The organism is Kocuria turfanensis (assembly GCF_001580365.1).
GTDB classification, from domain to species: Bacteria; Actinomycetota; Actinomycetes; order Actinomycetales; family Micrococcaceae; genus Kocuria; species Kocuria turfanensis.
The window spans coordinates 2,373,132-2,484,422 of the sequence record NZ_CP014480.1 but is presented as its reverse complement, the minus strand read 5'-3'; the positions used below and the strand labels follow the sequence as shown (position 1 = coordinate 2,484,422).

At 73.1% G+C, this 111,291-nt stretch carries 109 protein-coding genes, 3 rRNA genes and 2 pseudogenes (2 of these 114 running past the window's edge); 50 read left to right on the top strand and 64 right to left on the bottom strand.

The features are described from left to right. Positions 1-257, top strand: partial view of a pyridoxal phosphate-dependent aminotransferase gene (locus AYX06_RS11515; protein WP_062737027.1) — the 3' end only. 943 nt of this gene lie to the left of the window's left edge; the window shows 257 of its 1,200 coding nt (coding positions 944-1,200); the start codon falls outside the window, past its left edge; it ends in the stop codon at positions 255-257. Then, entirely contained in the window at positions 254-1,213 is a 960-nt protein-coding gene (locus tag AYX06_RS11510) for a 2-hydroxyacid dehydrogenase (protein WP_062735881.1), read from the top strand. Before AYX06_RS11515 ends, AYX06_RS11510 begins: the two co-directional genes overlap by 4 nt. 96 nt (positions 1,214-1,309) lie before the next feature. Here AYX06_RS11510 and AYX06_RS11505 read toward each other — a convergent pair whose 3' ends face one another. Next, positions 1,310-2,092, bottom strand: coding sequence for an SDR family oxidoreductase (locus AYX06_RS11505; protein ID WP_186815698.1), 783 nt, complete (start codon positions 2,090-2,092; stop codon positions 1,310-1,312). A 135-nt stretch (positions 2,093-2,227) separates the two neighbouring features. Between AYX06_RS11505 and AYX06_RS11500 the strand changes: the two genes are divergently transcribed. Both AYX06_RS11500 and AYX06_RS11495 read left to right on the top strand, forming a co-directional pair. Beyond that, a complete protein-coding gene (locus AYX06_RS11500; protein WP_062735880.1) occupies positions 2,228-3,178 on the top strand; it encodes a helix-turn-helix domain-containing protein in 951 nt (316 codons plus the stop codon). A 266-nt stretch (positions 3,179-3,444) separates the two neighbouring features. Beyond that, positions 3,445-3,645: a hypothetical protein gene (locus AYX06_RS11495; RefSeq protein ID WP_062735879.1), complete on the top strand. Its 201-nt coding sequence runs from the start codon at positions 3,445-3,447 to the stop codon at positions 3,643-3,645. A gap of 78 nt (positions 3,646-3,723) precedes the next feature. Here the strand turns inward: AYX06_RS11495 and AYX06_RS11490 are convergent, their stop codons facing one another. Further along, complete coding sequence (locus tag AYX06_RS11490) at positions 3,724-4,020, bottom strand: hypothetical protein (protein WP_062735878.1); 297 nt, start codon at positions 4,018-4,020, stop codon at positions 3,724-3,726. Between the two features lie 168 nt (positions 4,021-4,188). On the opposite strand from AYX06_RS11490, the gene AYX06_RS11485 reads away from it, so the two are divergent. Together AYX06_RS11485 and AYX06_RS20750 are read left to right on the top strand one after the other, a co-directional pair. Continuing rightward, a complete protein-coding gene (locus AYX06_RS11485; protein WP_062735877.1) occupies positions 4,189-5,145 on the top strand; it encodes an NAD(P)-dependent oxidoreductase in 957 nt (318 codons plus the stop codon). Between the two features lie 279 nt (positions 5,146-5,424). After that, positions 5,425-6,903 carry a S8 family serine peptidase gene (locus AYX06_RS20750; RefSeq protein WP_062735876.1) on the top strand — a complete coding sequence of 493 codons (1,479 nt, stop codon included), beginning with the start codon at positions 5,425-5,427 and terminating at the stop codon, positions 6,901-6,903. Between the two features lie 411 nt (positions 6,904-7,314). Here AYX06_RS20750 and AYX06_RS11475 read toward each other — a convergent pair whose 3' ends face one another. After that, positions 7,315-7,587, bottom strand: a complete 273-nt coding sequence (locus AYX06_RS11475; protein WP_062735875.1) for a hypothetical protein — start codon at positions 7,585-7,587, stop codon at positions 7,315-7,317. Positions 7,588-7,940: 353 nt separating this feature from the next. On the opposite strand from AYX06_RS11475, the gene istA (AYX06_RS11470) reads away from it, so the two are divergent. The 4 genes from istA (AYX06_RS11470) (at position 7,941) to AYX06_RS11450 (ending at position 13,064) form a co-directional block, all read left to right on the top strand. Then, positions 7,941-9,149, top strand: a complete 1,209-nt coding sequence (gene istA, locus AYX06_RS11470) for an IS21 family transposase (protein ID WP_084271588.1) — start codon at positions 7,941-7,943, stop codon at positions 9,147-9,149. Continuing rightward, entirely contained in the window at positions 9,149-9,934 is a 786-nt protein-coding gene (gene istB / locus AYX06_RS11465; protein ID WP_047802659.1) for an IS21-like element helper ATPase IstB, read from the top strand. Before istA (AYX06_RS11470) ends, istB (AYX06_RS11465) begins: the two co-directional genes overlap by 1 nt. A 689-nt stretch (positions 9,935-10,623) precedes the next feature. After that, positions 10,624-12,036, top strand: a complete 1,413-nt coding sequence (locus AYX06_RS11455; RefSeq protein WP_062735873.1) for a hemolysin family protein — start codon at positions 10,624-10,626, stop codon at positions 12,034-12,036. Then, positions 12,033-13,064 (top strand): CNNM domain-containing protein, encoded by a 1,032-nt coding sequence (locus tag AYX06_RS11450; RefSeq protein ID WP_062735872.1) that lies wholly within the window; start codon positions 12,033-12,035, stop codon positions 13,062-13,064. Before AYX06_RS11455 ends, AYX06_RS11450 begins: the two co-directional genes overlap by 4 nt. 84 nt (positions 13,065-13,148) lie before the next feature. On the opposite strand, the gene AYX06_RS11445 is transcribed toward AYX06_RS11450, so the two are convergent. After that, the gene (locus tag AYX06_RS11445; RefSeq protein ID WP_232319292.1) at positions 13,149-14,222 is read right to left on the bottom strand and encodes a nuclease-related domain-containing protein; all 1,074 of its coding nucleotides are present in this window, start codon (positions 14,220-14,222) and stop codon (positions 13,149-13,151) included. Positions 14,223-14,456: 234 nt separating this feature from the next. On the opposite strand from AYX06_RS11445, the gene AYX06_RS11440 reads away from it, so the two are divergent. Continuing rightward, entirely contained in the window at positions 14,457-15,623 is a 1,167-nt protein-coding gene (locus tag AYX06_RS11440; RefSeq protein ID WP_062735871.1) for a thermonuclease family protein, read from the top strand. Positions 15,624-15,660: 37 nt separating this feature from the next. Here the strand turns inward: AYX06_RS11440 and AYX06_RS19805 are convergent, their stop codons facing one another. Beyond that, entirely contained in the window at positions 15,661-15,828 is a 168-nt protein-coding gene (locus AYX06_RS19805) for a hypothetical protein (RefSeq protein WP_157093462.1), read from the bottom strand. Positions 15,829-15,925: 97 nt separating this feature from the next. Beyond that, entirely contained in the window at positions 15,926-16,159 is a 234-nt protein-coding gene (locus tag AYX06_RS11435; protein ID WP_062735870.1) for a hypothetical protein, read from the bottom strand. 359 nt (positions 16,160-16,518) lie between these two features. On the opposite strand from AYX06_RS11435, the gene AYX06_RS11430 reads away from it, so the two are divergent. Continuing rightward, on the top strand, positions 16,519-16,845 hold the full coding sequence (locus AYX06_RS11430) for a GYD domain-containing protein (RefSeq protein WP_062735869.1): 327 nt from the start codon (positions 16,519-16,521) through the stop codon (positions 16,843-16,845). Between the two features lie 54 nt (positions 16,846-16,899). On the opposite strand, the gene AYX06_RS11425 is transcribed toward AYX06_RS11430, so the two are convergent. From AYX06_RS11425 to AYX06_RS11410, 4 genes are all read right to left on the bottom strand, one after another. Then, complete coding sequence (locus AYX06_RS11425) at positions 16,900-17,937, bottom strand: FAD-dependent oxidoreductase (protein ID WP_062735868.1); 1,038 nt, start codon at positions 17,935-17,937, stop codon at positions 16,900-16,902. 36 nt (positions 17,938-17,973) lie between these two features. Then, positions 17,974-18,525 (bottom strand): hypothetical protein, encoded by a 552-nt coding sequence (locus AYX06_RS11420; RefSeq protein ID WP_147017777.1) that lies wholly within the window; start codon positions 18,523-18,525, stop codon positions 17,974-17,976. A 195-nt stretch (positions 18,526-18,720) separates the two neighbouring features. Further along, positions 18,721-19,446 (bottom strand): VC0807 family protein, encoded by a 726-nt coding sequence (locus AYX06_RS11415; RefSeq protein WP_062735867.1) that lies wholly within the window; start codon positions 19,444-19,446, stop codon positions 18,721-18,723. A 25-nt stretch (positions 19,447-19,471) separates the two neighbouring features. Further along, positions 19,472-20,089 carry a TetR/AcrR family transcriptional regulator gene (locus tag AYX06_RS11410; RefSeq protein WP_062735866.1) on the bottom strand — a complete coding sequence of 206 codons (618 nt, stop codon included), beginning with the start codon at positions 20,087-20,089 and terminating at the stop codon, positions 19,472-19,474. A gap of 140 nt (positions 20,090-20,229) precedes the next feature. On the opposite strand from AYX06_RS11410, the gene AYX06_RS11405 reads away from it, so the two are divergent. Further along, positions 20,230-20,811 carry a GNAT family N-acetyltransferase gene (locus tag AYX06_RS11405; RefSeq protein WP_198161456.1) on the top strand — a complete coding sequence of 194 codons (582 nt, stop codon included), beginning with the start codon at positions 20,230-20,232 and terminating at the stop codon, positions 20,809-20,811. Between the two features lie 16 nt (positions 20,812-20,827). Here the strand turns inward: AYX06_RS11405 and AYX06_RS11400 are convergent, their stop codons facing one another. Continuing rightward, on the bottom strand, positions 20,828-21,814 hold the full coding sequence (locus AYX06_RS11400) for a GlxA family transcriptional regulator (protein WP_062735864.1): 987 nt from the start codon (positions 21,812-21,814) through the stop codon (positions 20,828-20,830). 156 nt (positions 21,815-21,970) lie between these two features. On the opposite strand from AYX06_RS11400, the gene AYX06_RS11395 reads away from it, so the two are divergent. From AYX06_RS11395 to AYX06_RS11380, 4 genes are all read left to right on the top strand, one after another. Then, positions 21,971-22,528 carry a hypothetical protein gene (locus AYX06_RS11395; RefSeq protein WP_232319291.1) on the top strand — a complete coding sequence of 186 codons (558 nt, stop codon included), beginning with the start codon at positions 21,971-21,973 and terminating at the stop codon, positions 22,526-22,528. Positions 22,529-22,603: 75 nt separating this feature from the next. After that, positions 22,604-23,323 carry an alpha/beta fold hydrolase gene (locus tag AYX06_RS11390; RefSeq protein WP_062735862.1) on the top strand — a complete coding sequence of 240 codons (720 nt, stop codon included), beginning with the start codon at positions 22,604-22,606 and terminating at the stop codon, positions 23,321-23,323. Between the two features lie 145 nt (positions 23,324-23,468). Continuing rightward, positions 23,469-23,795, top strand: coding sequence for a GYD domain-containing protein (locus AYX06_RS11385; protein WP_062735861.1), 327 nt, complete (start codon positions 23,469-23,471; stop codon positions 23,793-23,795). A gap of 62 nt (positions 23,796-23,857) precedes the next feature. After that, positions 23,858-24,325, top strand: coding sequence for an SRPBCC family protein (locus AYX06_RS11380; RefSeq protein WP_232319290.1), 468 nt, complete (start codon positions 23,858-23,860; stop codon positions 24,323-24,325). A gap of 42 nt (positions 24,326-24,367) precedes the next feature. Here AYX06_RS11380 and AYX06_RS11375 read toward each other — a convergent pair whose 3' ends face one another. Further along, entirely contained in the window at positions 24,368-25,720 is a 1,353-nt protein-coding gene (locus AYX06_RS11375) for a serine hydrolase domain-containing protein (RefSeq protein WP_062735860.1), read from the bottom strand. 549 nt (positions 25,721-26,269) lie between these two features. Between AYX06_RS11375 and AYX06_RS11370 the strand changes: the two genes are divergently transcribed. From AYX06_RS11370 to AYX06_RS19800, 3 genes are all read left to right on the top strand, one after another. After that, positions 26,270-27,112 carry a hypothetical protein gene (locus AYX06_RS11370; RefSeq protein WP_062735859.1) on the top strand — a complete coding sequence of 281 codons (843 nt, stop codon included), beginning with the start codon at positions 26,270-26,272 and terminating at the stop codon, positions 27,110-27,112. A gap of 176 nt (positions 27,113-27,288) precedes the next feature. Then, positions 27,289-27,720 carry a DUF1801 domain-containing protein gene (locus AYX06_RS11365; protein ID WP_062735858.1) on the top strand — a complete coding sequence of 144 codons (432 nt, stop codon included), beginning with the start codon at positions 27,289-27,291 and terminating at the stop codon, positions 27,718-27,720. A 230-nt stretch (positions 27,721-27,950) separates the two neighbouring features. Then, on the top strand, positions 27,951-28,115 hold the full coding sequence (locus AYX06_RS19800) for a hypothetical protein (protein ID WP_157093461.1): 165 nt from the start codon (positions 27,951-27,953) through the stop codon (positions 28,113-28,115). Positions 28,116-28,181: 66 nt separating this feature from the next. Here the strand turns inward: AYX06_RS19800 and AYX06_RS11360 are convergent, their stop codons facing one another. From AYX06_RS11360 to AYX06_RS11350, 3 genes are all read right to left on the bottom strand, one after another. Continuing rightward, positions 28,182-28,799, bottom strand: coding sequence for a maleylpyruvate isomerase family mycothiol-dependent enzyme (locus AYX06_RS11360; protein ID WP_062735857.1), 618 nt, complete (start codon positions 28,797-28,799; stop codon positions 28,182-28,184). Between the two features lie 62 nt (positions 28,800-28,861). Then, positions 28,862-29,092, bottom strand: a complete 231-nt coding sequence (locus tag AYX06_RS11355) for a hypothetical protein (protein ID WP_147017775.1) — start codon at positions 29,090-29,092, stop codon at positions 28,862-28,864. 115 nt (positions 29,093-29,207) lie between these two features. Further along, positions 29,208-29,981 (bottom strand): IclR family transcriptional regulator, encoded by a 774-nt coding sequence (locus AYX06_RS11350; protein ID WP_062735855.1) that lies wholly within the window; start codon positions 29,979-29,981, stop codon positions 29,208-29,210. A 113-nt stretch (positions 29,982-30,094) separates the two neighbouring features. On the opposite strand from AYX06_RS11350, the gene AYX06_RS11345 reads away from it, so the two are divergent. From AYX06_RS11345 to dgoD, 3 genes are read left to right on the top strand one after another with little or no spacing between them, the layout of a single operon-like run. Beyond that, a complete protein-coding gene (locus AYX06_RS11345; RefSeq protein WP_062735854.1) occupies positions 30,095-31,156 on the top strand; it encodes a 2-dehydro-3-deoxygalactonokinase in 1,062 nt (353 codons plus the stop codon). Continuing rightward, the gene (locus tag AYX06_RS11340; protein ID WP_062735853.1) at positions 31,153-31,779 is read left to right on the top strand and encodes a 2-dehydro-3-deoxy-6-phosphogalactonate aldolase; all 627 of its coding nucleotides are present in this window, start codon (positions 31,153-31,155) and stop codon (positions 31,777-31,779) included. Before AYX06_RS11345 ends, AYX06_RS11340 begins: the two co-directional genes overlap by 4 nt. A 13-nt stretch (positions 31,780-31,792) precedes the next feature. Next, positions 31,793-32,941 (top strand): galactonate dehydratase, encoded by a 1,149-nt coding sequence (gene dgoD, locus AYX06_RS11335; protein WP_062735852.1) that lies wholly within the window; start codon positions 31,793-31,795, stop codon positions 32,939-32,941. Between the two features lie 70 nt (positions 32,942-33,011). On the opposite strand, the gene AYX06_RS11330 is transcribed toward dgoD, so the two are convergent. Beyond that, positions 33,012-33,707, bottom strand: coding sequence for a dienelactone hydrolase family protein (locus tag AYX06_RS11330; protein WP_062735851.1), 696 nt, complete (start codon positions 33,705-33,707; stop codon positions 33,012-33,014). Between the two features lie 203 nt (positions 33,708-33,910). Between AYX06_RS11330 and AYX06_RS11325 the strand changes: the two genes are divergently transcribed. The 3 genes from AYX06_RS11325 (at position 33,911) to AYX06_RS11315 (ending at position 38,110) form a co-directional block, all read left to right on the top strand. Next, positions 33,911-34,690, top strand: a complete 780-nt coding sequence (locus AYX06_RS11325) for a hypothetical protein (RefSeq protein ID WP_062735850.1) — start codon at positions 33,911-33,913, stop codon at positions 34,688-34,690. A 146-nt stretch (positions 34,691-34,836) separates the two neighbouring features. Beyond that, positions 34,837-37,092 (top strand): esterase-like activity of phytase family protein, encoded by a 2,256-nt coding sequence (locus AYX06_RS11320; RefSeq protein WP_062735849.1) that lies wholly within the window; start codon positions 34,837-34,839, stop codon positions 37,090-37,092. A 145-nt stretch (positions 37,093-37,237) separates the two neighbouring features. After that, positions 37,238-38,110 carry a GmrSD restriction endonuclease domain-containing protein gene (locus AYX06_RS11315; protein ID WP_062735848.1) on the top strand — a complete coding sequence of 291 codons (873 nt, stop codon included), beginning with the start codon at positions 37,238-37,240 and terminating at the stop codon, positions 38,108-38,110. 2 nt (positions 38,111-38,112) lie between these two features. Here AYX06_RS11315 and AYX06_RS11310 read toward each other — a convergent pair whose 3' ends face one another. The 3 genes from AYX06_RS11310 to AYX06_RS11300 form a co-directional block, all read right to left on the bottom strand. Further along, entirely contained in the window at positions 38,113-39,072 is a 960-nt protein-coding gene (locus tag AYX06_RS11310) for a tectonin domain-containing protein (RefSeq protein WP_147017773.1), read from the bottom strand. A 68-nt stretch (positions 39,073-39,140) separates the two neighbouring features. After that, complete coding sequence (locus AYX06_RS11305) at positions 39,141-39,923, bottom strand: lysyl oxidase family protein (RefSeq protein WP_062735846.1); 783 nt, start codon at positions 39,921-39,923, stop codon at positions 39,141-39,143. A 246-nt stretch (positions 39,924-40,169) separates the two neighbouring features. Continuing rightward, positions 40,170-40,532, bottom strand: a complete 363-nt coding sequence (locus tag AYX06_RS11300) for a hypothetical protein (RefSeq protein ID WP_062735845.1) — start codon at positions 40,530-40,532, stop codon at positions 40,170-40,172. Positions 40,533-40,664: 132 nt separating this feature from the next. Here AYX06_RS11300 and AYX06_RS11295 point away from each other — a divergent pair, with 132 nt between their 5' ends. Both AYX06_RS11295 and AYX06_RS11290 read left to right on the top strand, forming a co-directional pair. Further along, positions 40,665-41,141 (top strand): DedA family protein, encoded by a 477-nt coding sequence (locus tag AYX06_RS11295; RefSeq protein ID WP_062735844.1) that lies wholly within the window; start codon positions 40,665-40,667, stop codon positions 41,139-41,141. A gap of 91 nt (positions 41,142-41,232) precedes the next feature. Continuing rightward, complete coding sequence (locus AYX06_RS11290) at positions 41,233-42,240, top strand: SDR family oxidoreductase (RefSeq protein ID WP_062735843.1); 1,008 nt, start codon at positions 41,233-41,235, stop codon at positions 42,238-42,240. A gap of 94 nt (positions 42,241-42,334) precedes the next feature. Here AYX06_RS11290 and AYX06_RS11285 read toward each other — a convergent pair whose 3' ends face one another. Continuing rightward, the gene (locus tag AYX06_RS11285) at positions 42,335-43,438 is read right to left on the bottom strand and encodes an oxidoreductase (RefSeq protein ID WP_062735842.1); all 1,104 of its coding nucleotides are present in this window, start codon (positions 43,436-43,438) and stop codon (positions 42,335-42,337) included. A 281-nt stretch (positions 43,439-43,719) separates the two neighbouring features. On the opposite strand from AYX06_RS11285, the gene AYX06_RS11280 reads away from it, so the two are divergent. Then, complete coding sequence (locus AYX06_RS11280) at positions 43,720-44,004, top strand: hypothetical protein (protein WP_147017770.1); 285 nt, start codon at positions 43,720-43,722, stop codon at positions 44,002-44,004. Between the two features lie 95 nt (positions 44,005-44,099). Here the strand turns inward: AYX06_RS11280 and AYX06_RS11275 are convergent, their stop codons facing one another. The 11 genes and pseudogenes from AYX06_RS11275 to AYX06_RS11230 all read right to left on the bottom strand — a co-directional run bounded on the left by AYX06_RS11275 (position 44,100) and on the right by AYX06_RS11230 (position 55,522). Beyond that, complete coding sequence (locus AYX06_RS11275) at positions 44,100-45,170, bottom strand: LacI family DNA-binding transcriptional regulator (RefSeq protein ID WP_062737022.1); 1,071 nt, start codon at positions 45,168-45,170, stop codon at positions 44,100-44,102. Beyond that, positions 45,170-46,639, bottom strand: a complete 1,470-nt coding sequence (locus tag AYX06_RS11270; protein ID WP_062735840.1) for a GH1 family beta-glucosidase — start codon at positions 46,637-46,639, stop codon at positions 45,170-45,172. Before AYX06_RS11270 ends, AYX06_RS11275 begins: the two co-directional genes overlap by 1 nt. After that, positions 46,636-47,577, bottom strand: a complete 942-nt coding sequence (locus tag AYX06_RS11265) for a carbohydrate ABC transporter permease (RefSeq protein ID WP_062735839.1) — start codon at positions 47,575-47,577, stop codon at positions 46,636-46,638. Before AYX06_RS11265 ends, AYX06_RS11270 begins: the two co-directional genes overlap by 4 nt. Further along, complete coding sequence (locus tag AYX06_RS11260) at positions 47,574-48,566, bottom strand: carbohydrate ABC transporter permease (protein ID WP_062735838.1); 993 nt, start codon at positions 48,564-48,566, stop codon at positions 47,574-47,576. Before AYX06_RS11260 ends, AYX06_RS11265 begins: the two co-directional genes overlap by 4 nt. Positions 48,567-48,569: 3 nt before the next feature. Next, entirely contained in the window at positions 48,570-49,907 is a 1,338-nt protein-coding gene (locus AYX06_RS11255) for an ABC transporter substrate-binding protein (RefSeq protein WP_371860080.1), read from the bottom strand. A gap of 327 nt (positions 49,908-50,234) precedes the next feature. Continuing rightward, complete coding sequence (locus AYX06_RS19795) at positions 50,235-50,375, bottom strand: hypothetical protein (RefSeq protein ID WP_157093460.1); 141 nt, start codon at positions 50,373-50,375, stop codon at positions 50,235-50,237. A gap of 54 nt (positions 50,376-50,429) precedes the next feature. Continuing rightward, on the bottom strand, positions 50,430-51,005 hold the full coding sequence (locus AYX06_RS11250; protein ID WP_062735836.1) for an NADPH-dependent FMN reductase: 576 nt from the start codon (positions 51,003-51,005) through the stop codon (positions 50,430-50,432). Positions 51,006-51,084: 79 nt separating this feature from the next. Then, positions 51,085-52,176, bottom strand: coding sequence for an NAD(P)-binding domain-containing protein (locus AYX06_RS11245; protein ID WP_198161395.1), 1,092 nt, complete (start codon positions 52,174-52,176; stop codon positions 51,085-51,087). A gap of 154 nt (positions 52,177-52,330) precedes the next feature. Next, the gene (locus AYX06_RS11240; protein WP_062735834.1) at positions 52,331-52,831 is read right to left on the bottom strand and encodes a GNAT family N-acetyltransferase; all 501 of its coding nucleotides are present in this window, start codon (positions 52,829-52,831) and stop codon (positions 52,331-52,333) included. 60 nt (positions 52,832-52,891) lie between these two features. Then, the gene (locus tag AYX06_RS11235; protein ID WP_062735833.1) at positions 52,892-53,767 is read right to left on the bottom strand and encodes an alpha/beta hydrolase; all 876 of its coding nucleotides are present in this window, start codon (positions 53,765-53,767) and stop codon (positions 52,892-52,894) included. Positions 53,768-53,922: 155 nt separating this feature from the next. Continuing rightward, positions 53,923-55,522 (bottom strand): annotated as a pseudogene (locus AYX06_RS11230) (GMC family oxidoreductase). A 247-nt stretch (positions 55,523-55,769) separates the two neighbouring features. Here AYX06_RS11230 and AYX06_RS11225 point away from each other — a divergent pair. Beyond that, positions 55,770-57,158 (top strand): aldehyde dehydrogenase family protein, encoded by a 1,389-nt coding sequence (locus tag AYX06_RS11225; RefSeq protein ID WP_062737021.1) that lies wholly within the window; start codon positions 55,770-55,772, stop codon positions 57,156-57,158. A 43-nt stretch (positions 57,159-57,201) separates the two neighbouring features. On the opposite strand, the gene AYX06_RS11220 is transcribed toward AYX06_RS11225, so the two are convergent. Beyond that, complete coding sequence (locus AYX06_RS11220) at positions 57,202-58,263, bottom strand: IS110 family RNA-guided transposase (RefSeq protein ID WP_062735832.1); 1,062 nt, start codon at positions 58,261-58,263, stop codon at positions 57,202-57,204. A 260-nt stretch (positions 58,264-58,523) separates the two neighbouring features. Further along, entirely contained in the window at positions 58,524-59,072 is a 549-nt protein-coding gene (locus AYX06_RS11215; protein ID WP_062735831.1) for a CueP family metal-binding protein, read from the bottom strand. Between the two features lie 128 nt (positions 59,073-59,200). Here AYX06_RS11215 and AYX06_RS11210 point away from each other — a divergent pair, with 128 nt between their 5' ends. Next, a complete protein-coding gene (locus tag AYX06_RS11210) occupies positions 59,201-59,986 on the top strand; it encodes a hypothetical protein (RefSeq protein WP_062735830.1) in 786 nt (261 codons plus the stop codon). A gap of 11 nt (positions 59,987-59,997) precedes the next feature. Here the strand turns inward: AYX06_RS11210 and AYX06_RS11205 are convergent, their stop codons facing one another. The 4 genes from AYX06_RS11205 to AYX06_RS11190 form a co-directional block, all read right to left on the bottom strand. Further along, positions 59,998-60,363, bottom strand: a complete 366-nt coding sequence (locus AYX06_RS11205; protein ID WP_047803793.1) for a YciI family protein — start codon at positions 60,361-60,363, stop codon at positions 59,998-60,000. Positions 60,364-60,404: 41 nt separating this feature from the next. After that, complete coding sequence (locus AYX06_RS11200) at positions 60,405-60,749, bottom strand: nuclear transport factor 2-like protein (RefSeq protein ID WP_062735829.1); 345 nt, start codon at positions 60,747-60,749, stop codon at positions 60,405-60,407. Further along, positions 60,746-61,393, bottom strand: coding sequence for a hypothetical protein (locus AYX06_RS11195; protein ID WP_062735828.1), 648 nt, complete (start codon positions 61,391-61,393; stop codon positions 60,746-60,748). Before AYX06_RS11195 ends, AYX06_RS11200 begins: the two co-directional genes overlap by 4 nt. A 173-nt stretch (positions 61,394-61,566) precedes the next feature. Next, positions 61,567-62,703 (bottom strand): Gfo/Idh/MocA family protein, encoded by a 1,137-nt coding sequence (locus tag AYX06_RS11190; RefSeq protein ID WP_062735827.1) that lies wholly within the window; start codon positions 62,701-62,703, stop codon positions 61,567-61,569. Between the two features lie 160 nt (positions 62,704-62,863). On the opposite strand from AYX06_RS11190, the gene AYX06_RS11185 reads away from it, so the two are divergent. Continuing rightward, a complete protein-coding gene (locus tag AYX06_RS11185) occupies positions 62,864-63,502 on the top strand; it encodes a hypothetical protein (protein WP_062735826.1) in 639 nt (212 codons plus the stop codon). A gap of 82 nt (positions 63,503-63,584) precedes the next feature. Further along, the gene (locus AYX06_RS19790) at positions 63,585-63,740 is read left to right on the top strand and encodes a hypothetical protein (protein WP_157093459.1); all 156 of its coding nucleotides are present in this window, start codon (positions 63,585-63,587) and stop codon (positions 63,738-63,740) included. Between the two features lie 155 nt (positions 63,741-63,895). On the opposite strand, the gene AYX06_RS11180 is transcribed toward AYX06_RS19790, so the two are convergent. The 5 genes from AYX06_RS11180 to sigK all read right to left on the bottom strand — a co-directional run bounded on the left by AYX06_RS11180 (position 63,896) and on the right by sigK (position 68,204). Further along, the gene (locus AYX06_RS11180; protein WP_062735825.1) at positions 63,896-64,846 is read right to left on the bottom strand and encodes a PI-PLC domain-containing protein; all 951 of its coding nucleotides are present in this window, start codon (positions 64,844-64,846) and stop codon (positions 63,896-63,898) included. A gap of 88 nt (positions 64,847-64,934) precedes the next feature. Next, complete coding sequence (locus tag AYX06_RS11175; RefSeq protein WP_062735824.1) at positions 64,935-65,849, bottom strand: hypothetical protein; 915 nt, start codon at positions 65,847-65,849, stop codon at positions 64,935-64,937. After that, positions 65,846-66,592, bottom strand: coding sequence for an HpcH/HpaI aldolase family protein (locus tag AYX06_RS11170; protein WP_062735823.1), 747 nt, complete (start codon positions 66,590-66,592; stop codon positions 65,846-65,848). Before AYX06_RS11170 ends, AYX06_RS11175 begins: the two co-directional genes overlap by 4 nt. Before the next feature lie 170 nt (positions 66,593-66,762). Further along, the gene (locus tag AYX06_RS11165; protein ID WP_232319456.1) at positions 66,763-67,590 is read right to left on the bottom strand and encodes an anti-sigma factor; all 828 of its coding nucleotides are present in this window, start codon (positions 67,588-67,590) and stop codon (positions 66,763-66,765) included. A 5-nt stretch (positions 67,591-67,595) separates the two neighbouring features. Then, on the bottom strand, positions 67,596-68,204 hold the full coding sequence (gene sigK / locus AYX06_RS11160) for an ECF RNA polymerase sigma factor SigK (protein ID WP_062735821.1): 609 nt from the start codon (positions 68,202-68,204) through the stop codon (positions 67,596-67,598). A gap of 347 nt (positions 68,205-68,551) precedes the next feature. On the opposite strand from sigK, the gene AYX06_RS11155 reads away from it, so the two are divergent. The 3 genes from AYX06_RS11155 to AYX06_RS11145 all read left to right on the top strand — a co-directional run bounded on the left by AYX06_RS11155 (position 68,552) and on the right by AYX06_RS11145 (position 71,124). Further along, positions 68,552-69,322, top strand: coding sequence for a hypothetical protein (locus tag AYX06_RS11155; RefSeq protein WP_062735820.1), 771 nt, complete (start codon positions 68,552-68,554; stop codon positions 69,320-69,322). 21 nt (positions 69,323-69,343) lie between these two features. Next, the gene (locus AYX06_RS11150; protein WP_062735819.1) at positions 69,344-70,093 is read left to right on the top strand and encodes a class F sortase; all 750 of its coding nucleotides are present in this window, start codon (positions 69,344-69,346) and stop codon (positions 70,091-70,093) included. Positions 70,094-70,287: 194 nt separating this feature from the next. Further along, complete coding sequence (locus AYX06_RS11145; RefSeq protein ID WP_062735818.1) at positions 70,288-71,124, top strand: alpha/beta fold hydrolase; 837 nt, start codon at positions 70,288-70,290, stop codon at positions 71,122-71,124. 229 nt (positions 71,125-71,353) lie between these two features. Here AYX06_RS11145 and AYX06_RS11140 read toward each other — a convergent pair whose 3' ends face one another. From AYX06_RS11140 to AYX06_RS11120, 5 genes and pseudogenes are all read right to left on the bottom strand, one after another. Beyond that, positions 71,354-71,665: an antitoxin gene (locus AYX06_RS11140; protein ID WP_062735817.1), complete on the bottom strand. Its 312-nt coding sequence runs from the start codon at positions 71,663-71,665 to the stop codon at positions 71,354-71,356. Between the two features lie 162 nt (positions 71,666-71,827). Continuing rightward, positions 71,828-73,375 (bottom strand): gluconokinase, encoded by a 1,548-nt coding sequence (locus tag AYX06_RS11135; RefSeq protein ID WP_062735816.1) that lies wholly within the window; start codon positions 73,373-73,375, stop codon positions 71,828-71,830. Next, on the bottom strand, positions 73,375-74,394 hold the full coding sequence (locus AYX06_RS11130) for an L-idonate 5-dehydrogenase (RefSeq protein ID WP_062735815.1): 1,020 nt from the start codon (positions 74,392-74,394) through the stop codon (positions 73,375-73,377). The genes AYX06_RS11135 and AYX06_RS11130 overlap by 1 nt, the downstream gene beginning before the upstream one ends. 64 nt (positions 74,395-74,458) lie before the next feature. After that, positions 74,459-75,221, bottom strand: a pseudogene (locus tag AYX06_RS11125) (SDR family oxidoreductase). 7 nt (positions 75,222-75,228) lie between these two features. Further along, positions 75,229-76,608: a GntP family permease gene (locus AYX06_RS11120; RefSeq protein WP_062735814.1), complete on the bottom strand. Its 1,380-nt coding sequence runs from the start codon at positions 76,606-76,608 to the stop codon at positions 75,229-75,231. 142 nt (positions 76,609-76,750) lie between these two features. Between AYX06_RS11120 and AYX06_RS11115 the strand changes: the two genes are divergently transcribed. From AYX06_RS11115 to AYX06_RS11105, 3 genes are all read left to right on the top strand, one after another. Further along, on the top strand, positions 76,751-77,452 hold the full coding sequence (locus AYX06_RS11115) for a FadR/GntR family transcriptional regulator (protein ID WP_062735813.1): 702 nt from the start codon (positions 76,751-76,753) through the stop codon (positions 77,450-77,452). A gap of 56 nt (positions 77,453-77,508) precedes the next feature. Further along, positions 77,509-77,988 (top strand): nucleoside deaminase, encoded by a 480-nt coding sequence (locus AYX06_RS11110; protein ID WP_062735812.1) that lies wholly within the window; start codon positions 77,509-77,511, stop codon positions 77,986-77,988. A 175-nt stretch (positions 77,989-78,163) separates the two neighbouring features. Next, positions 78,164-78,355, top strand: coding sequence for an antitoxin (locus tag AYX06_RS11105; RefSeq protein ID WP_062737020.1), 192 nt, complete (start codon positions 78,164-78,166; stop codon positions 78,353-78,355). 146 nt (positions 78,356-78,501) lie between these two features. Here AYX06_RS11105 and uvrA read toward each other — a convergent pair whose 3' ends face one another. The 9 genes from uvrA to AYX06_RS11060 all read right to left on the bottom strand — a co-directional run bounded on the left by uvrA (position 78,502) and on the right by AYX06_RS11060 (position 88,463). Beyond that, positions 78,502-80,961 carry an excinuclease ABC subunit UvrA gene (gene uvrA / locus AYX06_RS11100; protein ID WP_084271759.1) on the bottom strand — a complete coding sequence of 820 codons (2,460 nt, stop codon included), beginning with the start codon at positions 80,959-80,961 and terminating at the stop codon, positions 78,502-78,504. 95 nt (positions 80,962-81,056) lie between these two features. Beyond that, positions 81,057-81,887 (bottom strand): FAD:protein FMN transferase, encoded by an 831-nt coding sequence (locus tag AYX06_RS11095; protein WP_062735811.1) that lies wholly within the window; start codon positions 81,885-81,887, stop codon positions 81,057-81,059. A gap of 372 nt (positions 81,888-82,259) precedes the next feature. Next, entirely contained in the window at positions 82,260-82,673 is a 414-nt protein-coding gene (locus AYX06_RS11090) for a hypothetical protein (RefSeq protein WP_147017861.1), read from the bottom strand. A gap of 222 nt (positions 82,674-82,895) precedes the next feature. Beyond that, on the bottom strand, positions 82,896-83,375 hold the full coding sequence (locus AYX06_RS11085; protein ID WP_062735809.1) for a hypothetical protein: 480 nt from the start codon (positions 83,373-83,375) through the stop codon (positions 82,896-82,898). 406 nt (positions 83,376-83,781) lie between these two features. Then, entirely contained in the window at positions 83,782-84,087 is a 306-nt protein-coding gene (locus AYX06_RS11080; protein ID WP_062735808.1) for a hypothetical protein, read from the bottom strand. A gap of 36 nt (positions 84,088-84,123) precedes the next feature. After that, positions 84,124-85,833, bottom strand: a complete 1,710-nt coding sequence (locus AYX06_RS11075) for an ABC-F family ATP-binding cassette domain-containing protein (RefSeq protein ID WP_084271582.1) — start codon at positions 85,831-85,833, stop codon at positions 84,124-84,126. Between the two features lie 137 nt (positions 85,834-85,970). Next, positions 85,971-86,732 carry a Mut7-C RNAse domain-containing protein gene (locus AYX06_RS11070; RefSeq protein ID WP_198161394.1) on the bottom strand — a complete coding sequence of 254 codons (762 nt, stop codon included), beginning with the start codon at positions 86,730-86,732 and terminating at the stop codon, positions 85,971-85,973. 80 nt (positions 86,733-86,812) lie between these two features. Then, positions 86,813-87,487, bottom strand: a complete 675-nt coding sequence (locus tag AYX06_RS11065) for a haloacid dehalogenase type II (protein WP_062737017.1) — start codon at positions 87,485-87,487, stop codon at positions 86,813-86,815. A 133-nt stretch (positions 87,488-87,620) separates the two neighbouring features. Continuing rightward, on the bottom strand, positions 87,621-88,463 hold the full coding sequence (locus AYX06_RS11060) for an alpha/beta fold hydrolase (RefSeq protein ID WP_062735807.1): 843 nt from the start codon (positions 88,461-88,463) through the stop codon (positions 87,621-87,623). Positions 88,464-88,580: 117 nt separating this feature from the next. Here AYX06_RS11060 and AYX06_RS11055 point away from each other — a divergent pair, with 117 nt between their 5' ends. Next, the gene (locus AYX06_RS11055) at positions 88,581-89,375 is read left to right on the top strand and encodes a ferritin-like domain-containing protein (protein WP_062735806.1); all 795 of its coding nucleotides are present in this window, start codon (positions 88,581-88,583) and stop codon (positions 89,373-89,375) included. Beyond that, the gene (locus AYX06_RS19785; protein ID WP_062735805.1) at positions 89,372-90,163 is read left to right on the top strand and encodes a hypothetical protein; all 792 of its coding nucleotides are present in this window, start codon (positions 89,372-89,374) and stop codon (positions 90,161-90,163) included. Before AYX06_RS11055 ends, AYX06_RS19785 begins: the two co-directional genes overlap by 4 nt. A gap of 22 nt (positions 90,164-90,185) precedes the next feature. On the opposite strand, the gene AYX06_RS11045 is transcribed toward AYX06_RS19785, so the two are convergent. After that, complete coding sequence (locus tag AYX06_RS11045; protein WP_062735804.1) at positions 90,186-90,665, bottom strand: GNAT family N-acetyltransferase; 480 nt, start codon at positions 90,663-90,665, stop codon at positions 90,186-90,188. A gap of 340 nt (positions 90,666-91,005) precedes the next feature. Here AYX06_RS11045 and AYX06_RS11040 point away from each other — a divergent pair, with 340 nt between their 5' ends. From AYX06_RS11040 to AYX06_RS11030, 3 genes are all read left to right on the top strand, one after another. Further along, a complete protein-coding gene (locus AYX06_RS11040) occupies positions 91,006-92,058 on the top strand; it encodes a helix-turn-helix transcriptional regulator (RefSeq protein ID WP_062735803.1) in 1,053 nt (350 codons plus the stop codon). A gap of 67 nt (positions 92,059-92,125) precedes the next feature. Further along, on the top strand, positions 92,126-93,085 hold the full coding sequence (locus AYX06_RS11035; RefSeq protein ID WP_147017862.1) for an AraC family transcriptional regulator: 960 nt from the start codon (positions 92,126-92,128) through the stop codon (positions 93,083-93,085). A 19-nt stretch (positions 93,086-93,104) separates the two neighbouring features. Beyond that, positions 93,105-94,061 (top strand): helix-turn-helix domain-containing protein, encoded by a 957-nt coding sequence (locus AYX06_RS11030; RefSeq protein ID WP_062735801.1) that lies wholly within the window; start codon positions 93,105-93,107, stop codon positions 94,059-94,061. Positions 94,062-94,177: 116 nt separating this feature from the next. On the opposite strand, the gene AYX06_RS11025 is transcribed toward AYX06_RS11030, so the two are convergent. Together AYX06_RS11025 and AYX06_RS11020 are read right to left on the bottom strand one after the other, a co-directional pair. Next, positions 94,178-94,873, bottom strand: a complete 696-nt coding sequence (locus tag AYX06_RS11025; protein ID WP_232319289.1) for an SCO1664 family protein — start codon at positions 94,871-94,873, stop codon at positions 94,178-94,180. 10 nt (positions 94,874-94,883) lie between these two features. After that, positions 94,884-95,528 carry an MSMEG_4193 family putative phosphomutase gene (locus AYX06_RS11020; protein WP_062735799.1) on the bottom strand — a complete coding sequence of 215 codons (645 nt, stop codon included), beginning with the start codon at positions 95,526-95,528 and terminating at the stop codon, positions 94,884-94,886. 92 nt (positions 95,529-95,620) lie between these two features. On the opposite strand from AYX06_RS11020, the gene AYX06_RS11015 reads away from it, so the two are divergent. Both AYX06_RS11015 and AYX06_RS11010 read left to right on the top strand, forming a co-directional pair. Further along, positions 95,621-97,030 carry a sigma 54-interacting transcriptional regulator gene (locus tag AYX06_RS11015; RefSeq protein WP_062735798.1) on the top strand — a complete coding sequence of 470 codons (1,410 nt, stop codon included), beginning with the start codon at positions 95,621-95,623 and terminating at the stop codon, positions 97,028-97,030. A gap of 40 nt (positions 97,031-97,070) precedes the next feature. After that, positions 97,071-99,071 carry a VWA domain-containing protein gene (locus AYX06_RS11010; protein ID WP_062735797.1) on the top strand — a complete coding sequence of 667 codons (2,001 nt, stop codon included), beginning with the start codon at positions 97,071-97,073 and terminating at the stop codon, positions 99,069-99,071. A gap of 22 nt (positions 99,072-99,093) precedes the next feature. Here AYX06_RS11010 and AYX06_RS11005 read toward each other — a convergent pair whose 3' ends face one another. Beyond that, positions 99,094-100,200, bottom strand: coding sequence for a DUF808 domain-containing protein (locus tag AYX06_RS11005; RefSeq protein WP_062735796.1), 1,107 nt, complete (start codon positions 100,198-100,200; stop codon positions 99,094-99,096). A 198-nt stretch (positions 100,201-100,398) separates the two neighbouring features. On the opposite strand from AYX06_RS11005, the gene AYX06_RS11000 reads away from it, so the two are divergent. Together AYX06_RS11000 and AYX06_RS10995 are read left to right on the top strand one after the other, a co-directional pair. Continuing rightward, the gene (locus tag AYX06_RS11000; RefSeq protein WP_062735795.1) at positions 100,399-100,992 is read left to right on the top strand and encodes a TetR/AcrR family transcriptional regulator; all 594 of its coding nucleotides are present in this window, start codon (positions 100,399-100,401) and stop codon (positions 100,990-100,992) included. Beyond that, entirely contained in the window at positions 100,989-102,101 is a 1,113-nt protein-coding gene (locus AYX06_RS10995; protein WP_084271581.1) for a DMT family transporter, read from the top strand. The genes AYX06_RS11000 and AYX06_RS10995 overlap by 4 nt, the downstream gene beginning before the upstream one ends. Positions 102,102-102,113: 12 nt before the next feature. Here AYX06_RS10995 and AYX06_RS10990 read toward each other — a convergent pair whose 3' ends face one another. From AYX06_RS10990 to AYX06_RS10975, 4 genes are all read right to left on the bottom strand, one after another. Then, complete coding sequence (locus tag AYX06_RS10990) at positions 102,114-102,602, bottom strand: GNAT family N-acetyltransferase (RefSeq protein WP_062735794.1); 489 nt, start codon at positions 102,600-102,602, stop codon at positions 102,114-102,116. A gap of 168 nt (positions 102,603-102,770) precedes the next feature. Beyond that, positions 102,771-102,887 (bottom strand): 5S ribosomal RNA (rrf, locus tag AYX06_RS10985). 204 nt (positions 102,888-103,091) lie between these two features. Continuing rightward, a 23S ribosomal RNA gene (locus AYX06_RS10980) occupies positions 103,092-106,225 on the bottom strand. 672 nt (positions 106,226-106,897) lie between these two features. After that, a 16S ribosomal RNA gene (locus AYX06_RS10975) occupies positions 106,898-108,425 on the bottom strand. Together the 16S, 23S and 5S rRNA genes form the textbook arrangement of a ribosomal RNA operon. 759 nt (positions 108,426-109,184) lie before the next feature. On the opposite strand from AYX06_RS10975, the gene istA (AYX06_RS10970) reads away from it, so the two are divergent. After that, positions 109,185-110,783 carry an IS21 family transposase gene (gene istA / locus AYX06_RS10970; RefSeq protein ID WP_198161393.1) on the top strand — a complete coding sequence of 533 codons (1,599 nt, stop codon included), beginning with the start codon at positions 109,185-109,187 and terminating at the stop codon, positions 110,781-110,783. Beyond that, positions 110,780-111,291, top strand: partial view of an IS21-like element helper ATPase IstB gene (gene istB / locus AYX06_RS10965; protein WP_062733518.1) — the 5' portion only. Its footprint extends 271 nt past the window's final position; only the first 512 of its 783 coding nucleotides appear in the window; its start codon is at positions 110,780-110,782; the stop codon falls past the right edge of the window. Before istA (AYX06_RS10970) ends, istB (AYX06_RS10965) begins: the two co-directional genes overlap by 4 nt.

Below are 111,291 nucleotides of genomic sequence, written 5' to 3'. Positions count from 1 at the left end.
TGGCCGTCCCGCACTCGACGTTCTACCTCTTCCCCGACGTCACCGCCGCCATGGAGCGCATGGGCTGCACCGAGGTCGGCGACTTCGCCACGGCGGCCCTGCAGCAGACCGGCGTCTCCTTCTGCACGCGCGAGCACTTCGGCCGACGCCAGCCCGGCGAGGAGCGGCAGTACATCCGGCTCGCCTACTCGGGCATCGACGTCGCCGACATCCGCGATGGTCTGGGCCGCCTGCGCGAGTGGATCGAGACGGCATGAGCCGGGTCGTCGTCACGGGACGGGTGCCCGACGCCGCCATCGAGAAGCTCCGCCCCGAGCACGAGGTCGACGCCTGGCCGGGCCCGGAGTCGATCGGCCGTGAGGAGCTGCTGCGGCGAGTGGCCGGCGCCGATGCCGTCGTGAGCCTGCTCACCGAGCGCATCGACGCCGAGCTGCTCGACGCCGCCGGCCCGCAGCTGCAAGTGGTCGCGAACGTCGCCGTCGGCTACGACAACATCGACGTGCCGGCCTGCAGCGAACGCGGCGTCGTGGCCACCAACACCCCCGGGGTGCTCACGGAGGCCACCGCCGACATCGCGCTCGGCCTCATCCTCATGGCGACCCGCCGGCTCGGCGAGGGGGAACGGCTCATCCGCTCCGGCCAGGCCTGGAAGTGGGGCATGTTCTTCCTGCTCGGCAGCAGCCTGCAGGGCAAGACCCTCGGCGTCGTCGGCATGGGCGGCATCGGCCAGGCGACCGCGCGCCGGGCCAGGGCCTTCGGCATGGAGATCGTCTACCAGTCGCGCCGCGAGATCGATCCCGGGATCGCCGCCGAGCTGGGCGCCCGGCGGGTCGGCCTCGACGAGCTGCTGGCCGTCTCCGACGTCGTGTCGCTGCACTGTCCCTACGGTCCCGCCACGCACCACCTGATCGGCGCCGAGCAGCTGGCGGCGATGAAGGACTCGGCGTACCTCGTCAACACCGCGCGCGGGCCGATCGTGGACGAGGCAGCGCTCGCGGCCGCGCTGCGCGAGGGCCGGATCGCGGGGGCCGGACTGGACGTCTTCGAGCACGAGCCCCAGGTGCACCCCGAGCTGCTGGAGCTCGACAACGTGGTGCTGGTGCCGCACCTGGGCTCCGCCACCGTGGAGACGCGCACCGCGATGGCGGTGCTCGCTGCCGAGAACGTGCTCGCCGTGCTCGGCGGGCAACGCCCGCCCACACCGATCTGCTAGCGGCGGGAGCACCGGCTCCGCCTCGAGAGGCATGTGACTCCGGTGCCACGCCCCCGGCGGCAGGTCGGCCTCGGCGGTGACGCGGGCGGCCATGCCTCACGAGGTGGTGCGGAGCCAGTCCTCGAACCGGGTCGGGGCGGTCGTGAAGTCCCCTCGGGGCAGGAGGCCTCCGTTGCCGAGGGCGGTGACGGACACCGGCACCCGGACGACCTTCCGGCGCCCTCCTCGGCGCCGGGCGACGGCACGGGCCAGCTCCGCCATGTCGCGCACCTCGGGCCCGGCGATGACGGCGTCGCGCAATGCCGCGGTGCCGCCGGGCTCGAGGGCGCGATCGGCGACGAACGCGGCGGCCTCCTCGGCGGCCAGCGGCCGGGAGCGCATCCCGGGCACCACGGAGAACGGGCCGATGCGCAGCTGCGACAGCAGGGTCTCGGCCAGTTCGTACCACTGCGCCGAGGCCACCACGGTGACCGGGACCGGCCCGGCACGGTAGGTCCGCTCCTGGGCGGCCTTGCCCGCGTAGTAGCCCATCCACCGGTGCACCTCCGGTTCCCGGGCGTTGAGGATCGTGACGCACACGATGCGCGGCACCCCGGCCCGCTGGGCCGCGGCCAGCACGTTGCGGGCCGTGGTGGTGAAGTAGTCGACGGCGCGCCGGCGGGACAGCGTGGCCAGGTGGAGGCAGTCCACCACGGTGGAGACCCCGGCGAACGCGGTGTCCAGCCCTGCACCGGAGTAGGCGTCGACGCCCTGTCCGCGTGAGACCTCGACGACGTCGACACCTCGCTCCCGCAGGCGCGCCACGACGCGCGAGCCCAGCTGCCCGGTCGCCCCCAGGACGGCCACCTTCAGGCGCTCGCCCTCACCCGTGCTCTCCATCGCCCACCGCTCTCTTCCGGTCCGCCCGCGTTCTGGTGCTGACGGCATCGATTCTCCTCACCAACAGGTCCTGCCGCGAGTGGCACTTTCTCGATTGCCATCGATTCTCTGCCACATCCGTGGGACCATGGACCCATGATCAGCAACGTAGCCGTCATCGTGTTCGACGAGGTCTCCCCCTTCGAGCTCGGGGTGGCCTGCGAGGCCTGGGCGATCGACCGCTCCGGCGACGGGCTGCCGGTGATGGACTTCGCCGTGTGCAGCCCCGACGGGCGGCCGGTCCGCACGATCGCCGGCTTCGACGTGGCCGTCCAGCACGGGCTCGACCGGGTGGCCGCGGCGGATCTCGTGGTCCTCCCGGCCATCTCCCGGGAACGGGACGTCCCGGCAGAGGTGATCCAGGCGCTGCGCGCGGCCCACGACCGCGGCGCCCGGATCCTGTCCATCTGCTCGGGCGCGTTCGTGCTGGGGGCGGCCGGGCTGCTCGACGGCCGCCGCTGCACCACCCACTGGATGCACACCGCGGAGCTGGCCGAGCGGTTCCCCGCCGCGCAGGTGGTGCCTGAGGTGCTCTACGTGGAGGACGGCACGATCCTCACCAGCGCCGGCACCGCGGCCGGTCTCGACGCCTGCCTCCACCTGTGGCGCCAGGAGTTCGGTTCGGCGGCCGCCAACACCGTGGCGCGGCGCATGGTCGTGCCGCCGCAGCGCCAGGGCGGGCAGGCCCAGTTCATCAAGGAGCCGGTCCCCGAGCAGCGGGCCGAGACGCTGGACCCGCTGCTCACCTGGATCGTGGGACACCTCGACGAGCCGCTCGACGTCGACGCCCTGGCCCGGCGCGCGGCCATGTCCCCGCGCACCTTCGCCCGCCGGTTCCGCGACGAGACGGGCACCACCCCGCACGCCTGGATCACCGCGCGGCGCCTGCACCGGGCCGAGCAGCTCCTCGAGGAGACGGATCTGCCGGTCGAGCGCATCGCCGCGGACGTGGGCTTCGGCAACGCGGCCACGCTGCGCCACCACTTCACCCGGATCCGCAGGCTCAGCCCGCAGCAGTACCGCCGCCGCTTCGCGGCCACCGTCTGAGCAGCACCGCCTGAGCACCACCGCCTGAGCGCCGCCCCGTGAGCGGCACCTCGGCCGCGGCCACGCGGCTGAGATCCTTGTCCGTGGTCGCGGTCGAGGTCCGAGACATGTCCTCTGCCGCGCCCGGACGAGGTACCGACGGAAATGGCAGAAATCGACCGGAGGGAGGCATTTCTGCCACTCGTGCGGGGAGGTTCGAGCGACCAGGCTTGTCAGTGTGAGAGTGAGCCGGATCGGGCCGGCGCACGACAGGCAAGGAGCCAACCATGATGACGGACCTGTTCCTGATGCTCGCCGCAGCCGCCGTGCTGTCGGTGTACACGCTGATCGGGCGCCTGGCCATTCCCGCGGAGGACCGGGTGCCGCTGCGTGACCTCGGCTGGGACGGCTGGGTGCACACGCTGCGGCGCAGCCTGGTGGTGCTGGGCGACTCCACCCCGGACGTCGGCGCCCCACGGGGACGATGAAGGACTGGGGCCGACCGTGGCGGCCCGGCAGGACGAGGGCCCCGGTGCGCGTTCGCACCGGGGCCCTTCACTTGCCGGTCAGAGCTCCCGGTCCTCCACGACGTCGAGGTCGTGGAACGCGGGCTCCCCGTCCATGAGTTCCATCATCTTCTGGGCGTACTCCTGGGTCTGCGGGAGGTTGGAGTTCTCCATGGCGGACTCGTAGGAGTCGAAGAAGACGATCTCGCGGTAGCGGTTGGGGTCCTTGCGGTCCCTTCCCAGCAGGACACGGCGGGCGGTCCGATTCCCCTGAGAGGCCTGCTCCCACTCGTTGACGACCCGCTCCACCTCCTCCGGTTTCGAGGTGGTGTATTCGATCAACTGGACGAAGGCCATGACGCACGCTCCTTTGGATCAGGCCTTTCCGGGCTCCCAGTTTAATCCTGTCGCGCCGGCGAGATCCGGACGGACGAACAATGACGGCCCGTACCGTGGACCCCACCGCCGGCCGCGCGTCCCGCCGCACGACGGACCGCCCGACCCCGACCAGGAGAGCCCGATCCGATGAAGATCCTGATTCCCGACACCACGGACATCGACCCGGCGGACCTCACCGGCCACGAGGTCGTCCGCTACGACTCCGCGGTCCCCGTCCCGCCGCAGCACGCCGACGCGGAGGTCGTCGTCGTCTGGGGCACCCCGCCCGACGCCCTGCAGGAGACGGCCCGCCGGCTCTCCCGCGTGCGGCTGGTCCAGGCGCTGGCGGCCGGGCCGGACAGCGTGCTGGAGGCCGGGTTCCGCGAGGACGCCGTCATCTGCGCCGGGGTCGGCCTGCACACCCTGCCCGTGGCCGAGCACGCGCTGGCGCTCATGCTCCACCTGGTCCGCCGGCTGCCGGCTGCGGCCCGGTCCCAGGCGGAGCGCTCCTGGGATCCGCGACTGGGCGGCCTGCAGCCGCTGCACCCCGAGGACCGGGTCACCACGCTCCTGGACGCGCGTGTCCTCATCTGGGGGTTCGGCGCCATCGGGCAGCACCTGGCCGATCTGTGCACCGCCCTGGGCGCCCGGGTCACCGGCGTGGCCCGCAGCGCCGGCGAGCGCGGCGGATATCCGGTCGTCACCCTGGAGCAGCTGCCCCAGCACCTGCCCGGGACGGACGTGCTCGTCCTGATCCTGCCCCACGACCCGGCGACGGAGCGGGCGCTGAACCGGGAGCGGCTCGACGCCCTGCCGTCGCGCGCCCTCGTCGTGAACGTGGGCCGGGGATCGACCGTCGACGAGGACGCTCTCGTGGACGCCTTGGCCGGCGGCTCCATCGCCGGCGCGGCGATCGACGTCGCCGCCCAGGAGCCCCTGCCCGCGGACTCCGCCCTGTGGTCGGCGCCCGGCCTGACCATCACCCCGCACATGGCCGGTGGCCGGCCCATCGGGTCCGCGCAGCTGCTGCTCGACAACCTCCGGGCCCTGACGCGGGGCGGCACGTTCACCAACCGGGTCGGCCGGGAGCGGACCGCCCGCTGACTAACGCCCGGGCGCCGGGCCGGGTCCGGCGCGGCCGACACACGGCGTCTTGATCCCCGACCCCAGCGCTGATCGACCTCCCGGGGCTAGGATTCGCATACGCAACAGCGGTTCGGTGGTCGGGCCCCACCCGGCACACCGGAAACCGTCTGGGCGCCTGCACTCCGTTCCCCGCCGCACCGGGTCCCCTCCTCGTCCGCCGGTCCGCCCCTCCCCGGGACGGACGGCGCCGAGGCCCGCCGGTGGGGAAGCCCCCGCTGCCCTCCGGAAGGTCCCCCCGTGCGCCTGTCTGCCCGCCTGTTCTCCGCCGCCCTGCTGTCCGCCCTGGCCCTGTCCACCGTGGCACCGGCCGCCTCGGCCGCACCCGACCCCGCGCCCGCCGCCCAGGAGCAGGACGGCCAGGAGACCACCCGCTACCTCGTCCGCTACTCCCCCGGCTCCGACGTCGCCGCCCAGGCCCGGGCGCTGCGCGCCGAGGGCAAGGCCGTGGGGCGGGTCTTCTCCACCGCGGTCCGCGCCCTGGTCGTGACCACCACCCCCGGCCAGGCGGCCGCCCTGGCCCGCTCCCCCCGGGTGGAGGCGGTGGAACCGGACCTGCCCGTGCGCATCTCCGAGACCCAGCAGGCCGCCCCGTGGGGCCTGGACCGGATCGACCAGCGCGCCCTGCCGCTGTCGAGCACCTACACCGCCCCCACCAGCGGCGCCGGCGTCAGCGCCTACGTCGTGGACACCGGGGTCCTGGCCTCCCACACCGACTTCGGCCCCCGGGTCACGGCGGGCTTCACCACGGTGGCCGACGGCCGCGGCACCGGCGACTGCAACGGCCACGGCACCCACGTGGCCGGCTCCGTCGCCGGCACCACCCACGGGGTCGCCAAGGCCGCCACCGTGGTCCCCGTGCGCGTGCTCGACTGCACCGGCGGGGGCTACATGTCCGACGTGGTGGCCGGGCTGGACTGGATCGCCGCCCACCACACCGCCGGGGTCCCGGCCGTGGCGAACCTCAGCCTCGGCGGATCCGCCAGCACCACCGTGGACGCCGCCCTCCAGGGCGTCATCGACGACGGGGTCACCGCCGTGGTGGCCGCCGGCAACTCCGCCGCCGACGCCTGCACCACCTCCCCGGCCCGGGTGCCGGGCGCCCTCACCGTCGCGGCCAGCGACCGGTACGACCAGCAGGCGAGCTTCTCCAACCACGGCAGCTGCGTGGACCTCTACGCGCCCGGGGTGAACATCACCTCCGCCGCCCACACCTCCACCACGGGCGTGACCACCATGTCCGGGACCTCCATGGCCGCCCCGCACGCGGCCGGAGCGGCCGCGCTCCAGCTGGCCCTGAACACGGGCTCCAGCCCGAGCCAGGTCACCTCGGCCATCACCGCCGGGGCCACCACCGGCGCCGTCACCAGCACCTCGGCCGGCACCCCCAACCGGCTCCTGCACGTGGCCGCGGCCGGGGACACCGCTGCCACCCGGCCTGCCGCCCCGACCGGCGTCCGGGCCACCGCCGGCAGCCAGTCGGCCACCGTGTCCTGGACCCAGGGCTCCGACGGCGGCTCCGCCCTGACGGCCCAGCACCTCCACGTCTACTCCGGCACCCAGAGGATCTTCTCCGGAGCGGTCTCGGCCACAGCGACGGAGGCGCGGATCACCGGTCTGCGCGCCGGGGCGAGCTACTCCTTCGCCGTCACCGCCACCAACGCCGTGGGCACCAGCCCCGAGTCCGCCCGGTCCAACACCGTCACCGCCCTGCGCTGAGCCGGCTGCCACGCAGGACCCGGAACGCCGCGCCCCTGGTGCGCCCCGTGCGGTGCGCACCAGGGGCGCGGCCCTGCGGACGGCCGGGAGTTCGCGGCCGCAACGAAATGTTGCCTGTGGGGTGCGTCATATTCGGGCCCTGTTTGCGGGGCCGGCGGCGAATCCCTCATGGTGGTTGTGGGGACAGACCAGGGCCTGACCAGAGGCACTTCTGGTCACCTGCGGCCGTGTTGCACTGCCCGTCGGACAAGGGGGTCCACGAGGTGGCACCACGGCCGGCCTCACCCTGAGGGGGGAAGCGCTGGAGGCGGATCGTGCTGGGGGGCACGTCCGCCTCCAGCCATGTCCGCCCCCGGTTCCGCACTGAAGCCGGACCCTCTCGTCACGAATCGATCGGGTCGGTCCGCGCCGTCAGGGGGTCCAGCCCAGGACCTGCCCGCCGAACCACATCAGAGCGAACCAGGTCACCGCCGCCACGACGGGCACGAGCAGCACCAGGTAGGACCGGCGCTGCACCAGCCGCACGCCGACGGCGGTGAGGACCACCCACCAGACGAGCAGCAGCACCACCGCCCACAGCGGAGCCATCAGGCCGCTGGCCAGATAGAAGTACCCGGCCACGAGGTGCGTGACCGCGGCGACCACGACCGCGAGGACGAACCCGAGCTGTCTCCCCGTCGTCATGCAAACACTGTGCGCGGGCAAAGCCCACGCGCGCAAGAGCCCGCGAGCACGCGCCGCGTGGGTGCGCAGAGGCCGACGAGTACGCTGACCCCTGTGCTGTGCACCGGCGAAGACGCCTCGGAGAAGGAACCCCCGAGCACGCGCGATCCGGGCGCGGCCCGGTCATTCGTCGGCCGCCGCGGCGTGCCGGGGCCATCTGGTCCGGGCGAGGGCTGCGGCCCGACCATCAACAGGAGCGGATGGGCATGAGGTCGGCGGCGATCGCACGGGGACGTAGGGCGACACTCCTGTCGACGCCGGACGAATACTGAGCAGATGCGACGGTCGAAAAGTGAGCACTCGACGATTGGAGTGTGATCACTGTGGAAGATTGGGCGTTGATCCGTCGGCTGCATGCCGAGGGGGTGCCGAAGTCCCAGATCGCGTCGCGGCTGGGGATTTCGCGGAACACGGTCGCCAAGGCCGTGGCCGCCTCCCGGCCACCGCGCTACGAGAGGTCCGCCGGGCCCAACGCGTTCACCGATGTCGAGCCGGTCGTGCGGGCGCTGCTGGCCGAGCACCCGTCCATGCCGGCCACGGTGCTGGCCGAGCGGGTGGGGTGGTCGGGGTCCATCACCTGGTTCCGGGACAATCTCCGAGCCATCCGCAGCGAGTACGCCCCGCCCGATCCGGCGGACCGGTTGTTCTACCGTCCCGGGGACCAGGTCCAGTGCGATCTGTGGTTCCCGCCGGCACGGATCCCGCTGGGTGACGCTCAGCAGGGATCACCGCCGGTGCTGGTGATGGTCTGCTCCTCCTCGCGGTTCATCACCGCGGTGATGATTCCCTCGCGCACCACCGGTGATCTGCTGGCCGGGATGTGGCACCTGGTGGTCGAGCAGATCCAGGGCGTGCCGCGGCGGTGGGTCTGGGACAACGAGTCCGGCATCGGTCGCGGGGGCCGCCCGGCCGAGGGGGTGGTCGCGTTCATGGGCACGATGGCGGCAACCCTGGTGCAGCTCAAGCCCTACGACCCGGAGTCCAAGGGCATCGTGGAGAGGGCCAACGGCTATCTCGAGACCTCGTTCCTGCCCGGGCGCAGTTTCGCTTCCCCGGCCGACTTCAACGCCCAACTGCGCCAGTGGCTGGTGGGTGCCAACACCCGGCGGGTGCGGGCCATCGCCGCCCGGCCGGCGGAGCTGATCGCCGCTGATCGGGCCGCGATGCTCCCTGTGCCGCCGGTCGCCCCGGCGATCGGGCACCGCTGGTGGGTGCGGCTGGGTCGGGACTACTACGTGCGGGTCGCCGGCAACGACTACTCCGTGGACCCGACCGTGATCGGGGCCATGGTCGAGGTCACCGCTGACCTGGATCGGGTGCTCGTGCGTCACCAGGGCCGGGTCGTGGCCGAGCACGCGCGCTGCTGGGCAAGGGCGACCACGGTCACCGACCCGGCGCACGTGGCTACCGCTGCGGTGCTGCGCCGGGCCTACCAGCAGCGCCCGCACCCGGGCGCCGAGGCGGATCCGCTGGTGCGGGATCTGGCCGACTACGACCGCGCGTTCGGGATCGAGGTCGCCTGATGGCCACCACACCGGCCGAGACGGCCAAGACCCTGGAGTACCTCACCGCCTCGTTGAAGGCCCCACGGATCCGTGAGGCCGCCGCCCGGATCGCCGACACTGCCCGTGCGGGGCACTGGTCCTACGAGGAGTACCTGGCCGCCGTCCTCGAGCGCGAGGTCGCCGCCCGCAATGCCTCCGGGGCCCGGCTGCGGATCACTGCCGCAGGCTTCCCCGCGATCAAGACCGCCGAGGACTTCGACTTCACTGCCCAGACGGCGATCACCCACACCGACTACGCCGCGATGGCCTCGGGCCGGTACCTGGCCGAGGCCGGCAACATCGTGCTCCTCGGGCCCCCAGGCACCGGCAAGACCCACCTGGCCACGGCCCTGGGCATCACCGCCTGCCAGCAGGGCCACCGGGTGCTCTACGCCACCGCCGTGGACTGGATCCACCGGCTCAAGGGCGCCCACGACACCGGGCGCCTGGACGCAGAGCTGCGCAAGCTGGGCCGGTACCGGCTGATCATCATCGACGAGGTCGGCTACCTGCCCTTCGAGCAAGAGGCCGCGAACCTGTTCTTCCAGCTCGTCTCGACCCGCTACGAGAAGGCCTCGCTGATCCTCACCAGCAACTTGCCCTTCGCCCGCTGGGGCGAGGTCTTCGGCGACGTCACCATCGCCGCGGCCATGATCGACCGCATCGTCCACCACGCCGAGGTCCACACCCTCAAAGGCGCCAGCTACCGACTCAAGACCTTGGGCACCGACTCCCTGCCCAGCACCACCCACCAGACCAACTAGCGACATCCACTGCTCACTTTTGGGCCGTCGCTACTGCTCACTTTTCGACCGTCGTTGACAACTCCTGTGGACCGCCCTCGTCATCGCCGCGCTGACCCTGATCACCCTCGGCCTCGAGCGCACCTTGCTCTGGGTCTCCACACCGCAGCTGAGGCAAGAGGCCCGCCTCGGACATCTGTTCATCGGCATCGGGAGCGTCCTGTTCGTGGCGGCAGCCATCTGGTCACACCGGCTCCGGATGCCGTGGTGGGTGTCCGCAGTGGTCGCTGCTCCCGCGGTCCTGGTCGGAGGATCGTCCTGGGCCGCGCCGGACAGCCTGTTCCCCCACCTCGCGGCGCTCTTGGCCCTACCGGTCGCTGTGGTCGGTCTGATCGCCGGGATGATGCCGAGCACGACGTCCGGTGGCTGCGGCAGCGGTCAGTCATGACGGCTGCGTGAACCCGGCACCGCCCAACCTGAGGATCCACTCCGAATGCATCGCTGAGGACCCGCGGGACGTGCAGATGGAAATAGACTGGGCGGCGCATCTGCATCCCCGATCACTGGAGTGTGTGTACCACCGCCATGGGCCCATCGCCTGCGAGTCCCGGGTCGTCCGACGACCCGGGCGACAGTTGTCCTTTTCCCGCAACAGCTGACCACCGCCGCAGGCTTTCGCCCGGCTCCTCCTCCCCGGGGGTGAGCCCCCGATGATCGGAGCGCTCCTCACCCTGCTCCTGGGCATCGTGGTGATCCTGGCGATCATCGCCGCCAACGGGTACTTCGTGGCCCAGGAGTTCGCCTACATGTCGGTGGACCGCGCCCGACTGGGGGCACGCGCCGACGCCGGCGACAAGGCCGCCCAGCGCGCTCTGAAGGTCACCCGCCGCACGTCGTTCATGCTCTCGGGCGCCCAGCTGGGCATCACCGTCACCGGCCTGCTCATCGGCTACGTCGCCGAGCCCCTGGTCGGCGAGTCCCTGGCCGTGCTGCTGGGCGAGGCGGGGATTCCCGCGGCGCTGAGCATCTCGGTGGGCACGGTGATCGCCCTGGTCGTGGCCGCCGTGGTGCAGATGATCTTCGGCGAGCTGTACCCGAAGAACCTCGCCATCGCGAACCCCGAGCCGCTGGCCCGCGCGCTGGCCCGCTCCACCACGATCTACCTGGCCCTGTTCGGCTGGCTGATCACCGTGTTCGACCACGCCGCCAACGCCCTGCTGCGCCTGGTGCGCGTGGAGCCGGTGCACGACGTCGACTCCACCGCGACCGTCGAGGACCTCGAGCGCATCGTGGCCGACTCCCGCGAGAGCGGGGACCTGCCCGCGGAGCTGTCGGTGCTCATCGACCGGATCATCGACTTCCCGGACCGGGACGTCGAGCACGCCATGATCCCCCGCTCGCAGGTCGGCGCCGTCACCCCGGACACCACCGTGGGCGAGTTGCGCGCCCTGATGGCCGCCGAGCACACCCGCTACCCGGTGATCTCCGAGACGGAGGAGCCCCTCGGCGTCGTCCAGCTCGCGGACCTGCTGCGCAGCAGCGCGCCCGACGACGCCACGGTGGCCGCCATCATGGCGCCCCCGCTGGTGCTGCCCACGCTCATGTCCCTGCCCGACGCGCTCGCCCGGCTGACGGAGTCGCGCCACGAGCTGGCCTGCATCATCGACGAGTACGGCGGCTTCGCCGGCGTCCTGACGGTCGAGGACCTGGCCGAGGAGCTGGTCGGGGAGATCACCGACGAGCACGACGACGAACCCCCGGCTGTCATCACCGCCGAGCAGGAGGACACCTGGCGGATGGACGGCGACATCCACGTCGACGAGGTCGAGCGCGCGGTCGGCCACGAGCTGCCCGACGGCGACTACGAGACCATCTCGGGCCTGCTCATCGCCCACCGCGGTGAGCTGCCGGCCACGGGGGATGTGGTGCGGGTGGAGCTGCCGGACGACCCCCGCGACCTCGTCCTGGACGACCCCGTGCACCGGGCGCTCGACGTCGAGGTGCTGGAGCTCTCCCGGCACGTGCCCAGCGAGCTGCTCGTGCGGCTCGTGGAGACCACCGCCGAGGGCGCCGCCCCGGGCACCACCACCGACACCCACGCCGTCCGGGAGGAGGACCGATGACCGACCCGCTGATCGTCACCGTCACCACCGTGCTGCTCATCGTGCTCAGCGCATTCTTCGTGGTCATCGAGTTCGCCCTGCTCGGCGCGCGCCGCCACCGGCTCGAAGCCGAGGCCGCGACCAACCGCTCCGCCCGCGCCGCGCTGCGCGGGATCAACGAGCTGACCATCATGCTCGCCGGCGCGCAGCTGGGCATCACCGCCTGCACCTTCGCCCTCGGTGCGGTCACCAAGCCGGCCGTGGACGCCTGGCTGAGCCCGGTGTTCGCGGCCTGGGGCGCCCCGGAGGGGCTGGCCGACGGCGCCGCCTTCGGTCTGTCCCTGCTGTTCGTGACCTTCTTGCACCTGGTGGTGGGCGAGATGGCGCCGAAGTCCTGGGCGATCGCCCACCCGGAGACCTCGGCCAAGCTCATCGGCGTGCCCTCCCGCGGCTTCATCTGGGTGGTGCGGCCGCTGCTGGTCTGGGTCAACGCCATCGCCAACCGGCTGGTCGCCGCCAGCGGGGTCACCCCGGTGAACCGCGCGGCCGTCGGCGGCCAGGACGCCGAGACGATCCAGCACCTCGTGGAGCACTCCGCCTCCGTCGGCGCCCTCGACTCCTCCTTCCGCACCCAGGTCTCCGGCGTCCTGGAGCTGGAGATGCTCACCGTCGAGGCGCTGATCGCCTCCGACGGGCCGCCGACCACGGTGCCGGCCACCGCCACGGCCACCGACGTGCAGGAGGCCGCCACCCGCACCGGGCACCTGCGCATCCTCGTGGGGGACCCCGACGTCAGCTCCCCCGCCGTCGTGCACGTCCGTGACACGCTGCTCGAGCCGCCGGAGCGGCCCGTGCGGGAGCTGGCGCGCCCGGCGTTCGTGCTCGAGGCCGACACCCCGGTCTACGAGGCCCTGGCCCGGATCCGGGAGGCCGGTGAGCAGCTCGCCGCCGTGCGGCACGACGGCCGCTTCGTCGGGGTGATCACCCTCTCCGACGTCCTGCGGCGCGTGCTGCCCATGGAACTCACCCCGGCGGACCAGCCGGGCTGATCCCGGGCCTCGGCCTGCGGTGACGCGGTCCCCGGCGCGGTCCCGACGACCGCACCGGGGACCGCGCCGTCGCACGGGCGCCGGTCAGAAGGTGTCCAGGACGGCTCTGCCCGGGCCCGCTCCGAGGAACGCAGCCAGCACCGCGGCAGTCCCGGCGAGCTTCCACAGCTCGCGCCGCACCCGCGCGCCGCGCACGGTGGACCGCAGCTGCTCGAAGCTCTCCTGCACCGCGGCAGGATCCTCGGGCGGCGCGGGACGATCGTGCCAGGTGCCCGGAAGGACCGCCGCAGCAGCGATCCGGCCGACCTGCGCGGGCGTCAGCACCGGACGACGCCGTTGCAGCCAGCGCAGCAGCTCACGGTCGTTGACGACGCCGACATCGGTGGGACGCTGCTTGACCGTCAACGACTTCGGGCCGATCAGCACCAGCACCGGGGTGACCGGCACCGGCTCCCCCACCGCTGCGCTCAGCCGCTTCGCCGCCCGGGCCGCCTCGTGCCGGGAGTGCGGCAGGTAGTGCTGCTTGTGCCCGCCGACAAGGATGGCGCGCGCGCCAACCCACACCTCCTTGCCCGCATGGTTCTTCGTGTTGAGCGTGAACACCCCGGCCGGGCCGATGACCACGTGGTCGATGTCCGAGGTGCCGGCTCCGACCGGGACGGCGTGCAGCACGATCCACTCGGGACCGAGCCGCCCCAGGATCTGCCCGACCGCGATCTCCCCCTTCGCGCCGTGGAACCACGAGCGGCTCCGGTCGCTGAGCGGATCGGTGCCGAGGACGCGCGCCCACCACGGCCGGGGCGGCTGCTCGTCCTGGATCCGCAGCGTCTCGGCGATCACCGCCTGGCCGGCACACCGGTCTGCCAGACCGGCTCCGTGGTCCGCAGCGCCGAGGTCCGCAGCGCCGAGGTCCGCAGCGCCGAGGTCCGCGGCGCCGAGGTCCGCGGCGCCGAGGTCCGCGGCGCCGAGGTCCGGGATGCCGGGATCCGCCGGTGGCGGCAGCAGCCGGAACGCGGCGAATCCCGTGCTGCGGATGGGAGCGCCCGGCGGGATCTCCCCCGATGCCGCGGTCGGCGGGAGTTCCGCGCGGGCCCCGGCGCGCGCCGGCTGCGGAGACGGCGGAAGGACAGGCGGACCGGGCGTGGCGGGCGTGATCATGGTCGTCAGCTTTCGGAGGGAACGGGAAGGTCTCCCCGCATTCCATTTGTTTGCATTAGTACACAACAAGTGGAAGTCTCCGTGTGCCGCATTGTGACGCACCTGCATGGAGCGGGCCCCTCGGTGCCACTGCGTGAAACGGCACGCCCCCGAACTGGGGACAGCTCCTTCCGCGGTGATTGCATTTGCATCCATAAGCTGAAGAGGTACTGACGGCTTCCTGACAGGACCCCCATGACGTTCCCCCCGGCCTCTTCCCGCCTGGGCGCCTCCGCGCTCGTCCTCCTGCTCCTGACCGGCTGCGGCGGGACGGCGGCCTCCAGCGACGCGGCGCCGTCGTCGTCGAACACCTCCTCGACCGCGACCTCCGCCGCCACGGAGCTGCGCGGCGAGCGCGCCGTGGTGGAGCGGGTGATCGACGGAGACACCGTCGACGTGCAGCTGGGCGGCGAGGTGGTGCGCGTGCGGCTGCTCAACATCGACACCCCGGAGACCAAGGACCCGAACGAGGTCGTCGAGTGCCTCGGCCCGGAGGCGACCGCGCTGCTGGAGGAGCTCCTGCCGCCGGGCACCGTGGTCGGTCTCGAGTACGACCAGGAGCGCACCGACTCCTACGGCCGCACCCTCGCCGGTGTGTTCCGGGAGGACGGGACGCTGGTGAACGCCGAGATCGCCCGTCAGGGCCTGGGCACTCCGCTCTACATCGCCCCGAACGACCGGTTCCTGCCGCCCGTGGAGGAGGCCTTCGCCGAGGCCGAGCAGCAGCAGGCCGGCCTGCTCGACCCCGCCCACGGCTGCACCCTCCCGGCGCAGCTGCAGCAGGCGACGGACGCGCTCGCCGACGCCGCACCGGCGGATCTCGCCGACGCCGCCGGGGAGGTCGCGACCGCCGCCGCGTTCCTGGCCGCTCTGGACGCGGTCGACGGGGACACGCACCCGCACGTGCGCCACCTGGTCGGGCTGCCGTCGCTGAAGGGCAAGCTCTCGGGCGTCCGGGCAGACGTCGGCGCGCTCCAGGAGCGCGCCGCCGAGCAGCGCCGCGCAGCGGAGGCCGAGGAGCAGCGCCGCCAGGCGGAGACCGAAGCGGCCCGGCAGGCGGAGGCCGATCGTCAGGCCGAGGCGGCGCGCCAGGCCGCGGCGGCCCAGCAGGACGAGCTGGCGCGCCAGGCGGAGGCGGCCCGGCAGGCGGCGGCCGACGCCGCGCGCCGAGCGGTGGTGCCCGCACCGGCGCCCGCACCCGCCCCGGCACCGGCACCGGCGCCCGCTCCCGCGCCGAAGCCCGACCCGAACCCGGGGGCCAACATCGTCAACCAGGCACCGCCCGGGTACTCCGCGGACATTCCCGGCTACACGGGACCGCGCTGCTACGCGCCGGGCGGGAAGTTCTTCAAGCCCTGCTGAGTCCACCGGCAGAGGAAGCCATGGCCGGCGCAGCGGCTCACCGGAGCGCGCCAAGGCGCCGGGCACCGAACCGGGCCCCCGCCCGGGGTCGGTCTCGCCGGCCCTGGGTCTGCTGCAGCAGCTCGCCGTCGGTGACATTGGCCGGACGCTGCTTGACCGCCATCTGCTTCGGGCCGATCAGCACCAGCCCCGGTGATGGCTCCATCCGGCCTCGGCCGCCTTTGGGCCGGGCAGCCCACACTCGCGGGAGAGCGAGCCTCCGGGCTCACCTTCGGCGTGGACCAGCATGGAGTCGGGAGGCGTCAGCAGCACCGGCACGAAACACCCTCACGGTCATACGCTGTGCGCGCCAGCCACCACTGGGCGTTGCGGTCCCGGTCCCGTGCAACCAGAGCCGCGTAGGCAGTGGCGGCGACCGCGGCCAGCGTCCACCCGGCGAGCGAGCGCCGAGACTCGGGCGGGGCCTTGACGCCCAGCAGCATGCCGAGCAGGACGGCCAGCACATGGAGGGGCCGGCCCTCAGGGATGATTTCCACGGGGATCTCCTGACGTGGGGAAACGGGAGTTGACCAGTATCGTCCCACGTCAGCGGCATGTTTCCCGGTGAAGAAGACCGGGAGGACGTCCCCTCTTGCGCGGACGGCAGTGGCCCCACTCCCCTCGTCGAGAGCAGCCCGGCCGGTCGTCTCCGAGGTCGTTTCACGAGAGGCCGACGACCGACGGAGCTCACGATGTGCGACTCCGACACGCAGACGTCATGAGTCACGGGCCGGCCACGATCCGGTCGATGCCCCTGGGCCGGCTCCCGCCGGGTGCCTACGGTCAGGGCAACCGCACTCGAGGTATCCGGCGGAACAGCCACCAGGACGTCCTCGGGCACCGGAAGGACGAGACGATGCCGCTCTATCTGTCGAAGTTCAGCTACACCCCGGAGACCTGGGCCCGGATGATCCAGCACCCGGAGGACCGCCGCGAGGCCGCCCGGGCCTACATCGAACCGGTCGGCGGAACGCTGCACGGATTCTGGTACGCCTTCGGCGAGCACGACGGGTACAACCTCTGGGAAGCACCGGACAACGTGTCCATGGCCGCGGTGGCCCTCGCCATCGGCGGAGGCGGGGCGCTCAGCTCGCTGGAGACCACGGTTTTGATGAGCGTCGAGGAGACGCTGGACGCCCTGCGCCGGGCCCAGCAGGTCCAGTACCGGCCGCCCGGCACCTGATTCGGCCCGGTGCAGGCCGTCCAGGCGGTCGCCCGCAGGGCCGGTCTGCCGCAGCTACCCCAGCCGGCTCAGGCCCGACGCCGCGGCCATGACCGTGTTGCGGACGGGCAGGAAGTGCTGCGCGGTGCTCACGGTGTTGGCCAGGCGTGCCAGGCGCACGGTGCGGGTGGCCGGCCGGCGGCGGGCGTCGTCGTACCGGCGCAGGGCGCCGGCCACGTCCGGTGCCGCGGTCAGCGCCTCGACGAGGGCCGTGGCGTCCAGGAGAGCCTCGCAGGCGCCCCGGCCGAGATTCGGTGCCATGCCGTGGGCGGCGTCGCCGAGGAGGGCGGTCCGTCCGCTGACGTAGGAGGGCGGTGGGGCGACGTCGAGCAGCGTGCGCCGGTCGATCGGGGTGTCCTCGAGGGCGTCGAGCACGCGCCGCACCTCCGCGTGCCAGTCCCCGTAGAGCTCACGGAGCAGCTGGACGGCGCTGCGCGGAGACGTTTCCGGGGGCAGGAGGTCGGCGCGGATGCTCGCGAACCAGTTGGTGTTCCCGGCATCGTGCGGGGTGATGCCGAAGAGCCGCCCGGGCCCCCAGGTCTCCGTGACCCCGTCCGCCGGACCGGGCACGGTGCCGCGGAAGGCAACGGTGCCCAGCGCCCGCGGGGCGGTGCCGAACAGGGCGGTGCGGGTGGGGCTGTGGACGCCCTCGGCGGCGACGACGACGTCGGCCGCGGGCAGCTCACCGTGATCCGTGACCGGGGTGCTCCACGCGATGACTCCCGGCGGAATCGCCGCGGCCAGTGCTTTCAGCAGGGCGGGCCGGGGCACCAGCCGGACCGGGCGGCCGAGGTCCAGGCGGGCGATCACGGTGCCGTCCGGCCGGAGGAGCCGCCCGCCGCGCTGCTCCACGGAGGTCGCCCGGACCTCGTCCCCCACCCCCAGCCGGTCCAGGGCGTGCATGGCCTCGGGCCACATGCCCAGGGCCGTGCCGGTGCCCGGCAGGCCCGGCGAGCGCTCGAGCACGTGGACGGTCCAGCCCGCGCGGAGCAGCCCGCGGGCGGTGGCGAGGCCGGCGATGCCGGCCCCGAGGACGACGGCTGACCCCTGCACGGCGTCTCCTCCGATCGGTGGTGTCCTGTCCAGTGTCTACGCCCGGGCCGACGATGTCTGCGGGCGGCGCTCCCCGGCCGCCGCCGACGCGAGGATCCGGTGGCGGTAGGCCGTGGCGCACGCGGTGAAGGCGGCCACGGCCGCGACCGTGTTGAAGACCATCCGGGAGCGGCCGTGCCAGGTCGCGAACTCGGCGGCGACCTGGCGCAGGTGCTCGGCGGAGTGCACGGCGGTGCCCTCGACGAACATGATGTCGTTGCGCGGCCAGAAGTAGAGCATCGAGACCACGCCTTCGGCCACGAACATGGCCAGGCTCAGCAGCACCCACCAGCGGACGGCGGGCAGCCGCCAGTTCAGGACGAGGGCGGCCGCGCCCAGGACCCAGGCGGCGAAGCCGAGGGGCGGGAAGAAGTCGGACGGACCGCTGACGGCGAGGAACTCCATCGTCAGTTCCAGGGACGCCGGCGGATCGGCGAAGACGTTGGGGTAGACCATGAACGTCTCCAGGACGATGGCCCCGAACAGGGTCATCGTCACCCACAGGTGGACGACGAGGACGGGCAGGGCCAGGCGGCGCAGGGCGTGCACGGAGTGCTCCTTTCACGAGCGGAGGTCAGGTCGAGCTGACCTCGACGCTACGGAGCGCCGCCTCCGCGAACATCGGGCGGGAAGCGGCACCGGCGTCGCCCAGCGGCGGACCTCCGGATCCCCCGGAGGCGACGCGGCCCGTCGCCTCGGGACGGCCGGCGGACGACGGGCAGAGGGCGACGGGCGGCTGCGATCTCAGACCCGGTCGCCGGGCACGCCCTGGCCCGTGCCGGGACCCAGGTGGCGCCGGCCGTAGGCCTTCCCGCCCTGGACCACGGCCACGAGCAGCAGCACGAGGAGCCCGACGCTGGCCGCGGGCACCACGTCGACGGGCAGCGTGTAGGCCATCACCACCCGGGCCGCGGCGTCGAGCAGGAAGGCCGCGCCGAAGGCGGCGGTCATCCGGCGCAGCAGCCGGCGGAAGCCGGGGCTGGTCTCCCAGTCCCGGCGCCATCCCTCGGCGGCCTCGGCGGGCATCAGGCGCAGCGTGGCCTCGTAGAGCACCGGCCTCTCCCCCAGCAGGGACGCCAGGATCCATCCGCCCACCAGAGCGGTCAGCCAGCTCTCCCGCGCCAGCAGCAGGCGCGGGTCGGGGCTGAGCAGTCCGACGACGGTGCCCACGGCGAGCACGGTGAGCGTGAACAGGCCCAGCCGCTCCAGCCGACGGGCCCGCACGGCCGTGACCACCACCCGCACCAGGGGCCCGACGGCGCCGAGCATGAGGGCCGTCCACGCGTCCGCCCCGGCCAGCCGGGACCCGTAGTAGAGGGCGAAGGGCAGCACCAGGTCCACCCCCAGCCACCCGGCGGCACCGCCGCACCGGCGCGGGGCCGCGGCGGGGCCGTCGGGGGCGCCGTCGGGGGCGTCGTCGGGGGCGTCCTCGGGCGCGTCGTCGGGGGCCGAAAAGCGTGGACTGCTCATGGCGTCCTCCTCGGGGACGGTGCGCTCAGCGCGCTCTGCGGGTGGCGAGCTCGGCCGTGGCCACGAGCTCCCGGGTGTAGGCCGCGAGGTCGAAGCCGGGGTCGGTGACCAGCCGTCCCGAGGCGGTGTCCACGGCCCCGCGCAGCAGCACGGCCATGCTGCGGGCGTCGAAGTCGCGGAACTCCCCGGCCTGCTGGCCGTCCCGCAGCATCTGCTCCAGGTGGCCCAGCACGGGGTCCTCCCCGGTCGGGGCGAACCGGGGCGCGCCGTCCGGCCCGCGCAGGTTCATCACGATCTCGGTCACCGCCCGGATGTCCGCCGGGTGGTCGGCCAGGAAGCCGAGGTTGGCCTCGAGATAGGCCCGCAGGAACGCGGCTCCGGTGCGCCCGGCGGTCGCCGCGGCGATGGCCGCCCCGGCCCGGGTGTAGACGTCGGCCACGGCCTGCTCGAGCAGCCGCTCCTTGCCCGGGAAGTAGTAGGAGACCACGCCCTTGCTGACCCCCGCCCGGCGGGCGATCTCCGCCAGCGAGGCCCGGGCGTAGCCCAGCTCCGCGATCGCTCCGACCGCGCACGCCAGGATCTGCTCACGCCGGGCCCGCTCCGTGAACGTCCCCGCCCCGTCCCGCTCCGTGTCTGACCGCATGGTCAAATTCTTGTACGCCCGGTCAAGACCGACCAGAGGCCGCAGATCACGATCCGGCCACACCGGCACGGCGGGATCGACTTCTTCCCGCTCCCGGAGCCTCGCGGCCCCCGCCCGCGCGAGAATGGCCCATGGACACCATCCCGTTCACCATCCGGCCGGCCACGAGCGAGCGGTTCGACGACGTCGCCACCGTCCTCGGCCCCCGGAACCCCGACTCGACGGTGTGCTGGTGCCTCACCTACCGGCTGCCGTCCCGGGAGAACCGCGCCCTCAGCGCCCGGGAGCGGGCCCGGAAGGTGCAGGAGCTGTGCGCCCGGCCGATCCCGCCCGGCATCCTCGCCTACGACGGGGACACCGTGGTCGGCTGGTGCGGCGTCGCCCCGCGGGCCGAGCTGCACGCCTTCAGCCGCAGCAGGACGATCCCCCACGTCGACGACCTCCCGGTCTGGACCGTGTGGTGCTTCCGGGTGCGCGGTGGCCGGCGCGGCCGGGGTGTGGCCCGCGCCCTGCTCGACGGCGCCGTGGAGCACGCCCGCGGCCACGGCGCGCCGGCGATCGAGGGCTATCCGGTCGACAACGGGGACCGGAAGGTCGACACCACGATGGCCTACGTCGGCACCCGCGCCATGTTCGAGCGCGCCGGCTTCGCCTGGGCCGCCGACACGACCTCGACGCTGAACGGCTTCCCCCGCGTCCTCATGCGCCGGTCGCTGCGCTGACCGGCGCCCGGAAGGATCAGATCGCGGGCACCGGACGGGACGGGCGGGTGAAGCGGGCGCGGTACTCGGTGGGCGAGAGCGCGTACTGGCTCACGAAGCTCTGCCGCAGCGCCTCGGCGGAGCCGAACCCGCACCGCTGGGCGATCGCCGCGACCGGCAGCGCACTGGACTCCAGCAGCCGGGCGGCGGCATCGTTTCTGGCCTGCCGCACGAAGCGGGCCGGTGGCCGGCCCAGGTGCGCGTCGAAGAGCCGGGTGAGGTGGCGGGGGCTGACCCCGACGTGAGCGGCCACGGCGGCGGTGGACAGGTCCTCGTCCAGATGGGTGGTGATGAACCCGATCGCTGCCTGCACCACGTCGTTGCCCTCCCCGGACACGCCGGTGAACAGGCTCATCTGCGCCTGGTTGCCCGGCCGCTGCAGGTAGGTCACGAGATTGCGGGCCACCTGGCGGGCCAGCGGCACCCCGTGGTCCTCCTCGATGAAGGACAGGGTCAGGTCCAGGGCACTGGTGACCCCGGCCGCCGTCGCGATCCGCCCGTCCCGGATGTAGATCGGGTCCGGGTCCACCGTGACCTGCGGATAGCGGCGGGCGAGGTCGGCGGCGAAGTACCAGTGCGTGGTGGCCCGCCGCCCGTCGAGCAGACCAGCGGCGGCCAGGACGCTGGCGCCGGTGCACACGGAGGCCACCCGCCGGCTCGTGGCCGCCAGGCGCCGCACGTGCCGCAGGAGGGGCTCGGTCTCGGCGGCCCGGCGGTGGCCGACACCACCGGCGACGATCACGGTGTCGACCGGTCCGAGGACGCGCTCCAGCGCCCCGTCGGCCTGCAGCGTCAGGCCCGTCTGGCAGCGGATCGGAGCCCCGTGCAGGCTCAGCACCTGCACCCGGTAGGGATCGGGCAACCGGCCGATGAGATTGGCCAGCGACAAGGGTGTGGTGATGCAGGCGATGTCGAGCAGCTCCGCCCCCTCGTAGGCGAGCACCGCCGTGGAACGATCGGCCATCGGGGTCTCCCGTCAGCATCGGTGGGACGAGTATCCCAGGATTCCGGACGCAGCGGAGGAAGAGCCCGGAGAGTGACGTCCGGCCGGACCTACCGTCGTGGCATGACTCAGCGTTCCCCGTCCGCAACCCTCTCGTTCCCGGCGTCGACATCGCCGGTGCCTCGATTCGTCCGGGCGCTCGCACGACGGTGGCCCGCGCTCCTCGGCCTGGCGTTCGCCGCGTTCAACCTCGTCACGGACGATCCGAACAGCATCACGGCCGTGCTCCTGGTGCTGGTGCTCGCGACGACGGCGTACGTGGTGATCGCCGCGCTCGTCCGTCCCCGCTGGTCCTGGCCGGTGCTCGGCGTCCTGGTCGTCGTCGTGGTCACCGCCCGGCTCCTCTCGTCGGGGCCGGTCGTCGAGCTGGCCGCGATGACCGCGGTCGCGGTGGGCGCCATCACCGTCGGCGCGGTCCGGGGAACGTTCTCGCGACCCGGGCCCTGGCGCTGGCAGCCGTTCGCCGCCGTCGGTTTCATGGCGCTCGGCCTCGGTGCGCTGTGGCTCTCCCCGGAGGGCGGGCGCGTGCTGATCGCCGTGGGCCTGATCGGTCACGCGGTGTGGGACGTCGCGCACTGGCGTCGCCACGCCGTGGTGTCGCGGTCGCTGGCCGAGTGGTGCGCGGCCCTGGACCTCACCCTCGGGGTCGGGGTGCTCGTGCTCGCCCTCGCCTGATCCGACCGCCCGCGGCCCAGACCCCGCCGGTGGCCCGGGCCTCCTCATCCACCCTCAATCGGAAGGACGTTCGACATGGTCACCTTCACCCTGGTCCACGCCGCGGCGGTCGACTCCTGGTACTGGCGTCCGGTGGCCGCCGAGCTCCGGGGGCGCGGCCACGACGTCGTCGCCGTGGACCTGCCGGTCGACGACGACGACGCGGGGCTGTCCGACTACGCCGCGACCGTGGTCGCGGCGGTGGGCGGCCGGCAGGACGTCGTGGTGGTCGGCCACTCCTTCGGCGGCTTCACCGCACCGCTCGTGGCGGAGCGGATCACGGCCGATCTGCTCGTGCTGCTCCAGGCGCAGATCCCGGCCCCCGGCGAGGTTCCCGGTGACTGGTGGGAGCACACCGGTCACGCCGCGGCGCGACAGCGGCAGGACGTCCTCGACGGCCGGGACCCCACAGCACCGGTCGATCCGCTCGAGCTCATGCTGCACGACACCCCGGCGGAGCTCGCCCGGGAGCTCCTGGATCACCAACGGGAGCAGTCGGCCACGCCGTTCGGCACGCCGTGGCCGCTGCCCGCCTGGCCGGCGGTGCCCACCCGGGTCCTGCTGAGCCGCGACGACCGGTTCCTGCCGCTGGAGTTCATGCGGCGCGTCAGCCGGGACCGGCTCCGCCTGGAGCCGGACGTGATGCCCGGCGACCACTGCCCGATGCTGGGCCATCCCGCAGAACTGGCCGACCGGCTGGTGTCCTACCGCCGGGCCCTCGGGCCCGCGGCGCCGGATGCTCGCCCGCCGCGCTGAGTCCCGCCGACACGAAGGCGCGCAGAGTCACGGGCCGGCGACGATCCGGCCGCCGCCCTTGGACGCGCCTTCGCCGGGCGCCTACGGTCGTCCCACTCCCCTGGGTGGAGCCGCGTCTCCACCGGGACACCGGAAGGACGGGACGATGCCGCTGTATCTGTCGAAGTTCACGTACACCCCGCAGACCTGGGCCCGGCTCATCGCCCATCCGGAGGACCGCCGGGAGGCCGCGCGGACCAACATCGCCTCGGTCGGGGGCACGCTGCACGGCTTCTGGTACGCCTTCGGCGCGCACGACGGCTACCTCCTGTGGGAGGCGCCCGACAACGTCTCGATGGCCGCACTGGCCCTGGCCATCAACGGGGGCGGGGCCATGAGCTCGTGGGAGACGACCGTCCTGATGAGCGTCGAGGACACCCTGGACGCCCTGCGCCGGGCCGCGCAGGTCGACTACCGGCCGCCCGGCACCTGATCCGCCACACCGTCGCACCACGGAGGACCACCATTCAGACCCTGGGCCGTGCCGAGGAGTCCGTGCACATCGAGGCGCCGCCGCAGGCGGTCTACGACGTCGTCGCCGACGTCACCCGCACCCCCGAGTACAGTCCCGAGGTCGACGAGGTGGTCTGGCTCGACGACGGCGGCCCGCACGTCGGGGCCCGCTTCCGGGCCCGCAACCGGGCCCCGGAGGACTCCCGCTTCTCCTGGCACAACACCCCGATCGTGATGGCCGCCGAGCCCGGCCGGGAGTTCGCCTTCGCGCGCACCGAGAAATTCGCCGGCACGATCGTGTGGCGCTACCGCTTCGAGCCCGAGGGCGCCGGCACCCGGGTCACGGAGTCCTACGAGGTGGCCCGCCCGATCGGCCGGATCGGCTGGTTCATCATCGGCACCCTGGGCCGGGACCCGGACCGGATGACCACGATGCGCGAGGGGCTGCGCGAGAGCCTGCGGCGGCTCAAGCGACTGGTCGAGGCCGGGACGGCGCCGTCGTCGTCGTAGGGCTGTCCCGGATGCCGGCGCGCGGTCCGCACCTCGCCGTGGTCACTGCTGCGGGTTGGGCGTGAAGGTGTGGCCCAGGGCGGTGGAGAGCTCGGCGAAGATGCGGGTGGCGGGTGCCGAGCACGGCAGCGTCCTCGGGTCGTCGGCCAGCACCGGGGACTCGGGGCAGTCCCCGGAGGCGATGTCGCTGTTGACCTGCACGACCACGGTGGTGTCGGTGGTGGTGTCGTAGTAGACGGTGGTGTTGTAGCCGGGCAGCTCCCCGGTGTGCCCCACCCAGCCGTCGATGCACCCGACGCCCAGTCCGTAGCCTCGTTCCGGCGGTGAGAAGGACGTGAGACGTTCTCTCTGGCTCTCGGCCTCCAGCAGACCCTGTCCGGTGCCCAGGGCCCGGCCGTAGGTCAGCAGGTCGTCCATGTCCGAGATCAGGTTCCCGGCGGTGAAGGCCCAGGTGGGGCTCCAGTGGGTGGCATCGGCCGGGACCTCTGGGGTGGCGGCGTCGCCCTGCAGGGTGAAGCCCCGGGCGAAGGGCTCGGGCAGCGCGGTGGAGGCGCCGGGCCAGACGGTCTCGTCGAGCCCCAGCGGGTCGAAGATGCGCTCCTCCATCAGCTCCCCGACCGGGCGTCCGGTGACCTGCTCGACGACCAGGCCCAGCAGGATGTAGTTGGTGTTCGAGTAGTCGAACTGCTCCCCGGGGGCGAACAGCGGCGACTCCGCGACACCGAGGGCGACGAGCTCCTCGGGCGTGTAGACCGTGTCCGGGGCCGCGGAGAACGTCTTCAGGAACTCCTCGTTGCGGGTGTAGCTGGCGATGCCGCTGGTCATGTCCGCGAGCTGGCGCAGCGTGATCCGGTCCCCGTGGGGGATGCCCTCGACGTAGTCCCCGATGGGGTCGTCCAGGGAGAGTTCGCCCTCCTCGGCCAGCTGCAGCACCAGGGTGGCGGTGAAGGTCTTGGTGACCGAGCCGATGCGGGTGTGCACGTCGACGTCCATGGGTTCCCCGGTCGCCGGGTCGGCCACCCCGTAGGCCTGCGTCCAGGTCCCCTCCGGGGAGGCGACCCCGACGACCGCGCCGGGGGCGGAGGCCTGTGCGAAGGATCGCCGGGCGGCGGCGTCCAGCCTCGCGGTGAGCTCCTGCGGCAGCGGCTCCGCCGTCTGCGGGGACGGATCGGCGCTGACGACGCGGTCGACGTCGGGAACGCAGGCCGCCGGGACGGAGGGCGCGGGCCCTGCGGCGGGCCCTGCGGCGGGCCCTGCGGCGGGCCCTGCGGCGGGCCCTGCGGCGGGTCCTGTGGCGGCCGACGGAACGCCGCCGGCGCCGCCGGCCCCGAGGAGCAGCGCCGCCGCCACGGCGGCGGCGAACGGGCGGCGTGTGGATCGGGTGGGTGATGACATCTGCGTTCTCTTCCCGGTCGGCGGAGCACGCCGTCTGCGCGGACTCTCCGCCCTGGCGGCGGTGCTTCGGGCTCTGTCGTCGTGGGCGACGATGTCGACCCCTGCAGCGCGCACCACGGCGACGGCAGCTCCTGGTCGCCCGCACGGACACCGGGATCGAGGGCAGGGCGGGCCGGTGCCGGACCCCGCGGATCATGCGCCCCGGCCCGGGACCGACCCCGGGCGGACCGCTCCGTCCAGCGTAGGACCGCCTCCGGGACCACCCCCTGGCCCCGTCCCGGATCGTTACCCGACATCGGAAGATGACGCACCCGACGGCCTCGGCGGGCTCGACGGCGCCACCGGTCGCCGACAGCCCCACCGCGGTCGCCGTCGGGCTCCGCGCCGACCAGGCGCTGTGACGCCACGTTGCGCCCGGACCGCCGTCAGGGTGTGACGATGCCCACTCGTGGTGTGTTCTCCCAGGTCAACCCGGATAATGGATGCGGCCGACCCGAGCGACGTCGCGGGGATCCGGCCCCCAACCCGCGACCGGACCAGGACATCAGCATGACCCTCGAAAAAACCCAGACCAGCACCGCACCCACCGACGAGCAGACCTCCACGGACGAGAAGCCCGAGAAGAAGAGCCCGGCCCTGAACATCCCGGGCCTGCTCGCCGGCGCCGCCACCGCCGCGACCATGTCCGTGATCGGTGGTCACCTCAGCGTCGTCGGCACCGTCCTCGGCGCCGCCCTCACGAGCATCGTCTCCGGCATCGCCGTGGTCGTCTACTCCACCTCGCTCGAGCGCAGCCGACAGGGCCTGTCGAAGGTCCGCACCGTGGTGACCACGCGCATCCTCCCCCGCGACGGCCTGCGGATCCCCGAGACCCACGGCAGCAGCGCCGTGACCGACGAGGCCCCCGGGCCGCGCTTCCGGCTGCCGCTGAAGCAGGTGCTCCTGAGCACCGGGGCGATCATCGGGCTGGCGGTCGCCGCGGTCTTCGGCATCCAGGCGCTGACCGGCACCGAACTCTCCGGTGGCACGGGCACGATCCAGCGCACCGTGACGGGCTCCGAGTCCGTGGCCGTGCGCAGCGCGACCACTCCCGCCCCGGCCGACGAGCAGGCGCCGGGCACCGGCGAGCTCGCCCCGGCCGAGGGCGCCGACCCGGCGCAGGCGCCGACCACCGCCCCCACCACGGGCGAGCTCGTGCCCGGTGAGACCGCCCCGACCAGCGGGGCCGTGACCGGCGACGGCACGACCACGTCCGGCGACGCGGCCGCCGGAACGGGCAGCCAGCCGCTGGACGGTGGCCAGACGGGCGCCGACGCCGGCCAGCTCGACCCCGGGGCGGCCCAGCAGGGCGCCACCGGCACCGGCCCCGGAGCGGCCCCCGCCGCACCGTAGGCAGGACCCGGCACCCGGAGCACAGGGGCGGCGGACGTGGTGACCACGTCTGCCGCCCCTGTCCCCGTCCGCGCCCCTGTCGTCGTCCGCCCCGCGGCGTACGGTGGCCCTGGAACCGGTGACGCTGCCGGCCCGGGGCACCCGGCCCCGCACCGCCCCCTGTCGAGGAGACCTCCGTGGAGAAGACACCCCAGCCGGTCGAGGAGTTCCTCGAAGGCGTCACGCCCCGGAAACGCCGGGCCGACGCCGAGCGGCTGCTCCCGCTGTTCGCCCGCGCCACCGGAGAGACCCCCACCATGTGGGGCACGATCATCGGCTTCGGCGAGTACCACTACCGCTACGCCAGCGGCCACGAGGGTGACGCCCCGGCTGCGAGCTTCGCCCCGCGCAGGGCCACCACCACCGTCTACCTGTTCGACGGCGTGGGCGCCTACCCCGATGAGCTGGCTCGGCTGGGCCCCCACACGACGGGCGTCGGGTGCCTCTACCTCAAGGACCTCGACACCATCGACCTCGGTGTGCTGGAGGACGTCGTCGCCGCCTCGTACCGCGCCGTGACCCGCGGGATCTTCGGTCAGCGTGCCCGCGACGGCGCTTCCTCGGACTGAGGCGGGACCGACGCGTCACCGAAGCCGTGGAGCAATCTTTCGTCATGTTCAAGTGTTGCCGCTGACCAGGCCCGATGTTTCCGGGGGCGCCCGGAGCTCTGGACTTAAGTCCAAAGACATATAACCCGTTCGGCACCTAACTTGGGGGCAATCGGGCTGCGGTCGCAGCCGCGGAGACGACGGCGAAGGGGAATGCAGTGGCGGGGGTTCGGGAAGTGCGGGAAGACCAGGTGGCGCAGTGGCTGACGGTGGTGGCCGTGGCACTGTTCATCGCCAACGGCGCGGTGCTGGCCGTCGGGGCCCAGGCGTACGGGTGGGCCGCGCTGCTGTTCGCGGGCGCCGTCCTGGTGGCGGTCTCCACCGGCATCCTGGAGCGCCCGCTGCGCCGGAGCTGACCCCACGGCCGCCCGGGCCGGTGGCAACCGCGCACCGGGCGGGCAGCCAGGACGAGCACGCGGCGCTCAGCGGCGGAGGGCCGCGGCACCCGGGCCGGTGAGCTCCCCCGGCCCGACCGCGCGCCCGGACACCGCCAGCAGCAGGGCGACGGCGGGGCCGCGCACCTCCGGGCCCGTGCCGGACGCGAGCCCGGCGTCGGTGGCCACGACGCGCACCTCCTGCGCGCGCTCCTTGCCACCCCCGATCCGCACACTGGTCCGCAGCTGGTGGCGCAGGGCCTCGACGACGGGCGCGGGCGGATAGGCGCGCTGGAGGCCGAGGGGCCGCCGGATGTCCTCTCCGTGCACGAACGCCTCGACCAGCCGGGTGGCCGGCGGTGCCGGGGCGCTCGTCGTCCGGCCGCTGACCGCGCGGAAGGCGGCCAGGGTCGCGCGCGGATCGGCCCGGCGCTCCCGGGCGATCCCCCGGGCGTTGCAGCGGTCGAAGTCGAAGCCGGCGGCGGCGAGACGGCACAGGAAGCTGAGCCGCGTCGTGCTCGCGTCGTCGACGAGGTGCGCCAGGACGTCGTGGACGTCCCAGCCGGGGCACAACGACGGGGTGGCCCACTGCGGCAGGGCCAGGTGCTCCAGGTCCTGGGCCAGCGACTGACGCTCGGCGTGCACCACGGGCCAGATCTCGGTCATGCGGTCTCCTCCGCTCTCCGTCGGGTCGCCACCGGACGAGGCCGTTCGGCGCCGCGCCCGCACTACGTCGTGGGATGCTCCGGATCGCTGTGCCGGTCGGAGCCGCGGCGCAGGAGCGCGCGCTGCCGCAGCAGGCCGGAGATCACGAAGCTCAGCGCCAGCGAGCAGACGAGCGCCACCAGGTAGCTGTCCAGCAGCCACGACAGCAGCGGCAGGAGCCCGCCCAGGCACACGGCCGCCAGCAGCTGCTCCATGGGCGAACCGGCAGGCTGCGGCGTCTTCCCGGCGTTCATTCCTCCACCCTAGGGACCGCGTCCGGGGCCGCGGCGACCGACCCGCCCCGGGGGTGCCGCCGGGGGAACCGGGACCGCGTGGTCCCGGCCGCGGCCAGGATCCTCCTCGGGCGGGTCACGCGCTGCGGCCGAGCTCGCGCCCGATGGCCTGCGCCGCCTGCCGCACGACCGGCACGAGCGCCTGCATGCGCTCGGCGGGCATGTACGGCTGCGTGGCCGAGACGCTGATCGCCGCCACGACCGCGCCGCGGGCGTCGCGGACGGGAGCCGCGACGCAGCGGATCCCGGGTTCGTTCTCCTCCAGGTCCATGGTGCTGTCCTGACCGGCGTAGTCCTGCATCGTCCGGCGGAACGCGGCGAGCTCCTCCGGGGAGTGCGCCCCCGGGTGCTCCGCGGTGTACTGCTCCGCCCAGCGGTGCGGCTCGTCCAGGAGCAGGGACTTGCCGATGCCCGTGCGGGTCAGCGGCATCCGGTGCCCGATCCGCGAGCGCATCTCGGCTCCCCGCGATCCGGGGATCTTGTCGAGGTAGAGCACCTGCCCGGCGTCCTCCACGGCCAGGTGCACGGTGTCCTGCACCGTGGCCGCCAGCCGCTCCAGGACCGGGCGGGCAAGGACCGGCAGGGGCTGCTGGTGCAGGGCGCGGAAGCCGTAGTCGATGAGCTGGGGCCCCAGCGTGTAGGAGGTGCCGTGGACCGTCCGGACGAAGCCTCGCAGCTCCAGCAGCTGGATCAGCCGGTGCGCCGTGCTGCGGCCGATGCCGGTGGCGTCCACGACGCCCCTCAGGTCGTGGGCGCCCTCCGCGACGGCGTGCAGGATGTCGAGGCCGCGGGCGAGCGTGAGGGTCCCCTGCGGGACGGGTGGCCGGGGCGGGCTGCTCTCGGAGGTCATGCTGGGAAGTCTAGGAGGGGAGCCGGACGTCTCACGGTCCCGAGTGGTGTTGCCGTGTCCCGTTATGTACGACGCTGTTCGACTTAGTGAGACGAGTGCAGCACACTCCAGATGTGCCCCAGCTCTCATCCGACCCCTCTGCACCCGCCCCTTGTGCACCCGGCCCGGACGGCTCCCGGCTCGTCGCGCTGGACTGGGGGACGACCTCGGCGCGGGCCTATCTGCTCGACAGCGCCGGCACCGTCCTCGACACCGCGCCGGCGGGCCGGGGCATCCTGGCCGTCACCGACGGGCTGACCACCGACCAGGAGCGCCGCGCGGCCTTCGAGGAGGAGTTCGAGCGGATGTGCGGGCGGTGGCTGGAGGCGCACCCGTCGGTCCCCGTGCTGGCCTCCGGCATGGTCGGCAGCAACCAGGGCTGGGCGGACGTGCCGTATCAGCGCCTGCCCCAGGACCTCGGCGCCCTCGCCGGGGCGCTGACGGAGATTCCCACCCGCCGTGGTCCCGTGCACGTGGTGCCGGGGCTGCTGGCGGACGGCGTGCTGCCCCAGGTGATGCGCGGGGAGGAGACCCAGATCCTGGGCGTGCTCGAGTCCGCCCACGGCGACACGGACACCGGCGAGCGCCGCGGGACGCTCGTGGTCCTGCCCGGCACCCACACCAAGTGGGTGCGCGTGGAGGAACGCCGCGTCCTCGATTTCCTCACCGTGATGACGGGCGAGGTCTACGGCCTGGTCACCCGGCACAGCATCCTGGGCCGGCTCGCCCGTCGGCCCGACGCGCCCGACCTGGGGGCCTTCGACCGCGGGGTCCGGACGTCGCTGGGCGCGGACCCCGACGGCGGGATCCTGGCCACCCTCTTCTCCGCCCGGACCCTGCCGCTAACCGGGCGCCTGGCCGCCGAGCAGGTGGACGACTACGTCTCCGGGCTGATGATCGGCGCCGAGGTGGCCTCCTGCGTGCGCGGCCGGCTGGCCTCCGGCGGCTCCCCCGGCGCCCGGCCGCCGGAGGTGCTGCTGTGCGGGGAGCCGGAGCTGTGCCGGCGCTACCAGCGCGCCCTGCACCAGCTCGGCGTCGACGCCCCGGTGGTCGGCGGCGACGTCGTCACCCACGGCCTGCGGAGCATCGCGCTCGCCGCCGGCCTTCTCGATCCCCCAGCGAAAGGAACGGCATGACGCACACCCCCACCGGCCTCGTCGCCATCCTGCGGGGCCTCACCCCGCAGGAGGCCCCCGAGGTCGGGGACCGGCTGTACGCGGCGGGCTTCCGCGCCCTCGAGGTCCCGCTGAACTCCCCCGACCCGTTGACCTCGGTCCGGGTGCTGCGCGAGAACCTCCCGCAGGACTGCGCCGTGGGCGCGGGCACCGTCCTGACGGTCGAGGAGGTCCGGGCCGCCCACGCCGCGGGGGCCGGCCTCGTCGTGTCCCCGGCCATGGACCCGGAGGTCATCGCCGAGACGGTCGGCCTCGGCATGCGCAGCTACCCCGGCGTGACCACTCCCACCGAGGCCTTCGCCGCGCTCCGGGCCGGCGCCCGGAGCCTCAAGCTCTTCCCCTCCGAGGCGGTCGGGATCGCCGGGATGACGGCCTGGCGGGCCGTGCTCCCGGCGGACGTCGAGTTCCTGCCCGTGGGCGGGGTCGACGCCGGGAACCTCCGGGACTGGGTGGCCGCCGGGGCCGGCGGGGCGGGCATCGGCTCGTCCCTCTACCGCCCCGGTGTGTCCGGGCCCGACCTGTCCGCCCGCGCCGAGGCCCTCGTCCGGGCCTGGCGCTCGGCGAGCGACCACCCCGAGAACTGAGCGAGGAGACACCATGAAGATCACCGGCGTGACGACCTACACCGTTCCCCCGCGGTGGCTGTTCCTGAAGATCGAGACCGACGAGGGCGTCGTGGGATGGGGCGAACCGGTCGTCGAGGGCCGGGCGGCGACCGTGGCCGCCGCCGTCGAGGAGCTCTCGGACCACCTGATCGGCCAGGACCCCCGCAACATCGAGGACCTGTGGACCGTGCTGTACCGCGGCGGGTTCTACCGCGGCGGGCCGATCCTGATGAGCGCCCTGGCCGGCATCGACCAGGCCCTGTGGGACATCAAGGGCAAGGCCCTCGGGGTGCCGGTGCACGAGCTGCTCGGCGGGAAGGTCCGCGACCGGATCCGCGTCTACTCCTGGATCGGCGGGGACCGCCCCACCGAGACCGCCGCCGCGGCCCGGGCCGCCGTCGAGCGCGGCTTCGGCGCGGTGAAGATGAACGGCACCGCGGAGCTGCAGTACGTCGACAGCTGGGACAAGATCGACCTCTGCCTGGAGAGCGTGCGGGCGGTGCGTGAGGCGGTGGGCCCGGACATCGGCATCGGGGTGGATTTCCACGGCCGCGTGCACAAGCCCATGGCCAAGGTGCTGCTGCGCGAGCTCGAGCCCTACAGGCTGATGTTCATCGAGGAGCCCGTCCTCAGCGAGAACGTCGACGGCTTCCTCGACCCCCTGCGCAGCACGTCCACGCCCATCGCCCTGGGCGAGCGGCTGTACTCCCGGTGGGACTTCAAGGACGTCCTGGCCTCCGGGGCCGTGGACATCATCCAGCCCGACCCCTCCCACTGCGGCGGCATCACCGAGGCCCGCAAGATCGCGCACATGGCCGAGGCCTACGACGTCGCCCTGGCCCTGCACTGCCCCCTGGGCCCCATCGCCCTCGCGGCGTGCCTGCAGATCGACGCCGGGTGCTACAACGCCTTCATCCAGGAGCAGAGCCTGGGCATCCACTACAACGAGAGCAACGACCTGCTGGACTACCTGGCCGACCCGTCGGTCTTCGACTACGAGGACGGCATGGTCCGCATCCCCGGCGGGCCCGGGCTGGGCATCGAGGTCAACGAGGACTACGTCCTGGAACGGGCCCGCGAGGGCCACCGCTGGCGCAACCCGGTCTGGCGCCACGCCGACGGCTCCTTCGCGGAGTGGTGAGCCGCCGGCCACGGAGCTAACGACACGGCAGTGCCTGCCGGCCGGTGCCGTCCCGGACCCGGTGGCGGCCCTACCGCACGTGCTCCCGCAGGAACGCGACCGCGCGCCCCCAGGCCGACCGGGCCTCGTCGGGCCGGTAGTTGCGCCGGTTCTCGTCGTTGTGGAAGGCGTGCGGGGCGTCGTAGTAGTGGAACTCCACGACCGGGGCCCCGGACTCCCGGCGGATCTGCTCCTCCAGGGTCTCGGCCTTCTCGACCGGGTAGGACCTGTCCTGCCGGCCGTAGTGGCCCTGCACGGTCGCGCGCAGTCCCTGGTAGGCGTCCGGCAGCCCCTGGCCGACGCCGTAGAACGGCACTGCGGCGCCGATCCGCTCGCCCTGGTCCGCGGCGAGCGCCAGGACGAACCCGCCGCCCATGCAGAAGCCGATGGTGCCCAGGGTGGTGCTCGTGACGACCTCGTGGCCCAGCAGGAAGTCCACTGCTCCGCCGAGCAGGCGGGCGCCCTCCTCCTCGGGCAGCCGTGCCATCATCGCGGCGGCCTCGTCCGCGTCGTGGGTGATGGACCCGCCGTAGAGGTCCGGGGCCAGGGCGACGAAGCCCTCCGCCGCGAGCCGGTCGGCCACGTCGCGGATGTGGTCCGTCAGCCCCCACCACTCCTGGACCACGATGACGCCGGGGCCGCGGCCGGCCTCCGGCAGGGCCAGGTAGCCGTGGGCCTGCTCCCCGGCCGAGGGGAAGGTGACGTTCTGGTGCGGGGTCTGCTCCACGGGGGTGCTCCTTCGTCGGGGGTCGGGCCCGGCCAGTGTAGGCAGGCGGCCCGTCATGTTCGGACGGGAAAGCCGTCATTCTCGTTTGCTTTCGTACACTTCAGTACGGTCGGTGGGGCCGGGTCGATCGAGCACTGGAGTCGGGGAAGATGCGCGAGCACGGTGGCACCACGCCGCACCGGTGTCCCCGGCGACGGAGCCGGGTGCGGCGGACGAGCCCGGCGGCGGGAATCGTGCTGCTGGTCCTGCTCTGGTTCACCCCCGGCCTCGTCGACCGCTACGCCCTGCCCGTCCTCCTCCCGCACCTGCCGAACGCCTCCGCGCCGCCGCCGGGGGTGGAGGCCTCCCGGGCCCCGCTGGGCGCCCCGCCGGTCGTCGCGGACGTGGGCGGCTACCGCTTCATGGACTCGCCCGACCCGGAGCAGGAGATGGTCGCCTACGACCCCTGCCGGCCGGTGCACTGGGTCGTGCGCCCGGACGGCGCTCCGCCCGGAGGGCAGCAGCTCGTGGAGGAGGCCGTGGCCGAGATCTCCGCGGCCACGGGCCTGCAGTTCGTCTACGACGGCACGACGACGGAGGGCCCCGACGCCCAGCGGAAGCCCTATCAGCCCGATCGGTACGGCCTGCGGTGGGCGCCGGTGCTGATCGCCTGGTCGGACCCGGACGAGGTCCCGGAGCTGGCCGGCGACGTCGTGGGCCTCGGCGGCAGCACGCCCCGGGGTGCCCCCGGGCAGCCGCTCGTCTACGTCACGGGACAGGTCACCCTCGACGCCCCGGGCCTGACGCCGATCCTGCAGGCGCCCGGCGGCGCCCACCACGTCCGCGCGACCGTCGTGCACGAACTGGCGCACGTGGTCGGGCTCGCCCACGTGGACGATCCCGCCCAGGTGATGCACCCGGCGGGTGAGGCCACCACGCTCGCCGCCGGGGACCGGGCCGGCCTCGCCGAGCTCGGCACCGGCCAGTGCGTCCCGCAGCTGTGAGCGGCCGGGCCCCGCGCGCCCGGTCCGCGGTTCGGGCGTGGAGGGCCTCGTCCGCGGCGGCACGGTGAACACCCGCCGCTGTCACATTCAGTCTCATGTTCCCTGGACGCCACCGGGCGGACACCGCCCGGACGTACGTTCTGCGCATGCGCACCGTCTCATCAGCCGCGATGGCCGCGGCCATCTTCCTGACCACGTTCACCGGCGCGGCCGCCCACGAGGGGCGGACGGACCACCGGCCGGCCTCCGTGCCCGTCCTGGAGCAGCGGGCCACGCTCTCCGCCGACCATCTCGCCGAGGGCCCGCCGTCCGGCGCCGAGGCCACGCCCGCCAACGGGCGCACCGGGCCCTTCGACGGTCAGGTGATCCCCGGCTTCTCCGCCATGGTCGACAACGGCGACGGCACCTTCTGGGCCATGCCGGACAACGGGTTCGGCAACCGGCAGAACTCCGGCGACTTCCTCCTGCGGCTCTACCTCATCGCCCCGCAGTGGGAGACCGCCGAGGGCGGGGCCGGGGAGATCGAGGTGCTGGAGACCGTCTCCCTGCGGGACCCGCACCACCGCGTCCCCTTCCCGGTCGTCAACGAGGACACCGAGGAGCGCCTGCTCACGGGCAACGACTTCGACATCGAGTCGGTGGTCCGTCAGCCCGACGGCAGCTTCTGGATCGGCGAGGAGTTCGGGCCCTTCCTGCTCCACGTGGACGCGGACGGGGTCGTGCTCGAGGAGCCCGTTCCGCTGGCCGACGTCCGCGAGGGCGGCAGCGGCGAGCTGAGGTCCCCGCAGAACCCGTACCTGGCGGCCGGAGAGCGGCCCGACCTCGGCGCCAGCAAGGGCTTCGAGGCCATGGCGGCCTCGAAGGACGGCCGCCACCTCTACCCGGTCCTGGAGGGCGCGGTCGTCGGCGACGACGACCAGCGCCGCCGCTGGATCTTCGAGTTCGACGCCGAGCGCCGGGAGTACACCGGGCGCACCTGGGCCTACGAGACGGACACGGACGCCAACCTCGTCGGCGATGCGTTCATGACGAAGAAGAACCGCCTGATCATCCTGGAGCGCGACGACTTCGACGGCCCCGAGGCCGTGACCAAGCGGATCTACGCGATCGACCTGCGCCGCACGGACGACGCCGGGCACCTGGAGAAGGAGCTCGTGGTCGACCTGCTCGGCATCGCCAACCCGGCCGGCATCGGCGCGGAGACGTCCCCCGGGGCCTACGGCGTGGACGAGCAGTTCTCCTTCCCCTTCCAGTCCGTCGAGGTGCTCCTGCAGCTGCAGGACGGCCGCCTGCTGATCGGCAACGACAACAACTATCCCGGCAACGACGCGCGCCACCCGGGCACCCCGGACGACACCGAGCTGATCGTGCTCGGCCAGGACCGCATCCGCCCCGGCGCCGGCGCGGACGCCGAGGTGATCGGGCACCGCGGCGCCTCGGGCCACCGGCCCGAGCACACGCTGGCCGCCTACCAGCTGGCCGCCGCCCAGTGCGCCGACTACATCGAGCCGGACCTCGTGCCCACGAAGGACGGTGAGCTGGTGGCCCGCCACGAGAACGAGATCGGCGGGACCACGGACGTCGAGGACCGCCCGGAGTTCGCCGACCGGCGCACCACCAAGACGGTGGACGGCACCGAGTACACCGGTTGGTTCACCGAGGACTTCACCCTGGCCGAGCTGCGCACGCTGCGGGCGGAGGAGCGCATCCCGGACACGCGCCCGGCCAACACCGCGTTCGACGGCCTCTACCCGATCCCGACCTTCGAGGAGGTCGTCGACTTCGCCCGCCGCTCCCGCACGTGCGACGGTCAGCCCCTGGGGATCGCCCCGGAGCTCAAGCACCCGACGTACTTCGACTCCATCGGGCTCTCCATGGAGGAGCCGGTCGTCGAGATCCTGGAGGTCAACGACCACGGCGACCGGAAGGACCCGGTGGTGCTCCAGAGCTTCGAGACGGCCAACCTGCGCGAGCTCGACGAGCTGACCGACGTCCGGCTCGCCCAGCTGGCCAACTGCACGGGTGCTCCGTACGACCTCGTCGCCGCCGGGGACCCCCGCACCTACGCGGACCTCACCACACGGGACGGGCTGCGGGAGATCGCCTCCTACGCCGACGTCCTCGGCGCCTGCAAGGACCTCATGATCCCGCGCGAGGCCGACGGGACCCTCGGTGAGCCGACGGCGGTGATCGCCGACGCCCATGCCGCCGGGCTCGAGGTCCACGGATGGACCTTCCGCGCGGAGAACACCTTCCTCCCGGCCGAGTACCGCTCGAGCGCCGACCCGGCCGAGCACGGCGACCTGATCGGTGAGATCCGCACGTTCCTCGAGGCGGGCATGGACGGCCTCTTCTCCGACCACCCGGATCTGGCGGTCGCGGCGGTGGACGAGCGGGGCTGAGCGGCCGACCGCCGATCGAAGGGCCCGGAGGGGCTGCCCGGCACGGCCCGGGCGGCCCCTCCGGGCTGTGCCGTCGGCGTGCTGAGGAGGGAGAATGGGTCTCCATCCGCGTCCGGTGAGGGCGCACCCCGTTCCCAGGAGATCCATGCAGCACGCGCACGACCCCTCGGCCCGCCGGGCCGGCCGGCACCCGGGCCGCTGGGCGGTGGCGGTCCCGCTCGCCCTCGTCCTGCTGAGCGGGTGCACCGACCCGGCCCGGACCGCCGTGGACGCCTCCCCGGCCGGACAGGCCCTCGAGGCGCTGCCCGTCGAGGAGGCCGGCAGCGGTGACGACTACGACCGGCTCGCGCAGTTCGGGGACTGGGCCGATCCGGACGGCAACGGCTGCGACGCCCGCAACGACGTCCTGGCCCGGGACCTGACCGGTGTGGTGCTCGGCGACGACGGGTGCACCGTCCTGTCCGGGACGCTGGAGGACCCCTACACGGGGGCGACGATCGACTTCCGCCGCGGGCCCCTGACCTCCGCCGACGTGCAGATCGACCACGTGGTGGCGCTCAAGAACGCGTGGGTCACCGGGGCGGACCGGCTCGGCGCGGACGAGCGTCAGGCGCTGGCCAACGACCCGCTGAACCTGCTGGCCGTGGACGGGCCCACCAACGGGGAGAAGTCCGCCTCGGACGCCGCCTCATGGCTGCCGCCGAACGAGTCGTTCCGCTGCCCGTACGTGGCCCTCCAGATCGCGGTGAAGACCCGCTACGAACTCTTCGTCACCGCCGAGGAGAAGGCGGCCATGGCCGAGGTCCTGGCCGGGTGCCCCGAGCAGGACCTGCCCGGCGACGCCCCCGCGGCCCGGGCCGATCGGCCCTCCCCCGCACCGTCCACCCCCGACGAGGTGTACTACCCGGACTGCGACGCCGTGCGCGAGGCCGGCGCCGCACCGCTGCGCGCGGACGAGCCCGGCTACCGGCCGGCGCTGGACCGCGGCGGGGAGCCGGGCGTGGCCTGCGAGGACTAGGGTCACGTCCCGCGCAGGAGCCGGTTGTCGTCGGTCACCACGTACGGGAAGCCGTCAGCGTCGACACTGACCTTCACGGCGCCGCCGGGTGCGGATGCCCAGCCCTCGCCGTTCCACGTGGCGATGCTGTGGCCCCCGTCTACCGAAGCCGTTCCGACGATCCAGATTGCTCCGTTGGCGCCCACTCCGATGTCCCGGGCCTCTCCCGGTTGCTGCTCCCACTCGGAGCCGTTCCAGCGGGAGATGCGGTTGTTCTCGTCGATGGTCCACGGCTCGCTCTGGTGTCCCACCGCGGCATCGCCCTGGGTGGCGACATCGATGGCGACGGCGCCACCGGGTGCTTGCTCCCAGCTCGTCTCGGTCCATCGGTAGATCCCGTAGCCGCCCGGCGCCGGGTCGGTGCCGACGATCCAGACCGAGCCGTCGACACCGATGCCGATGTCGCGGGCGCGCCCCGGTCGTTCGATCCAGTCCTTACCGTTCCACTCGAAGATGCGGCCTTCGGAGTCGACGATCCACGGGTACCCGCTCGGGGCCACGTCGATGGCAGCGGCCTCCCGTCCGAGGGCCTCCCACTCGCTGCCGTTCCACCAGTTGACCTCAGGGCCACCGGGCCAGCTTCCCTCGCTGAGTGCCCAGACCGCCTGGTCCTCACCGGTGCCGCCGATACCGACCTCCCTGATCTCACCGGGAAGCTCCGTCCACCCCACCTCGATGGACTCCGGAGGCGGCGACAGCACCTGGTCTGCAGGCGGTGACTGGGCGGGGGTCGCCTGCGCCTCAGCAGGCGCCGGCCCGTCCGACGGCTCGACCGCGCGCGTGTCCGGCGCACACGCCGTCAGGGTGATCGCCAACAGGAGGGCTGGGTACAGGCCGGTCCGGGTGCGGGACACGGATGTGGGTTTCTGCATCGGCGTGATGTTCTCCTTGGTACCTGCTGCGCTGGGGTGCACGGCGCGCATGACTTCCGGGGTCCGAGCGCCGACAGACCCTTCCGGGGCCGGTGGCGTCTCGGGCGGTGATGTGCGGCTCAGCACCGCGTGTCCACGACCTTGACCCCGTTGGACGTGAGGTCGACCAGGGCCGAGGTGGTGTTGTTCCCCGTGTCGGTCTCCGCCAGGAGTCCGCGCGGGTCAGCGGTGGCTTCCAGGCAGTAGCGTCCTGGGAGGGACAGCCCGGTCAGGTCGATCCACTGGCCCCACACGTCGAACGAGTACGGGTCGCCCCAACCGACCGATATGCCCTGTGTCACCGAGCGGGTCTCGGTCAGGCCCTCCTCACAGCCGTCGTAGACAGCCGGTTCGGCGGCTTCGCCCGAGGAGGCGCCGGGCAGGCGCTCGTCGTCGATGAGGCAGAAGCCCTCCTTGTGGGCGACCCGCGGATGCTCCTCGCCGGGGACCCGCAGGCTGTACTCGGCAGCGTGCTGCAGGTGCCAGTGGCTGTGGTTGTCATCCACCGCATAAGTCATGACCGCTTCGGTCGGGACGGATTCACGGCCACCGCCCCGCTGGTCGATGCGCTGGACGACGGACATCTTCTCTGTCGAGGTGCTGGTCCTGCTGCCCACGAGTTCGAGGGCCCCGTCACCGCGGTTGGCGATGACAGCGGTGAACCGCAGGACGCGACGGCCCTCGAGGATCTGGACGCGATGGTCGCTCAACGGCTCCATCTGCAGGTCGGGCAGCCGGTCCTCCGGCCCCGCGACACGGTGCGGCGCTGCGCCGTGATCCGCGGTCGCCGGCGCTGTCGCGCCCAGCAGCACGCCGGTGGCAACGATGGCAGCCGTGGCAGCCGTGGCAGCTGTGGCGAGCACAGCCCGAGAAGTCCCCAACACTTGGTATCCCCCTACGCGGTTGGATTCGCACCGCTCCGGCGCAGCCCACGGCCGTTCGCACGGTGGCGCTTCCGGTTCAGATGTCCCCCGGTCGCCGCGAGGAACGCGGCGGACGTGAGGCTCACTATGCATTTGTGAACGCGCAGCCGTCAATCCATGACGCCGGGCAACGACGGGGGGTTCTGCTCCGGACGGTGAGGGCTCGAAGTGCTCCGGGGAGTCCCCCTACCGGCTCTTGTCGGCCGCGGGCTCCTGCGGCGCGCCCTCCTCGGACACGGGCTCCTGCGGTCCGGCTGCCGGATCCGAGGCCGCCGGCTCGGAGGGTGTGGTTCCCTGCGCCGCGGCGGCGGCCCAGGAGGCGCCCGGCTGCCGCGGCACCCCGGCCGCGAACGCCTTCCGGACGGCGGCGGCCTGCTCCTCCCGGCTCGCGTGCTCGGCGGCGGCGATCACGGTCACGAACGCCTTGGTGTCGTGGACCAGGTCGGTGATCGTCTCGGGCGAGTCGACCGCCCAGCCGTAGGCCGTCGCGTAGTCCACGGGGCGCCCGCCGGAGGTCACGGTGCCCTGGTCGTCGATCTCCACGCTCATGCTCGTGCGTCCTCCTGTGCTGGTGACCGCCCCGGAAGGGCCGGATCTGAGGCGAGGGTATCCCAGGCCGGGGCGGTCCGTGCTGACATCCTGTCGTCGGGCGTTGTCAGATCCGCTCCCTAGACTGGACCGGTGCAGGCCTGGATGGAGTCCCTCCCCCTCGGTGCCGCGATCCTGTTCTTCTGGGCCGTGGGCATCGTGCGCACTACGGCCGTCTTCGCCCTGGGCCGCGCCGCGGCCACCGGCGGCAGCCGGCGCTCCGACCGTGTCCGCCGGCTGATGGACACCGCCCTCTACCGGCGGGCCCAGCGGCTCGTGCACCGCTGGGGCGTGCTGGCCGTGCCCGCCTGCTTCCTCACCGTGGGCCTGCAGACCGCCGTCATCCTCACCACCGCCGTCACCGGCATGCCCCTGCGCCGCTGGATCCCCGCGATGCTGGTGGGCACGCTCATCTGGGGCACCATCTACGGGACGGTCGGGATGGCCGTGGTCTGGGCCTGGCTGCGGGAGCCGTGGGCGGTCGTGCTCGTCGTCGCCCTGTTGACCCTGCTGGCCGCCGCCCGCGCGGCCCACGTCCGCTGCAGCGCCCGGCGCACCGCGGACCGGTAGACGTCTCGCCGGCACATTTCATCAGCACACTTGCTGTCGCGCGCGGCGACTCTCTACGGTGGATCCACACCCACCGACAGGAGCACCGATCATGCAGCTCAAGCCCATCGCGGACCAGGTCGTCGTCGTCCTGGGCGCCTCCAGCGGCATCGGCCGCGCGTCCGCCCTGCGCCTGGCCGAGAAAGGGGCAGCGCTCGTCGTGGCGGCCCGCAGCGAGCCCGGCCTGCAGTCTCTCGTCCAGGAGATCACCGACCGCGGCGGCCGGGCCACCTACGTGGTGTGCGACGTCGTCGACCCCGACCAGGTCCAGGCCGTCGCCGAGGCTGCGGTGTCCGCCTACGGGCGGATCGACACCTGGGTCAACGTCGCGGCCGTGCTCGTGCACGCCCCCTTCGAGCAGACCCTGCCCGAGGAGTTCCGCCGCCTCATGGAGATCAACTACCTCGGCCAGGTGCACGGCGCCCTGGCCGCGCTGCCGCGCCTGCGCGCGACCGGCGGCGGCGCCCTGATCACCGTCTCCTCCGTGGAGAGCCGGGTCGCCCTGCCCCGGCACAGCGCCTACGCCGCCTCCAAGCACGCGGTGGAGGGCATGACCGACGCCCTCCGGCGGGACCTGATGGCCGAGGGCGCGCCGATCTCGGTCACCAGCATCAAGCCGGCCACCATCAACACCCCGTTCTTCACCAGCGCGGCCCACACCCTGGACGTGGAGCCCACCGGCCCGCCGCCGGTCTACCAGCCCTCCGTGGTGGCCGACTGCGTGCTCTACGCCGCCGAGCACCCGGTGCGGGACCTCTACGCCGGCGGGGCGGGGCGGGTCATGTCCGCCGTCCAGGCCCTCGCGCCGCGGCTGATGGACGCGGCGCTGTCCCGGGCCGTGCCGCTGGAGGCCACCTCGACGCCCGCCCCGGGCGGCGCTCCCGGCACCCTGTACGCCCCGCGGGAGGACGACAACCGCGCCGAGGGGGACTTCGGCTCCCGCGCGCGGGGCTTCAGCGCCTACACCTGGCTGCAGACCCACCCCCGGGCCAAGCCCCTGCTGGCCGGCGCGGCCCTCGCCACGGTCGCCCTCGTCCTCGACCGCCGGGACGGCCGCTGATCCTCGCACGGAACCGCGCCCGTTCCCGTGCCGGGGAGCGTGCCGGGCCGGGCGCGCGGTGCGCCCGGCCCGGTGCCGTCCCCGGAGTCCGCGATCAGCCGCGCAGGGACAGCTCCTCGTCCTTGATGTCGGCGAGCGGGCCGAGCACGGCGCCGTCGAACGTCGCCGGCTCCCGCCCCTCCCGGACCAGGTGCGGCCAGTTCCGGTTGGCCAGGGCGCCCTTGCCCAGGGCGACGACGTCGGCCGCACCCGTGCCCAGCAGCGCGGCCGCGGCGTCCGGGTCGTCGAGGTGGCCGTTGGCGATCACGGTGACCCCGGAGTGCTCCTTGGCGAGCGCGGCCAGCGACGGTCCGTCCCCGCCGAAGGCCGGGGCGGCGGCCCGGTACTCGGTGGTGTGGATGAAGTCGACGCCCGCGGCGCCCAGGGCCGAGAAGATCACCCGGGCCTCCTCGGCGCCGCCGCTCCACCGGTGCTCGGTGTCGCTGACCTTGGCCTGGGAGATGCGGATCCCCACGGTCATCTCCGGGCCCACGGCCTCGCGCACGGCGCGGCAGACCTCCACGGCGAAGCGCACCCGGTTCTCGGGCGAGCCGCCGTACTTGTCGGTGCGCCGGTTCAGGTAGTCGGTCAGGAACTGGTCCAGCAGGTATCCGTTGGCGCCGTGGATCTCCACGCCGTCGAAGCCCGCGTCCTGGGCGTGCAGGGCGGCCGTGACGAAGCCGTCCCGGACCTTGTCCATCTGCTCCGGGGTGATCTCCTCGGGCACGGGGAACGGTCCCTCCCCGCGGTAGAAACCGAGCTGCTGCCCCTTGGGCGCCACCGCGGAGGGCCCGACCGTGGCGTCGACGTACCGGTTGCCCTGGGTCTGGGCGCCGGCGTGCATGAGCTGGGCGAAGATCCGCGCCCCGGCCGCGTGCACGGCGTCGACGACGGGGGCCCAGGACTTCGCCTGCTCCACGGTGGCGATGCCCGGCTGGTGCAGGTAGCCCTGGCTGTAGGCGGTGTCGGGGTAGATCCCCTCGGTGATCAGCAGCCCGAACCCGCCGCGCGCGAAGGTCTCGTAGTAGGAGACCATCCGGTCGGTCGCGCGACCGTCCTCGGTCGCGCTGATGCGGGTCATCGGGGCCAGGGCGACGCGGTGCGCCACCTCCGTGGCGCCGATCCGGACGGGTGACCAGAGCGGGGCGAACTCCTGCATGGGCATCTCCTTCGAAGTGTCGATCGGTGCGGTCTGGATCTGTGCGATCCGGCTCCGTGAGATCTGGTGCTGTGCGCTCTCGAGCTCCGCGGTCCGGAGCCGTCGACGCGGTGATGGGCGGGGCCGCCGGCACGTCGTGGGCCCCACGGTGGAGCGAACGTCCGCGCCGGGCGTGGCATTCCGCCGGGGCGATCAGCCCGTCGCCCGGATTCAGCAGATTTTCATGGAGGCGGATTATTGTTGCAACCGTGATGTCCACGATGCAGACCCCACTTCCCCACATGTTCGCCGCCAGCCTCTACGCGGCTGAGCGGCTGCTCGCCGAAGCCATCCACGACGAGCACGTGAGCGTCGACGCCGTGGTCGTCCTCGACGCCCTGACCGAGCACGTCACGGCCGAGGAGGCCCCCTCGCTCGACGCCGTGGCCCGCGACGCCCAGCTCACCCCCGAGCAGCTCGACACCGCCCTGCACGACCTCGCCGAGCTGGGCTACCTCCAGGAGCTGGCCGAGCACGCGCCGCACCTGTCCGGTCTCCGCGCCGCCGCCTTCGGCACGGCGGCCTGACCGGGCGCCCGGGAAGATCCCCGGCCGAGGCCTGACCGCCCACCTCCCGTCCGTGGGCCGTGCGGGCGGGAGGACCCCGTGCCTCCGGTGGGCGCTCAGGGCGCGGAGAGCCGCCTCCCCCCGCTGCTCTCCCGCACGACCAGCTCCGCCGGGTAGATGAAGGGCGCCGGCCGGGCCCCCGGGGAGTCGATCTCCTCCAGCAGGATCCGGCACGCCGTGGCGGCCATGGCCGACATCGGCTGGGTGACGGTGGTCAGCGGCGGGACGGCGGTGGCCGAGAGCGCGTGGTTGTCGTAGCCGACCACCGCGACGTCCTCGGGCACCGAGCGGCCGCGCCGGCGCACGGCCTCGAGGACCCCGAGAGCCATGAGGTCCGAGGCCGCGAAGACGCCGTCGAGCTCCGGGGCCTCCTCGAAGAGCCGCAGCGCGGCCTCCTGGCCGCCGACGGTGGTGAAGTCCGCGTGCACCACCGTCCCCTCGGCCAGGCCGGCCTCGCGCAGCCCCTCACGCCACCCGGCGAGCCGGTCGGCCGCCGCGGTCATGTCCGCCGGGCCGGCGACCGTGCCCACCCGCGTGCGGCCGCCGGCGGCGAGGTGCTGGGCGGCCAGCCGGCCGCCCTGGTAGTTGTCGGTGTCCACGTAGGGAACGCCGGGCCGGGCCTCCCAGGGGCGGCCGATGAACACGGTGGGCAGCCCGGTCCCCGGCAGGGACGTCGTCCACGGATCGTCCCGGTGGTGGGAGACCACGATGGCGCCGTCCACGTGCCCGCCGCGCAGGTACCGCAGCACCCGCCCGGAGTCGTCCCCGTTGCGGGACATGAGCAGGACCAGCTGCACGTCGGTCTCCCGGAGGGCGTCGGTGATGCCCGTGATGATCACGGCGAAGAACGGGTCCGCCATGATCCGGATGTCCGGCTCCGGGATGACCAGGGCGATCGAGGAGGTGCGACGGGTGACCAGGCTCCGGGCGGCGCGGTTGGGCGTGTAGCCGAGCTCCACGACGGCGGCGTCCACGGCCGCCTGCGCCTGCGGGCTCACCCGGTCACCGCCGTTGATGGCGCGCGAGGCGGTCGACCGGGACACGCCCGCCGCCGTGGCGATGTCCTCCAGGGTGGGGTTGGACCGCCCTGTGCCGGCGTGGCCCGGCCGGATCCGCTCAGTGTTCATCATCCAGACGATACGACACCCTTCAGTGTCCCGGGCTCCTGGGAGGGCCCCGCCGGGACCGCGTTGGCCGCGGCCACGGAGGCGTACCACCGGGCACTGGCCTTGGGGGTGCGGTGCTGGGTCCCGTAGTCCACCCGGACCAGGCCGAACCGCTGGTGATAGCCCCACGCCCACTCGAAGTTGTCCATGAGGGACCAGGCCAGGTATCCGCGCACGTCCACGCCGTCGTCGATGGCGTCCTTGACGGCCCGCAGGTGGGCGTCGAAGAAGCGCAGCCGGTCCTGGTCGTCCACGAAGCCCGAGGCGTCGGGGGCGTCGTCGTAGGCGGCGCCGTTCTCCGTGACGAACACGGGGATGCCGGCGGGACCGGTGTACTCCTCCTGCACCCGGTTCAGCAGCCGGCGCAGCCCCTCGGGCTGCACCTCCCAGCCCATCCCGGTGACCGGCAGGCCCCGCGGCACGGACTGCACGCGGTCGGCCGCGACGTACGGGGAGGAGACGGGACGGCTCAGCGGCGCGTGGCCCTCCGGCGCGGAGGGGGCGTCCGGCGCGGCCGTGGTCACGGCCTCCCCGTGGTAGTAGTTGATGCCCAGCACGTCGAGCGGTGCGGCGATGCGGGCGAGATCGCCCTCCTGCACGTGGTCGGCCAGGCCGAGGTGGCGCACGTCCTCGAGGACGTCGGCCGGGTACTCCCCCCGGAACAGGGGGTCCAGGAAGATGCGGTTGAACTGCCCGTCGATGCGGCGGGCCGCATCGCGGTCCGTGGCGCTGGCCGGGTCCAGCGGATCGGGCACCGTGAGGTTCAGGGTGATCCCCAGGGTGGCCTCCGGATCGCGCCGCCGCAGCTCCTGCACGGCCAGGCCGTGCCCGAGCAGCAGGTGGTGAGCCGCGGCGAGCGCCGCCCGGGGCTCCTGCCGGCCCGGGGCGTGCACTCCGGCCGCGTACCCGAGGAAGGCCGAGCACCACGGCTCGTTGAGGGTGGTCCAGATCCGCACGCGGTCCCCGAGGGCCTCGTGCATGACGGCCGCGTACTCCGCGAACCGGTGGGCGGTCTCCCGGTTCGCCCAGCCGCCCCGGTCCTCCAGCGCCTGCGGGAGGTCCCAGTGGTAGAGGGTGAGCCACGGCTGGATCCCCGCCGCGAGGAGCTGGTCGACCAGGCGGGAGTAGAACGCGATGCCCTCGGGGTTGGGCGTGACGCCGTCCGGCACGCACCGGGCCCACGACGTCGAGAAGCGGTAGGCCTGCAGGTTCAGCTCCTGCATCAGGGCCACGTCCTCCGCGGACCGGTGGTAGTGGTCGCAGGCGACGTCCCCGTTGTGGGCGTCGGCCACGGCCCCGGGGACGCGGGCGAAGACGTCCCAGATGGAGTCCTGCCGGCCGTCCTCGTGGGCGGCGCCCTCGATCTGGTAGGCGGCGGTGGCCGCGCCCCAGACGAAGTGGTCGGGGAACGACAGTGGTGTGGTGCTCATCCTTTGACTGCTCCTTGCATGATTCCGGACACGAGTTGGCGTCCCGCCACCACGAAGAGCAGCAGCAGCGGGACGGTGGACAGCACTGCTCCGGTCAGGACGACCGAGTAGTCCACGAAGTGCGCGGACTGGAGCAGCTGCAGGGCCACCGGGAGGGTGGGGTTGGAGGGATCCAGCACGATGAACGGCCAGAAGAAGTTGGTCCACGTGGCCACGAAGGTGAACAGCGCCAGCATCGCGGCCGCCGGCCGGGCGGCGGGCAGGCCGATGTGCCAGAACGCCTGGATCATCGAGGCGCCGTCCATCCGGACGGCCTCGATGAGCTCGTCCGGCAGCGCGTCCCGCAGGTACTGGGTCATCCAGAACACCCCGAAGGCCGTCACGACGCCGGGCACGATCACGGCCCAGAGGGACCCGGTCCACCCGAACTTCGCCATGACGATGAACAGGGGGACCACGCCGAGCTGCGTGGGCACGGCCATGGTCGCGATGACGAAGACCAGCAGCGCCTTGCTGCCCCGGAAGCGGAGCTTGGCGAAGGCGAACCCGGCGAGCGTGGAGAACAGCACGACCGACGCCGCGGTGACCGTGGAGACCAGGACGCTGTTGCCCATGGCCTTCCAGAACGGGATGCTGTCCATGACCTGCGCGGCGTTGGCCAGGAAGTTCCCGCCCGGCACCAGCGGCACGCCCCGGCTCAGCACGGTGCTGTCGTGGCTGCCGACCAGCAGGGACCAGTACAGCGGGAAGACGGCGCCCAGCACCACCGCGCCCAGGAAGCCGTAGGTGAGGAACCCGGGCCGGCGCAGCCCGCCTCCCGGGCCGGGGCGCCGGCTGCGTCCGCGCAGGCCCCGTCCGCGGAGGCCACGGGCCGCGCCGCGCACGGCGTCGCCGCCCGCGATGCGCTCGAGCGGCGCGTTCGAGGAAGAGGTGGTCATTTTCGGCCTCCCTGGTGGGCGATCCGCCGGGTGATGAGGAAGTTGGCCAGGGAGATCAGCACGATCAGCAGGAACAGCAGCCAGGCGACGGCCGAGGCCCTCCCGAAGTCGCGCTGGCCCCAGCCCAGCTCCCAGATGTACATGGTCAGGGTCTGCCACTGCCGGTCCGCCCCGCCCAGGCCGTACTGGTCGAAGACCCGGGCCTCGTCGAAGATCTGCAGCCCGCCGATGGTGGCGGTGATGACCACGAAGATGATGGTGGGCCGGAGCATGGGCACGGTGATGGACAGGAACTGGCGCACCCGCCCGGCGCCGTCGATGGTCGCCGCCTCGTAGAGATCGCGCGGGATCGCCTGCATGGCCGCGAGGAAGATCAGCGCGTTGTAGCCGGTCCAGCGGAAGTTCACCATCGTGGCGATGGCGAAGTGGCTGGCCAGGGGGTCGGAGTGCCACCGGACGGGGCCCAGCCCCACGCCCCGCAGCACCTCGTTGACCAGGCCGAACTGGTCCGCGTAGAGGTTGTTGAAGATCAGCCCGACCGCCACCGGCGCCACCACGAAGGGCACGAGCACGCCCATCCGCCAGAAGGTCCTGGCGCGCAGGTTCGCGTCCAGCGCCGCGGCGATGGTGAGGGCCAGGAGCACCTGCGGCACCGAGGAGAGCACGAAGATGCTGAACGTGTTCCCCAGGGCGTTCCAGAAGAACGGCTGGGCGAGGACGAACTGGTAGTTCTCCAGGCCGGTGAACGTGCCCTGCCCGCCGATGAAGTCCCAGTCGTGCAGGGACACCCACGCGGTGTAGAGCAGCGGGAACAGCCCGGTGAGGGCGAACAGGACGAAGAACGGCGAGATGTACAGGTAGGGCGAGAGCTTCACGTCCCACCGGGACAGCCTCTGGGAGAACGCCAGGCGCCGGACGGCCCTGGGGGGCCGTTCCGGCCGGCGCTGCCGGACGGGGGGCGCGGGTCGGACCCGGTCGGTGACAGCCATGGGTCAGAGCGCGTTCACCGCGGCGACGAACTTCTCCCACGAGGAGGCGGCGTCGTCGGTGCGGTCCACGTCCACCCGGGTCAGCGCCTGCTGCATGGCGTCGTTGATCGGGAAGTACTTCGGCCCCTTGAACGGGGTGACCTCCACGGCCTGGGCGCGCTCGGCGAAGATCTCCCCCGAGGGCGCGTCGGCGAAGAACGGGTTCGTCTGGCTCAGCAGCTCGTCGCTCTCCAGCGCCTCGACCTGGCTCGGGAAGTTGCCCTTGGCGGTGAAGGCCTGCACCTGCTGCTCCGGGGCGGTCAGCCAGTCGGCCAGCTTCTTCGCCTCGGCCTGGTGCTCCCCCTGGGTGGGCACCGTCAGGTAGGACCCGCCCCAGTTGCCCCCGCCGCCGGGGAAGACGTTGGCGATGTCCCAGCCCTCGACGCCGGCGGCGTTGCCCTCGATGATGCCGAGCATCCAGCCCGGGCACAGCATGGTCGCGAAGGCGTCGGACTGGAACCCGGCGGCCCAGTCGTCGCTCCACTGGCCCAGGTGCGCCGAGAGGTCGTCCTCGGTGGAGGCGGCCAGGACCTGCTCGTAGATGGCCTTCACCTCGGGGTTCTCGGTGGCGACGACCGTGCCGTCCTCCGTCTCGTAGGCGTTCTGCACCTGGTTGATCATGCCCTGGTAGGTGGCCCCGGCCGAGTCGTACCAGGCCACGTCGTCGTTCTGGGCCACGAAGTCCCGGCCCACCGAGAAGTAGTTCTCCCAGTCCCCGCTGAGCAGCTCGGCGACCTCCTCGCGGTCGCTCGGCAGTCCGGCCTCCTCGAAGAGGTCCGCGCGGTAGCAGACCGCCTCCGGGCCGGAGTCGGTGCCGTAGCCGATCAGCCGGCCGTCGGTCGTGGTGGCCGCCTCGGTCTTCCAGTCCAGCCAGCGCCCCTCGACCGCGGGGTCCGTCAGATCGGCGAACTGGTCGGGATACTCCATCAGCTCGGGCAGCCAGTCCACCTCGATGGCCTCGATGTCGGACAGTCCCGAGCCCGCGGCCAGGCGGGTGGTGAGGTTGTCGCGGGCCTCGTTGGAGGTCGCGGCCTTCTTGTGCTCGATGGTCACGTTCGGGTTCTCGGACTCGTACTGCTCGAACAGCTCCTCGTAGCCGAACTCGTTGAACGTGGCGACCGTGAGGGTCACGTCCTCGGTGCCGGTCTCGCCGTCCACCCCGGCGTTCTCCGAGGCCGCCCCGGCTCCGCAGCCGGTCATGGTCAGGGCCAGGCAGGCGGCTGCGGCCGAGAGGGCGGTGAATCGTGCTCTGCTGCGCACAGGTGACTCCTTCGTCGTCAACGGGACGGTTCCTGCCGGCATCCGCACGGCACCGGGCCTGCTCTCCGCAGGCCGGTGCTCGGCGGTCGACAGCGGCGCCCGCTCTGTGGGAGCGCTCTCACCCGTGTGCTCACCGTGCGTGATTCACACCACATTGTCAAGCACCCGCCCGCCCTTTCCGGAGCGGACAATGCTGCCAACCCAGGGAACATGCGACACACGTCGCCGGAAGATTGCATGAGAGCGTTCCCACGGCGAGGCCCTCAACACCCCGTGGACGCGGGGACGCCCCCGGAGAGCTGCTGCTCTCCGGGGGCGTCCCCGGGTGGCCGCGCGGACCGGCGGCCGTGCGGGATCAGTGGTGCGGGATCAGCCCTCCGGGTCGGAGTCCTCGTTCTTGGCGTCGCCGTGCTCGTGCGGCACCGGGGTCATCTCGGTGGTCATGTCGGCGTCGTCGATCTTGGCCGCGTCCTCGATCGGGTCGGGGCTGGAAGTCGGCTGGTCGCTCACGGGTGCTCCTTCGTCGGGACGGCTGGATGTGCTCAGCCTACGACGACGCCGCGCTCATCCGGCCCCGCCGGCCGGAGCACGCAGCGGCGCGAGCGCGGCGGACCAGGCGATCACCTGGTCCAGCATCGTGGACAGCGCGCGCAGGTGGTGCTCCGCCGGGGCGAAGGTGCTGTAGTGCTCGAAGTCGGTGCGCAGGGACAGGGCGACCTGCTGGCGCACGTCGGCCAGCTGGAGCTCCCCGGCGACCTGCCGCAGCTGCTCCACGGCGCGCACCCCGCCGGCGGAGCCGTAGGAGACGAAGCCCACGGCCTTGTTGCTCCACTCGGCGTAGAGGTGGTCGAAGGCGTTCTTCAGCACTCCGGGAGGGCCGTGGTTGTACTCGGGGGTGACGACGACGAAGCCGTCGAAGCCGTCGATCGTGGCGGCCCACCGTCGCGTGTGCTCGTGCTGGTACCGGCCCGCCGAGGGCGGCACGGGCTCGTCCAGGTGCGGCAGGTCGTGCTCGCGCAGGTCGAGGAGCTCGAAGTGCGCGTCGTCGCGGGGGGCGGCGTGGGTAAGCACCCAGTGCGCCACGGCCTCCCCGTTGCGGTTGGGACGGGTGCTGCCGAGGATGATGCCGATGCGGACCATGACGGTTCCTCCTGCCTGCGGTGGGTCAATGGTGTGCGGTGGGTCAATGGTGTGGCGTGGGTCAATGGCGCGGGGTGGCTCAGCTGCGGGCGGTGGGCACGAGTGCCCGGGGCCCGGACGTCCCCGCGCCCAGCCCCCGCACGGCCTCCCGCGCGGCGGCCCGTCCCGCCCGGGTTGCGCCAAGGGTCGAGGCGGAGGCCCCGTAGCCGACGAGCAGCACGCGCGGGTCGGCGAGCACCCGCACCCCGTCCGTCCGGATTCCGCCGCCGGGCTCGCGCAGCCCGAGCGGGGCGAGGTGGTCGAGGGCGGGCCGGAAGCCGGTGGCCCAGAGAATCGCGTCGGCGCGGATCTCCCGGCCGTCGGCCAGGCGGACCCCTTCGGCGGTGATCTCCCGCAGCGGACCGGCCGAGACCAGGACCCCGGCCTCGATCCCGGCCCGGTACTGCGGAGTGAGAGGCAGGCCGGTGGCCGAGACCACGCTCTGCGTGGGCAGCCCCGCCCGGGTCCGCGCGTCGACCCGGCGCTCCACGTCCCGGCCCCACTCGGCGTCGAAGGGGCGCGGCGTGAACTGCGGCGGGCGGCGGGTGACCCACGTGGTCGTGGCGCCGGCCGCGTCCAGCTGCAGCAGGAACTGCACGGCGGAGGTGCCCCCGCCCACGACCACGACGTGCCGGCCGCGGAACTTCTGTGCGGAGCGGAAGTCGTGGGTGTGCAGCTGCCGCCCCCGGAAGAGCTCCCGGCCGGGGTAGTACGGCCAGTGCGGGCGGTCCCACGTGCCGGTGCCGTTGATCAGCAGCTGCGTCCGCCAGGTCCCGGTGTCCGTGACCACGTCGAGCGGCCCGCCGTCGGAGACGGACTCCACCCGGCGCACGGCCACGGGACGGTGCACGGGCAGCTCGAAGCGGCGCTCGTACTCGCCGTAGTAGCGGGTGACCACGGCGGAGGCGGGCTCGGCCGGATCGGGGACCCCCAGGGGCATCCCGGGCAGGTCGTGGATGCCGTGGGCCCCGCCGAAGGTCAGCGAGGGCCAGCGGTGCCGCCACGCTCCCCCGGGCCCGGGGTTGGCGTCGAGGACCACGAAGTCCTCCTCGGGCACCAGTCCGCGGCGGCGCAGGTGGTGGGCCGCGGACAGCCCTGCCTGCCCGGCTCCGACGACCACGACCTTCAGCACGACGCCCCCATTCGTTGACATATCACTGAAAAAAGGGAACGCCGGGCGGTCGTGCGCTATTCCGGACCGACGAGGCGGTGGCCCGGCCGCGGCGGCACGCACCGGGGTGCCGCCGTCGGGTCGACCGCAGCGCCCCGGAGGACGTGCGGGGCGCTCAGGCGCGGTCGGGCTGGTGCTCCCGCGCGGCGCCGACCCGGTGCAGGGCGTCCCCGGTGAGCCGGAAGACGGACCACTCGTCCTGGGGCAGCGCGCCGAGGCTGCGGTAGAAGCCGATCGACGGCTCGTTCCAGTTCAGCACGCTCCACTCGACCCGCGCCCAGCCCTGCGCCACCGCGTGCCGGGCCAGGGCCTGCAGGAGCGCCTTGCCGTGGCCGGCGCCGCGGGCCTCGGGGCGCACGTAGAGGTCCTCGAGGTGGATGCCGTGCACGCCCTCCCAGGTGGAGAAGGTGCGGAACCACAGGGCGAAGCCCTGCAGGCGGCCCTCGTCCTCCACGACGTGGGCGAAGACGGCCGGGTGCGCCCCGAACAGCGCCTCCGCCAGCTGCTGCTCGGTCATCCGCACCGCGTCGGGCTCGCGCTCGTACACGGCCAGGTCCCGCACCATCCCGAGGATGGCGGGCACGTCCTCCTGGCGGGCCTTCCGGATCTGCGACATGACCGGCAGACTACCGCACCGGCCCGGTCCGGACGCCGGGACGGATCCGGCGGCCGGCGATCAGAGCAGCGAGCGCACGTGCCGGATGGCCCGCTGGGCCTCGGGGGTCCACCACGCGCCCACGTAGACGTGGAAGGCGCCGGGCTCGTAGAGCAGCCGACCGGGGTTGCCGGCGCGCTGCAGGGCCCGGGCGAAGCCGAGGGCGTCGGCGGCGAGGATGTCCCGTCCGCCCTGCACGAGGTGCACCGGCGGCAGGCCGTCCACGTTGCCGTGGACGGGGCTGACCAGGGGGTCGGTCAGCGAGCGGTCCCCGGCCCAGGCCTGGCACAGCGGGACGACCTCGTCCGTGCTCAGCATCGGGTCGTGCGGGTCGATCTCGCGCACGGCCGGGTGGGTCGCGGTGACGTCCAGGGCCGGGGAGAAGCCGACGACGTGGTCGGGGGCCCGCAGCCCGGTGTCGCGCAGCAGCATGGCCAGCCCGATCGCCAGGCACCCGCCGGCGGAGTCCCCCGCCACGACGATCCGGTCCACGGAGGGCCGGGCCACGAGGTCGGACCAGGCCGCGGCGAGGAACTCGTAGCCCTCGTCCGCGCAGCCCTCCGGGGCGAGCCGGTAGAGGGGCACCGTGACCGTGGTGCCCGTGCCCTTGACGACCTCGCGGATGATCCACCAGTGCGCCGGCAGCAGCGGGTTCACGAACGCCCCGCCGTGCAGGTAGATCAGGTGGGACCCGTCCGCGCCGGCGCGCGGGGTCAGGCGCAGCACCGGGCGCCCGGCCACCTCCTCGCGGGTGAGCTCGTGCGAGCGCCGCAGGTCCTTCGGCACCGCCGCGGGCTCCGGATAGGGCCGGCCCCGCAGCTGGTCCAGCTCCCGGAACGGGCTGAGGCGGGCGCGCACGGCCACCGCCCGGGCGGTCAGGTCCATCCGCAGGCTCATCGATCGTCCCTCCCGGGCCCCGCGGCCCACTCCCTCGGCGCGGCACCGCCGCGTCGGCGGGGCCGCCCTCGGCGTCCGGGCGGCCAGTCGCGGCCAGTGTAGGCGCGCCGGCCCGGACCGGGGACGCCGGCGCGGCGGCTCCGGTCCGCCGGCCGTCAGTCCTCGGCGCCCGCGGCGGCCGCCGTGGCGGCCAGGGTGGTGCTGCCGCCGGTGATGAGGGACGCGGCGCGCTCGGCGATCATCGCCGTGGGCGCGTTGGTGTTGCCGCTGGGCACCCGCGGCATCACCGAGGCGTCCACCACCCGCAGGCCGTCGATGCCGTGCACGCGCAGGTCCTCCGGGGAGACCACCGCGTCCGGGCCGGTGCCCATCCGGCAGGTGCCGACCTGGTGGTGGTAGGTGGTCACGAACCGGTGGAGGTAGGCGACCTCCTCCTCCTCGGTGCGCACCTCGGGGCCGGGGTAGAGCTCCTCGGCGCCCCAGTCCTGCGCGAGGGGGCGGGTGCGCACCATCTCGCGGGCCTGGCGCAGGGAGGCGAGCAGGGCCTCGCGGTCGCGCGGGTCGTCGAAGATGTTCGGGTCGAGCGCCACGGGGTCGGACACGCCCGGCCCGGTGAGGCGCACGGTGCCGCGGGACCGGGGGCGGACCAGTCCGGCGTGCAGCGTGAACGCGTTCATCGGCCCCTCCATGCCCTCGTCGTACATCGGGACGGAGAAGTGGATCGGCTGGGTGTCGGGGGCGTCCAGGTCCGGGCGGGAGCGCCAGAACAGGTGGGTCTGGGTGACCGACCAGTCGGACTCGGGGTGCTCGATCGTCCGGGCCGTGGCCTCGGCGATGACCGGGGCCAGCAGGTGGTCGTGCAGGTTCGCCCCCACCCCGGGGAGGTCGTGGACCACGGGGACGCCGACGTCGGTGAGGTGTGCGGCGGGGCCGATGCCCGAGCGCAGGAGGATCTTCGGCGAGTCGAGCGCCCCGGCGCACAGGACGACCTCGTCGGCGCGGATCTCCTCGGGCGCACCGTCCGGGGCGGCGAGGGGCACCACGGCCACGCCGACCGCGCGTCCGTCCTCGACGAGCACCCGCTGCAGGAGCACTCCGGTGCGCAGGTTCAGCCGCGGGTGCTCCTCCACCGGCTTGACGTAGGCCATCCAGGTGTTGAACCGCCGCCCGTCCCGGACGTTGATCTGCTGCTGGGAGACCCCGTCCAGCGTGCCGCCGTTGTAGTCCTCGTTGTAGGGCACGCCCACCTGCTCGGCCGCCTCGACGATCGAGGCGAACACCGGGTTGAGCGGGTAGTCCTGCACCACGGGCACCGGCCCGTCGGTGCCGCGGCTGTCGCCGGGGGCCGTCCCGGCGGGCGGGACGTAGGTCTCGAGCGCCCGGAACCAGGGCAGCACGTCCTCCCACCCCCATCCTGGGCAGCCGTCCGCCGCCCAGGCGTCGTAGTCCTGGGCGGCGCCGCGCACCCAGATCGTGGCGTTGAGGGCGTGGGAGCCGCCGAGCACGCGTCCGCGCGGCCAGTGGATCACCCGGCCGTCCGCGTGCCGCTGGGGCACGGTGAAGTAGTCCCAGTCCTCCGGCGAGTGCCACAGCTCGCCCAGGCGGGACACCTGGTGGATGGCCGGGTTGAGGTCCGTGCCCCCCGGCCTCCAGGAGGATCACCTCGTGGCCGGCGTCCAGGAGGCGGCGGGTCAGGATGCTGCCGGCGGTGCCGGCGCCCACGACGACGTAGGTCTTGGCGGTCTCGTTGCGCATGGCCCCAGTGTGATCCGGGGCACGTCGCGGCGGGTTGTCCCGGCGCGCAGGACCCTTGACCCACAGCGCGGGAATCCGCGCTGTGGGTCAACAGCCGTGCTCGCACGGTCAAGCCGACCGGGTGTGTCCCGGGTCACCATGGGGGCAGCACCGCACCCGTCCTTCCGAAGGAGCCACCGTGACCACCACCCCCGCCGCCACGACCGACGCCCCGGCCGACGTCCCGGCCGTCCTCGGCCTCGACGAGCTGCTGGCGGCCGTCACCGACCCGGCCGGCCGGGAGATCCTCGACCCGGCCACCGGGGAGCTGGTCGGCCGGGCCCCGGAGTCCACGGTCGAGGACCTCGACCGGGCCCTGGAGGGGGCCCGCCGGAAGCAGCCGGAGTGGGCCGCCGTCCCGGACGCCGAGCGCGCGGCCCTGCTGCTCCGGGCAGCCGACGCCGTCGAGGCCAACGCCGCCGCGCTCGCGGAGCTGCTCTCGCGCGAGCAGGGCAAGCCCGTGCAGAACGGGCCGAACGCCCTGTTCGAGGTCGGCGGCGCGGTGGCCTGGCTGCGTGCGACGGCGGCGCTGCCGCTGGAGCCCGAGACGCTGTTCGACGACGAGTCCGGCCGGGCCGTGCTCAGCTACGAGCCGATCGGCGTCGTCGGGGCCATCAGCCCGTGGAACTGGCCGATGATGATCTCGGTCTGGCAGCTCGCCCCGGCCCTGCGGATGGGCAACACCGTGGTGGCCAAGCCCTCCGAGTACACCCCGCTGTCCGTGCTCGGGCTCGCCCACGTGCTCAACCAGGTGCTGCCCGAGGGCGTGCTCACCGTGGTGGCGGGGGGCCGGGAGGTCGGCGAGGCGCTGTCGGAGCACCCGGGCGTGGACAAGCTGATGTTCACCGGCTCGACCGCCACGGGCAAGGCGATCATGCGTTCGGCCGCCGGCTCCCTGACCCGGCTCACCCTGGAGCTGGGCGGCAACGACGCCGGCATCGTGCTCCCGGACGCGGACCCCGAGGCCATCGCCGAGGACCTGTTCTGGGGCGCGTTCATCAACACGGGCCAGACCTGTGCCGCGCTCAAGCGCCTCTACGTCCACGAGGACGTCCACGACGCCGTGTGCGAGGCCCTCACCCGGGTCGCGGCGGCCATGCCGATGGGCCAGGGGCGGGACGAGCGCAACGTCCTCGGTCCCCTGCAGAACCGGGCGCAGTTCGAGATCGTCGCCGACCTCGTGGAGCAGGCCCGGGCCGGTGGCGGCCGGGTGCTGATCGGCGGGGAGCCGGCCGCGGCGCAGCCGGGGTACTTCTACCCCACCACGCTCGTGGCCGACGTCGACGACGACAACCCACTGGTGACCGAGGAGCAGTTCGGCCCGGCCCTGCCGATCGTGAAGTACTCCTCGGTCGACGAGGCCGTGCGCATGGCCAACCGCCTGGACGTCGGTCTCGGGGCCTCGGTGTGGGGTTCGGACCCGGACCGGGCGCGGGAGGTCGCCGCCCGGCTCCAGGCGGGCACCGTGTGGATCAACAAGCACGGCGCCGTCGATCCCCGGATGCCCTTCGGCGGGATCAAGAGCTCCGGGTTCGGCGTGGAGTTCGGCGTGGAGGGCCTCAAGGCCCTGGGCGTGCCGAAGGTCATCGCCTCCTGAGCGGGCCCGCCCGGCGGGGAGCCGGAGACGCTCCTATGGTCTGTCAAGCCGGGCTGGGCTGGTGCTCGAGCAGGCGGTAGAGGTCTCGGGCGATGTAGCGCTTGAGACAGCGTTTGATCTCTCGGGGTGTCTTGCCCTCGATCGTGCGGCGGGCGACGTAGTCGCGGGTGGCGGTGTCGTAGTGGATCCGGGAGAGCGCGATGGTGTGCAGAGCCCGGTTGAGCTGACGGTCGCCGTAACGGTTGAGCCGGTGACGGGTGGTGACCTGGCCACTGGTGGCCGGGATCGGGGCCACCCCGGCGAGCATCGCGAAGGCGGCCTCGGAATGGATCCGCCCCGGGTGGGACCAGGCGCACAGCACGGTCGCGGCCACGATCGGGCCCACCCCGGGCTGGGCGAGCAGGTCCGGGCGCCAGGACCGCACGATGGCCAGGACCGCCTTCTCATGCTCGGCGGCCTCCCGGGCCAGGTCACGGGCGCGGCGGGCCAGGCAGCGCAGCACGGTGACGGTCGCGGTGGTCTCCGCGTCCCAGGAGGAGTGGATCCGCAGTCCCGCGGCGGTGGTGAGCATCCCGGGCAGTTTCTGCCCGCGGAACCGGCCCCGGATCGGCTCCGGGGCGGCGATGATGAGGCTGAACAGTTGCCGTTGGGCGTTGGTGGCGGCCTCCACCGCCGATCGTCGGGCGGCCAGCAGCACCGACAGCGCCTGCCGGTCCCCACCGTGGCGCGGGGTGCCCAGCCGAGTCCGGGACATCGCCTCGCGCGCGGCGCGGATCGCGTCCAGCGGGTCGGACTTGGCCCCGTTGCGCCGGTGGGCGCGCTGGGGCCGGTCGAGCTCGACCACGACCTCTTCGAGCTCGGCCAGGTGGCGGGCCAGCCCGGCCCCGTGACCGCCGGTGCCCTCGATCGCCCAGGCCCGCAGCCGGGCGTGCTCATCGGCGAAGGTCACCAGGCGGGCGTACCCGTCGGCGGTGGCCTCCACGGTGATCTCCCCGAGCACCCCGCCGGTGCCGGCATCGACGGCGGCCGCGGAGTGGGTGTGGACGTGGGTGTCGACGCCGATGACGACGTCGACGACCTCTCGTAGATCGGTCAGACTGGACATTGCGTTCCTCCCAAGCTCCGGAGCGGACGTAGGTTCCGGTCCGGGAGGAGTCACGGCAGGACTGTGACGGGACACGCCCGGCGCCGCTAACGCCGGACGGTCAAGCTCCTGATCAGGCCAGTCGCTCCGACCGGGCCGGGGCCGGCAACCACGAGCGGACAAGTCTCCAGCAAGGCACGCAGCCAGTCAGACCAAGGGTCACACTCGTGGTCACCTACCCACAGCCCAGCACCATCAGGCTGCAAATGGAATCCTCACAGTCAGGCCAGGCGCATGGTGGTGAGGCAGGTCGGGTCGCCGGCGGAGGTGCTGACCTGCTGGGTCGCCGTCCCGGCGTCGGAGGTGATCTCGAGGGTGCCGGTGATGTCCTTGGGCAGCCACAGGCCCACGAACCCGTTCTCGTAGCTGGTGAGCGTCCGGTCGAGGAGCACCTCCCCGGCGTCGTCGGTGACCAGCACGTCGAACTTCTCGCCCACGAGCTCGCCCTGGCAGCCGGAGAGGCTGTGGTGGAAGCACTCGTGGGTGGTGGTGGTCCACGGGGCGACCGCGAGGTAGAACCGGTCCTCCGGCATGGGCAGCACGGCCTCGGACCCGCCGTCGGTCAGGACCACCTCGTCGTAGGTCACGGAGCCCGCCAGGCCCGCCGCCCGGTCCTCGTGGGTGCGGTCGAGCCGCTCCACGACCTCTTCGGTGCTCGCGCCCTCCAGCCCGTGCTCGCGCAGCAGGGCCTCGCTCTCCGCGCTCGCGCCCGCGCACCCGGAGGCGAGCAGCAGGACGGCGGCGGACACGGACAGCACCCAGGACCTCATGCTGCCCACCCTATCGAGGACCCCCGACGGGCGGCTGACGGGCCCCACCGGGCTCCTCCCCAGCCGCCTGCCGGTGGAAGCGACTACACTGCGGGGTCAAGCGGTCGCGGGATTCGGGAGGATCCGCCATGAACAGCACCGAGGGCAGCGACGGCTCCGGGGTCGCGCTGCTGGTCACCGGGGCCACCGTCGTGTCCGTCGTGTCGTCCGTCCTGGCCGATCTGCGGATCGTGGCCGTCACCGCGCTGGTCCTCGCCGGCCTGCTGCTCGTCGTGGTGCTGCTGCGCACCACCCTCCGGGCCCTGCGCCCGGGCGCGGCCGGCCGGCGGGTGAGGCACCGGCCGCTGGAGCTCGCCCGCCGGGCCGGCGCCGAGGACATGCGCGCGGCCTGGATGCACCGGCAGCTCGGGCTCCTGCCGCCCCAGCAGCGGACCGCGGACACGGGGTTCGTCGCCGCCCGGCTGGCCGAGGCGCCCCGGGCGGACTGGGACGCGGCCCGTCTCCGGCTGCACGGCCGGGCCCTGTGGTCGGTCCGGGACGCGGCCGGACGGACGCCCCTGCACCAGGAGGTCGAGGCCCGGCTGGACCGGGTGGCCGCCATGATCTCGGACCTGACCGACGACGAGTTCGACACCCACAGCGGGCAGCGCGACGACCGGTATCTCTTCCACGCCGACCCCAACGTCCGGGCCGCCTACCTGGCGGGCGGATCCGAGGCCGTGGAGGCGATCATGGGCACCATCTCCGCCGCCCGGGCGCAGGCCCGGGCGGACGCCGCCGCGCAGGCCGCCGCGGACTCCCTGGCCCAGGAGCGCAACGCCGCGCTGCGGGCGCTGCGGGAGATCCACCGGCCCACGGGATCCCGTGACGCCCACGCCGCGTGGGAGGAGCAGGCCCGCCGGATCGGCAGCTGACCCGTTGCCCCTCAGCCCGGGAGGTGCTCCTCCGGGGCACCCTGGAACTCCCGCACCTCGACCGGCAGGGTGGTCGCCCGCGCCAGCTTCCGGCCCCACTCGATGGCGGCGTCGTAGTCGGGGGCGGCGACGATGCAGATCCCTCCCGCGTGCTCGTCCTCGCGCTCGTACGGGCCGTCGGTCGTGACCACGTCCGCGCCGTGGAAGCGCACGACGACGGAGGCCTCCGCCCGGTCCAGGCCCCCGGCGAAGACCCACGCCCCCGCGGCCCGCAGCTCCTCGTTGAACGCGGCGACGTCGCGCATCACGGGCTCGAGGACCTCGGGGGCCGCCGGCCCGCCGTCGGGCTGTTCGATGCTGAGCAGGTAGTGCTTCATGGTGGGCGAGCCTCCCTGGGGCGTCGGATGGTCCTCGGAGTCTACGGTCGGGGCGGTCCCCCGAAATAGACCTGGACGTCGACCACCCGGCCCCCGCGCACCGTGATCGCCTCCATGTTCCGGAACGTCCCGCCGGTGCGCAGCTCGTACTCGTAGCGGATGAACACCAGCCCGGGCGCCACCTCGGCCACCTCCTGCAGCTCCTGCCGGGCGACCCGGCCGGCCGTGGGGAAGCAGCGCACGAAGTAGGCCTCCCGGTCGATGTGGTCGTCCTGCGGGGACGTGAACCGGAACCCGTCGCCGATGAGCTCCCGCGCCCGCTCCTCGTCCTGGGCGAGGTAGGCGGCGAAGAGCTCGCGGACCACCTGAGCGGCCCCGGCGCTCACGCCCCGGGTCGCGCGGGGGCCGCCGCCTGGTCCAGCAGGTCGCACAGGTCGAAGACGTACTCCGTGGTGTTCTCGGTGATCTCGGCCGAGACGACCGCAGGGACCTCCGTCGCCTCGTCGGTCGGCCCGGCGAAGACGACCGTCTCCGTGAGCGTGCCGTCGAGGTGGACGAAGGCCTCCGGCAGCCCGGCCTCGGCGAGGGCGGCGGCCTCGACCTCGTCGAAGGCGATCACCAGGGACGGCCCGTCGTGGTCGAACGTCAGGGTGGTGGTGTCGGCCGAGACGGTCTCGAACCCGGTGCCGGAGACGTCGAGCTCGTCGAGCGTCGCGCCGTCGGAGGCCCGGGTGACGTCCACCGTGGCGGCGCCGCGATACTGCACGACCGTGTCGCCGTCCTCGGTGACGAGGGCGCGGTACTCGACCTCCCGCACGTCGCCCGCGGTGAGCGTGAGCTCCGAGTCGCAGGCCGGGAGGGTTCGGGGCTCGTAGGCGACGGGCGGCAGCGGGAGGAAGGCTCCGTGGGTGCTGGCCGGGGGCCACGGCTCGGCGGCCGGGTCCTCGGCCGCCGCCCCCGCGGAGAGCGGGACGGCGGTGGCCATGAGGCCGGCGGCAGTGGTGGCCATCAGTCGCGAGGTGCTGGGCATGACGGTGTCCTTCGCACGGGGCGCGCCGGGAACGGCGGCCGGCGGTCGGTGGTCAGGAGACGGACGGGCGCGCGGTCCGCTGCTCCTCCTGCCAGTGTTCTCCTCGGCCGCCCGTGGGGCGGCCGGTCGACACCCGAATCGTTGTGCCCGCGCGCAGATGACGGCCGGCGGGCTCAGCCGTTCTGCGGCAGCTGGGCCACGAGCTCGTCGTCGTCGGGCTCCGCCACCGGCGGCAGGGTGCGCACCTGGTCCGCGGAGGGGCGCACGGCCCGGTCGGCCGGCTCCAGGCGCACCGGCAGGCCCGTTTCGAGGGAGGCGAGCACCGCCTCGTGCACGCGGATGTCCAGCAGCCCCTCCTCCCCGTCGGCCTCGGGCGCGGCACCGGTCAGGATGCACGCCGAGAAGTAGTCGGTCTGGCCCGCGAACTGCTCCACCGGGTCGTGGGTGCGGGTCTCGGTCCGGCCGTCGCGGGTCACGGTGTAGCTGATGCCCACCTCGGGGCCGAAGCCGAAGCACGGCTGGGCCGCCAGCGCGCCACCGGTGCCCACCACGGTGAACTGCTCGGTGGCCTCGGTGGCGTAGCTGATGGTGAACTGCGCCAGCCGCTCCCCGGGAAAGCGCAGGGTCACCGCCACGGTGTCGTCGAAGTCGAAGCCCCGGCCCGGCGTCCGCACGCCCATCGCGTGCACCTCGACCGGCTCGGCCGCGAACAGATTGCGCACCGCGTTGAGCGGGTAGCTGCCCATGTCCGGGATCGGCCCGCCCCAGAACCCGGAGTGGCCGCGGTGGTTGGCCTCGTCGATGTCCTGGGCGAACACCGCGGTGAACAGGCGGGGCTCGCCCACCAGGGCCTCGTCCCGGACCCGGGTGATCAGCTCGAGGGTGCCCGGCTCGTGGTGCAGCCGGTAGGCGACCATGAGCCGGGCCCCGCCGCGCGCCGCGGCGTCGATCATCGCCCGGCAGTCCGCCACGGAGGTCTCCATCGGCTTCTCGACGAGCACGTGGATGCCCGCCTCGAGGGCGGGCTCGGCGAACTCCCGGTGCCGGAACACGGGCGTGGCCACGTACACGGCGTCCACGTCCCCGGAGGCCAGCAGCGCCGGGTAGTCCTCGTAGGAGTACGCGGGCACGCCGTACTCGGCCGCGAGCTCCCGGGCCTTCTCGGGGGTGCCGGTGACCAGGGCGGCCAGCACGGAGTTGCCGGTCCGGGCGATGGCGGGCAGGAACGCCTGCTGGGAGATCTGGCCGAGCCCGACCACCGCGTAGCGCACGGGGCCGTTCGTCGAGGGGGCGGTCCGGGGAGACGTCATGGGGGTGTCCTTCGCGGTCGGGAACGGACGGGCGGTCCCGGTCAGACTAGCGGCGGGCGGGCACGGACGGAACGCCCGCGCACGGTGCGGGCCGGGTGGGCCATCATGGGAGCACGCCCCCGCCGGACCGTCGCCGGTCCCCGACCGCCAGGAGAGTCCCGTGCCCAAGAGCAAGGCCCGCAAGAAGGCCGCCGCCAAGAAGAAGCAGCAGCGGCGGGAGTTCCACGCCGCGGCCGGCGCCCGCGGCGTGGAGATCGACGGCGCCCCGCAGGGCACCTGGGACGACGACGCCCACGAGCTGCTGGTCTCCCGCGGCTGGGTGGCCTACCGGGACCTGGAGATGGACCAGCTCGGCGACGGCTGGGAGTGGCTGCCGTCCCAGCTGCCGCTGGACGCCGGGGTGGGCGGCGAGCCCGGGCCCACCTCCGTCTTCGCCGCGGCGGAGGGCGGCTACGACGTCGAGCTGGCCAACCCGGACGGGACCGTGGACCCCGACCGCTCGGGGCACTACGACACCCTCGAGGAGCTCGCGGCGGCCCTGGACGACCTCGAGGCCTGGCGGGTCCCCGCCGACGAGTACGTGCTGCCCGACGAGCCGAGCTTCTCCGCGGACACCCCCTGGGCGATCTGCCAGCTCTACGCCGGCGGGATGATCGACCACTGGGAGCTCGCCGCCGACCTCATCCACTTCCCCTACGAGCAGACCCCCGACGGGTTCGCCGCGGTGGAGCGCGCCCACCGGGTCGGGCTCATCCCGGCCTCGCTGTTCGCCGCGGTCGTCGCCGGCCGGGCGGGGTAGCGACCCGCTCCCCTTGTCGGCGCTCCGGGCGCAGGCGTAGCGTGGCACCGGACCATCACCCTACTGAGGAAGAAGGACCGTCATGACGCAGACCCCGGACCCCGCCGAGAACAAGCCCTCCCAGGCCGAGGGGGACGTCCCCGAGGACCAGGACGTGGAGTCGGCCGTCGATCCCGCCGGCAACAAGCCCTCCCAGGCCGAGGGCGAGGCGCCCGTGGACCCCCCCGGCGACGACTGAGATCCGTCACGGCAGCGCCGGGCGCCCCGGGACCGGGGCGCCCGGCGCTGCCGTGACGGGGAGTTCCCCTCGGGACCGTGAGCCCCTCGGCACCGCCGGGTCGGGAGCCCCGGCGTTCCCCGCCACGGCGCCCGGTCGGCTCCGGGGCGCGGCCCTCAGTGCCGGCTCAGCCCCCGGCCGTGCCGGCTCCCGGACGTCGGCGCCCACCCCGGCAGGCCGAGGAGGTCGGCCGCCTCCCGGTAGTGGCAGGTGGAGAGGATGCCGAAGCCCGTCTCCACCGCGCGGCGGTAGTAGTGCGGGTCCAGGGCGTCGGCGGGCAGGTTCTCGTCGTAGCGGTGCAGCTCCAGGCGCATCGGCACGTTCCAGCCGCGCATCCGCAGGCTCGTCTCCATGTCCGGGACGTAGTGGCCGGCGAAGCCGATGACCCGCCCGAGGTCGGGCACCTCGCGCCGGATGTCCTCGGCCGTGGCGAGCCCGTCCGGGTGGGTGGGCACGGAGTAGACGAGGTCCGGGGCGATCCGGCGGTAGACGGCCAGCTGCGTCAGCCCCTGCACCCCCACCACCACCTGGCTCTCGGCGCGGTGGGCGCGGACGAGCTCGACGACGGCCTCGGGCGCCACGTGATGCACCTCCAGCCACAGGACCGCCCCGGCCAGCACGGCCCAGGTGAGGAACTCGCCGGCCTCCCGCACGGGGTAGCGGGTGACCTCGCCGTAGTTGTCCACCAGGTGCTGGCTCAGCACGTAGTCGGCCGACTGCTCGCTCACCGGCCCGACGCCGGTGCTCCCGTGACCCATGACGGGCTCGTGCAGGACGACGCACCGGCCGTCCACGGTGCTGCGCAGATCGATCTCGATCATCGTCCGCGGCCGGGTGGCCAGGACGTTCTGGGCCGACTCGAGGGCGGAGCACGGCCACGGGCCGTCGGGGTGGTAGCCGCCGCGGCGGGCGAGCAGGAGAGGACCGGTGGCCGTCAGGCGGTCGTGCCGCGTGTAGGCCGCCAGCTCGGCCGGCGAGTCGAAGACGATCGAGTGCTGTGCCGCCCGGGATGCGGTCTCTGCGGAGGTGCAGTCCAGCGGCTCCGGTCGGTGGGGGTCGTTCGGCATGGTTACTCCTGGGGGGATGGGAGCGCAGTCGGTGGCCGTGGGGGGACGGCCGGTGGGCGGGAGGCGGGGGAACCGCCCGTCCACGTGCTCAGGGGCCCTCGGCCGCCCGTGCACGTTCCAACTCTTCCACGTCCGAGGGCGAATACGTCGCCGCGATCTGCATGTCGTTGCCTCCGCGGAGCACATTGGTCGTCTTGAGACCTCGGATGACGAGCCGGGGAATGGGCCGGTACGTCGTGCGGCCGTCGTGCACCGGCCGGGTGCCCACGCCCTGGCGCAGGGCGACGGCGTGCAGCCACACGTCGTCGGCCCGGGGCGCGCACGCCGTGAACCCGCTCCCGGCCTCGCGCAGGGCGTCGAGCAGCCGCGGCGGGTAGAGCACACCGGAGGTGCCCGTGGCGAAGGTCTGCAGCGAGGCGCCCGCGGGGGCGCCGGGCACCCAGGTGGCGTACGGCTGGATCCGTCCCGCCTGCACGCGCATGCGGTGCGCCCGGTGCGCCACCACGTCGCCGGGGTGCCGCTCGTGGACGGCGAGCAGCTCCTCCAGCCACGTCTCGCCGTAGAGGACGTCGTCGTCCGCGATGACCAGGGGCAGCTCGTGCCGGGCCTCGGAGCACACGTAGGGGTAGTACTTCTTGTGGGGGCCCCAGTCCTCGGTGGTGCGGATCTCCAGGCCGCGGCGCACCAACCGGGCCAGCGGTGCGGGGGGATCGGCCACCACGGCGGGGTCCTCCAGCCACAGGATCAGCCGCCGCGGTCGGACGGTCCCGCGCGTCATCGACTCGACGGCCAGGTGCACCGTGCGGATCCGGCTCCCGTAGGAGGTGAGGCTGACGACGACGGGCGCGTCCCCCCGCACCGGCGTCGTCGCGAAGCGGTTGCGCGCCCGGAAGTACAGCGCGCTGCGGCTGGTCCGGAACGCGTGCAGCCAGCTGCGGACCAGCGCACGGGACAGCACCCACCGCAGGGGGTGGGACCGCCGTCCGGCCGACCGGGAGGTCATGTCGGGGGCGTCAGCCCGGCGCGCGCCGCCGCGCTGCCCAGGTGCAGGACACCCGAGTCGGTCGTCACCGCGATCCAGGAGAAGCCCTGCGCGCGCAGCGCGGCCGCCCGCTCCGGGGACCCCGCGAACGCGCCCGGCAGCACACCGGCCGCCCGGCACGCGCGCACGATCACCGGCAGGGGCGCGTCGGCCGCGGTGTCCGCGAGCAGGTCGTCGACGTCCCGGCCCAGCGCGAGGGAGAGGTCGAAGGGCCCCACGAAGACCATGTCCAGGTCCGGGGTGGCCGCGATGTCCTCGACCGCGGCCACGGCCCGGGCCGTCTCGACCATCACCGCGCACCGGGGGCGCGGCATCGACGCCGCGCCCCCGGTCGTGTCCCGGCTCCCGGGCAGCGGACCCCAGCTGCGGGCGCCCCGTGGCGGGTAGTGCGCCGCGGCCACGGCGGCCTCGGCCTGCTCCGCGTCCTGGACCAGGGGGATGATCACGCCGTCCGCCCCGGCGTCCAGGGCCCGGCCGATCGCCGTGGGGTCGTTCGCGGCGACCCGGACCAGCACCGGGGCCGCCGCCTCGTGCCGCAGCGCGAAGAGGCCGCGGAGGGCGGCGTCGTCGAAGTGTCCGTGCTGGGCGTCGACGCCGACCCAGTCGAAGCCGGCGCGCTCGAGCGCGAGCGTGGTGCGGGCGTCGCCGAGCGTGGCCCACACGCCGGTGCGCACCGCGTCCGCGGGAAGGTCTGCGTCGGTCATGGCCTCATGATGGCAGGGGGCGGGCGGGGGCACGACCTCGCCGCGGGATTGCGACGACGGCGCCGGCGACGACCGTGACCACCACGGCGGGCGCGGCCGCGACCACGGCCGCCGCCGCACGGGTCACGGCGAACAGCCGCCTCATGCCCGGTCCCCTCCTGCGTGCCCGGTCAGACCTCCACGGCGGCCAGCACCGGCAGGGTGGGCGTCTCGGAGCCGCCGGCGGGCTCGACCGTCATGGCCACCGCACCGGCCCGGTCGACGTCCCCCTCCAGCCACACCTGCACCTGCCCGCCGCCGAAGTGCGCGTCCGGCACCGGGGAGCCGTCCTGCATCAGCCACAGCTGGTACTCGCGCCCCTCCTCCGGGGCCGGGAGGTCGGCGGCCACGAGCATGGCCGCGTCCTCCTGCTCGGAGACCACCAGGGTGGCGGTGCTCCCGTCGACCTCCAGCCGGTGGGTCGCGACGTCGGCGGCGGCCAGCAGGCGGGCCTGCCGATCCTGTTCCTGCGCGGCGAGCTGCTGCTGCTCGCGCTGCTCCGTCTGCGTCCCGATCGCCCAGCCGCCCAGGGCGGCACCGGGCAGGAGCACCGCGGCCGCCGCCGCGGCGGCCAGCCGCTGCCGCCGGGGCCGCCGGCGCTCCGCCAGGGAGACGACGTCCGCAGCGGTCCCCGGGTCCACCGAGCCCGCGGGGGGCACAGCGCTCGGCGTCGCGGCCGGCGTCTCGGCGGGCGACGTGGCCGGCCTCGCGGTCGGCGTCCCGGACCGGGTGCCGTGGATGGCGGCGAGGACGTCGGCGCGCAGGGCCGGCGGCGGGTCCTGGGCCACCGCCGAGGCCAGGGCCGCACCGACCTCGCCGAACGAGTCCACCTCGGCGCGGCACGCCGCGCAGCCCCGGAGGTGCTCCTCGAACGCGGCGCGCTCCTCGGGCTCGAGGGCGTCCACGGCGTAGAGTGCCGCGTCCCCGTGGACGTCGTCGGACCAGTCGTCCACCTGCATGTCGTTCACCGCTGCACCCCCAATGCCGATCGTAGATTGTTGAGCCCGTCCCTGATCCGCGCCTTCGCCGTGCCCAGTGGGACGGCCAGGTGCTCGGCGACCTGTCGGTGGCTGTAGCCCCGGTAGTACACCAGGCAGACGGCCTCGCGCTGGAGCTCGCTCAGGGATCCCAACCCCGAGCGGACCTCCTCGGTGTCCAGGGACTGCTCGACCTCGCCCCAGGTCTCGTCGGAGGGCGATCCCGCCTGGCGGAGCTCGTACTGCTCGTCCCGGACGCGTTCCCGCTGGCTCTGCCGGATCCGATCCACCGCGCGCCGGTGGGCCATGGTGCACAGCCAGGCCAGCACGGTGCCGCGCCGCGGGTCGAAGCGCTCCGCCTGCTGCCAGGCCATCAGGTAGACCTCCTGGACCACCTCGGCGGCCAGCTCCGGGGAGCGGGTCAGCCGCACCACGAGCCCGAACAGCTTCGTGCACGTGGCGTCGTACAGCTGGGCGAAGGCGGTCTCGTCCCCGGCGGCGCTGCGCCGCAGCAGCTCGGCCAGGTCGTCGGTCCCGCCGGAGGAACGGGACTGGGTCCCCGCGCCGCGGCCGCGGCCGGTCGGTCCTTCACTCACGCGATCTCGCTGTTCACTCGGGGGGCAACGCCTCGTCCGCCACCCGGGCGAGGACAGTCCTGTACCGCAGAGTGCCACATCGGACCGGTGCCGCGCTGTCGACACACGCTGTCCTTCCATGCCAGGTGTTCGTCACCGGACGCGCCGCGGATGGGTCGGCGGCGCGTCCGGACGGATCCGGGGCGGTCCAGGACTCCGGTCCGGCACCGCGGTCCGGGGCGCCGATTCGAGCGCCGGAAAAAACTTTGCGGCCGCACCCATCCGGGGGCGCCCCGGCGCCGAACCTCCTGTGCACACACCGAATGTGCGCACACGGCACGACCCCCGGTACGACACAGGAGAAACTGATGCGCAAGTCCACGTTCCTCGCAGTCCCCACCCTGGCCCTCGGCGCCCTCACCCTGGCCGCTGCCCCCGCCTCCGCCCACGCGGAGGACATGTGGTCCTCCCAGGCGACCCTGAACACCCTGAACAACTCCGGCACCACCGGCGACGTCATGGTCGACGTCCACGGCACCGAGGCCACCGTCACGATGAACGTCACCGGCGCGGCGGAGACCTTCATGGACGGGCCGTTCCCGCACGCCCAGCACATCCACATCCACGGCCAGGGCACCTGCCCCGGCCCCGAGGCCGACGCCGACGGCGACGGCGTGGTCAACACCACCGAGGGCCACCCCTCCTACGGCATGATCGGCACCTCGCTGACCCTCGAGGGCGACACCAGCCCCGACTCCGGCCTCGCCGTGGACCGCTTCCCCGGTGGCAGCGCCTACACCTACGAGCGGACCTTCGAGCTGGACGCGGCGACCGCCGAGGCCCTGCAGAGCGGCACCGCGGTCGTGGTCGTCCACGGCGTGGACCCGGCCAAGATGCCGGCCGCCGCCGCCGAGAAGATGAGCGACCTCGACCCGTCGCTGCCCGCGGCCGCGACCCTTCCGGCGGCCTGCGGCACGCTGACCGCTTCCCAGATGGGCGCGATGCCCGAGGGCGGCGCCGACACCGGCGTGACCCAGGAGACCGGTTCCGGCGCCGAGACCGCGGCCCTGGGCGGCGGCCTCCTGGCGGCCGTGGCCGGCGGCGCCTGGGCCCTGCGCCGGCGCGCTGCCCGGGCCTGATCCCGCGGGACGGTTCCTGTCATGACGGGATCGACCACCGGTCGCCGCGGGGGCCTGCTGGCCTCCGCGGCGGCCGCCGTCCTGCTCGCCACCGGCTGCGCCGCCGGATCCGGTGACGGCCCCTCGGCCGCCGCCGGCAGCACGCCCCCGGCGGCCTCGAGCACCGCCCCCGGCACGTCCTCGACGCAGTCCGCGTCCACGTCGTCGCCCACCTCGTCGTCCACGCCGTCGTCCACGGCCGCGCCGTCTCCCACGGAAACACCGCAGGCCGCACGCGCGACGCCGACCGCCGCACCCCAGGACCGCCCCGCGGTGCTGGACGCCTCCGAGCCCGTCTCCCTGACCGTGCCGTCCACGGGCACCCGCTCCGAGCTGCTGCACCTGGGCCTGCGGGAGGACGGTTCCCTGGAGGTCCCGCCCGAGGCTCCCGGGTCCCCGGCGAGCTGGTACACCGGCTCCCCCACTCCCGGCGAGCGCGGCCCGGCCGTGCTGCTGGGGCACGTGAACGCCACGGGCGGAGGGCCGGGAGTCTTCGCGGACCTGCGGCAGCTCGCCCCCGGGGACAGGATCGAGGTCGCCCGTCAGGACGGTTCCACCGCGGTCTTCGCCGTCGACCGCGGGGAGCAGTACGGCAAGGACGACTTCCCCACCCTGGAGGTCTACGGCAACACGGAGGCCGCGGAGCTGCGGCTGATCACCTGCGACGGCTACGATCCGGCCACCGGCGAGTTCGACGACAACTACGTCGTGTACGCGACCCTGGTGTCCTGAGCCACCTCGCCGCCGGGCCGGCCCGTGGGCAGCACCGCACCGATGAGCACCTCCGCGGCCCGGCGCGCCTGACCGCCGCCTGGCAGGGCGCCCTCACCGGGGCACGACCGGCGAGCGAGGTCGTTCCCTAGACTCGAACCGGTGGGAACGACCGTTCCCACCCTCTGCACGAACGACCGAGAGGAAGAGCGTCCATGGGTTACATCAGCGTCGGCACCGAGAACAGCACCGACATCGAGCTGTACTACGAGGACCACGGCAGCGGGCAGCCCGTGGTGCTGATCCACGGCTATCCGCTGGACGGGTCGTCCTGGGAGAAGCAGACCGTGGCCCTGCTCGAGGCCGGCCACCGTGTGATCACCTACGACCGCCGCGGCTTCGGCAGCTCCAGCAAGCCCACCACCGGCTACGACTACGACACCTTCGCCGCGGACCTGGACGCCGTGCTGACCCACCTCGACCTGCAGGACGCCGTCCTCGTGGGCTTCTCCATGGGCACCGGCGAGGTGGCCCGCTACCTCAGCACCTACGGTTCCTCCCGGGTGGCCAAGGCGGTCTTCCTCGGCTCGCTGGAGCCCTACCTGCTGCAGACCGACGACAACCCCACGGGCGTGCCCCAGGGCGTCTTCGACGGCCTCACCGCGGCCGTGACCGCGGACCGGTACGCGTTCTTCACCGAGTTCTTCGGCAACTTCTACAACGCCGACACCTTCCTCGGCACGGACCGGCTCAGCCAGGAGCTCGTCGACGCCAGCAAGGACATCGCGTTCCGCTCGGGCGCCGTGGCCTCCGTGGCCGCGCAGCCGACCTGGCTGACCGACTTCCGCGCCGACATCCCCCGGATCGACGTCCCGGCCCTGATCGTGCACGGCACCGCGGACAACATCCTGCCGATCGACGCCACCGGCCGGCAGTTCACCAAGGCGCTGCCGCAGGCGCGCTACGTCGAGATCGAGGGCGCCCCGCACGGCATGCTCTGGACGCACGCCCCCGAGGTGAACGAGGCCCTGCTGGACTTCCTCGCCGGCTGACCGGCCCGGGCACCGGCCGGCCGCCGGCGCCCCCTGGTGCGATCAATAACGAATGTGTAACGTGATGCCCTGAGAACATCCCCCCGCGTTCTCCCGGACCATCGGCGTCCCCTGCGCGGGTGGTCCGACGGCCCCGGCCCGCCTCTCCCGGCGGACCGGGGCCTTCGTTCGTGCCGGGCAGTCCCCGGCCGGGCACCGATCGGGCGTGCGCTGCCGCGGCGCCGGCTGCTCAGCCGCGGGGGTCGCGGTCCGGGCGGGCTCCTTCCGGGCCCTCGCCGGGCCGGTCCGTCCCAGCGGGCCGATCCGTGCCGTCCGGCCGGGCGCCCGGGGAGCGGTCGTCCGGCGTGGTCCCCCCGGCGGCCCGGTGACCGCCGAGGTAGTCCCGGGCCTTCTGCTGGACCGAGTCCACGTGCCGCTCGTACTTCCGTCCGGTGCGCTTGTCCACGAAGTTCCCGGCCTGGTCCAGGACCTTGTTCACCTTGTCCGGGTTGCGCTGCGCGAGCTGCTTGGCCTTCGCCGTGAGCCCCTTGAAGTTCACCATGACGTCTCCTTCCGAGAGCGGTCACCGCCGCGAGTCCGCGGCGGTGCTGTCACGAGTCCATCATGCAGAGCTGTTCCCGCGCTGGCCAGCACCTGTGGCCCGCCCCGTCGGGCCCCCGGTCCCGAACATGCTCCTGAAGGCATACTCCGGCCCGGGCGGCGGTCAGACCCGCTCCAGCGGCAGGGCCGGGGCCAGGCGGCGCAAGGACGTGAAGGTGGGCACGAGGGCCTCGTACAGCTGCTCGAAGACCGGCTGGAGGGACGCGTAGACCGCGGCGTCGGCCGGGTCGGGGCGCAGGGTGGAGTCCACCTCCACGAGGTCCGCGGCCACGTCGATCGACTCGATGAGCCCCAGCGCCTGCATGCCGAGCAGCGCCGCGCCGAACCCGGACCCCTCGTGCCCGGACGCGAAGGAGATGTCCGTGCCCAGCACGTCGGCGAGCATCTGCCGCCACAGGGGGCTGCGCGCGAACCCGCCCGTGGCCCGGATCTGCTCCACCGCCAGCCCTGCCGAGCGCATCGACTGCAGGACCAGGCCCAGCTGCTGGCACACCCCCTCCAGGGCCGCGCGCACCAGGTGGGCCCGCCCGTGCGCGCGGGTGAGCCCCACGTAGGCGCCCCGGGGCAGGGAGCTCCAGTGCGGGGCGCGCTCGCTCAGCAGGTAGGGCAGCATGAGCAGCCCGCCGGAGCCGGCGGGCACGCTCTCGGCCAGCGCGCACAGGGCCTCCTGGGAGTCCTCGCCGAGGTCCGGGGCGAGCGCGTCGCCCGCCCAGCCCAGGACCACGCCGCCGTTGTTGATGGCCCCGCCCACCACCCAGCGGCCGGGGGTGAGGGCATAGCAGAAGACCCGGCCCAGCGGGTCCACCACGGGACGGTCGACGACGACGCGCAGCGCGCCGCTCGTGCCGATCGAGCAGGCCGCCACTCCGGGCCGCACCGCCCCCAGCCCCAGGTTCGCGAGGGGTCCGTCGCTGGCGCCGACCACCACCGGCGTGCTCGCGGGCAGGCCGGTGGCCCGGGCGGCCCCGTCCGTGAGCCCGGGCAGGACGGTGGTGGTGGGCACGAGCTCGGGCAGCTGCTCGGGCAGGATCCCGGCCAGGGCCAGGGCCTCGTCGTCCCAGGCCAGCTCGTGGATGTTCATCAGCCCCGTGGCGGAGGCCACCGAGTGGTCCACCACGAGGGCGTTGCACAGCCGCAGCAGCACGAACTCCTTGATGCCGGCCCAGAAGGCGACCCGCTCGCACAGCTTCGGCTCCTGCTCGTGGAACCACACGAGCTTGGGCAGCGGTGACATCGGGTGCACGGGGGTGCCCGTGCGCCGGTGCAGCGCGAGCCCGCCCACGCCGGCGCGCAGCCGCTCCGCCTGGGCACTGGCCCGGGTGTCGGCCCAGGTGACGAGCGGGGTGAGCGGATCCCCCTCGGGCGAGAGACCGAGCAGGCCGTGCATCGCGGAGCTGAAGGACAGCCCGGCCACGCGCTCGGCCCCGACCTCCTCGACCACGGCGCGCACCGTGTCCAGGACGGCGCGGAGGATCAGCTGCGGGTCCTGCACGGCGTGGCCGCCGTGCGGCTCCTCCAGCGGATAGCCCGCCGAGGCGGAGGCGAGCTGCTCGCCGCCCACCGCGAACGCGACCGTCTTGGTGCTCGTGGTGCCGATGTCGACCCCGAGCACCACCGAACCGGCGGTGGGCTCCGCGTGCGGTCCGGTCATCAGCGGGTCTCCTCGCCGAAGGACACGAGCACCTTGCCGGAGGCCGCGGAGTCCCGGGCCGCGGCGAAGGCCTCCAGGGCCCGCTCGGCCGGGATCTCGTGCGTGACGACGCCCTCGATCCCGGGGTGGGCGGCGAGCAGCTCGATCGCCTCGTCGATCTCGTCGTCGAAGCGGAACGAGCCGCGCAGCTGGAGCTCCTTGGACACCAGCGGGGCCAGGTTCACGGGCCGGGCCTCGTTCGGCACCATCCCCACCTGGACCACTACGGCACCCCGGCGCGCGGCCGTCAGCGCGGGGCTCACGGCCGCGGGCACCCCGGAGCACTCCAGCACCACGTCGAAGGCCTCGGCCGGGAGCGGGTCCGCCCCGATCCGGACGGTGCCGTGCACGCCCAGGGACCGTGCCCGCTCCAGCGGGCCCTCCAGGACGTCGGTGGCCACGACCTCCGCCGCGCCGCGCGCCAGGGCGGCGGCCGCGGCGAGCAGCCCGATCGGCCCGGACCCGGAGACCAGCACGCGCCGGCCCGCCACGTCCCCGGCCACGGTCAGCCCGTGCAGCGCCACGGCCAGCGGCTCGGCCAGGGCGGCCCGGCGCAGCGGGACGCCCTCCGGGAGCACCCGGACCATGTCCCGGCGCACCAGCAGGAACTCGCTCATCCCGCCCTGGGTGTGCGGCCGGGTGGCGGCGCTGCCCAGGTAGGCCCCGCCCGGCCACAGGTGGCGCCGGTCCTCGATCCCCGGCTCCGGGGTGCCGAACGTGGCCGGGTGGACCGTCACCGGGGTGCCCGGCGCGAGCTCGCCGGCGGGGTCGAGGTCCACCGTCCCGGAGACCTCGTGGCCGGGCACGAGCGGCTCCCGGACCACGTACTCCCCGTTGGCGCCCTCGGCCCAGTAGTGCAGGTCGGACCCGCACACCCCGCCGTAGGCGATCCGGAGCCGGAGCTGCCCCGCGGCCGGTTCCGGGACGGGCAGCTCCTCGACGCGCAGGTCCTGCTTGCCGTGGATGACGATGGCTCTCATGGGCTCTCTTCCTGGGACGTCCGGATCAGCGGGGACATCCGGATCGGTGGCTGGCGGTTGCGGGTCAGACGACGGAGGTCATGCCGCCGTCGACCAGGACGTTGTGCCCGGACACGAAGCTGGAGGCGTCCGAGCACAGGTAGATCAGCGTGCCCACGAGCTCCTCGACGCGCCCCCAGCGCCGGGCCGGGGTGCGGTCGACCACCCACGCGTTGAACGCCTCGTCCTCGACCAGGGCCCGGTTCATCTCAGTGGCGAAGTAGCCGGGGGAGATCGCGTTGACCTGGATGTTGTAGCGGGCCAGGTCGGCGGCCATCCCCTTGGTGAGCATGACCACCCCGCCCTTGGTGGCCGAGTACGGGGCGATGGTCTGCCGGGCGAGCACGGACTGCACCGAGGCGATGTTGACGATCTTGCCGGAGCCCCGCTCCTGCATTCCGGGGACCACGGCGCGGGAGACGTGGAAGGCGCTGGAGAGGTTCGCCGCGACGATGTCCTCCCAGTCCTGGGCCGTGAACTCGGCGAACGGGGCGCGGCGCTGGATCCCGGCGTTGTTCACCAGGATGTCCGGCACCCCGTGCTCGGCCACCACCGCCTCGATCCCCGACCGCACGGCGTCGGCGTCGGTGAGGTCGAAGGCGGCCGTGGCCGGCGCCGTGCCCGTGCGGCCGGCGATCTCGTCGCGCACCCGGGCGAGGGCCTCGCCGTCGCGCCCGTGCAGGTCGAGTTCTACCTGCTGAAGTGCCCGCGGCCAGGGCCCGCCCCAGTCCCCGGGAGGAGCCGGTGACCAGGGCGAGCCGGCCGGTGATGTCGAAGATGCTGTTCACGTCCGCCTCAGGCGATGTAGAAGACGGCGAGGACGATGACGAAGCCCACCACGGACTGCAGGGCCTGCTGGACGGTCCACGTCCGCAGCGTGGTCTTGACGTCCATGCCCATGAGCCGGCCGACGAGCCAGAACCCGGAGTCGTTGACGTGGCTGGCGAAGACCGACCCGGCGGCGGTGGCCAGGACGACGGCCGCGACCTCCACGGAGTTGAAGCCGCCCGCGGCCACGGCCGGGGCCATGAGACCGGCGGCGGTGACGAGGGCCACGGTGGCCGAGCCCTGGGCCAGGCGCAGGACCACGGCGATGATGTAGGCGGCGAAGATGACCGGCAGGCCGATGCCCTCGAGGGAGGACGCCAGGGCGTCACCGATGCCGGAGGCGCGCAGGATGCCGCCGAACATGCCGCCGGCGCCGGTGATGAGGATGACCGAGGCCACCGGGCCCAGGGCGGAGTCGACGACCTTCTCCAGGGCGGTGCCGTGCTCGCCGCGGCGGGTGCCGAGGACGAACAGGGCCACGAGGACCGAGATCAGCAGGGCCACCGGGGAGGCGCCGACCATGGAGAGCGCGCCGAACCAGGGGGCGTCCTCGGAGACCGTGCCTGCGGCGCGGAGGAAGTCCAGGCCGGTGTTCATGAAGATGAGCACCAGGGGCAGCAGCAGCAGGGCGATGATGGTGCCGACCTTGGGCGGGTTGACCGGCTGGTCGTCGTCGATCTCCCCGAAGAGTCCCGGCACGGGCAGGACGAAGTTCATGCCCACGCGCTTGCCCCACAGGTAGCCGGTGACGTACCAGAGCGGGAAGGCCAGCAGCAGACCGATCAGCAGGACCATGCCGAGGTCGGCGCCGTAGAGCTCGGTGGCGGCCACGGGGCCCGGGTGCGGCGGCACGAAGACGTGCATGACCGAGAACGCACCGGCGGCGGGGATGCCGTAGAGCAGCACGTTGGTGCCGCTCACGCGGCGGGCGACGGCGAAGATGATGGGCAGCATGACCACCAGGCCGGCGTCGAAGAAGATCGGGAAGCCCATGATCAGCGAGGCGATGCCGAGGCCGAAGGGCGCCCGCTTCTCACCGAAGATGTCCACGAGCTTGTCGGCGAGCACCCGGGCGCCCCCGCTGTGCTCCACGAGCTTGCCGAGCATGGCGCCGAGGCCGATCAGCAGGGCCACCGAGCCCAGTGTGCTGCCGAAGGCGCCCACGGCGGTCTCCACGATCAGCGCCGGCGGGATGCCCGTGGCCAGCGCGGTCAGCAGCGCCACGAGGATCAGGGTCAGGAACGCGTGCAGCTTGAACCTGATCACCAGGATCAGGATCAGCGCGATGGCGGCGGCCGCGATGCCCAGCAAGGGGGCGGTTCCGAGGGTCTGTGTCCAGTCTTCCACTGAGGGTCTCCGTGATCTCGGGCCTGCGCACAGGCCGTGGGGGTGCTCGTCGTGATCCACGACACGCGCTAGGCTGACAGAAAGATCATACTTTTGGCAACAGCGGGCACGTCATGAGCGCCGCGAGAGGGACGGAGCCGGGATGCACGGGGTGGAGCAGCACAGCGAAGTGCTGGATCGGCTCGGCCGCAGCGTCGCCTCGGGCGAGCGCACTCCCGGCACGGTCCTGACGCTCGCCGGCCTCGAGGAGGAGTTCGGCGTCTCCCGCACCCTCGTGCGCGAGGTCGTGCGGGTGCTCGAGTCCATGGGGATGCTGGAGTCGCGGCGTCGCGTGGGCGTCACCGTGCGGCCGTCCCAGGACTGGAACCCGTTCGACCCCCGGCTGATCCGGTGGCGGCTGGGCGGCCCCGGCCGGGACGCCCAGCTGCTGAGCCTCACCGAGCTTCGCGCGGCGATCGAGCCCGTGGCGGCCCGCCTCGCCGCCGCGCGGGCGGACGCGTCCACCCGCCGCCGTCTCGTGGAGCTGGCCGCCCGGCTCAAGGAGCTGGGCGAGGCCCACCGCGGCACGGACCCGGAGTACCTGGCGACCGACATCGCCTACCACGAGCTGCTGCTGGCGGCCAGCGGCAACCCCATGCTCGCCGCCCTGGGCGGGACGGTGGCCGAAGTGCTCTCCGGGCGCACCGCGCTGGGGCTCATGCCGCGGGACCCCGCTCCCGGGGCGCTGGAGGACCACGAGGCCACCGCCGCCGCCGTCGCCTCCGGGGACGCCGCCACGGCCGAGGCCCGGGCGCGCGCCGTGGTGACGGAGGTGCTCGAGGAGGTCGCCGACGGGACCGGGTGACGCCCCGGCCCGGCCGGCGCGCGCCGGGCGGACCGGACGACTCGTAGGCTGGGCCCATGGGCATCTCCGAGACCGACCGCAAGCACCTGCGACGCTGCGTGGAACTGGCCCGCGAGGCCCTCGACGCCGGGGACGAGCCGTTCGGCTCGGTGCTCGTCTCGGCGCGGGGAGAGGTGCTGTTCGAGGACCGCAACCGGGTGGCCGGAGGTGACGCCACCCGGCATCCCGAGTTCGAGATCGCCCGCTGGGCAGCCGCTCGCCTCGCTCCGGAGCAGCGCTCCTCGGCCACGGTCTACACCTCGGGAGAGCACTGCCCCATGTGCTCGGCCGCGCACGCCTGGGTGGGGCTGGGCCGCATCGTCCACGCCTCCTCCTCCGCGCAGCTGGTCCGGTGGCTGCAGGAGCTCGGCGTCCCGCCCGCCCCCGTGGCGGCGCTGCCGATCTCCCAGGTGGCCCCGGGCGTGCCGGTGGACGGCCCGTGCCCCGACCTGGCCCCGGAGGTACGGGAACTGCACCAGTCCCGCCACCGCCCCTGACCCCCCTCTGACCCGCGAGGCTGCCCGTGTCGGCGACCGGGCACGGTCGTGTCGCCGTGAGCCGCGATCTCGGCTCGGGGTGGCCAGGGCCCCGCCCGGGGACCAGGATGGGAGAGTCCCTCCGGTGGGCGGCGCCCACCGGAACCGATCGACGAAGGGAACGACCATGGTGGACATGGGAGGATTCGCGGACAAGGCGAAGGACTTCGCGGAGCAGCACCCGGACAAGGTGCAGCAGGGCGTCGACCGCGGCGGCGACGCCGTCGACGAGCGCACCGGCAGGAAGTACGAGGACCAGGTCGACCAGGCGCAGGAGAAGGCCGGCGGCTTCCTCGGCACCGGGGACCAGGACCAGCAGCAGCCCTGACCCGCAGCGCTCCCCGCAGCCCCCGCCCGCCGCCCGGCGCGCGGGGGCTGCCCGTGGGCCCCGCTCCCGCGGGGTTGCGTCTCTCGGCCACCCACCCGCGCGCGGTCGCCGCTGCGTGCGACCTCGGCGCGGGAGGCGGGGACGGGTCAGCGGAGGGCGGCGGCCAGGTAGGGGGCGGTGCGGCTCGACGGGCACGCGGCGACCTCGGCGGGGGTGCCGGCGCAGAGGATCCGCCCACCGGCCTCGCCGCCGGAGGGGCCCATGTCGATCACCCGGTCCGCCCGGGCCACCACGTCCATGGCGTGCTCCACCACCACCACGGTGTTGCCCGCGTCCACGAGCCGGTTCAGCTGGCGCAGCAGCGCCTGCACGTCCTGCGGGTGCAGCCCGGTGGTCGGTTCGTCCAGGAGGTAGAGGGTGTGCCCGCGCCGAGCCCGCTGCAGCTCCGTGGCCAGCTTGATCCGCTGGGCCTCGCCGCCGGAGAGCTCGGTGGCCGGCTGGCCCAGCCGCAGGTAGCCGAGACCCACGTCGAGCAGGGCGCGCAGGCTGCGCGCGGCGGCCGGGACGTCGGCGAGGAACTCCGCGGCCGTCTCCACCCGCATGCCCAGCACGTCGGCGATGCTCCGGCCCCGGTGCGTGACCTCCAGCGTCTCGGGGTTGTAGCGGGCGCCGTGGCAGTCGGGGCAGGGGCCGTAGGTGCCGGGCAGGAACAGCAGCTCCACGGCGAGGAAGCCCTCGCCCTGGCAGGTCTCGCACCGCCCGCCGGCCACGTTGAAGGAGAACCGCCCGGCCCCGTAGCCCCGGGCCCGGGCCTCGTCGGTGGCGGCGTAGAGCTTGCGGACCGCGTCGAAGAGCCCGGTGTAGGTGGCCAGGTTGGAGCGCGGGGTCCGGCCGATGGGCCGCTGGTCCACGCGGATCATCCGGTCCAGGTGTTCCAGGCCCTCGGCGGAGCCCACCCGCGCCCCGGGAGCGGGCGCCGCCTCGTCGTCGTCCGTGGGCACCGCCCCGCCGTGCAGGTGCCGTCCCACGGTCTCGGCCAGGACCTGGCTGACCAGGGTGGACTTGCCCGAGCCGGAGACCCCGGTGACGGCGGTGAGCACCCCCAGGGGGATCTCGACGTCCAGGTCGACGAGGTTGTGCCGGCGCACCCCGCGCAGCCGCAGCCACCGCTCGGGCCGGCGGGCGGCGGGCGGTGGTGCGGCGGCCTCCCCGTCGGGGAACAGGAACGGGCGCGTGACGGACGCCGGGACCTCGGCCAGCCCCGGCACGGGGCCGCTGTAGAGCACCGAGCCGCCCCGGTCCCCGGCCTGCGGGCCCACGTCCACGACCCAGTCGGCCCGGCGGACCACGGCCATGTCGTGCTCCACCACGAACACCGAGTTGCCGGAGGCCTTCAGCTCCTCCAGCACCGCCAGCAGCGGCTCGGCGTCGGCCGGGTGCAGGCCCGCGGAGGGCTCGTCGAGCATGTAGACCACCCCGAACAGTCCCGATCTCAGCTGGGTGGCGATGCGCAGCCGCTGCATCTCCCCCGGGGAGAGCGTGGGGGTGGACCGGTCCAGGCTCAGGTAGCCCAGGCCCAGGCCGAGCAGCACCTCCAACCGGGCGAGCAGGTCCCGGGCGATGGTGACCGCGGCCTCGCTGCGCTCCCCGGAGGTCACCGCGCGCGAGGCGGTCCCGGCCTGCTCCAGGACGGCCGTCGGGCGCACCGCCTCGGCCAGCTCGGCCAGGGGCGCCCCGTTGAACTCGGCGATGGTCCGGCCCCCGAAGGTCACGGCGAGCGCCTCCGGGCGCAGCCCGGCGCCCCCGCACGCGCGGCACGGGCCGGTGACCACGAAGCGCAGGACGCGCTCGCGCATCTGCGGGCTCGCGGAGTCCGCCAGGGTGTGCAGGACGTGGCTGCGCGCGCTCCAGAACCGGCCCTTGTAGGGCTTCGCCACGCGGTCCCGCTGCGGGGTGATCTCCACGACCGGCTGCTCCTCGGTGAACAGGATCCAGTCCCGGACGTCCCGGGGCAGCTCCCGCCACGGGGCGTCGACGTCGTGGCCCAGGTGCACGAGGATGTCCCGCAGGTTCTTGCCCTGCCACGCGCCGGGCCAGGCGGCCACCGCGCCCTCGCGGATGCTCAGCCCGGGGTCCGGGACCAGGGAGGACTCGGTGACGTCGTGCACGGTGCCCAGGCCGGAGCACTCGGGGCACGCGCCGGCGGCGGTGTTGGGCGAGAAGGCGTCGGAGTCCAGGCTGCCCTCGGCGCCCTCGGGGTAGGTGCCCGCCCGGGAGAAGAGCATGCGCACCGAGTTGGACAGCGTGGTCAGGGTGCCCACCGTGGAGCGGGAGCTGGGGGCCCCGCGCCGCTGCTGGAGGGCCACGGCGGGCGGGAGCCCGGTGATCTCCTCCACGGCGGGGTTGTGCCCCTGCTGGATCAGCCGCCGGGCGTAGGGCGCGACGGACTCGAGGTAGCGCCGCTGGGCCTCGGCGTAGACGGTGCCGAAGGCCAGGGAGGACTTCCCGGACCCGGAGACGCCGGTGAAGGCGACGATCGCGTCGCGGGGGATGTCCACGTCCACGTGGCGCAGGTTGTGCTCGGAGGCCCCGCGGACCCGGACCATGCCGGAGCGGGTGGCGTCGGGGGCGGTGGCCGCAGTGGTGTCGAGGTCGATGCTCACCGCGTCCACCCTAGCGACCCCGGGGCCCGCGGCGGGACTCAGCCGGTCCGGTGCCGGTCCCGGCCGATCGTCCACGCGGTGTCCGCGGGGGCGGGATCCACCACCCAGGCGGACCACTCGTCCAGCCCGCAGAACCAGCGGGCCCCGTCCCGGCCGGCGACCACGAGGGCCGTGGCCAGGATCCCGGCCAGGCGCGCGTCCGGGCCGACGACGGTCGCGGAGCGGGCCCCGGCCGCGGGCCGGCCGGTGCGGGGGTCGACGATGTGGGCGGGTCGTTCGTAGGTCCCGGAGGTCGAGACCGCGCCGTCGCCGGGCAGGACGGTCCACGAGAGCGCGCCGGGGTCGTCCGGGTGGCGGATCCCCACCGCCCAGGGCTCCCCCGGTGCCGCGACCCCGCGGGTGACCACGTCCCCGCCGGCGTCGAGGCACACGTTCGGGCAGCCGGCGCGGACCAGGTCGTCCGCCAGCCGCTCCGCGGCCCAGGCCTTGACGTAGCCGGAGGGGTCGAACCCGCCGCGCACGGCCCAGGGGTCGAAGCAGCCGTCGGTCAGCTGCCGCCCCTCCCGGCAACGCCGGAGCACGTCGAGCAGGGCCCCCTGCGCCGGGTCGCCCCGGGTGAGCCGGCGCTCGTCGAGCAGGCCGGTCCGCAGCGCGGTCACCAGGGAGTCGGGCCGGTAGGTGGAGAAGACGGCGTCGACCCACCCCATGTTGGCCACGGCCACGTCCAGGGCGTGCTGCACGACGCGCTCGGCCGGCAGGGGCTCCTCCCCGGCGCGGACGTCGACGGTCACCGTGGTGCCCCAGATCCGCTCCCGGTGGAGGTGCCGGCGGCCCTCGGGGCGGCGCAGCTCGACGGCGGGGGCGCTCACGGTCCGGCCCGGTCCACGAGGTCCCGGAAGGCGGAGCGGTAGCCCCGCACGGCGTGGTCGGCCCCGCTCACGGCGTCGACCCGCGCCGGCTGCCTCGTGAGGACCTCCTCCTGGAGGGCGGGCAGGGCGCGGTCGTCGGTCCGCTGCGGGGGGCGGGGGGAAACGGCGGTGCGGTCGATGCTGTCGACTCTAGGTCGGGGGCGGGGGCCGGGCAGTGGACTTTCGGGCAGAGTTGCCGGGCCCCGGTGCCCGGCAGAGCCGGAGTGCGCCCCGGCAGGACACGAGTGCGTCCCGGCAGGGACGGAGTGCGCGCAGCGAGCGGCCCCGCCCCCGCCGACGTGGGGGGTCGGCGGGGGCGGGGCCGGGCCGCGGTCAGTCCCTGATCTCGATGACCTGCAGCGGCAGGTTGGTGCCGGTCCCGCAGAACTCGGTCTGGCACTCCTGGATGAACCCGGAGATGACGGCCGGCCCCTCGTCGAAGGCCATGTTGAAGGCCACGGCCTGGTAGTCCATCTCGACCTCGCCGCCCTCGCAGGCCCACTGCTCGAAATAGCTGCCGTTGGCGATGCGCCCCTCGGAGACCCGCTGGGTCACGCTCAGGGAGACGAAGACGTTGCTGCCCGCGGTGCAGGAGACCTTGTAGGTGCCCTGGACGGCCGCCCCCTCGGCGATCCGCGTGGCGTCGCTGATGTCGGAGATCTCCATCGCCTGCGCCGGCGCGGCGGCGACGAGGCCGACTCCTGCCGCGAAGACGGCGGCCGTGACTGCCCTGGTGGTTCTTCTCATGGTTCTGTCCCATCCGGTGGAGAAGCGAGGACCGCTTCGCGACTGGTGCCGGCTCGCGGCGTCCTCCCCCGGACGCCTGTCGAGCCCCGTGTCTGTGCGACATCCCCAACGTAGGCGCAGGTCAGCGGACACCGGGCACGTGGCGGGAAGATGACGGACACGATTCGGACACGGCCCCGCCGGGAAGGCCTCCTGCCGGCCGGGACGGGCGGACCGCGTTCCTCAGAAGGCGTCGTCGATGGGCACCGGGCGGCCCTGCCGGTCGAGGTAGTAGGCGCCGGCGTCGCCGATGTGGGCGGCGAGCGTGTCCTCGAACGCCTGGCCGGCCCCTTCGTCGTAGTGGGTCCCGGGGTGACCGGCGGGCCGGTGGCAGCGCAGGACGTCGGAGCGGTCCTCGAGCCCGCACGTCGTCCCGTCCGCCGCCGGGCGGGCCGGCGGCGCGGCGCGGTCGGCCGCGGGGGCCCGTCCCAGCGCGGCGACGGCCACGAGCAGCAGGGCCGCCGCGGTGACCAGCGGCACGACCGGCGCGACACGGCTGACCGCGGCCAGGACCAGGGCCAGCCCGAGCAGCATCAGCAGGGCGAGCACGGCGGCCCGCTCGATCGTGCGGTCGGGCGCGCGGTGGCGCCCCGCCTCCCGGCCGGGGGCGCTGCGCGCGGTCCCGGGCACCTCGGGCAGTTCGGGAACGAGTGGCGTGGTCACGGCGGTCCTTTCGCGTCCGGCCCGTCCGCGGCGCACGACCGCCAGGACGAGCGGCGCGGACCGACGAGCAGCCCCGGCGGGCGACCTCGACCGGAGTCCCCCCGATCGCCCGTGCCGGGGATGGCATCATCCTCACCCCGCAGGGCGGCCGACCGGAACCGTGTGCTCGTCCGTGACTCGCCCACGACGGCGCCGGGCACCGTGACCGTCCGCCGGCGCCGCGGCGGGGCGGCCCCGCGACCCCGCCCTGACGTGCGGCACCGCCGCGCGCCGTCGGGTCGCCCGCGCCCACCGCAGCATGCCGCCCGGCCCTGCCCCCTCTTGTGGGGCTGGACCGGGCGGCGGTCGATCGGAATGGGCGCGGCACACCCGCGCTCGGGCGGAGCGGGGCAGGGCCCCGGCGGGGTCAGTTCCCGCCCTGCCCCTCCTCCTGGCCACCGTCCTCGTAGGGCAGCTCGCCCTCCGTGGCGCTCTCCTCCTCCGGCGCGCTCTCCTCCTCGCCGATGGTCGCTCCGGGGGCGGCGGTCTCCTCGCTCTCGGCGGTCTCCTCGGCGCCGGCGGTCTCCTCGGTCCCGGTGGTGGCCTCCTGCTCGGTGCCCCCCTCGCCGCCCGACTCCGTGTTGTCGCACCCGGTGACGCCCAGTGCCGCGAACGGCAGGGTCGCGATCACCAGCACCTTCCGCCACCAGTTCCTGTCCACTGCTGCGGCCATGGCTCCTCCTCCGTGGGTTGTCGACGGACCTCAACACTAAGCCAGCTTCCGAATGCCCTCAAGGGCTGTCCCGTGCCCCGCCGCGGCCGTGCCCGCCGCGGCGGGCGGCACCGAGAGCACCCGGCCGGTCCAGCGCCGCCGGATCCACCGGTCGTGGGTGGCCAGCACCACGGTCCCCGGGAAGTCCTCCAGGGCCTGCTCGAGCTCCTCCGCCAGGGCCAGGGACAGGTGGTTGGTCGGCTCGTCCAGCAGCAGCACCGGGGCGGGTTCGGCGACCAGGGCCGCGAGCGCCACCCGGCGGCGCTGACCGGGGGACAGCTCCCCGAGGGGGCGGGCGGCGTCCTCGCCGCGCAGCAGCCCGAGGTCGCGCAGCGTCGGGGCGCGGGCGGCGTCCCGCAGCCGGGCGCGGTAGGCCGCCTCGGCGGGCACCGCGAGGTCCGGCCAGTCGTCCTCCTGGGCCAGGCGCCCGACGACGACGCCCCGGCGTTCCACGGCGCCCGCGTCGGGGCGCAGCTCGCCCGCCAGCAGGGAGAGCAGCGTGGACTTCCCCGTGCCGTTCGGGCCCTGGACCAGCAGCCGGTCCCCGGCGTGCAGCACCAGGTCGGTCGGGGCCAGCCGCCCTGCGACGGCCGCCCCGCTCAGCCGGAGCAGGGTGCCGGAGGCGTCGTCGTCCGCGGTCCCGGCGATCCCGGCGGAGCGCAGCGGGGCCGGCGGCGCGCCGACGGCGGCGCGCTCGAGCGCGCCGAGCCGCTGGCGGGCCGAGCGGACCCGGCCGCCGATGGTCTTGGCGGCGCGGTCGCTGTAGAACTTGCGCGTGATGCGGCCCTCGGACTTCGGGTCCGTGGTGTGGAAGATCTCCCGCCCGGAGACGTCGACGACCTCCTGCAGCCGCTGCCGCTCCTCCTGCTGGGCCGCGAACCGCTCGCCCCAGCGGCGGCGGGCGGCCTCGCGCCGGTCCAGGTAGGCCGAGTAGCCGCCGGTGGACACGGTGCCCTGCCGGGCCGGGCCGCCGGCGGACTCGTCCGGGCCCAGCGCGGGGTCGAGGTCGACCACCCCGGTGGCGGCGGCGTCCAGGAACCAGCGGTCGTGGCTGGCCATGAGCACGGGACCCCGCCGGCCGGCCAGCTCGGCCACGAGGAAGTCCACGGCGGCGTCGTCGAGGTGGTTGGTCGGCTCGTCGAGCAGCAGGGCCGCGGGCCGGGACAGCAGCAGCGCGGCGAGGGCGAGCCGCCGCCGCTGACCGCCGGAGAGCTCCTCGATCCGGCGGTCCCGGCACAGCCCGCCGAGGCCCAGTCCGCCGAGGACCGCCTCGATCCGGGCGTCGAGGGCCCAGAGGCCCTCGCGTTCGGCGTCGCGCAGGACGGCGTCGTAGGCGTCCGCGGTCGCCGGGTCCCCGGGGGCCTGGGCGATTCCGGCGGCGAGCGCGGCGAGGCGGTGCTCCAGGGCCCGGACGTCGGCGACGGCGTCCTCGACCACCTGCCCCACCGTGACCCGCGCGGGCAGGTCCAGCTGCTGTCGGAGCAGCCCGGTGCGCTCGGGGCGGTGGACGGTGCCGGTGGCGGGCACCAGCAGCCCGGCGGCCAGGTGCAGCAGGGTGGTCTTGCCGGCGCCGTTCTCGCCGATGAGGCCGATGCGCCCACCGGCCGGGACGGTCAGCGAGACGTCGGTGAGGACGCGGCGTCCGGGAAAGCCGAAGCCGACGCCGTCCAGGCGCAGGTGCAGGGGGTGGTGCGGGGCCGAGGCCATGGTGGGGTCCTGTCGATGCGGGAGCGGGGCCCGCCGGGCCGGTGCGGCACCGGATGCGCGGAGCCGCTCGGGCTCGGATCGACGGTGCCGGCCGCGGACGCGGACCGGGGCATCAGGACGAGAACATGGCCCCCAAGCTACGCCGGGGGCCGCCGCGCGGCAAGGGCCCGGGCGACGACGGCGTCCAGGCGGCCGGCGTGGGCCCCGCGCCAGTACGCCTGCCCGCAGCCGGTGCAGCGGGAGAAGGACCGGTACGCCCGCCGGGTGCGGGGCAGCAGCTGGTCGGCCACGTCCTCCGCGCTCGCCTCCTCCAGCGGCGCGCCGCAGCGCAGGCACCGGGTCCACGGCGCCAGGGGCGGGTCGAACCGGTCGAGGACGTCGGCCAGCTGCTCGTCGGCCCGATCACCGCGCACCAGGGCGCCCTCGGGCAGGGCCCCGCGGTGGAGCAGCCCCCGGTCCTGGGTGAGCAGCACCCGCTCCTCCCGGGCGGCGCGGTCCACGAGGTGGGCGTCGTCGGCGTCGGCCTCCCAGGCGGCGTCGAGGCCCAGCAGGCGCAGGCGGCGGGCCAGGGGCCGCAGGTGGACGTCGAGCAGGAAGCGCGGAGGACGGTGCCGGGTGGGCTGGGGCCTCGGCCGGGCACCGACGGTGAGCACGGGCCCGCTGCCGGGGTCGCCGGCCTCCGACGGCGCGGGGGCCGCGGCGGTGGGCCGGGTCGCCAGGTCGACCTCGCGGCCGTCGAGGCGGACCGTGCCGACCTCGGTCGGCGGGATGCCGACCATGCGCACCACGTGGCCGACCGTGTCCGTGCCGGGCACGTCGAGCGGGAAGCGGGACCCGCGCCGGCGCGGGGTCAGCAGGAACTCCAGCGCGGGGTCGACCTCCAGCACGATGTGAGCCACCGCTCCAGGATGCCGCACCGGCCGGTGCGGCGCCGGCCGGCGCGGTGCCGCGGGACGGTCGCCGACCGCCGCACCGCGGATCAGGCCGGGGCGCCGCCCAGCTGCGCGGCCAGGGCGGGCAGATCGGCCGCCTCGAGGTCCGGCTGGGCGAAGTAGCCCGGGTACTGGGCTCCCGTGCGGTTGAGCCACGCCGTCCGCAGCCCCGCCTCGTGCGCCCCGTGGACGTCCCACGGGTGCACGGCCACCAGCAGCATCTGCTCGGCCGGACGGCCGCACTGCGCCGCGGCGTAGGCGTAGGCGGACCGGGCCGGCTTCCAGGCCGGGGCGTCGTCGACGCTGAGCAGGGCGCGGAAGCGCTCCCGGACCCCGGCCCGGCCGAGCAGGGACTCGGCCACGCTCGCCGAACCGTTGCTCAGCGTGACCAGCTCGGCCAGCGGGCTCAGGGCCTCGATCCCGGCGACGACGTCGGGGTGCACCTCCAGGCTCCTGAGCGCGGACATGATCGAGCCCGCCGCGGCCTCGTCCGCCCCGTCGCCGGTCTCCGCCAGCAGGCGCACCAGGCTGTCCTGGGCGATCTCGGCGAAGGCCGCGTTGCCGCCGGCGGCCGTGACGGCGAATCCGTCGCGGAGGATGCCGGCGAACCAGACCTGTGCCAGGTGTGCGGGGGCGCCGGCCGCGGTGAAGGCCTCCCCCAGCGGGGCCATGTCGGACAGGGTCTCGTTGACGTCGAAGACGATCGTCCGGGGACTGCTCACCACGTTCTCACCTCACGGTTGTCGATGCTGTTCACGGGCCCGGCGCACGGCCGGGCGGCGCCGAGGGCGGCGTGCTGACGAGCCTACGGCCCGCCGCCCCGGCAGCCCCACCGGCGCTCCGGCCCCGCCGACGTCACGCCCCCGGCCGGGCCGGGTCCGCTCCGGTGAGGTGCTCCAGCATCGCCGCGGCGACCGCGGCCGGGGAGTCCTCGGTGGGGATGTGCTTGCCGTCGACCTCCACCAGGTCGGAGCCCGGGATCTGCTCGACGTAGCGGCGTGCGAAGCCGATCTTCTGGAAGTCGTCGTCGCGGCCCCACACCAGCCGGGTGGGCAGCGCGGCCTCCTGCAGGGCCGGCACCAGGTCCATCGTGTACCGCGGGTCCGCCGCGGCGGCCAGCGCCGTCCAGGACCGGACCCGGGCCGGGTCCCGCCAGGGCGCCAGGTACTCGGCCAGCTCCTCCTCCCCCAGCTCCCGGGACACGCTGCCGCGGGTGGAGGCGGCCCGGGCGGCCAGCAGCTCCTCCACGGTGGTGGCCGCCCGCACCTGCGGGTCCCGGAAGCGCTCGACGGCCGGCACCGGCCAGGAGTCGAACATCACGGAGTTCATCAGCACCAGCCGCCGCACCCGTCCGCTGGTCGCGGCCACGTGCTGGGCGATCCCGCCGCCGATGTCGTGGCCGGCCAGGTCGAACTCCTCCAGGCCCAGGGCGTCCGCGGCGGCCAGCACCGTGCCGGCCAGGGCCGGGACGGTGGCGTGCTCCACCTCGAGCTCCCCGCCGCTGGCGCCGAAGCCGGGCAGGTCCAGGGCCAGGCACCGGGCGGCCTCGCCCAGGGCCGGCAGCACCGGCTGCCACACCCGGCTCCAGAAGGTGCCGTGGAGCAGCAGCAGGGGCCGGCCCTGCGGGTCCCCGGCCGTCAGGACGGACAGCGGGGTGCCGTCCACCTCGATCTGCTGCCGTGCCGTGCGTCCTGCCATGAGTGCGTCTCCTGTCTCGTGGGGTGCGGCGGGCCGGGGTTCCGGCCACCCATCCGCTGCGCCGCCGGCTCCGAATACTTCCACGAGACCGCCACCACGACCAGAGGAAGGGACGTCATGGCCTTCGACATCGACCGCTTCGCCCACGAGTCCACCAGCCTGCACTGGGAGGACCTCGGGCTCGATGCGTTCCGTGAGGACCCGCTGCCCCCGGAGACGCTGCGCACCCTGCGCTACATGTGCGACGTCGAGTTCCACACCGTCTGCTACCTGCGGGACATGCTCGTCAGCCCGTCCCGCCGGGACCCCGAGGTCAGCACCTTCATGACCATCTGGAACCACGAGGAGTTCTGGCACGGCGAGGCCCTCGCCCACGTCCTGGACCTGCACGGGATCACCGTGGCCTTCGACGAGGTCAAGGCCAAGCGTGTGAAGCTGGGCTGGCGGGACCGGATCAGCCCGGTGAAGCAGTCGCTGCTGTCCAACATCGTGGGCACGGACTTCGTCGCCGTGCACATGCTCTGGGGCGCGGTGAACGAGCGCTCGGCCGCCGCCGGCTACCGGCGACTGGCCGCGCTGGAGGACCACCCCGTGCTCGCCCCGCTGGTGCGGCGCATCGCCGCGCAGGAGACCAAGCACATCGCCTTCTACACCACCCAGGCCCGGGCCCGGCTGCAGGACAACCCGAAGGCGCAGAAGTTGGCGCGCCTGGCGCTGCGCACCGCGTGGGAGCCGGTCGGCTCCGGTGTCTCGCCCGACGACGAGGTCACCCACGTGATGACCCATCTCTTCGCCGGCCCCGAGGGGCGCAAGGAGATCGAGGCCATCGACCGGCAGATCGCGAAGCTGCCCGGGATGGAGGGGCTGACCGTGGTCGCCGACGCCCTGGACGCCCGGGGCGTGCCGGCGTGAGCGCGCCGACCGGGTTCGACGTGCGCGCCTACATGCGCGACCCGCTCCAGGTGCGACCCACCGACCTCGACCTGCCCGCCCTGGGCGACCTGGACCCGGCCACCCTGGAGGCGCTCACCCGCCTGGAGGCCGCCGAGCGCGCCCTGCTGCACCGCATGCGGGACTTCCTGGTGACCCCCACCCATGCGGAGTCGAGGGTGACCGCCTTCCTCACCACCTGGGCCTACGAGCAGCACTGGCTCGTCCAGACCCTGGGAGCGGTCCTGGCCGCCAACGGCCGGGCGGCCGGGGAGGACCGGGCCACAGCCCTCGGGCGCCTGCGCCGCGCCCGGGACGAGCGCCTCGGCCCGGTGCTCGGCGCGGTCTCCAGCAACCTCCTGGGCGCCGATGTCACCGGCGCCCAGATGCTCACCAGCCGGCTCGACACCGCAGTGCTCACCGAGTCCTACCGCCGGCTGGGGGCGGCCGAGCCTCGGCTGACCGCCACGGCCGGGGCCGTGGTGCGGCTCAAGGAGCGCCACCTCGCGTTCTTCACCGCTGAGGCCCGGGCCCGGCTCGCCGCCGGCCCGGGCGCGCGGCGCCTGGCGCGGATCGCGGTGTCCCGGTGGCAGTGGCCCGGCACCCGCTACGCCGCCCGCAGGACGCGGGCGCACCCGGCCGCGGACCCGGAGGTCCGCGCCGCCCTCCTGGGGCTCGGACCGGGCCTCGAGGGGGCTGCCGCGCCCCTGCGGGGGACGGCCGGGACCCGATCGGTGGGCACAGCGCTCACCCGCATCGGTCGCCGCTGAGTCCTCCGCCGCGGGGGCGCCCTCACGGTCGGGCGCCGAGCACCTTGACGAAGGGCGAGGAGCCGTCGCGGGCATAACCGTGGTGGTGCCAGAACTCGTGCAGGTCCTCGTGGCGCCGGGTGGGGATGACGATCTCCAGGGTGTGCGCCCCCATCTGCCGGGCCAGTTCCTCGCACCGGGTCAGCAGACGGGACCCGATCCGCTCGGCCCGGTGATCCTCGTCCACGGCCAGTGCCGTGACACTCGCCCGCACCGCGCTCCCGGGCGCCTGCCGCGGGGACAGGTAGACATGGGCGGCCCCGACCGGGATGTCCTGGAGCGTGGCGACCACGTGGGCCTCGGTCGCGGGCTCGGCCCGGAGTCGCGTGCGGATCCACTCGGGGTTCAGGCAGTACCCCACCTGGTCGGCGAGATCCATGAGCAGGAACATGTCGGAGACCCGGGCCGGGCGCAGGACGACCTGCGCCGCCCGGTTCGCGCCGGCAGGCTGTGTGACGGTCAAGACGCCCTCCTCACTCGTCGTGCAGAGCCCCGGGACCACCGCCCCGGATCTGCCCGGGCGGTCCGGCCGCGAGATGTCGATTCATGACGGTCCGCTGAGCGCACCGCAGTTCGAAAAACGCAATGTCTCTTGACAAGAGTAGATCGTGCATCCTCTGCTGACCAGGGGTTCGGGAGTCCTCGTGCGGGAGTCGTGTCCCGCGATGCGCGGCCCGTGGTGACTACACTGAACAGTGCACAGGTGCACCCGGACCCGGACTGCGGAGCGCAGCGCGGGGTCGCTCCACACCGGCAGGTCAAGCAGACGGCCGGAGCGTTCGCCGCACCCGAAGGACTTTCCCATGCATCGTCTCGCCCCCGACGCACAGTTCTCGATCCCGTCGGACGTCCCCTCCGCGCACACGTCCCACCGCGCATGCCGTGCGGACGAGACGGCGCACCAGCGACCGGCCGTGCGCAAGCTCCGGTTCGTCTCCCACGACCCGTCGGAGGGCGTCGAGGTCCTCGAGCGCGTCTACGCCGCCCGGGTCCAGGTGTCCCCGGACACCCCGTTCTCCATGCACCAGGCCCTGGGGGCGGTGGAGCGGCTGAGCCTGGAGCGGGTGCGTCTCAGCGGCGCGCCCGCCGCCGCCCTGATCGACGCCCCGGGCACCCTGCGCGTCGCACGGGTGCTGGGCGGCCGGCTCGCCTTCACGGACGCCACGTCCACCGCAGCCGGCCTCAGCCCGTTCCTCTTCCCGGTGCGCTCCTACACCTGCCGGTGGGACGAACTGGACCTGCTGACCCTCTCCCTGGACCTGGCCGCCGTGGAGGCGCACGCGGCCGGTCTGCTGGACGCCGAGGACTTCCGCCTGCGCTTCACGGCCGCCGAACCGGTCAGCCCCGCCATGGCCAGGTACCTGGCCGGGTCCGTGGCCGCCCTGGGGCAGCACCAGCTGGGCAACGAGCAGGCCATGGCCAGTCCGCTCGTGCGCGCCGAGACGTTCCGGGCCCTGGCCACCGCGGTGCTGCACGCGTTCCCGAACAGCTTCCTCGAGCGCTCGGCGGTGCCCGAGCCGGAGCGTGCGGCGCCCGCCGGGGTGCGCCGGGCGGTGTCCTTCATGGAGGAGCACGCCGCGGAGGACATCGGACTGGGCGAGATCGCCCGGGCGGCCCGGATGAGCCCGCGGGGACTGCAGGCGGCCTTCCGCCGGGAGCTGTCCACCACTCCCCTCGCCCACCTGCGCACGCTGCGCCTCGAGGCGGTGCGCGCCGAGCTGCTGACCACGGACCCCGGGGCCGGCGCCACCGTGGCGGAGATCGCCGCTCGCTGGGGCTTCAGCCACCCCGGACGCTTCGCCGCCGCCTACCGGGAGCGGTTCGGCGAGAACCCCGCCACGACCCTGCGCGGCTGAGGGCGGGCCGGGTTTCCCGCGCGCGGAACGGTCGACGCCGGGCGCGCCGAGGCGTAGCGTTTCAGGCATGAACTGCCAGGTGCGGCGTTCCGTGTTCACCACCCGGGACCCGGCCGAGGGCGTCGCCGTGCTCGACGAGGTCTTCGCCATCCGCGACGTGCACATGGACCGGGAGAGCCGGTTCTGCATGGACCTGTCCGCGACCGCGGTGGGCCCGGTGAGCTACGAGCGGGTCCGGCTCATGGGCTCCTCCACGACCGGGCGCACGGACGGCGCCGGCTTGCTGCGGGTGTGCCACGTGACGCAGGGCGCCGTGAGCGCCATCAGCGCCGGCGACCGGTTTCCGCGGACCGGGCCCTTCCTCTTCCCCCAGCGCACGTACACCAGCTGGTGGGAGGACATCGAGGCCATGACGGTGGCCGTGGACCCGGCGGCGGCGGAGGCCCACGCGCGGGGACTGCTCGGGGACGAGACCTTCCGGCTCGCCTTCGCCGGGTCCCGCCCGGTCTCCGCGGCCATGTCCCGGTACTGGCTGGGCACCGTCACCCACCTCGGCCGGAACCTGCTGGCCGACGACGAGGCGCTGGCCAGCCCGCTCCTGCGGGCCGAGCTCACCCGCTCCCTCACCACCGCGCTGCTGCACACCTTCCCCGGCTCGTTCCTCGACCGGAGCCAGGCCCTGCCCGGACAGCCCCGCGCGGCTCCGGCCGGGCTCCGGCGCGCGGTGGCCTACATCGACGAGCACGTGACCGAGGACATCGGCCTCGCCGAGATCGCCGCGGCCGCCGGGATGAGCGTGCGCGGGCTCCAGGCCGCCTTCCGGCGCGAACTGGACACCACCCCGACCGCCCATCTGCGCGCCGCCCGCCTGGACGCCGCCCACCGGGACCTGGTCGCCGCCGACCCCAGCACCGGGGTGACCGTGGAGGCCGTCGCCGCGCGGTGGGGCTTCACCCACCGCGGGCGCTTCGCCGCCGCCTACCGGGACCGGTACGGGCGGGCCCCGGCCGTCACGCTGCGCACCTGACCCACGAGAGGACCAGAGGATGACACGCGCCACACCGGTGAGCCTGCACCTTGCGACCACCGATCCCGACGTGGCCAACGAGGCCCTCCAGCAGGTCTACACCCGCGCGCGGATGGGCACGGTCCAGGACAGGAGGTCCTTCCTGTACAGCCAGGACGTGGACGGCGACTCCGACCTCAACCTGGGGCAGCTCACCTTCCGCGGCAACGTCGCCGGGCACATGGTCGTCGACGGGGCCTTCTCGGTCATGCTGCCGCGCGCCGGAGGAGTCCACTGGCGGATCGACGGGCGGGCCGGTGGCGGACCGGGCCTGTTCCTGCTCCAGCCGGGTCAGGAGTACTACGGCGAGGTGGACCGGCTGTCGATCGCCTCGGTGAACCTCGGCCCGGAGACCCTGCGGCGGACGGCGCGGGACGTCCACGGCGACGAGTCGCTGGAGGTGGCCTTCGACGGCCCGCACCCGGTCTCCTCGGCGCGCGCGCGGTACTGGCGGAGCACCCACGCGTTCGTGGAGCAGGCCCTGACCGACCCCGCCGTCGCCGCCGTCCCCCTGTTGCGTGCCGATCTGCTCCGGAGGATGTCGGTGGCGACCCTGGAGACGTTCGCCCTCCTCGGCGACCCGCGCACCCGTCGCGCTTCGACCACCGACCGGCAGTCGGCCTACCGGCGCGCCGTCGAGTACATGCGTGCGCAGCTGTCCTCGCCGATCACCGTGGAGGACGTCGCCCGCCACACGGGCCTGAGCACGGTGGAGCTCACCCGCTCCTTCCGCTCGCACGCCGGGACGACGCCGGGGGGCTGTCTCCGCGAGCTGCGGCTCGCAGCCGCCCACGAGGACCTCCTGCAGGCGGATCCCGAGGCCGGCGACACGGTCCGGGCCATCGCCCTGCGCTGGGGGATGGTGCACTCCGGGGACTTCGCCCGCCGCCACCGGCAGGCCTACGGCGAGAGCCCGGCCGAGACGCTGCGCCGCTAGGTGTCCCGGGCCGCCCGCACCGCAGCGGCCCGGCGGCTCCGCAGCACGGGCCAGGGGTTCCGGCACGGACCGGGACCCCGGCAGCAACGGCCAGGGGCTCCCGCGGGGTCCGGGGCCTAGAGCAGGGGCCAGGGGACCCGGCGCCCCGTGACGTCGACCGGCAGGACCGGGCGCTCCAGCAGCCGGCACACCCGCTGCCGGAGCGCGGAGGCCTCCGGGGCGGTGAGCAGGTCGGCCAGCTCGTCGGGGACGGACTCCGCCAGCGGTGCGAGGGCCGCCAGCAGGTCCTCGGGAACCGGGTCGCCGCCGAAGTCCCAGACGACCGTCCGCAGCTTGTAGCCGGCCGCGAAGCACAGGCCGTGGTCGATCCCCCACACCCGGCCGTCGGTCCCGCGCAGCACGTGACCGCCCTTGCGGTCGGCGTTGTTCGCCACGACGTCGAAGAGCGCGATCCGGCGCAGCGCCTCGTGGCTGCCGGGGACGCCGTCGTAGAGGGTGAAGTAGTGCGCCAGCGGATCGTGCTCCACGAACAGCTGCAGGGACCCGACCCCGAACGGCCCGTCCTCGCGCACCACGGTGGGCGGGACGATCCCCCAGCCCAGGATCTCGCTGAGCAGGTACGCGGCGCGCTCCCGCTTGTGCAGCCCCGGGGCGAAGTCGACCAGCGGCCGCTCCCCCTGCCGGGGCTTGTAGACGGCCCAGGCGGAGCGGCCCTCCAGGCAGACCTGCACGAGCAGCGCGGAGTTGCTGCTGCCCCGGATCACCCCGAGCAGCTCCATCCGCCCCTCCGCGAGGAGAGCGAGCTCGCTCACCGGGACCTGCTCACGAGACCCTCAGCCCGCTCAGCGGCTCGTGGGTCGAGTTGAGCGTGAGCACGGCCGGCGCCTGTCCCGGCGCGTAGGAGATCGCCGAGACCGAGCACGGGCTGACCACGATCCGCTGGAAGAGGTCCAGGTGCGTCCCGAGGGCGTGCGCGAGGGCCGCCTTGATCGGGTCGGCGTGGGAGAAGCAGACCACGACCCCGCCCTCGTGCTCGGCGCGGGCCCGGTCGACGGCGCCCACCATCCGGGCCTGCATCTCGGGGAAGCTCTCCCCGCCGGGGAAGCGGAAGGTCGACGGCGCGCGCTGGACGGTCGACCAGGCCGTGAGCCGGGACAGCCGGGAGAGCTCCGCCCCGGTCCACTCCCCGAAGTCGCACTCGAGCAGCCCGGGGTCCACGACGGCCGTCCGCCCGGTCCGCGCCTCGGTGGGCTCCGCCGTCTCCCGGGTGCGCTCGAGGGGGGACGTGAGCACCGCGTCGACGGGCACCCCCGCGAGCCGCTCGGCGACCTGCTCGGCCTGGGCGCGGCCGTGGTCGGACAGGTGCAGACCGGGCGCCCGCCCCGGCAGGACCTTGCCGGTGGTGGGCGTCTCGCCGTGGCGCACGAGCAGGACGAGCGTGCTCCGGGGCCTCTTCCGCGTTGCCATGATGTACCAGCGTACCGATCAGGGCGGCGCTGACCAGAGGATCTGCCCCCCGAGGACTTCGGCCCTCTTGACGCCGGGGTTAATGTGGCGCTGTGAGTGATCGTTCAGATCGACCCGACATCCGGACGCTCGGCGAGCTGCGCGCGGCCGGGCACGCCCCCCGTCCGCTACGCCAGGAGATCCGCGAGAACCTGCTGAGGACGCTGGCGGAGGGCGGTGATCCCTGGCCGGGACTGCACGGGCTCGGGCGCACGGTCCTGCCCCAGCTGGAGCGGGCGCTGCTGGCCGGCCACGACGTCGTGCTGCTCGGCGAGCGCGGCCAGGGCAAGACGCGGCTGCTGCGCACGCTCGCCGGTCTGCTCGACGAGTGGTCGCCCGCCATCGAGGGCTCGGAGCTCAACGAGCACCCGGAGGAGCCCCTAACGGAGGAGTCCCGGCGGCGCGTGCTGCTCGAGGGCGACGAGCTGCCCGTCGTGTGGCGGCACCGCTCGGAGCGCTACGTGGAGAAGCTCGCGACCCCGGACACCTCCGTGGCCGACCTGATCGGTGACGTCGACCCGATGCGCGTGGCCGAGGGACGCCGGCTCGGGGACCCGGAGACCATCCACTACGGGCTCGTGCCGCGCGCCCACCGCGGCATCGTGGCGATCAACGAGCTGCCCGACCTGGCCGAGCGCATCCAGGTGGCCATGCTCAACGTGATGGAGGAGCGCGACATCCAGATCCGCGGGTACGTCCTGCGGCTGCCGCTGGACGTGCTGGTGGTGGCCACGGCCAACCCCGAGGACTACACGAACCGGGGCCGGATCATCACCCCGCTCAAGGACCGGTTCGGCGCCGAGATCCGCACCCACTACCCGCTCGAGCTGGCGGACGAGATCGCCGTCATCCGGCAGGAGGCGGAGCTGGTCGCGGAGGTCCCCGAGACGATCCTCGAGATCCTGGCCCGCTTCACCCGTCTGCTGCGGGACTCCTCCGCCGTCGACCAGCGCTCGGGGGTCTCGGCCCGGTTCGCCATCGCGGGCGCGGAGACGGTCGCGGCGGCGGCCCTGCGGCGGGCCACGGTGCGCCGCGAGGACGACGCCGTCGCCCGCATGGTCGACGTCGAGACGGCCACCGACGTCCTGGGCGGCAAGATCGAGTTCGAGTCCGGTGAGGAGGGCCGCGAGCGCGCGATCCTCGACCACCTGCTGCGCCGGGCGACCGCCGAGACCGTCCGGGGCCGCTTCCGAGGCCTGGACCTCGGCCCGGTCGTGGAGGCCTTCGACGGCCGCACCACGGTCTCCACCGGCGACGACGTCTCGGCCCGGGACTTCCTCGCCGGCCTGCCCCAGCTGCCGGAGTCCGACGGCGACGGCGCGGTCTACGAGCAGATCGCGGCCCGGCTCGGGGCCACCAGCGCCGGGCAGCGCGCCAGCGCCATCGAGCTGGCCCTCGAAGGGCTGTTCCTGGCCCAGAAGATCTCCAAGGACTCCGACGAGGACGGCACCATCTACGGCTGACCGCTCGCCGCGTCAGCGCCACGACACGTTAGGGGGCGTCATGCCCGCACACCACCGGTCATCGCGGTACGGAAGGTACGCCGGGGGGCCGGATCCGCTGGCCCCTCCGGTGGACCTCTCGGAGGCGCTGGCGGCCGTCTCGGAGGACGTCATGGCGGGGTACTCGCCGGAGGAGGCGATGCGGGAGTTCCTCCGCCGGGGCGGACGCGGCCGGGAGGGCCTCGACGACCTGTCCCGGCGCGTGCACCAGCGGCGGCGCGACCTGCTGAAGCGGCACCGCCTGGACGGCACGCTCGACGAGGCGAAGCAGCTGCTGGAGAAGGCCCTGCGCCTGGAGCGGGAGCAGTTCCTGCGCGACGCCCGGATGGACCCGATGGACCGGTCCTTCCGCGAGATGCAGCTGGACGGGCTGCCCCGCTCCACGGCCGCGGCGGTCAGCGAGCTCGCCTCCTACGACTGGCAGTCCGACTCCGCGCGGGAGGCCTACGAGCAGATCAAGGACCTGCTCGGCCGCGAGATCCTGGACCAGCGCTTCGCCGGCATGAAGCAGGCCCTGGAGAACGCCACCGACGCCGACCGGGAGGCGGTGGCCGAGATGCTGCGCGACCTCAACGAGCTGCTGGAGAAGCACGGGCGGGGCGAGGACACCGACGAGGACTTCCAGGACTTCATGGCCAAGCACGGCCAGCACTTCCCGGAGAACCCGCAGTCGGTCGACGAGCTGATCGACGCCCTGGCCCAGCGCTCGGCGGCGGCCCAGCGGATGCTGAACTCCATGACCCCCGAGCAGCGCCAGGAGCTGATGCAGCTCTCCGCCCAGGCGTTCGGCTCCCCGGACCTCATGGCGCAGCTGGGCCAGCTCGACGCGAACCTGCAGGCGCTGCGCCCCGGTGAGGACTGGAACGGGTCCGAGCGTTTCCAGGGCGGGGAGGGCCTGGGTCTCGGCGACGGCACGGGGGTGCTGCAGGACATCGCCGAGCTCGACGCGCTGGCCGACGAGCTGTCCCAGCACCACGAGGGCGCGAACCTGGACGACCTCGACCTCGACGCGCTGGCCCGTCAGCTCGGCGACGACGCCGCGGTGTCCGCGCGGACCCTCGCCGAGCTGGAGCGGGCCATGCGGGAGAGCGGCTATCTGCAGCGGGACCAGGACGGCGACCTGCGCCTCTCCCCGCGGGCCGTGCGGCGGCTCGGGAAGTCGCTGCTGCGGGACACCGCCCAGCGGCTCTCCGGCCGGCCCGGCGCCCGGGACACCCGGCTGGCCGGCGCGGCCGGGGAGCCGACCGGCGCCACCCGGGAGTGGCAGTTCGGGGACGCGGAGCCCTGGGACGTGACCCGCACCCTCACCAACGCGATCACCCGCACGGTCGCCGAGGGCGGCGACGCCGGGCGGGGACTGCGGATCGACGTGCGCGACATCGAGGTGGCCGAGACCGAGGCGCGGACCCAGGCCGCCGTCGCGCTGCTCGTGGACACCTCGTTCTCGATGGCCGCCGAAGGACGCTGGGTGCCGATGAAGCGCACCTCCCTGGCGCTGCACCACCTCGTCTCGACCCGGTTCCGCGGGGACCGGCTCCAGCTCATCGGGTTCGGCCGCTACGCCCGGGACCTGCGGATCGAGGAGCTCACGTCCCTGCCGCCGCGGCGGGAACAGGGCACCAACCTGCACCACGGGCTGCTGCTCGCCACCCGCTTCTTCCGCAAGCACCCCTCCGCCCAGCCCGTGCTGCTCGTCGTCACCGACGGCGAGCCCACGGCCCACCTGCTGCCCGACGGCGAGAGCTGGTTCTCCTGGCCGGCCGAGCCCGCCACCCTGCGCGCCACCGTCCAGGAACTCGACCGGCTGGGCCGCCTGGGCGCCCAGACGACGTTCTTCCGGCTCGGCGACGACCCGGGGCTGGAGCGGTTCCTGCTGCGGATGGCCGAACGGGTGGACGGGCGCGTGGTCGCCCCGGACCCCGCGGACCTGGGCTCGGCCGTCCTGCAGGAGTACCTCGACGCCCGCTCCAAGGACGCCGACGACGCCGACCCGTGGGGCTAGACCCCGCAGGGGGCGGCAGCGGTCACCGGACCGCCGAGGAACCCCCGTCGCCCGGAGGAGTGCGGCCGGATCCGTCCGGAGCGGCGCTGCCGTCCGTGGCCGCCGAGGAGTGCTTGCCGTGGTGCTCGCCGTGGTCCTCGTGCCTGCCGTGCTCGCCCTCGTGCTTGCCGGGGACGGCGTGGTCGGCCTCGTGCTCCCCCTTGCCGAAGGGCAGCAGCTCCCAGATCAGCACCAGGACGGCGCCCCAGACCAGTCCGAGGACCGCGGAGAAGAAGGTGTTCGTGAGCCAGGCGAGCGCCGCGCCGAGACCGCCGGGCACGGCGCCGTGCACCAGCTCCTCGACGTGGTGCACGGCCTCGTAGGGCGGGTGCCAGCCCAGCTCGTCGAGGCCGACGAGGATGATGTGCCCGCCCACCCAGAGCATGGCGGCGGTGCCCACGACCGAGATCACCGCGAGCAGCCCGGGCATGCCCTTGACCAGGCCGTGGCCGATCTTCTGGCTGGTCGGGGAGGACCGCTCGGCCAGGTGCAGACCGAAGTCGTCCATCCGGATGATCAGGGCCACCACGCCGTAGACCAGGACGGTGATGCCGATGGCCACCACCACGAGGATGGCCGCGCGGGAGAGCAGCGGCTCGTCGGCGACCTCGTTGAGGGAGATCACCATGATCTCGGCGGAGAGGATCAGGTCGGTGCGCACCGCGCCGCCGACCATCGTGTCCTCCGCGCTCTTGCCCTTCTCGACCACCGGGGTCTTGGTCTTGGGCCCGTGGCCGGAGACCTTGGCCCAGATCTTCTCCGCGCCCTCGAAGCACAGGTAGCTGCCACCGAGCATGAGGATCGGGGTCAGCAGCCACGGCGCGAACTGGCTCAGCAGCAGGATGGCCGGGAGGATGAAGACCAGCTTGTTGCGCAGCGAGCCCTTGGTGATGCGCCAGATGATGGGCAGCTCGCGCGCCGGGGTGACATCCTGGACGTACTGCGGGGTCACGGCGGTGTCGTCGACGACGACGCCGGCCGCCTTCATGCTCGCCCGGCCCGCGGCCGCGCCGATGTCGTCCACGGAAGCGGCGGTGACACGGGCCAGGGCGGCGACGTCGTCCAGCAGGGCCATCAGACCGCCGCTCATCGGAGAACCTCCGGCGCGGTCTCAACAGGGGCGGTCGGAACCGCAGTGGTGATCAGCATGTTGACAGAGTAGGTCCTCGGACGGCCGGATGCGCCCCCGGGAGCGTCCGACGCCGGCACGAATTGCCGACGATCGCCGTCCACGCCCCGCCGCCTACAATAGGTAGACTGGTCTAACCAGCATTCGGGAGGTCGTTCCATGAGCACGGACCAGCACGCTGTCGACCGTCGTCGAGGACCCGCGCGGTCGCGGATCCTGGAGGCCGCAGCCGCGCGCTTCTACGCCGACGGCATCGCCGCCACCGGCATCGACGCGATCACCGCGTCGGCGGGGGTGGCCAAGATGAGCCTGTACAACAACTTCGCCTCCAAGGCGGCCCTGGTCGAGGCCTACATCGAGGCCCGCCACGAGGAGTGGCTCCAGCTGTACCGGGCCCGCGTGCAGGGCACCAGCACCCCGCAGGAGCGCGTCCTGGCGGTCTTCGACGCCTACGCCGACCACGCGGCGGCCGCCTACGAGCACGGGTTCCGCGGTTGCGGGCTGCTCAACGCGGCCGCCGAGCTCTCCGCCGCGGACCCGGCGCGGACCGCCGTGCGCCGCCACAAGGAGCAGGTCGAGCAGCTCCTGCTCGACCCGCTGGGCGAACTGACCGACCCGGCCACCGCGCACCGGCTGGCGGAGCACCTGAGCTTCCTGCTGGAGGGCTCCATGGCCCGCGCCGGGCTCGAGGGCGAGCCGACCCGCCTGGTGCGTGCCCGCGCGATCGCCGCCGACCTGCTGGCCGCCCGGTGAGGGGCCGGGCCGGCGGCATCGCCGCGATCCTGGTGACCTCGGTCCTGTGGGGGACGACCGGAACCGCGGCGACCTTCGCCCCCGGGGCCGGGCCCCTGGCCATCGGCGCCGCCGCCCTGGGCATCGGCGGACTCCTGCAGGCCGCCATCGCCCTGCCCGCCCTGCGCCGCGCACAGCAGGCGCTGCGGACGCACGCGGGTCTGGTGGCGCTCGGAGCCGTCGCGGTGGCGATCTATCCTCTGGCGTTCTACAGCTCGATGCGCCTGGGCGGGGTCGCGATCGGCACGGTGGTCTCACTGGCCTCCGCACCGCTCGCCTCCGGCGTCCTGGAGCGGGTGATCGAACGCCTTCCGCTCAGCCGGTGGTGGAAGCTGGCCGCGTTCCTGGGCATCCTCGGCAGCGGGCTGCTCTGCCTGGCGAGAGCCGGGGACTCGGCGGCCTCGGCTCCGGCCACCGCGGCGAGCATCGGGCTCGGCCTGGTCGCCGGCACGACCTATGCGCTCTACTCCTGGGTGGTGCACCGGCTGATGGGCCACGAGGTGGGCCGTGCGGCGTCGATGGGCGCGGTCTTCGGCGTCGGCGGGGCGCTCCTGATGCCCGTCCTGCTGCTCACCGGCGCGCCCCTGCTCCACTCGGCGCAGGCGTTCACCGCCGCGGCCTACACGGCCCTGGTGCCGATGTTCCTGGGCTACTTCCTCTTCGGCCTCGGGCTCACCCGGGTGAGGCCGAGCACGGCGACCACCCTCACCCTCACCGAACCGGCTGTCGCCGCCGTGCTGGCCGTGCTCGTGGTGGGTGAGCGGCTGTCGGGCCTCGGCTGGACCGGATTGACCGTCATCGGCGTCGCGCTGGTCGTCCTCGCCCTCGCTCCGGCCAATGTCGAGGCCGACCCCGGTGCCCTCCGGCTCCGTGGAGGCGGTACCGGCGCCGATCGGGCCGACGACGCGCCGTCCCGTGCCGATCGGAACAGTGCCGATCGGAACAGCGGTGCCCTGCCCAGCGACGTCCTGTCCGGTGCCATGCCGTCGGATGCCCTCGGACCCGCGCCGGAAAGCACGCACGTCGACAGCTCCACCGGGCCCACTGAGGTCATCATCCGGCACCCGTGACGCGGGAGACGGTCACAGGACGCGCGGACGCTCCATCTCGAGCGCGTGCCAGGTCCGGTCACCCACGCTGGTGTCGCGCACCAGACCGGTCTCGCGGAATCCAAGACTGCCGTAGAGCCGCCGTGCGACGGCGTTGTGGGCGTAGACGCCCAGCGTCAGCACCGGCAGGTCCGAGATCCGGAACGCCTCGTGCACCGCGGCGGTCACGAACCGACGGCCCAGCCCGTGCCCCCGCAGCGCCGGATCGACGACGACGCAGCCCAACCGCATCCTGCCTGCTGCTTCGTCCACCAGCAGGGAGCCGTGCCCGGACATCCGTCCCGCGACCGCCGCGGAACCGGACCAGTGGAGCCGGCGCTCGTCCGCCAGATAGGCCTCGAGCTGCGCCCGGTCCAACGGCCAGGTGAAGGTCGGCCCGGACCACAGGATCATGTCGGTCTCGGTGGGGACCCAGGTGCGGAGCACTTCGAGGTCCTCGGGGGTGGTCGGCCGCAGCTGCATGCGCTCATGCTAGGCCGGTCGGGCGCTTCTCCTCCTGCGTCGCGTGCGGGCATGAGGAAAGGCCCCGCACCGGTGGGTGCGGGGCCTGGGGGGTGCCGGGGCTGCCGGCGGGGGGATGTGGGGAGCCCCCGCACCTGGTGGTGCGGGGGCTCGACCCTTGTGGGTGTGGTCCGGCGGTGTCCTACTCTCCCACACCCTGGCGGGTGCAGTACCATCGGCGCTGTGGGTCTTAGCTTCCGGGTTCGGGATGGGACCGGGCGTTTCCCCCACGCTATGACCGCCGTAACTCGTGTGCCGCACCCCGTGCGGCGTGTGGCCGGTGGGGTGGGTAAGTCAGGGGTCCGCCCGTGGTGGGCGGTATGCAATTGTGGCTGCTGCGGTGGTGCAACCGTGGCCCCGGGGGCGGGGTTGTTGGTTGGGAGCCGTATAGTGGACGCGGTGTTCTGTGGTGTCCCACCGGTGTCCCCACGCTTCGGTGGGGGGCGGGTGTGGGGTAAGTTGTCGGCGTATTAGTACCGGTCGGCTGCACACGTCGTTGGTTCGTGCTTCCACCTCCGGCCTATCAACCCAGTGGTCTCGCTGGGGGCCTCTCACACCAAGTGGTGTCTGGAAATCTCATCTCGAAGCGAGCTTCCCGCTTAGATGCTTTCAGCGGTTATCTCTTCCGAACGTAGCGAAGCAGCGGTGCACCTGGCGGTACAACTGCCATACCAGAGGTTCGTCCGTCCCGGTCCTCTCGTACTAAGGACAGGTCTTCTCAAATTTCCTGCGCGCGCAGCGGATAGGGACCGAACTGTCTCACGACGTTCTGAACCCAGCTCGCGTACCGCTTTAATGGGCGAACAGCCCAACCCTTGGGACCAACTCCAGCCCCAGGATGCGACGAGCCGACATCGAGGTGCCAAACCATGCCGTCGATATGGACTCTTGGGCAAGATCAGCCTGTTATCCCCGAGGTACCTTTTATCCGTTGAGCGACGGCCATTCCACAATGTACCGCCGGATCACTAGTCCCGACTTTCGTCCCTGCTCGAGCTGTCGCTCTCACAGTCAAGCTCCCTTGTGCACTTACACTCGACACCTGATTGCCAACCAGGCTGAGGGAACCTTTGGGCGCCTCCGTTACTCTTTAGGAGGCAACCGCCCCAGTTAAACTACCCATCAGGCACTGTCCCTGACCCGGATCACGGGCCGAAGTTAGATGTCCAGAGTGACCAGAGTGGTATTTCAACGTTGACTCCACGTGCACTGGCGTGCCCGCTTCACCGTCTCCCACCTATCCTACACAAGCCACACCGAACACCAATACCAAACTATAGTAAAGGTCTCGGGGTCTTTCCGTCCTGCTGCGCGTAACGAGCATCTTTACTCGTACTGCAATTTCGCCGAGTTCATGGTTGAGACAGCGGGGAAGTCGTTACTCCATTCGTGCAGGTCGGAACTTACCCGACAAGGAATTTCGCTACCTTAGGATGGTTATAGTTACCACCGCCGTTTACTGGGGCTTGAATTCTCCGCTTCGCCGTGAGGCTAACGGGTCCTCTTAACCTTCCAGCACCGGGCAGGAGTCAGTCCGTATACCTCGTCTTGCGACTTCGCACGGACCTGTGTTTTTGATAAACAGTCGCTTCCCCCTGGTCTCTGCGGCCCTTACCCGCTCGCACCAGCTAGTGGTGTCCACGGTCCGGGCCCCCCTTCTCCCGAAGTTACGGGGGCATTTTGCCGAGTTCCTTAACCATGATTCTCTCGATCGCCTTAGTATTCTCTACCTGATCACCTGTGTCGGTTTGGGGTACGGGCGGCTGGAACCTCGCGTCGATGCTTTTCTCGGCAGCATAGGATCACCGAATCCCCCCACGGATGGGGGTCCCGTCACGTCTCAGGCACGTGATCCGCGGATTTGCCAACGGATCGCCCTACACGCTTAGACCGGGTCTACCATCGCCCGGCTCGGCTACCTTCCTGCGTCACACCTGTTAATACGCTTACCTCCCCGGTTCAGGTCCCACGCTCCCCGACACCGGCGACCGGCCAATGGCCGGCACCTGGTGCGGTTCGGGTGGTTAGTGTCCCCGGTTCGATAGGGGCGGTTCTTCGCCGGTACGGGAATATCAACCCGTTGTCCATCGACTACGCCTGTCGGCCTCGCCTTAGGTCCCGACTGACCCAGGGCAGATTAGCTTGACCCTGGAACCCTTGATCATCCGGCGGACGGGTTTCTCACCCGTCATTCGCTACTCATGCCTGCATTCTCACTCGTGTGGGCTCCACCACTGGGTCACCCCGCAGCTTCACTGCCCACACGACGCTCCCCTACCCATCGCACCACCTGAACCACCCCCACGAAAGGGACGGCTGGGTATCGTTGGTGCAATGCCACAACTTCGGCGGTGTACTTGAGCCCCGCTACATTGTCGGCGCGGAATCACTTGACCAGTGAGCTATTACGCACTCTTTCAAGGGTGGCTGCTTCTAAGCCAACCTCCTGGTTGTCTGAGCAACTCCACATCCTTTCCCACTTAGCACACGCTTAGGGGCCTTAGTTGGTGGTCTGGGCTGTTTCCCTCTCGACTATGAAGCTTATCCCCCACAGTCTCACTGCTACGCTCTCACTTACCGGCATTCGGAGTTTGGCTGACGTCAGTAACCTTGTAGGGCCCATCGGCCATCCAGTAGCTCTACCTCCGGCAAGAAACACGTAACGCTGCACCTAAATGCATTTCGGGGAGAACCAGCTATCACGAAGTTTGATTGGCCTTTCACCCCTACCCACAGCTCATCCCCTCCATTTTCAACTGAAGTGGGTTCGGTCCTCCACGCGCTCTTACACGCGCTTCAACCTGGCCATGGGTAGATCACTTCGCTTCGGGTCTAGATCACGCCACTCACTCGCCCTGTTCAGACTCGCTTTCGCTACGGATACCCCTCACGGGTTAACCTCGCGACGTAACACTAACTCGCAGGCTCATTCTTCAAAAGGCACGCCGTCACCTTGTAGGGCTCCGACGGATTGTAGGCACACGGTTTCAGGTACTATTTCACTCCCCTCCCGGGGTACTTTTCACCTTTCCCTCACGGTACTGGTCCGCTATCGGTCATCAGGTAGTATTTAGGCTTACCAGGTGGTCCTGGCAGATTCACACGGGATTTCTCGGGCCCCGTGCTACTTGGGTACATGCTCCGCGCGGCAGCGGCGATTTCGTCTACGGGACTCCCACCCTCTACGGCCCGGCACTCACACCGGTTCGACTATCGCCCTGCACTCACACGCCCGGGCCGGCAGACCCGGGACGACACGCCCCACGACCCCGATGATGCAACCCCTGCCGGGTCTCACACACCATCGGTTTGGCCTCTTCCGCGTTCGCTCGCCACTACTGACGGAATCACTGTTGTTTTCTCTTCCTGTGGGTACTGAGATGTTTCACTTCCCCACGTTCCCTCCACGCACCCTATGCATTCAGGTACGGGTCACCACGCATAACACGTGGCGGGGTTTCCCCATTCGGAGACCCTCGGATCACAGCTCGTTTATCAGCTCCCCGAGGCTTATCGCAGATTACCGCGTCCTTCATCGGCTCCTGATGCCAAGGCATCCACCGTGCGCCCTTAAAAACTTGCCACATGATCACAGAACACACCGACCAACAACCACAACCAGCACCCGTCCACCGGCACCCCCACCCCGAAAGGCAGCAGCACCAGCACGAACACGCGCTCTCGCAGTCGTCGGCGGCGATCAATCACGAACTCTCCCGCACCACCACCCACCCCGCACGCAGCGGAAGCAGGAGAGGGCACGGGCGTTCTTAAGATGCTCGCGTCCACTATACAGTTCTCAAACAACAACCCACACACCCCACACCATGGTGCTTCGGGGGGCGGCACCGGACCCCCGCAAGGAGGACCGCACCGACCCACCGCACCGGTGGGGCGCCGGGACAACCAGAGCCAACACACCCCCACGACCCCGGCCCCCCGCACCACCACCCCCCTGAGGGGACAGCAGCACCGGAAGACCCGGAAACCACGAGGGCCCTGTTGTCTCAGGACCCAACAGTGCGCCATGGACCACACCCCCACCACCCGGGTATCAGCCGTTCCACCACCCCACCGACCCCCCGGCCCGCAAGGACCAGAGAACACAGCGGAGCGGGTACTGAAGAAGAACCCGGCCGGCACACGAGGTGCGGCCGCTTGCTCGTTGACATTCCACCCATGAGCTCACCCCACCAGCACCACGCACGGGCACTAGGGCGGGGGCGACCACCACACGGCGGTCAACGGCTCCTTAGAAAGGAGGTGATCCAGCCGCACCTTCCGGTACGGCTACCTTGTTACGACTTAGTCCCAATCGCCAGTCCCACCTTCGACGGCTCCCTCCCACAAGGGGTTAGGCCACCGGCTTCGGGTGTTACCAACTTTCGTGACTTGACGGGCGGTGTGTACAAGGCCCGGGAACGTATTCACCGCAGCGTTGCTGATCTGCGATTACTAGCGACTCCGACTTCATGAGGTCGAGTTGCAGACCTCAATCCGAACTGAGACCGGCTTTTTGGGATTAGCTCCACCTCACAGTATCGCAACCCTTTGTACCGGCCATTGTAGCATGCGTGAAGCCCAAGACATAAGGGGCATGATGATTTGACGTCATCCCCACCTTCCTCCGAGTTGACCCCGGCAGTCTCCTATGAGTCCCCACCATCACGTGCTGGCAACATAGAACGAGGGTTGCGCTCGTTGCGGGACTTAACCCAACATCTCACGACACGAGCTGACGACAACCATGCACCACCTGTCCACCGACCCCGAAGGGAAACCCCATCTCTGGGGTAGTCCGGTGAATGTCAAGCCTTGGTAAGGTTCTTCGCGTTGCATCGAATTAATCCGCATGCTCCGCCGCTTGTGCGGGCCCCCGTCAATTCCTTTGAGTTTTAGCCTTGCGGCCGTACTCCCCAGGCGGGGCACTTAATGCGTTAGCTACGGCGCGGAGAACGTGGAATGTCCCCCACACCTAGTGCCCAACGTTTACGGCATGGACTACCAGGGTATCTAATCCTGTTCGCTCCCCATGCTTTCGCTCCTCAGCGTCAGTAACAGCCCAGAGACCTGCCTTCGCCATCGGTGTTCCTCCTGATATCTGCGCATTTCACCGCTACACCAGGAATTCCAGTCTCCCCTACTGCACTCTAGTCTGCCCGTACCCACTGCAGACCCGGGGTTGAGCCCCGGGCTTTCACAGCAGACGCGACAAACCGCCTACGAGCTCTTTACGCCCAATAATTCCGGACAACGCTTGCGCCCTACGTATTACCGCGGCTGCTGGCACGTAGTTAGCCGGCGCTTCTTCTGCAGGTACCGTCACTTGTGGCTTCTTCCCTGCTGAAAGAGGTTTACAACCCGAAGGCCGTCATCCCTCACGCGGCGTCGCTGCATCAGGCTTCCGCCCATTGTGCAATATTCCCCACTGCTGCCTCCCGTAGGAGTCTGGGCCGTGTCTCAGTCCCAGTGTGGCCGGTCACCCTCTCAGGCCGGCTACCCGTCGTCGCCTTGGTGAGCCATTACCCCACCAACAAGCTGATAGGCCGTGAGCCCATCCAAAACCAGTCAAACCCTTTCCACCCCCCACCATGCGATGGAGGAGTCGTATCCAGTATTAGACCCGGTTTCCCAGGCTTATCCCAGAGTCAGGGGCAGGTTACTCACGTATTACTCACCCGTTCGCCACTAATCACCCCCGCAAGCGGGAGATCATCGTTCGACTTGCATGTGTTAAGCACGCCGCCAGCGTTCGTCCTGAGCCAGGATCAAACTCTCCGTCAAAAAACAGAAAAACAAACCCACCCACCCCGCAACAGAAGCAGGACGAGCGAGCGATCCAGGCCGAAAAAGACCACCCACACCCCACGGAGGCGGGACACAGGCGATCCATCAACCAAACAAAACATTTGGTATCAACAAACATGGCACACTATTGAGTTCTCAAACAACAGACCAAGAACCAGGACCCCAAAGGCCCCGAAACTCGTGAGTGGTATCTTCGCCGCCTCCCGGCCCCGGACAACCCGTCCCGGCCGCAGCGACTCAGCTAATTTACCTCCCCGACCCGCCCCACGCAACTCCCGCACCCCGCCCAGCAGGACACGACAGCACCAGAACGACTCCGGAGAAGAACCAACCACCGGAAAACCGGCCACCACCACGGGGCCAGAACCTCGCCCACCCGCGGCAACTCGGAAGACACTACACCCACCCCCCGACACCGTCAAAACACCCACCGACACCGCACGAACGGGGTGTGCCCGCAGACCCGGAACGGCATCGGGCAACTTTGCTGCGACGGACTTTCTGCTGCCGAGGGTCTGTGCTGACGGACCGGACAGCCCCGTCCCCGGCAGCCGCAGGTGCTAGCGGACATGCCAATCTCCCTGTAGGCGGACACGTATCTCCCTGCTGACGGACAGCTAATCTCCCTGTCCTGTGCCATGGGATCGGGCTCGTGTCGGTCCCTCCGCAGACGTCCCTCCGGGGGTTCGCTCGAGGTCTCTGACCACCTTGAGCCATCACCCGCCGGAGGGACGCATGAAGAAGTCTGACAGGGAGATCATGGAAATTCTCGAAGCCTATGACGCCACCGGTTCCGCGCACTCGGCCGCGGCTCTGGCCGGGGTGGATCCGAAGACGGTGCGCCGTTACGCCGCCGCCCGGGATGCGGGCCGGCCGGTGACCGGCCCGGGCCGCCGGCCCCGGATGATCGACGCTTACCTGCCGAAGATCGAGGAGTGGGTCGAGCGCAGCCAGGGCACGGTCCGCGCCGACGTCGTCCACGCCCGCCTGGTCGGTGTGGGGTTCCCGGGGACCGAGCGGACCACCCGCCGGGCGGTGGCGCAGGTGAAGGCTGCTTGGCGGGCCGGGCACCGGCGCACCTACCGGCCCTGGATCACCGAGCCGGGGCTGTGGTTGCAGTTCGACTGGGGCGAGGGCCCGAAGGTGCCCGGGGTGGACGGGACGCCGCGGCGCACCTGGTTGTTCTGCGCCTGGCTGGCGTGGTCGCGGTTCCGGGTGGTGATCCCGGTCTGGGACCAGACCCTCCCGACGCTGATCGGGTGCCTGGATGCGACTCTGGCCCGGATCGGCGGGGTGCCCACCTACGTGCTCACCGACAACCCCAGGACCGTCACCGTCGATCACGTGGCCGGGGCGCCGGTGCGCCACCCGCAGATCGTTCAAGCCGGCCGGCACTACGGCACCCAGGTGCACACCTGCGTGCCGTATGACCCGGAGTCCAAGGGCGGGTCGGAGTCCACGGTGCGCATCGCCAAGGCCGATCTGGTGCCCACTGACGCCAACCTGCGTGAGCACTACGCCTCCTTCGCCGCACTCGAGGCCGCCTGCACGGCGTTCTGCGCCAAGGTCAACGGGCGCACCCACCGGGAGACCGCCCGGGTTCCCGCCGAGGCGCTGGTCGAGGAGCAGCAACGCCTGCACGTGGCCCCGACCGCCCCGCACACCACCGCCCTGGGGGTGACCCGCACGGTGGGCACGGATCAGACCATCCGGTTCGGCTCGGTGCGCTACTCCACCCCGCCCGGGCTGGTCGGGGCCGAGGTGTGGGTGCGGGTCGCAGCCGAGGAGCTGGTGGTCGTCGCCGACCTCGACACCCTTCCGGTGGCCCCGGGGTGGGCGGCCGGGCGGGCTGGGCTCACCGAGGTCGCCCGCCACCGCCTCTCGACCCCGGGCAATCCACGGATCGACCTGGGCCACTACCCTGACCACCCGCAGGACCCCACCGGTGCGCCACGCCCGCCCCGGCCACGGCCCCGCAGCGCGGCGGAGAAGGACTTCCTGGCCCTGGGCGCCGGCGCGCAGGCCTGGCTGATCGAGGCCTCCGCCGCCGGAACGGTACGGATCCGGGCGAAGATGGCCGCCGCCGTTGAGCTCGCCGCCCTCATCGGGGACGGGCCCGTGGACGCAGCCCTCGGGGTAGCCGCGGCCGCCGGGCGCTTCGGCGAGGGTGATCTGACCGCGATCTGCGATCACCAGGCCACCGGGGCCACCGCCGCCGGACTCGTGGCCGCCGACGAGACCCACTCCGCCCAACCCGGCACCGCCTCCTGGGCCGACTTCGGCACCAGCACAACAACCAGCACAACCCCCACAACCAAGGAGACCGCTCAATGAACACGGCCACCGCCCCGGCAGCGCCGCCGTTGCCCGACGATCTCGCCGCAGTGCTCAAGCGGATGCGGATGCCCTACCTGCGCGCGGCCGCCCCCGAGGTGCTGGCCACCGCCCGCGCCCAGCGCTGGGACCCCACCGAGGTCCTCCGTGCGCTGCTGGCCGAAGAGGTGCGCGGGCGCGACGAGGCCACCCGCGCGGCCCGACGCAAGGCCGCGGGCCTGCCGGCCGGGAAGACCTTCGAGTCCTGGCGGTCAGGCGATTCTTCGATCCCGGCCCCGACACAGTCCGCCCTGGCCACCCTGGAATGGGTGGGCCGGGCGGAGAACCTCGCGATCTCGGGGCCTTCGGGCACGGGCAAGACCCACTTCCTCGAGGCCCTGGCCCATCAGGTCATCGACGCCGGGATGCGGGTCTCCTGGTTCACCCTCGAGTCGCTGACCGCCGCGATCGGCCGGGCCGGGGTGGACGGTTCGATCGGCAAGACCATCGCCCGGATCACCCGGGCCGA

Excerpts from the sequence above, each read along its gene's own strand:
- AYX06_RS11510 (WP_062735881.1), top strand. The coding sequence starts at position 254 with ATGAGCCGGGTCGTCGTCACGGGACGGGTGCCCGACGCCGCCATCGAG.
- AYX06_RS11505 (WP_186815698.1), bottom strand. The coding sequence starts at position 2,092 with ATGGAGAGCACGGGTGAGGGCGAGCGCCTGAAGGTGGCCGTCCTGGGG.
- AYX06_RS11500 (WP_062735880.1), top strand. The coding sequence starts at position 2,228 with ATGATCAGCAACGTAGCCGTCATCGTGTTCGACGAGGTCTCCCCCTTC.
- AYX06_RS11495 (WP_062735879.1), top strand. The coding sequence starts at position 3,445 with ATGATGACGGACCTGTTCCTGATGCTCGCCGCAGCCGCCGTGCTGTCG.
- AYX06_RS11490 (WP_062735878.1), bottom strand. The coding sequence starts at position 4,020 with ATGGCCTTCGTCCAGTTGATCGAATACACCACCTCGAAACCGGAGGAG.
- AYX06_RS11485 (WP_062735877.1), top strand. The coding sequence starts at position 4,189 with ATGAAGATCCTGATTCCCGACACCACGGACATCGACCCGGCGGACCTC.
- AYX06_RS11475 (WP_062735875.1), bottom strand. The coding sequence starts at position 7,587 with ATGACGACGGGGAGACAGCTCGGGTTCGTCCTCGCGGTCGTGGTCGCC.
- istB (WP_047802659.1), top strand. The coding sequence starts at position 9,149 with ATGGCCACCACACCGGCCGAGACGGCCAAGACCCTGGAGTACCTCACC.
- AYX06_RS11455 (WP_062735873.1), top strand. The coding sequence starts at position 10,624 with ATGATCGGAGCGCTCCTCACCCTGCTCCTGGGCATCGTGGTGATCCTG.
- AYX06_RS11450 (WP_062735872.1), top strand. The coding sequence starts at position 12,033 with ATGACCGACCCGCTGATCGTCACCGTCACCACCGTGCTGCTCATCGTG.
- AYX06_RS11445 (WP_232319292.1), bottom strand. The coding sequence starts at position 14,222 with ATGATCACGCCCGCCACGCCCGGTCCGCCTGTCCTTCCGCCGTCTCCG.
- AYX06_RS11440 (WP_062735871.1), top strand. The coding sequence starts at position 14,457 with ATGACGTTCCCCCCGGCCTCTTCCCGCCTGGGCGCCTCCGCGCTCGTC.
- AYX06_RS19805 (WP_157093462.1), bottom strand. The coding sequence starts at position 15,828 with ATGGAGCCATCACCGGGGCTGGTGCTGATCGGCCCGAAGCAGATGGCG.
- AYX06_RS11430 (WP_062735869.1), top strand. The coding sequence starts at position 16,519 with ATGCCGCTCTATCTGTCGAAGTTCAGCTACACCCCGGAGACCTGGGCC.
- AYX06_RS11415 (WP_062735867.1), bottom strand. The coding sequence starts at position 19,446 with ATGAGCAGTCCACGCTTTTCGGCCCCCGACGACGCGCCCGAGGACGCC.
- AYX06_RS11410 (WP_062735866.1), bottom strand. The coding sequence starts at position 20,089 with ATGCGGTCAGACACGGAGCGGGACGGGGCGGGGACGTTCACGGAGCGG.
- AYX06_RS11400 (WP_062735864.1), bottom strand. The coding sequence starts at position 21,814 with ATGGCCGATCGTTCCACGGCGGTGCTCGCCTACGAGGGGGCGGAGCTG.
- AYX06_RS11390 (WP_062735862.1), top strand. The coding sequence starts at position 22,604 with ATGGTCACCTTCACCCTGGTCCACGCCGCGGCGGTCGACTCCTGGTAC.
- AYX06_RS11385 (WP_062735861.1), top strand. The coding sequence starts at position 23,469 with ATGCCGCTGTATCTGTCGAAGTTCACGTACACCCCGCAGACCTGGGCC.
- AYX06_RS11375 (WP_062735860.1), bottom strand. The coding sequence starts at position 25,720 with ATGTCATCACCCACCCGATCCACACGCCGCCCGTTCGCCGCCGCCGTG.
- AYX06_RS11370 (WP_062735859.1), top strand. The coding sequence starts at position 26,270 with ATGACCCTCGAAAAAACCCAGACCAGCACCGCACCCACCGACGAGCAG.
- AYX06_RS11360 (WP_062735857.1), bottom strand. The coding sequence starts at position 28,799 with ATGACCGAGATCTGGCCCGTGGTGCACGCCGAGCGTCAGTCGCTGGCC.
- AYX06_RS11355 (WP_147017775.1), bottom strand. The coding sequence starts at position 29,092 with ATGAACGCCGGGAAGACGCCGCAGCCTGCCGGTTCGCCCATGGAGCAG.
- AYX06_RS11350 (WP_062735855.1), bottom strand. The coding sequence starts at position 29,981 with ATGACCTCCGAGAGCAGCCCGCCCCGGCCACCCGTCCCGCAGGGGACC.
- AYX06_RS11340 (WP_062735853.1), top strand. The coding sequence starts at position 31,153 with ATGACGCACACCCCCACCGGCCTCGTCGCCATCCTGCGGGGCCTCACC.
- dgoD (WP_062735852.1), top strand. The coding sequence starts at position 31,793 with ATGAAGATCACCGGCGTGACGACCTACACCGTTCCCCCGCGGTGGCTG.
- AYX06_RS11320 (WP_062735849.1), top strand. The coding sequence starts at position 34,837 with ATGCGCACCGTCTCATCAGCCGCGATGGCCGCGGCCATCTTCCTGACC.
- AYX06_RS11315 (WP_062735848.1), top strand. The coding sequence starts at position 37,238 with ATGCAGCACGCGCACGACCCCTCGGCCCGCCGGGCCGGCCGGCACCCG.
- AYX06_RS11310 (WP_147017773.1), bottom strand. The coding sequence starts at position 39,072 with ATGCGCGCCGTGCACCCCAGCGCAGCAGGTACCAAGGAGAACATCACG.
- AYX06_RS11300 (WP_062735845.1), bottom strand. The coding sequence starts at position 40,532 with ATGAGCGTGGAGATCGACGACCAGGGCACCGTGACCTCCGGCGGGCGC.
- AYX06_RS11290 (WP_062735843.1), top strand. The coding sequence starts at position 41,233 with ATGCAGCTCAAGCCCATCGCGGACCAGGTCGTCGTCGTCCTGGGCGCC.
- AYX06_RS11285 (WP_062735842.1), bottom strand. The coding sequence starts at position 43,438 with ATGCAGGAGTTCGCCCCGCTCTGGTCACCCGTCCGGATCGGCGCCACG.
- AYX06_RS11280 (WP_147017770.1), top strand. The coding sequence starts at position 43,720 with ATGTTCGCCGCCAGCCTCTACGCGGCTGAGCGGCTGCTCGCCGAAGCC.
- AYX06_RS11275 (WP_062737022.1), bottom strand. The coding sequence starts at position 45,170 with ATGAACACTGAGCGGATCCGGCCGGGCCACGCCGGCACAGGGCGGTCC.
- AYX06_RS11270 (WP_062735840.1), bottom strand. The coding sequence starts at position 46,639 with ATGAGCACCACACCACTGTCGTTCCCCGACCACTTCGTCTGGGGCGCG.
- AYX06_RS11265 (WP_062735839.1), bottom strand. The coding sequence starts at position 47,577 with ATGACCACCTCTTCCTCGAACGCGCCGCTCGAGCGCATCGCGGGCGGC.
- AYX06_RS11260 (WP_062735838.1), bottom strand. The coding sequence starts at position 48,566 with ATGGCTGTCACCGACCGGGTCCGACCCGCGCCCCCCGTCCGGCAGCGC.
- AYX06_RS11255 (WP_371860080.1), bottom strand. The coding sequence starts at position 49,907 with ATGCCGGCAGGAACCGTCCCGTTGACGACGAAGGAGTCACCTGTGCGC.
- AYX06_RS11250 (WP_062735836.1), bottom strand. The coding sequence starts at position 51,005 with ATGGTCCGCATCGGCATCATCCTCGGCAGCACCCGTCCCAACCGCAAC.
- AYX06_RS11240 (WP_062735834.1), bottom strand. The coding sequence starts at position 52,831 with ATGTCGCAGATCCGGAAGGCCCGCCAGGAGGACGTGCCCGCCATCCTC.
- AYX06_RS11235 (WP_062735833.1), bottom strand. The coding sequence starts at position 53,767 with ATGAGCCTGCGGATGGACCTGACCGCCCGGGCGGTGGCCGTGCGCGCC.
- AYX06_RS11220 (WP_062735832.1), bottom strand. The coding sequence starts at position 58,263 with ATGTCCAGTCTGACCGATCTACGAGAGGTCGTCGACGTCGTCATCGGC.
- AYX06_RS11215 (WP_062735831.1), bottom strand. The coding sequence starts at position 59,072 with ATGAGGTCCTGGGTGCTGTCCGTGTCCGCCGCCGTCCTGCTGCTCGCC.
- AYX06_RS11210 (WP_062735830.1), top strand. The coding sequence starts at position 59,201 with ATGAACAGCACCGAGGGCAGCGACGGCTCCGGGGTCGCGCTGCTGGTC.
- AYX06_RS11205 (WP_047803793.1), bottom strand. The coding sequence starts at position 60,363 with ATGAAGCACTACCTGCTCAGCATCGAACAGCCCGACGGCGGGCCGGCG.
- AYX06_RS11195 (WP_062735828.1), bottom strand. The coding sequence starts at position 61,393 with ATGCCCAGCACCTCGCGACTGATGGCCACCACTGCCGCCGGCCTCATG.
- AYX06_RS11190 (WP_062735827.1), bottom strand. The coding sequence starts at position 62,703 with ATGACGTCTCCCCGGACCGCCCCCTCGACGAACGGCCCCGTGCGCTAC.
- AYX06_RS19790 (WP_157093459.1), top strand. The coding sequence starts at position 63,585 with ATGACGCAGACCCCGGACCCCGCCGAGAACAAGCCCTCCCAGGCCGAG.
- AYX06_RS11180 (WP_062735825.1), bottom strand. The coding sequence starts at position 64,846 with ATGCCGAACGACCCCCACCGACCGGAGCCGCTGGACTGCACCTCCGCA.
- AYX06_RS11175 (WP_062735824.1), bottom strand. The coding sequence starts at position 65,849 with ATGACCTCCCGGTCGGCCGGACGGCGGTCCCACCCCCTGCGGTGGGTG.
- AYX06_RS11170 (WP_062735823.1), bottom strand. The coding sequence starts at position 66,592 with ATGACCGACGCAGACCTTCCCGCGGACGCGGTGCGCACCGGCGTGTGG.
- AYX06_RS11165 (WP_232319456.1), bottom strand. The coding sequence starts at position 67,590 with ATGCAGGTGGACGACTGGTCCGACGACGTCCACGGGGACGCGGCACTC.
- AYX06_RS11155 (WP_062735820.1), top strand. The coding sequence starts at position 68,552 with ATGCGCAAGTCCACGTTCCTCGCAGTCCCCACCCTGGCCCTCGGCGCC.
- AYX06_RS11150 (WP_062735819.1), top strand. The coding sequence starts at position 69,344 with ATGACGGGATCGACCACCGGTCGCCGCGGGGGCCTGCTGGCCTCCGCG.
- AYX06_RS11145 (WP_062735818.1), top strand. The coding sequence starts at position 70,288 with ATGGGTTACATCAGCGTCGGCACCGAGAACAGCACCGACATCGAGCTG.
- AYX06_RS11140 (WP_062735817.1), bottom strand. The coding sequence starts at position 71,665 with ATGGTGAACTTCAAGGGGCTCACGGCGAAGGCCAAGCAGCTCGCGCAG.
- AYX06_RS11135 (WP_062735816.1), bottom strand. The coding sequence starts at position 73,375 with ATGACCGGACCGCACGCGGAGCCCACCGCCGGTTCGGTGGTGCTCGGG.
- AYX06_RS11130 (WP_062735815.1), bottom strand. The coding sequence starts at position 74,394 with ATGAGAGCCATCGTCATCCACGGCAAGCAGGACCTGCGCGTCGAGGAG.
- AYX06_RS11115 (WP_062735813.1), top strand. The coding sequence starts at position 76,751 with ATGCACGGGGTGGAGCAGCACAGCGAAGTGCTGGATCGGCTCGGCCGC.
- AYX06_RS11110 (WP_062735812.1), top strand. The coding sequence starts at position 77,509 with ATGGGCATCTCCGAGACCGACCGCAAGCACCTGCGACGCTGCGTGGAA.
- AYX06_RS11105 (WP_062737020.1), top strand. The coding sequence starts at position 78,164 with ATGGGAGGATTCGCGGACAAGGCGAAGGACTTCGCGGAGCAGCACCCG.
- uvrA (WP_084271759.1), bottom strand. The coding sequence starts at position 80,961 with ATGGTCCGGGTCCGCGGGGCCTCCGAGCACAACCTGCGCCACGTGGAC.
- AYX06_RS11090 (WP_147017861.1), bottom strand. The coding sequence starts at position 82,673 with ATGAGAAGAACCACCAGGGCAGTCACGGCCGCCGTCTTCGCGGCAGGA.
- AYX06_RS11080 (WP_062735808.1), bottom strand. The coding sequence starts at position 84,087 with ATGGCCGCAGCAGTGGACAGGAACTGGTGGCGGAAGGTGCTGGTGATC.
- AYX06_RS11075 (WP_084271582.1), bottom strand. The coding sequence starts at position 85,833 with ATGGCCTCGGCCCCGCACCACCCCCTGCACCTGCGCCTGGACGGCGTC.
- AYX06_RS11060 (WP_062735807.1), bottom strand. The coding sequence starts at position 88,463 with ATGGCAGGACGCACGGCACGGCAGCAGATCGAGGTGGACGGCACCCCG.
- AYX06_RS11055 (WP_062735806.1), top strand. The coding sequence starts at position 88,581 with ATGGCCTTCGACATCGACCGCTTCGCCCACGAGTCCACCAGCCTGCAC.
- AYX06_RS11040 (WP_062735803.1), top strand. The coding sequence starts at position 91,006 with ATGCATCGTCTCGCCCCCGACGCACAGTTCTCGATCCCGTCGGACGTC.
- AYX06_RS11035 (WP_147017862.1), top strand. The coding sequence starts at position 92,126 with ATGAACTGCCAGGTGCGGCGTTCCGTGTTCACCACCCGGGACCCGGCC.
- AYX06_RS11030 (WP_062735801.1), top strand. The coding sequence starts at position 93,105 with ATGACACGCGCCACACCGGTGAGCCTGCACCTTGCGACCACCGATCCC.
- AYX06_RS11020 (WP_062735799.1), bottom strand. The coding sequence starts at position 95,528 with ATGGCAACGCGGAAGAGGCCCCGGAGCACGCTCGTCCTGCTCGTGCGC.
- AYX06_RS11010 (WP_062735797.1), top strand. The coding sequence starts at position 97,071 with ATGCCCGCACACCACCGGTCATCGCGGTACGGAAGGTACGCCGGGGGG.
- AYX06_RS11005 (WP_062735796.1), bottom strand. The coding sequence starts at position 100,200 with ATGAGCGGCGGTCTGATGGCCCTGCTGGACGACGTCGCCGCCCTGGCC.
- AYX06_RS11000 (WP_062735795.1), top strand. The coding sequence starts at position 100,399 with ATGAGCACGGACCAGCACGCTGTCGACCGTCGTCGAGGACCCGCGCGG.
- AYX06_RS10990 (WP_062735794.1), bottom strand. The coding sequence starts at position 102,602 with ATGCAGCTGCGGCCGACCACCCCCGAGGACCTCGAAGTGCTCCGCACC.
- istA (WP_198161393.1), top strand. The coding sequence starts at position 109,185 with ATGAAGAAGTCTGACAGGGAGATCATGGAAATTCTCGAAGCCTATGAC.